Source organism: Achromobacter sp. EG18, assembly GCF_059759395.1.
In genome coordinates this window covers 6,294,056-6,388,319 of the sequence record NZ_CM186213.1, presented here as the reverse complement: position 1 = coordinate 6,388,319, position 94,264 = coordinate 6,294,056, and the positions used below count along the sequence as shown (strand labels likewise).

84 protein-coding genes and 4 tRNA genes (1 of these 88 only partly in view) are annotated in these 94,264 nt (G+C 67.2%); 28 read left to right on the top strand and 60 right to left on the bottom strand.

All coding sequences use genetic code 11. From position 1 onward, the window contains the following. Window positions 1–336: 336 nt before the first annotated feature. The gene (gene rng / locus AC6CR5_RS29425; protein WP_026384722.1) at window positions 337–1,800 is read left to right on the top strand and encodes a ribonuclease G; all 1,464 of its coding nucleotides are present in this window, start codon (window positions 337–339) and stop codon (window positions 1,798–1,800) included. Window positions 1,801–2,133: 333 nt separating this feature from the next. Then, window positions 2,134–2,835 carry a DUF3053 domain-containing protein gene (locus AC6CR5_RS29420; protein WP_006384024.1) on the top strand — a complete coding sequence of 234 codons (702 nt, stop codon included), beginning with the start codon at window positions 2,134–2,136 and terminating at the stop codon, window positions 2,833–2,835. 90 nt (window positions 2,836–2,925) lie between these two features. Here the strand turns inward: AC6CR5_RS29420 and AC6CR5_RS29415 are convergent, their stop codons facing one another. The 4 genes from AC6CR5_RS29415 to msbA all read right to left on the bottom strand — a co-directional run bounded on the left by AC6CR5_RS29415 (window position 2,926) and on the right by msbA (window position 8,682). Beyond that, a complete protein-coding gene (locus tag AC6CR5_RS29415) occupies window positions 2,926–4,398 on the bottom strand; it encodes a sensor domain-containing diguanylate cyclase (RefSeq protein WP_020924391.1) in 1,473 nt (490 codons plus the stop codon). Window positions 4,399–4,665: 267 nt separating this feature from the next. Then, window positions 4,666–4,791, bottom strand: a complete 126-nt coding sequence (locus AC6CR5_RS29410) for a hypothetical protein (RefSeq protein ID WP_020924392.1) — start codon at window positions 4,789–4,791, stop codon at window positions 4,666–4,668. A 247-nt stretch (window positions 4,792–5,038) separates the two neighbouring features. Continuing rightward, complete coding sequence (locus AC6CR5_RS29405; protein ID WP_054500050.1) at window positions 5,039–6,856, bottom strand: monovalent cation:proton antiporter-2 (CPA2) family protein; 1,818 nt, start codon at window positions 6,854–6,856, stop codon at window positions 5,039–5,041. 50 nt (window positions 6,857–6,906) lie between these two features. Continuing rightward, window positions 6,907–8,682 (bottom strand): lipid A export permease/ATP-binding protein MsbA, encoded by a 1,776-nt coding sequence (gene msbA / locus AC6CR5_RS29400; protein ID WP_047993493.1) that lies wholly within the window; start codon window positions 8,680–8,682, stop codon window positions 6,907–6,909. 108 nt (window positions 8,683–8,790) lie between these two features. Here msbA and AC6CR5_RS29395 point away from each other — a divergent pair, with 108 nt between their 5' ends. The 3 genes from AC6CR5_RS29395 to AC6CR5_RS29385 are packed head-to-tail and all read left to right on the top strand — an operon-like array spanning window position 8,791 to window position 10,817. Beyond that, the gene (locus tag AC6CR5_RS29395) at window positions 8,791–9,762 is read left to right on the top strand and encodes a glycosyltransferase family 9 protein (protein WP_269879121.1); all 972 of its coding nucleotides are present in this window, start codon (window positions 8,791–8,793) and stop codon (window positions 9,760–9,762) included. A gap of 15 nt (window positions 9,763–9,777) precedes the next feature. After that, a complete protein-coding gene (locus tag AC6CR5_RS29390; RefSeq protein ID WP_498085136.1) occupies window positions 9,778–10,542 on the top strand; it encodes a YdcF family protein in 765 nt (254 codons plus the stop codon). A 2-nt stretch (window positions 10,543–10,544) separates the two neighbouring features. After that, entirely contained in the window at window positions 10,545–10,817 is a 273-nt protein-coding gene (locus AC6CR5_RS29385) for a YkgJ family cysteine cluster protein (protein ID WP_035199663.1), read from the top strand. 50 nt (window positions 10,818–10,867) lie between these two features. On the opposite strand, the gene AC6CR5_RS29380 is transcribed toward AC6CR5_RS29385, so the two are convergent. The 7 genes from AC6CR5_RS29380 to dnaE are packed head-to-tail and all read right to left on the bottom strand — an operon-like array spanning window position 10,868 to window position 20,025. Further along, on the bottom strand, window positions 10,868–12,016 hold the full coding sequence (locus tag AC6CR5_RS29380) for a glycosyltransferase family 4 protein (protein WP_047993494.1): 1,149 nt from the start codon (window positions 12,014–12,016) through the stop codon (window positions 10,868–10,870). Beyond that, window positions 11,991–12,716 carry a polysaccharide deacetylase family protein gene (locus AC6CR5_RS29375; protein ID WP_006384034.1) on the bottom strand — a complete coding sequence of 242 codons (726 nt, stop codon included), beginning with the start codon at window positions 12,714–12,716 and terminating at the stop codon, window positions 11,991–11,993. The genes AC6CR5_RS29380 and AC6CR5_RS29375 overlap by 26 nt, the downstream gene beginning before the upstream one ends. 17 nt (window positions 12,717–12,733) lie before the next feature. Further along, the gene (locus AC6CR5_RS29370; RefSeq protein ID WP_026382734.1) at window positions 12,734–13,849 is read right to left on the bottom strand and encodes a glycosyltransferase family 4 protein; all 1,116 of its coding nucleotides are present in this window, start codon (window positions 13,847–13,849) and stop codon (window positions 12,734–12,736) included. After that, window positions 13,846–14,601: a glycosyltransferase family 2 protein gene (locus AC6CR5_RS29365; RefSeq protein WP_006384036.1), complete on the bottom strand. Its 756-nt coding sequence runs from the start codon at window positions 14,599–14,601 to the stop codon at window positions 13,846–13,848. Before AC6CR5_RS29365 ends, AC6CR5_RS29370 begins: the two co-directional genes overlap by 4 nt. After that, window positions 14,598–15,446, bottom strand: a complete 849-nt coding sequence (locus AC6CR5_RS29360) for a polysaccharide deacetylase family protein (protein WP_006384037.1) — start codon at window positions 15,444–15,446, stop codon at window positions 14,598–14,600. The genes AC6CR5_RS29365 and AC6CR5_RS29360 overlap by 4 nt, the downstream gene beginning before the upstream one ends. After that, window positions 15,443–16,534, bottom strand: coding sequence for a glycosyltransferase family 4 protein (locus tag AC6CR5_RS29355; protein WP_006384038.1), 1,092 nt, complete (start codon window positions 16,532–16,534; stop codon window positions 15,443–15,445). The genes AC6CR5_RS29360 and AC6CR5_RS29355 overlap by 4 nt, the downstream gene beginning before the upstream one ends. After that, a complete protein-coding gene (gene dnaE / locus AC6CR5_RS29350; RefSeq protein WP_006384039.1) occupies window positions 16,534–20,025 on the bottom strand; it encodes a DNA polymerase III subunit alpha in 3,492 nt (1,163 codons plus the stop codon). Before dnaE ends, AC6CR5_RS29355 begins: the two co-directional genes overlap by 1 nt. 129 nt (window positions 20,026–20,154) lie before the next feature. Between dnaE and lpxO the strand changes: the two genes are divergently transcribed. After that, window positions 20,155–21,054, top strand: a complete 900-nt coding sequence (gene lpxO, locus AC6CR5_RS29345; RefSeq protein WP_020924404.1) for a lipid A hydroxylase LpxO — start codon at window positions 20,155–20,157, stop codon at window positions 21,052–21,054. A 71-nt stretch (window positions 21,055–21,125) separates the two neighbouring features. On the opposite strand, the gene AC6CR5_RS29340 is transcribed toward lpxO, so the two are convergent. From AC6CR5_RS29340 to hrpA, 3 genes are all read right to left on the bottom strand, one after another. Continuing rightward, window positions 21,126–22,421: an ABC transporter ATP-binding protein gene (locus AC6CR5_RS29340; RefSeq protein ID WP_006384041.1), complete on the bottom strand. Its 1,296-nt coding sequence runs from the start codon at window positions 22,419–22,421 to the stop codon at window positions 21,126–21,128. Window positions 22,422–22,429: 8 nt separating this feature from the next. After that, window positions 22,430–24,163, bottom strand: a complete 1,734-nt coding sequence (locus AC6CR5_RS29335) for an ABC transporter permease (RefSeq protein WP_006384042.1) — start codon at window positions 24,161–24,163, stop codon at window positions 22,430–22,432. 170 nt (window positions 24,164–24,333) lie between these two features. After that, window positions 24,334–28,275: an ATP-dependent RNA helicase HrpA gene (gene hrpA, locus AC6CR5_RS29330; RefSeq protein ID WP_498085135.1), complete on the bottom strand. Its 3,942-nt coding sequence runs from the start codon at window positions 28,273–28,275 to the stop codon at window positions 24,334–24,336. A 136-nt stretch (window positions 28,276–28,411) separates the two neighbouring features. Here hrpA and argA point away from each other — a divergent pair, with 136 nt between their 5' ends. The 3 genes from argA (at window position 28,412) to AC6CR5_RS29315 (ending at window position 32,250) form a co-directional block, all read left to right on the top strand. Continuing rightward, on the top strand, window positions 28,412–29,770 hold the full coding sequence (gene argA / locus AC6CR5_RS29325) for an amino-acid N-acetyltransferase (RefSeq protein ID WP_060720998.1): 1,359 nt from the start codon (window positions 28,412–28,414) through the stop codon (window positions 29,768–29,770). A 119-nt stretch (window positions 29,771–29,889) separates the two neighbouring features. After that, window positions 29,890–30,162 (top strand): oxidative damage protection protein, encoded by a 273-nt coding sequence (locus AC6CR5_RS29320; RefSeq protein WP_006384045.1) that lies wholly within the window; start codon window positions 29,890–29,892, stop codon window positions 30,160–30,162. Window positions 30,163–30,297: 135 nt separating this feature from the next. Continuing rightward, entirely contained in the window at window positions 30,298–32,250 is a 1,953-nt protein-coding gene (locus AC6CR5_RS29315; RefSeq protein WP_060720999.1) for a phosphocholine-specific phospholipase C, read from the top strand. Window positions 32,251–32,421: 171 nt separating this feature from the next. Here the strand turns inward: AC6CR5_RS29315 and phoU are convergent, their stop codons facing one another. The 5 genes from phoU to AC6CR5_RS29290 form a co-directional block, all read right to left on the bottom strand. Then, the gene (phoU, locus tag AC6CR5_RS29310; protein ID WP_006384047.1) at window positions 32,422–33,147 is read right to left on the bottom strand and encodes a phosphate signaling complex protein PhoU; all 726 of its coding nucleotides are present in this window, start codon (window positions 33,145–33,147) and stop codon (window positions 32,422–32,424) included. A gap of 151 nt (window positions 33,148–33,298) precedes the next feature. Continuing rightward, the gene (rpiA, locus tag AC6CR5_RS29305; protein ID WP_024068305.1) at window positions 33,299–33,979 is read right to left on the bottom strand and encodes a ribose-5-phosphate isomerase RpiA; all 681 of its coding nucleotides are present in this window, start codon (window positions 33,977–33,979) and stop codon (window positions 33,299–33,301) included. A gap of 36 nt (window positions 33,980–34,015) precedes the next feature. Further along, on the bottom strand, window positions 34,016–35,680 hold the full coding sequence (locus AC6CR5_RS29300) for an isovaleryl-CoA dehydrogenase (protein WP_498085134.1): 1,665 nt from the start codon (window positions 35,678–35,680) through the stop codon (window positions 34,016–34,018). A 54-nt stretch (window positions 35,681–35,734) separates the two neighbouring features. Then, window positions 35,735–37,264, bottom strand: a complete 1,530-nt coding sequence (locus AC6CR5_RS29295; protein WP_054498490.1) for an amidase — start codon at window positions 37,262–37,264, stop codon at window positions 35,735–35,737. Window positions 37,265–37,454: 190 nt separating this feature from the next. Further along, entirely contained in the window at window positions 37,455–38,768 is a 1,314-nt protein-coding gene (locus AC6CR5_RS29290; RefSeq protein WP_223203341.1) for a DNA recombination protein RmuC, read from the bottom strand. Between the two features lie 231 nt (window positions 38,769–38,999). Between AC6CR5_RS29290 and AC6CR5_RS29285 the strand changes: the two genes are divergently transcribed. Beyond that, the gene (locus tag AC6CR5_RS29285) at window positions 39,000–39,734 is read left to right on the top strand and encodes a PhoP regulatory network YrbL family protein (RefSeq protein ID WP_049058827.1); all 735 of its coding nucleotides are present in this window, start codon (window positions 39,000–39,002) and stop codon (window positions 39,732–39,734) included. Window positions 39,735–39,770: 36 nt separating this feature from the next. Here the strand turns inward: AC6CR5_RS29285 and AC6CR5_RS29280 are convergent, their stop codons facing one another. From AC6CR5_RS29280 to AC6CR5_RS29240, 9 genes are all read right to left on the bottom strand, one after another. Then, a complete protein-coding gene (locus tag AC6CR5_RS29280) occupies window positions 39,771–40,451 on the bottom strand; it encodes a DNA-3-methyladenine glycosylase (RefSeq protein WP_035181090.1) in 681 nt (226 codons plus the stop codon). A gap of 49 nt (window positions 40,452–40,500) precedes the next feature. Beyond that, window positions 40,501–40,857 carry a Spx/MgsR family RNA polymerase-binding regulatory protein gene (locus tag AC6CR5_RS29275; protein WP_006384054.1) on the bottom strand — a complete coding sequence of 119 codons (357 nt, stop codon included), beginning with the start codon at window positions 40,855–40,857 and terminating at the stop codon, window positions 40,501–40,503. Continuing rightward, window positions 40,854–41,663 carry an ABC transporter permease subunit gene (locus AC6CR5_RS29270; RefSeq protein WP_006384055.1) on the bottom strand — a complete coding sequence of 270 codons (810 nt, stop codon included), beginning with the start codon at window positions 41,661–41,663 and terminating at the stop codon, window positions 40,854–40,856. Before AC6CR5_RS29270 ends, AC6CR5_RS29275 begins: the two co-directional genes overlap by 4 nt. Further along, window positions 41,660–42,580, bottom strand: a complete 921-nt coding sequence (locus AC6CR5_RS29265) for an ABC transporter permease subunit (RefSeq protein ID WP_006384056.1) — start codon at window positions 42,578–42,580, stop codon at window positions 41,660–41,662. Before AC6CR5_RS29265 ends, AC6CR5_RS29270 begins: the two co-directional genes overlap by 4 nt. Further along, window positions 42,577–43,704 carry an ABC transporter ATP-binding protein gene (locus AC6CR5_RS29260; RefSeq protein ID WP_006384057.1) on the bottom strand — a complete coding sequence of 376 codons (1,128 nt, stop codon included), beginning with the start codon at window positions 43,702–43,704 and terminating at the stop codon, window positions 42,577–42,579. The genes AC6CR5_RS29265 and AC6CR5_RS29260 overlap by 4 nt, the downstream gene beginning before the upstream one ends. Before the next feature lie 5 nt (window positions 43,705–43,709). Continuing rightward, entirely contained in the window at window positions 43,710–44,813 is a 1,104-nt protein-coding gene (locus tag AC6CR5_RS29255) for a polyamine ABC transporter substrate-binding protein (protein ID WP_006384058.1), read from the bottom strand. A 151-nt stretch (window positions 44,814–44,964) separates the two neighbouring features. Then, the gene (locus tag AC6CR5_RS29250; RefSeq protein WP_038503137.1) at window positions 44,965–45,696 is read right to left on the bottom strand and encodes a 3-deoxy-D-manno-octulosonic acid kinase; all 732 of its coding nucleotides are present in this window, start codon (window positions 45,694–45,696) and stop codon (window positions 44,965–44,967) included. Beyond that, on the bottom strand, window positions 45,686–46,108 hold the full coding sequence (locus tag AC6CR5_RS29245) for a group II truncated hemoglobin (RefSeq protein WP_082392015.1): 423 nt from the start codon (window positions 46,106–46,108) through the stop codon (window positions 45,686–45,688). Before AC6CR5_RS29245 ends, AC6CR5_RS29250 begins: the two co-directional genes overlap by 11 nt. Beyond that, window positions 46,108–48,639: an ABC transporter permease gene (locus AC6CR5_RS29240; RefSeq protein ID WP_498085133.1), complete on the bottom strand. Its 2,532-nt coding sequence runs from the start codon at window positions 48,637–48,639 to the stop codon at window positions 46,108–46,110. The genes AC6CR5_RS29245 and AC6CR5_RS29240 overlap by 1 nt, the downstream gene beginning before the upstream one ends. A 125-nt stretch (window positions 48,640–48,764) precedes the next feature. Between AC6CR5_RS29240 and AC6CR5_RS29235 the strand changes: the two genes are divergently transcribed. The 3 genes from AC6CR5_RS29235 to AC6CR5_RS29225 all read left to right on the top strand — a co-directional run bounded on the left by AC6CR5_RS29235 (window position 48,765) and on the right by AC6CR5_RS29225 (window position 51,663). Next, complete coding sequence (locus AC6CR5_RS29235) at window positions 48,765–49,739, top strand: TRAP transporter substrate-binding protein (protein ID WP_020924419.1); 975 nt, start codon at window positions 48,765–48,767, stop codon at window positions 49,737–49,739. Window positions 49,740–49,850: 111 nt separating this feature from the next. Beyond that, window positions 49,851–50,351, top strand: a complete 501-nt coding sequence (locus AC6CR5_RS29230) for a TRAP transporter small permease (protein WP_498085132.1) — start codon at window positions 49,851–49,853, stop codon at window positions 50,349–50,351. A 34-nt stretch (window positions 50,352–50,385) separates the two neighbouring features. Further along, a complete protein-coding gene (locus tag AC6CR5_RS29225; protein WP_020924420.1) occupies window positions 50,386–51,663 on the top strand; it encodes a TRAP transporter large permease in 1,278 nt (425 codons plus the stop codon). Between the two features lie 121 nt (window positions 51,664–51,784). Here the strand turns inward: AC6CR5_RS29225 and AC6CR5_RS29220 are convergent, their stop codons facing one another. Next, entirely contained in the window at window positions 51,785–52,075 is a 291-nt protein-coding gene (locus AC6CR5_RS29220; RefSeq protein WP_006388526.1) for a DUF3579 domain-containing protein, read from the bottom strand. 146 nt (window positions 52,076–52,221) lie between these two features. Here AC6CR5_RS29220 and AC6CR5_RS29215 point away from each other — a divergent pair, with 146 nt between their 5' ends. Further along, window positions 52,222–53,403: an aspartate aminotransferase family protein gene (locus AC6CR5_RS29215; RefSeq protein ID WP_020924422.1), complete on the top strand. Its 1,182-nt coding sequence runs from the start codon at window positions 52,222–52,224 to the stop codon at window positions 53,401–53,403. A gap of 56 nt (window positions 53,404–53,459) precedes the next feature. Next, entirely contained in the window at window positions 53,460–54,401 is a 942-nt protein-coding gene (gene argF, locus AC6CR5_RS29210) for an ornithine carbamoyltransferase (protein ID WP_026382721.1), read from the top strand. 65 nt (window positions 54,402–54,466) lie between these two features. On the opposite strand, the gene AC6CR5_RS29205 is transcribed toward argF, so the two are convergent. The 5 genes from AC6CR5_RS29205 to AC6CR5_RS29185 are packed head-to-tail and all read right to left on the bottom strand — an operon-like array spanning window position 54,467 to window position 58,368. Beyond that, the gene (locus tag AC6CR5_RS29205) at window positions 54,467–55,354 is read right to left on the bottom strand and encodes an alpha/beta fold hydrolase (RefSeq protein ID WP_081322323.1); all 888 of its coding nucleotides are present in this window, start codon (window positions 55,352–55,354) and stop codon (window positions 54,467–54,469) included. Window positions 55,355–55,377: 23 nt separating this feature from the next. Continuing rightward, window positions 55,378–55,941 carry a DUF4286 family protein gene (locus AC6CR5_RS29200; RefSeq protein ID WP_020924424.1) on the bottom strand — a complete coding sequence of 188 codons (564 nt, stop codon included), beginning with the start codon at window positions 55,939–55,941 and terminating at the stop codon, window positions 55,378–55,380. A 12-nt stretch (window positions 55,942–55,953) separates the two neighbouring features. After that, window positions 55,954–56,484 carry a carboxymuconolactone decarboxylase family protein gene (locus AC6CR5_RS29195; protein ID WP_020924425.1) on the bottom strand — a complete coding sequence of 177 codons (531 nt, stop codon included), beginning with the start codon at window positions 56,482–56,484 and terminating at the stop codon, window positions 55,954–55,956. 2 nt (window positions 56,485–56,486) lie between these two features. Further along, complete coding sequence (locus AC6CR5_RS29190) at window positions 56,487–57,443, bottom strand: Bug family tripartite tricarboxylate transporter substrate binding protein (protein WP_200221005.1); 957 nt, start codon at window positions 57,441–57,443, stop codon at window positions 56,487–56,489. A 58-nt stretch (window positions 57,444–57,501) separates the two neighbouring features. After that, window positions 57,502–58,368, bottom strand: a complete 867-nt coding sequence (locus AC6CR5_RS29185; RefSeq protein WP_024068291.1) for an amidohydrolase family protein — start codon at window positions 58,366–58,368, stop codon at window positions 57,502–57,504. A gap of 127 nt (window positions 58,369–58,495) precedes the next feature. On the opposite strand from AC6CR5_RS29185, the gene AC6CR5_RS29180 reads away from it, so the two are divergent. Beyond that, window positions 58,496–59,425, top strand: coding sequence for a LysR substrate-binding domain-containing protein (locus tag AC6CR5_RS29180; RefSeq protein ID WP_024068290.1), 930 nt, complete (start codon window positions 58,496–58,498; stop codon window positions 59,423–59,425). 122 nt (window positions 59,426–59,547) lie between these two features. Next, a complete protein-coding gene (argG, locus tag AC6CR5_RS29175) occupies window positions 59,548–60,888 on the top strand; it encodes an argininosuccinate synthase (RefSeq protein ID WP_006388517.1) in 1,341 nt (446 codons plus the stop codon). A gap of 414 nt (window positions 60,889–61,302) precedes the next feature. Here argG and AC6CR5_RS29170 read toward each other — a convergent pair whose 3' ends face one another. From AC6CR5_RS29170 to rnr, 12 genes are all read right to left on the bottom strand, one after another. Further along, entirely contained in the window at window positions 61,303–63,231 is a 1,929-nt protein-coding gene (locus AC6CR5_RS29170; protein ID WP_006388516.1) for a potassium transporter Kup, read from the bottom strand. After that, entirely contained in the window at window positions 63,228–64,343 is a 1,116-nt protein-coding gene (locus AC6CR5_RS29165; protein ID WP_006388515.1) for a sensor histidine kinase, read from the bottom strand. The genes AC6CR5_RS29170 and AC6CR5_RS29165 overlap by 4 nt, the downstream gene beginning before the upstream one ends. Window positions 64,344–64,429: 86 nt before the next feature. Then, on the bottom strand, window positions 64,430–65,101 hold the full coding sequence (locus tag AC6CR5_RS29160; RefSeq protein WP_024068289.1) for a response regulator transcription factor: 672 nt from the start codon (window positions 65,099–65,101) through the stop codon (window positions 64,430–64,432). A 65-nt stretch (window positions 65,102–65,166) separates the two neighbouring features. Continuing rightward, window positions 65,167–65,646: an ExbD/TolR family protein gene (locus tag AC6CR5_RS29155; RefSeq protein ID WP_006388514.1), complete on the bottom strand. Its 480-nt coding sequence runs from the start codon at window positions 65,644–65,646 to the stop codon at window positions 65,167–65,169. Beyond that, on the bottom strand, window positions 65,646–66,635 hold the full coding sequence (locus tag AC6CR5_RS29150) for a MotA/TolQ/ExbB proton channel family protein (protein ID WP_020924431.1): 990 nt from the start codon (window positions 66,633–66,635) through the stop codon (window positions 65,646–65,648). Before AC6CR5_RS29150 ends, AC6CR5_RS29155 begins: the two co-directional genes overlap by 1 nt. Before the next feature lies 1 nt (window position 66,636). Continuing rightward, window positions 66,637–67,434, bottom strand: a complete 798-nt coding sequence (locus AC6CR5_RS29145) for an energy transducer TonB (protein WP_038503127.1) — start codon at window positions 67,432–67,434, stop codon at window positions 66,637–66,639. Between the two features lie 396 nt (window positions 67,435–67,830). After that, window positions 67,831–67,906, bottom strand: a tRNA-Val gene (locus tag AC6CR5_RS29140). A gap of 147 nt (window positions 67,907–68,053) precedes the next feature. Then, on the bottom strand, window positions 68,054–68,326 hold the full coding sequence (locus AC6CR5_RS29135; protein WP_003812968.1) for an HU family DNA-binding protein: 273 nt from the start codon (window positions 68,324–68,326) through the stop codon (window positions 68,054–68,056). 389 nt (window positions 68,327–68,715) lie between these two features. Next, window positions 68,716–69,396, bottom strand: a complete 681-nt coding sequence (locus AC6CR5_RS29130) for a Fe2+-dependent dioxygenase (RefSeq protein WP_020924433.1) — start codon at window positions 69,394–69,396, stop codon at window positions 68,716–68,718. A gap of 54 nt (window positions 69,397–69,450) precedes the next feature. Continuing rightward, on the bottom strand, window positions 69,451–70,695 hold the full coding sequence (locus AC6CR5_RS29125; protein WP_020924434.1) for a cystathionine gamma-synthase family protein: 1,245 nt from the start codon (window positions 70,693–70,695) through the stop codon (window positions 69,451–69,453). 51 nt (window positions 70,696–70,746) lie between these two features. Next, on the bottom strand, window positions 70,747–71,484 hold the full coding sequence (rlmB, locus tag AC6CR5_RS29120) for a 23S rRNA (guanosine(2251)-2'-O)-methyltransferase RlmB (RefSeq protein WP_020924435.1): 738 nt from the start codon (window positions 71,482–71,484) through the stop codon (window positions 70,747–70,749). A 133-nt stretch (window positions 71,485–71,617) separates the two neighbouring features. Then, entirely contained in the window at window positions 71,618–74,083 is a 2,466-nt protein-coding gene (rnr, locus tag AC6CR5_RS29115; RefSeq protein WP_026384162.1) for a ribonuclease R, read from the bottom strand. A 196-nt stretch (window positions 74,084–74,279) separates the two neighbouring features. Between rnr and AC6CR5_RS29110 the strand changes: the two genes are divergently transcribed. Continuing rightward, window positions 74,280–74,364: transfer RNA gene (locus AC6CR5_RS29110), tRNA-Leu, on the top strand. Window positions 74,365–74,642: 278 nt separating this feature from the next. Here AC6CR5_RS29110 and AC6CR5_RS29105 read toward each other — a convergent pair. Then, complete coding sequence (locus tag AC6CR5_RS29105; RefSeq protein ID WP_498085131.1) at window positions 74,643–75,254, bottom strand: tRNA-uridine aminocarboxypropyltransferase; 612 nt, start codon at window positions 75,252–75,254, stop codon at window positions 74,643–74,645. Between the two features lie 191 nt (window positions 75,255–75,445). On the opposite strand from AC6CR5_RS29105, the gene AC6CR5_RS29100 reads away from it, so the two are divergent. Continuing rightward, window positions 75,446–75,530, top strand: a tRNA-Leu gene (locus AC6CR5_RS29100). Between the two features lie 135 nt (window positions 75,531–75,665). On the opposite strand, the gene AC6CR5_RS29095 is transcribed toward AC6CR5_RS29100, so the two are convergent. Beyond that, the gene (locus AC6CR5_RS29095; RefSeq protein WP_020924438.1) at window positions 75,666–76,109 is read right to left on the bottom strand and encodes a GNAT family N-acetyltransferase; all 444 of its coding nucleotides are present in this window, start codon (window positions 76,107–76,109) and stop codon (window positions 75,666–75,668) included. A gap of 118 nt (window positions 76,110–76,227) precedes the next feature. Between AC6CR5_RS29095 and AC6CR5_RS29090 the strand changes: the two genes are divergently transcribed. From AC6CR5_RS29090 to AC6CR5_RS29075, 4 genes are all read left to right on the top strand, one after another. Beyond that, the gene (locus AC6CR5_RS29090; protein ID WP_026384164.1) at window positions 76,228–77,136 is read left to right on the top strand and encodes a DMT family transporter; all 909 of its coding nucleotides are present in this window, start codon (window positions 76,228–76,230) and stop codon (window positions 77,134–77,136) included. Between the two features lie 31 nt (window positions 77,137–77,167). Then, window positions 77,168–78,112 carry an AEC family transporter gene (locus AC6CR5_RS29085; RefSeq protein WP_020924440.1) on the top strand — a complete coding sequence of 315 codons (945 nt, stop codon included), beginning with the start codon at window positions 77,168–77,170 and terminating at the stop codon, window positions 78,110–78,112. 170 nt (window positions 78,113–78,282) lie between these two features. Continuing rightward, window positions 78,283–79,506, top strand: coding sequence for a YeeE/YedE family protein (locus AC6CR5_RS29080; protein ID WP_498085130.1), 1,224 nt, complete (start codon window positions 78,283–78,285; stop codon window positions 79,504–79,506). 189 nt (window positions 79,507–79,695) lie between these two features. After that, complete coding sequence (locus tag AC6CR5_RS29075; protein ID WP_047993539.1) at window positions 79,696–81,366, top strand: FMN-binding glutamate synthase family protein; 1,671 nt, start codon at window positions 79,696–79,698, stop codon at window positions 81,364–81,366. A gap of 31 nt (window positions 81,367–81,397) precedes the next feature. Here the strand turns inward: AC6CR5_RS29075 and AC6CR5_RS29070 are convergent, their stop codons facing one another. Further along, entirely contained in the window at window positions 81,398–82,777 is a 1,380-nt protein-coding gene (locus tag AC6CR5_RS29070) for a phospholipase D-like domain-containing protein (RefSeq protein WP_020924443.1), read from the bottom strand. A 98-nt stretch (window positions 82,778–82,875) separates the two neighbouring features. Then, window positions 82,876–83,208 (bottom strand): ElaB/YgaM/YqjD family protein, encoded by a 333-nt coding sequence (locus tag AC6CR5_RS29065; protein ID WP_006388499.1) that lies wholly within the window; start codon window positions 83,206–83,208, stop codon window positions 82,876–82,878. 378 nt (window positions 83,209–83,586) lie between these two features. Between AC6CR5_RS29065 and egtD the strand changes: the two genes are divergently transcribed. The 3 genes from egtD to AC6CR5_RS29050 all read left to right on the top strand — a co-directional run bounded on the left by egtD (window position 83,587) and on the right by AC6CR5_RS29050 (window position 86,120). After that, window positions 83,587–84,564: an L-histidine N(alpha)-methyltransferase gene (gene egtD, locus AC6CR5_RS29060; RefSeq protein WP_437262993.1), complete on the top strand. Its 978-nt coding sequence runs from the start codon at window positions 83,587–83,589 to the stop codon at window positions 84,562–84,564. A 37-nt stretch (window positions 84,565–84,601) separates the two neighbouring features. Then, a complete protein-coding gene (egtB, locus tag AC6CR5_RS29055) occupies window positions 84,602–85,918 on the top strand; it encodes an ergothioneine biosynthesis protein EgtB (RefSeq protein ID WP_173000942.1) in 1,317 nt (438 codons plus the stop codon). A gap of 125 nt (window positions 85,919–86,043) precedes the next feature. Then, window positions 86,044–86,120, top strand: a tRNA-Met gene (locus tag AC6CR5_RS29050). Window positions 86,121–86,315: 195 nt separating this feature from the next. Here the strand turns inward: AC6CR5_RS29050 and AC6CR5_RS29045 are convergent. From AC6CR5_RS29045 to AC6CR5_RS29035, 3 genes are all read right to left on the bottom strand, one after another. Next, window positions 86,316–87,227: a hypothetical protein gene (locus AC6CR5_RS29045; RefSeq protein WP_049050697.1), complete on the bottom strand. Its 912-nt coding sequence runs from the start codon at window positions 87,225–87,227 to the stop codon at window positions 86,316–86,318. Window positions 87,228–87,386: 159 nt separating this feature from the next. After that, window positions 87,387–87,578 carry a hypothetical protein gene (locus AC6CR5_RS29040; RefSeq protein ID WP_006388491.1) on the bottom strand — a complete coding sequence of 64 codons (192 nt, stop codon included), beginning with the start codon at window positions 87,576–87,578 and terminating at the stop codon, window positions 87,387–87,389. A gap of 132 nt (window positions 87,579–87,710) precedes the next feature. Beyond that, entirely contained in the window at window positions 87,711–88,043 is a 333-nt protein-coding gene (locus tag AC6CR5_RS29035; RefSeq protein ID WP_233638929.1) for a hypothetical protein, read from the bottom strand. Between the two features lie 169 nt (window positions 88,044–88,212). Between AC6CR5_RS29035 and AC6CR5_RS29030 the strand changes: the two genes are divergently transcribed. Beyond that, window positions 88,213–88,404 carry a hypothetical protein gene (locus AC6CR5_RS29030; protein WP_006388489.1) on the top strand — a complete coding sequence of 64 codons (192 nt, stop codon included), beginning with the start codon at window positions 88,213–88,215 and terminating at the stop codon, window positions 88,402–88,404. Window positions 88,405–88,422: 18 nt separating this feature from the next. Here the strand turns inward: AC6CR5_RS29030 and yddG are convergent, their stop codons facing one another. Next, entirely contained in the window at window positions 88,423–89,331 is a 909-nt protein-coding gene (gene yddG / locus AC6CR5_RS29025; RefSeq protein WP_498085762.1) for an aromatic amino acid DMT transporter YddG, read from the bottom strand. Window positions 89,332–89,502: 171 nt separating this feature from the next. Here yddG and AC6CR5_RS29020 point away from each other — a divergent pair, with 171 nt between their 5' ends. Continuing rightward, complete coding sequence (locus AC6CR5_RS29020) at window positions 89,503–89,763, top strand: hypothetical protein (protein ID WP_026384169.1); 261 nt, start codon at window positions 89,503–89,505, stop codon at window positions 89,761–89,763. Window positions 89,764–89,797: 34 nt separating this feature from the next. Here AC6CR5_RS29020 and AC6CR5_RS29015 read toward each other — a convergent pair whose 3' ends face one another. The 6 genes from AC6CR5_RS29015 to AC6CR5_RS28990 all read right to left on the bottom strand — a co-directional run. Next, on the bottom strand, window positions 89,798–91,375 hold the full coding sequence (locus AC6CR5_RS29015; protein ID WP_020924451.1) for a sensor domain-containing diguanylate cyclase: 1,578 nt from the start codon (window positions 91,373–91,375) through the stop codon (window positions 89,798–89,800). A gap of 342 nt (window positions 91,376–91,717) precedes the next feature. Continuing rightward, window positions 91,718–91,990 (bottom strand): hypothetical protein, encoded by a 273-nt coding sequence (locus tag AC6CR5_RS29010; RefSeq protein WP_054437212.1) that lies wholly within the window; start codon window positions 91,988–91,990, stop codon window positions 91,718–91,720. Continuing rightward, window positions 91,971–92,501 (bottom strand): hypothetical protein, encoded by a 531-nt coding sequence (locus AC6CR5_RS29005; RefSeq protein ID WP_054437210.1) that lies wholly within the window; start codon window positions 92,499–92,501, stop codon window positions 91,971–91,973. Before AC6CR5_RS29005 ends, AC6CR5_RS29010 begins: the two co-directional genes overlap by 20 nt. After that, a complete protein-coding gene (locus AC6CR5_RS29000) occupies window positions 92,491–92,952 on the bottom strand; it encodes a hypothetical protein (RefSeq protein WP_006388484.1) in 462 nt (153 codons plus the stop codon). The genes AC6CR5_RS29005 and AC6CR5_RS29000 overlap by 11 nt, the downstream gene beginning before the upstream one ends. 191 nt (window positions 92,953–93,143) lie before the next feature. Further along, window positions 93,144–93,593: a tail fiber assembly protein gene (locus tag AC6CR5_RS28995; RefSeq protein ID WP_051429162.1), complete on the bottom strand. Its 450-nt coding sequence runs from the start codon at window positions 93,591–93,593 to the stop codon at window positions 93,144–93,146. A gap of 11 nt (window positions 93,594–93,604) precedes the next feature. Then, window positions 93,605–94,264: the 3' portion of a tail fiber protein gene (locus tag AC6CR5_RS28990; protein WP_155871363.1), read on the bottom strand. 372 nt of this gene lie beyond the right edge of the window; 660 of the gene's 1,032 nt are visible here — the last part of the coding sequence; its start codon lies beyond the right edge, outside the window; it ends in the stop codon at window positions 93,605–93,607.

The following is a 94,264-nucleotide window of genomic DNA, read 5'->3' as shown; positions in this document are numbered from 1 at the left end:
TTTTCGACTGTCACACGCCGGACGCAAAAAGACTGATGAATTTTGCAGGACGTCGGAACGCAAGCCGCCCGCGGGCCTTCCGTCCCCTGCTCGCGCACTTGTCCAACGCCTCGTCTCTCTATATAGATAGCGTTGTGTGCCCGCGTGCCGATGGCGCAGTCTTCCCTATCTACATAGATATAGGGCGCCTCCCTCGCCCCCCCTATCCATATGGATAGGCGATCTCGCCAGCCGGGCGCCGCGCCGCTTGCCCGGCGCGCCGGTACGTTTACTATTCGCCTTGCGCCGCACTGCCCTTAACTTGGAGAAGATGCCCCCATGCCCCCCACCATCGCGTTGAGCGAAGATATCCTGATCAACGTCACGCCTTTCGAGACCCGCGTCGCGCTGGTCGAGCAAGGGTCGGTGCAGGAGCTGCACGTGGAACGCAGCATCCAGCGCGGGCACGTCGGCAATATCTACCTGGGACGCGTGGTCCGGGTGCTGCCGGGCATGCAGAGCGCCTTCATCGACATCGGCCTGGAGCGGGCCGCCTTCATCCACATCGCGGACCTGCGCGAGAACCGGGGCGAGCGCAGCCAGGGCCTGACGCCGACGCCCATCGAAAAACTGCTGTTCGAGGGGCAGACCATCATGGTCCAGGTGGTCAAGGATCCCCTGGGCACCAAGGGCGCCCGCCTGTCGACGCAGATCAGCATGGCCGGCCGCATGCTGGTATACCTGCCGCACGATCCGCACATCGGCATTTCGCAGAAGATCGACTCGGAGTCCGAGCGCATCCAACTGCGCGAGCGGCTGCAGGCGTTGATGCCTAGCGAGGAAAAAGGCGGCTTCATCGTGCGCACCCAGGCCGAAGGCGCCAATGACGAGGAACTGGCGGCCGACCTGGAATACCTGCGCAAGCTCTGGACCAGTGTGCAGGCCGCGGCCCGGACCCAACCGGCGCCGGCGCTGCTGCACCAGGACCTGACACTGGCGCAGAGAGTGCTGCGCGACATGGTGGGGCCGTCGACGGGCGCCATCCTGGTCGACTCGCGCACCACCACCGCGGCGATGCTGGAATGGGCCCGCGTCTATACGCCTTCCGTGGTCGATCGCATCCAGCATTACAGCGGAGAGCGCCCCCTGTTCGATACGGCCAATGTCGACGAGGAGATTGCGCGGGCCCTGTCGCGCCGCGTCGACCTGAAGTCGGGCGGCTACCTGATCATCGACCAGACCGAGGCGTTAACCACGGTCGACGTCAATACCGGCGGCTTCGTCGGCGGCCGCAACTTCGACGACACCATCTTCAAGACCAATCTGGAAGCCGCGCAGGCCATTGCCCGTCAATTGCGGCTGCGCAACCTGGGCGGCATCGTGATCCTGGACTTCATCGACATGGAGGAACAGGAGCACCGCGAGACCGTGCTGGCCGAACTGAAGAAGGCGCTGGCGCGCGACCGCACCCGCATGACGGTCAATGGCTTTACGCAGCTGGGCCTGGTGGAGATGACACGCAAGCGCACCCGTGATTCGCTGGCGCACCAGCTATGCGAGCCCTGCCCCATGTGCGAGTCGCGCGGCAACGTGCGCACGCCGCGCACGGTCTGCTACGAGATCCTGCGCGAGATCCTGCGCGAGGCGCGCCAGTTCAATCCCAAGGAATTCCGCATCCTGGCGTCGCAGGACGTGGTGGACCTGTTCCTGGAAGAGGAAAGCCAGCACCTGGCGATGCTGGGCGACTTCGTGGGCAAGCGGGTGTCGCTGGAAGTCGAGAGCACGTATTCGCAGGAAAAGTACGACATCATCCTAGTTTGAAGCCCGCAGCCTTGCCGGCCCATGGCCGGTACTCCATGATCTGTGATGCCGGAAAGCCGCGACAGCGGCTTTCTTCTTTCATGGCGACCTTACTCCATCGTGACCATCCTTCATGGCGGCCGTATTCCGGCATGCCTATGCCCGCTCGCGCGTACCAGCTGCCATGCAAATTTTCACGTCAATGTGTGTGAATTTTGTATCTTGGCACTTCGATTGAAATGAAGTTTGAAACCAATGGCGACGAAGGCCATGACCCGATAAGCTCGCCCCCGGCTGGCCACCCCGGTTTTAAAAGGGGCGCGCCATTTCCCATGTTTTCCGGAGAATCACGTAATGAAATCCCTATTCCGTCCTTTCGTGCTGCTGGCCCTGGCGTTGCCGCTGGCGCTGACCGCTTGCGGCAACAAGGAGCCCGAGCAACGCGCGGCGTTCACGCAGTTCCTGCAGACCCGCATCGTCGACAAGCCGGGCGTGCGCGTGCCGCAGCTGACGGAAGAAGAGAAGAAGTCCTTCGGCGACTACGCCGCGCAGTATGCGGTGATCACCGATTTCAATGCCGGCATGGACGCTTCGGTCAAGCCGATGGGCAGCCTGATGCAGAAGGGCGCCGTGCGTTCGCTGAACGACGTGGTGGCTCGGCGCGACGACATCAAGACGGTGCAGACCGCGCTCAAGGACATGGGCGAGGCCCTGACCAAGGAGCAGGCCAAGGCGGACGCGGCGCGCGCGCAACTGAAGCAGCCCGACGACCTGAAGGCGGTGTATGACAAGGCCTACGCCAAGACGGTGACGGTGCCGGCCGACACCTTCCGCGAAGTGTTGCCGCAAATCAGCGGCACGCTGGACAGCAGCCTCAAGGTGGCGGAATACGTCGAAACGCACAAGGCGCAGATCGACCTGACGGGCCCGGCGCCGCGGGTGCAGGACCCGGCCGTGCTGGCCGAGCTGAACAAGCTGCTGCAGGAATTGACCGCCCAGGCGCAGAAGGTGCAACAGGCGCAAACCCGCCTGCAGGCCGTCATGCTCGGCCGCTGAGCGCCTCGCTGGCATCTCGACGGGACGGCCCTTGCAACGGCCGTCCCGTTTTTCTTGGCGTCCGCGACGGCGGCGACAGGCTGACGCCGGTCATCGGCCGGCAGCCACGACGCAGTTGCGGCCGGCCTCCTTGGCGCGGTAGACGGCCGCATCGGCGGCTTCAACCAGGGCGGCGACTTCGTCGCCTGGCCGGGGCACCGCGGTGGCCACGCCGATGCTGACGGTGACAATGCCGCCTTCGTTGTCTTCGTGCTGCGCGTGCAGGCCAACCACGGCCTGGCGTATACGTTCGGCGATGTCGATCGCATGCTCGAGCGGGGTATTGGGCAACAGTGCCACGAACTCCTCGCCTCCGTAGCGCGCCGCCAGGTCGCGAGGGCGCCGCGCCTTGCCGCGCACGGTCAGCGCCAGTATCTTGAGCAGCTCGTCGCCCTCCTGGTGACCATAGCGGTCGTTGTAGAGCTTGAAGCGGTCGGCGTCGAGAAACAACAGTGACAAGGGTTCGCCGTCGCGGCCCGCGCTGGCCCATTCGCGCGCCAGTGCTTCATCGAAGGTGCGGCGGTTGGCAATACCTGTCAGGCCATCGGTCTGGGCCTCTTTTTCAAGCCTGTTCTCCACTTCCAGGCGCAACCGCGTCTCGCGCCGGTACAGCACGACCTGCGCCACCACCGAGGCGAACAGCGCCAGGGTGATGGGGATGACCAGCATCGCCCGTCGTTCCCATGGCGCCAGGACTTCGTCGACCGCCATCGCGACGTCGATGACCAGCGGCGTGCCGGGTACGCTGTCGAAGGTATAAAGGCGCTCGACGCCATCCGGCGCCAGCGCGCCGACGAACACGCCTTCGCGGCGGATCAGGAATTGCTGGAAGTCCAGTTCCTGGCCGATGTCGGCGTCCAGGTCCGCGGAGGAATAAGGGGTGCGCGCGAGCACCGCGCCATCGTTGCGGAAGATGGTGATGGAATCGCGCGGGCCGATCGACACCCCGGCGAAGCGCTCGCGGAAATAGGCCAGGCGCAGCGACCCGGTGACCACGCCGGCGAAGCTGCCGTCGGGCGCGGCAAGCCGGCGGCTGATGCCGATGCTCTCGTCACCGCCGCGCAAGCGGCTGAGGTACGGGCGGCTGACATACATGCCGGCGTCGGGCCTGTCGCGATGGACCTGGAAGAAGTCGCGATCGGCGAAATTGGCGATGGGAGGATCGAGGCTCTGTGAGTCGTAGCGGACGTTTCCGTCGCGGTCCAGGATGAGGATGGTGCCAAGGTACTCGGCGCTGGCGGCGCGGTCGAACAGGAAGCGATGCAGGGTGCCGCGTGGCAGCTCTTCGATACCCGGCTCTTGCAGGCGTTCAATGACGCCTTGCAGCGACAGGTCATAGACGCGAATGGTGCGGCTGATATCGGCCGACAGCACTTCCGTCAGGTTGCCGGCGGCGACGTAGGCGAGGTTCCAGGTGATGCGCCGGTCCGTCCAGAGCAACGCGATCGAGGCGGCGCAAATGCCGATGGCGATCAACCCCGCGAGGGCGTACAGGCTGCGATGTAGAAACCCATGGGACTTCAATACGGCGCTCCTTCGCGATCGCGGCGGGGTGTCATGCCTTTTACGGGTCATGATGCCGCAAGCGCGGGCGACCAGGCAAGATGGCACCCGTTCACAGCCAGGAACGGCGTCGGCGGATCCGCGCCAGGGCGTACCGATCGATATCGAAAGCCGTATCGGCATGGCGCCGACCGGGCATCTTGCCTGGCGGCGCCAGGCCGGCAAGCGCCGCGTGGCGATGGCAGCCAGCCACGCGCCCCCCCACGGCCGCGCGGCCGGGCCAGCGCGTCAGGACAGCGTGGCGGCGATCCGGAAGGGGAAGGCCTTGGCGCCGCGCGCCTTGTCGGTTTCGCGATGGGCGCTGATGGCCCAGGCGGGGCCGGCCCCGCCCGCCGACAGGACGAGTTGGCGCATGGCGCCCGCGGAAAACCCGCAACGCAGGGTCGTGGCTTGACGGCGTGCAAGCTCAAGCGCGACCGCTTGCGGGGTCGTGGAAATCCGATCCGATTGCAGCATGGCAGCCCCCTGGCAGAAACGCTCCGGAAGTGGAGCGCGCTTGAAGCTAAATCTACCTCAGCCGATCGGACTTGCGCGTGAAATGATGCGTAAAGTAATGCAAAGAGGCTGTAATACGCGATACGGGTCGCTTGTCATACGGCGGTCATGCCGGCGCGCCAGGCTCCGCATGCCCGGCCGGCGCCACGGTTTCACGGTCCGGCTGGTCGTTCCTGCCATCCGCCGGGCCGGTCATGTTGCCGTACAGCAGCGAGCGCCCGGCGAACAGGCCGCCGGCCACCTCCAGCTCGAAACGGTCGGTGTCCCGCTTGCGCACGTCCGCCACCACGTCGGCGGCTTCGTCCGGCGGCACGCCGATGGCGCGCAGCGCGGCTTCGCCGAAAACCAGGGCCGATTCCAGGGTCTCGCGCACCTGGTAGTCGACCCCTTCCCTGGCCAGCGCCAGGGAATGGATGCGGTCATAGGCCCGCACCACCAGTTGCACCAGGGGGAATTCCGATTTGATCAGCTTGACCATGTGGTTGACTGACTGCGGATTGTCGATACAGATCAGGATGGCCTTGGCGGTTTCGGCGCCGGCCGTGCGCAGCATGTCGATGCGGGTACCGTCCCCGTAATACACCTTGACGCCCCATTTGGCGGCCGCGCGGATGGCATCGGTGTCGATATCCAGGATCGAGACCTTCATGTCGCGCGCCAGCATTGCCTGCGTCACGATCTGGCCGAACCGGCCGAAACCCACGATCAATGCGCAACCTTCCAGGTCCCGGGCCACGTCCACCCCTTCCATCGAGGGGACGGGTTTGGGCAGCAGCCAGCGCAGCGCCAGTACGCACAAGGGCGTCAAGGCCATGGAAATGATGACCACGGCGATCAGCACGGCGGCCAGGTGCGCATCGAAGATGCCCGCGGCCGCGGCGGCGCCGTAGAGCACGAAGGCGAATTCGCCCCCTTGGGCCAACAACGCCGCGCGGGTCACGGCCTCGGCATGGCTGGCGCGCAACAGCCGGGCGACCAGGTAGACGCCCACCGATTTGACCAGCATGAAGACCAGCACGCCCGCCAGGATCAACTGCCATTCACGCGCCACCGCGGCCAGGTCCAGCGACATGCCGACGCCCAGGAAGAACAGGCCCAGGAGGATGCCGCGGAACGGCTCGACCTCGGCCTCCAGCTGATGGCGGAAGGTGGACTCGGACAGCAGCACGCCGGCCAGGAAGGCGCCCATGGCCATCGACAGGCCGCCCAATTCCATAAGCAGCGCCGCGCCCAGCACCACCAGCAGCGCGGCGGCGGTCATCACTTCGCGGGCATGCGCGGCCGCCAGCAGGCGGAACAGAGGATTGAGCAACCAGCGCCCGGCCGCCAGCAGCGCCAAGACGCAACCGATGGCGATGGCCGCCTGCAGCCAGGGATCGCCATGCTCGGTGGTGCCTGCCGGCGCCAGCAACGCCACCAGGGCCAACAGGGGCACGATGGCGAGGTCTTCGAGCAGCAGGATGGAAACGATGCGCTGGCCCTGGGCGCTGGCGGTCTCGTCGCGCTCGGCCAGTATCTGCATGACGATGGCGGTGGACGACAGCACGAAACCCATCGCCGCCATGAAGGCCGCCGGCCCCGACAATCCGGCCAACAGGCCGACCGCCGTCAACAGCGCGCCACAGGCCACCACCTGGGCCACGCCCAGGCCGAAGATTTCCCCGCGCAGCTTCCATAGCCGCGACGGCTGCATTTCCAGGCCGATGATGAACAGAAACATCACCACGCCGAGTTCGGCCACATGCAGGATGGAACGGGGATCGGAGAACCAGCCGATGCCGAACGGGCCGATGGCCAGGCCGGCGGCCAGGTAACCCAGGACGGAACCGAGTCCCAGGCGCTTGAACAAGGGGACCGCCACCACCGCCGCGCCCAGCAGGACGACGACGTTGACCAGCTGGTTGCCTTCTGCGGGCAGGGACATGGGCGGCTCCTGGGTGGCCTGGCGCGGCGCCCCGGGCGCCGCGCACGCGATCAGTCTTCGCGGAACTGCATGTTGTAGAGCGAGGCGTACAGGCCGTCGGCGGCCAGCAGCTCGGCGTGGGCGCCCTGCTCGACGATCTTGCCGGCGTCCAGCACGATGATGCGGTCGGCGTTCTGCACCGTGGACAGGCGGTGCGCGATGACCAGCGTCGTGCGCCCCTTCATCAGGCGCTCGAGCGAGGCCTGCACCTGACGTTCGGACTCGTTGTCGAGCGCGGAGGTGGCCTCGTCGAGGATCAGGATCGGCGCGTTCTTGATCAGGGCGCGGGCGATCGCCAGGCGTTGGCGCTGGCCGCCGGACAGGCGGGCGGCGTTTTCGCCCACCGGCGTGTTGATGCCCTGCGGCAGGCCTTCGACGAAATCGAGCAGGTTGGCGGCGGCCAGCGCGTCACGCACCTGCTGCTCGCTGGCTTCGCCCAGGGCGCCGTAGCCGACGTTGGCGGCGATGGTGTCGTCGAACAGCACCACGTCCTGGCTGACCAGCGACAGGTGGGAACGCAGGCTGCGCAGCTTAAGGTCGTTGATCGGCACGTCGTCGACGTAGATGGCGCCGCTGTCGGCCAGCACGAAGCGCGGCAGCATGTTGACCAGCGTGGTCTTGCCGCTGCCGGAGCGTCCCACCAGCGCCACGGTCTGGCCGGGTTCGACCACGAAGGACACATCATTGATGGTGTCGCGGTCGGCGTCGGCGAAGCGGTGGGTGACGTTGCGGAACTCGACCTTGCCGCGCACGGGCTCGGGCAGTTCGCGCGTGCCGGTGTCGCTTTCGGGCACCTGGTCGATCAGGGTGAACACGCTTTCGGCCGACACCAGCATCTTCTGCATGCGGGCGGCCAGGTTGGTCAGGCGCTTGATGGGGTCGAATATCTGGGCCAGCGCGGCCATGAAGGAGGCGAAGCTGCCGACCGTGAGCGAGCCGTTGTTGGCCTGGCCCAGGGCGACGGCGATGACCGCGCCCACCGAGATCGAGATGCACACCTGCGTCAGGGGCGTCAGGGCGGCGTCGGCGGTGGCGGTGCGCATGGCGAAGCGGCGCAGGCGGCTGCTGACGAAATCGAAGCGGCCGCGTTCGACCTCGTAGCCGTCGAACAGCTTGATGACGCGCTGGCCGTCGATGCCCTCGCTGACCACCCGGGTCAGCTCGGCGTTCATGTTGACGGTGTCGCGGTTGATGCGGCGCAGGCGCTTGATGAAGGTGCGCGCGATCAGCACCGAGACGGGCAGCATGATCAGGATGATCAGGGTCAGCACCCACGAGGTGTACAGCAGCACGCAGATCAGGGCGATGACCACCAGGGTTTCTCGCACCAGCACCGTGATGACGTCGGTGGCGTAGCCGGTGACGTTGCCCGCGTCGATGGTGAATCGATTCAGCAGGCGGCCGGTGTCGCCGCGCTTGAAATCGGCGTCGGGCAGGCCCAGCAGGCGTTCGAACATGTCGCGCCGCATGCCCAGCAGAACGTTGTTGGCGACCCAGGCCAGCAGATAGTCGCTGAAGAAGTTGCAGACGCCGCGCAAGAAGATCAACCCGACCACCGCCAGCGGCAGCGCCCAGACATAGTACGGTTTGGCGCCCGAGAAGCCGTCGTCCAGCAGGGGCTGCATAATGACGGCCAGCGTGGGCTGCGTGGCGGCGGCGCCGGCCATCAGCAGGGTCGCCAGCACCAGCCCCTTCCAGTAGGAACCGACCCGGCTATAGATTCGGCTCCAGAGTTCAGCTTTGACAGGCTGGGAGCCTGCGGGCGCGTTGCGTGCGGCAGAATTCAATGGAATCACTCGCTTTTATACAATTGTGCCCCGGATTGTACTGGCTACGCGTTGCCGCGCGGGGCCGGGCGTCCCCCTTTCAGTTCCTATCGCGCGGTGCGCCTGTCCATGTCCGAAATCAGTTGCCTCTACGTCCGCCTGCCCAATTGGGTGGGCGATGTCTGCATGAGCCTGCCCAGCCTGCGGGCCTTGCAGGCCGCCGGCCTGCCCCTGGTTATCTGTGCCCGCCCCTGGGCGCGGGACCTGTTGGACGGGATCGACAAACGGGAGTTCCTGCCGATGCTGGGAAAAGTGGGGCCGGATAGAGCCACGGTCAGCGCCCATCGCCGCGCCCTGGGCGCCGAGGGGCGGCGCGCCCGCGGCCTGTTGTTGCCGGATTCGCTGTCCAGCGCGCTGGTGTTCCGGCTGGCGGGAGTGCCATCGGCGGGCTATCGCGACGACGGCCGCAGCTTCCTGTTGCGCTGGCCGGTAGCCAAGCCGGACGCCGCCCTGCACGCGGTGCAGTCCTGGCATCACCTGACACGCGAAGCGCTGGCCCGCTGGGGTCTGCCCACCGGCCCCGCCGACCCGGCTCCCACACTCGACCTGCCCCTGACGCCAACGCACCAGGGCGCCGCCGACCTGGCCCTGGAGGCGGCGGGCCTGGCCGGGCAGCGCTTCGTCCTGATCGCGCCCACGGCCACCGGGCTGCACAAGGGAAAGATCAAGGTGTGGCCAGGATTCGATACACTTACCCGCGCCTTGCAGGCACGGGGCCATACCGTGATAATGTGCCCCCCTCCGGCGGAAACCGACGAAGCCCGGCGCAATGCCCCGAGCGCGCAGTTGCTGCCTCCCTTGTCCCTGGGCGCGTTCGCCGCGTTGACGACCAAAGCAGCGTTGGTGGTCTGCAACGATTCCGGCGTTTCGCACGTCGCCGCGGCGGCCGGCGCGCGGGAACTCACGCTATTCGGCGTCACCCGCCCCGGCCGGACCGGACCGTGGTCGCCCCGGGCGGTGTGCATCGGTTCGGAAACGGCGTGGCCATCCGCCGAGGCGGTGCAACAGCAGGCCAACGCCATGCTGGACGATGCGCGGTAAACAGTTTGTCTTGAAATGACCATGTCGAGCTACCTCACGAATCTGATCATTCCCTACAACCTGTGCCTGGCCCTGGTGGTGGTCGGCCTGGTGCTGGGCCTGTTCCGGCTGCGCAAGACCGGCGGCGCCCTGATCCTCGCCGGCCTGCTGTGGGCGCTGGCGTGGTCGCTTCCGGTGACCTCGCTCTGGCTCGGCGGCGCGCTGGAAAACCGCTATCCGCACCTGCCGCCCGCCGAGTCTCCCACCGCCGACGCCATCGTGGTGCTGGGCGGCAATACCGCCAATGGCCGCGCCAATTGGTTCCTGCCCTACGACAAGGACACCGCCGTGGTGCGCGTCGACACCGCGGCCCAGCTCTACCTGGCGGGCCGGGCGCCCAAGGTGGTGCTGTCGGGCGGCGCGCTGGAAGGCGACGTGAGCGAGGCGCGCGGCATGGCCCACGCCATCCGCCAACAGGGCGTGCCGGAATCGGCCCTGATCCTGGAAAACGCCAGCCGCACCACTTACGAGAATGCGGCCCTGACCGAAGACCAGCTCAAGACCCGCGGCATCGGCAAGGTGCTGCTGGTCACGTCCGCCCTGCACATGCCGCGCGCCATGGCGGCGTTCTCCAAGCAGGGCGTGATCGCCATCGCCGCGCCCGCGCCCCCGCAGATCGTGGCGCCCGCCGATGGTTCGCTGAACCCGTGGCTGCCCGACCAGCGCACGTTCGACGCCAGCCGCTCCATCATCAAGGAATACGCCGGCCTGTTCGTCTACTGGCTGCGCGGGTGGGTCTGAAGATGCCGGCCTCGCTGGCGTGCCGGCCGGGGTGCGGCGCCTGTTGCATCGCGCCGTCGATCACGCGGCCGATTCCCGGCATGCCCGACGGCAAGCCGGCAGGCGTGCCCTGTATCCAGCTGCTGCCGGACATGCGTTGCGCCCTCTTCGGCCAGCCCGAGCGTCCGGCTTTCTGCGGCGGGCTGCAGGCCCAGCCCGAAATGTGCGGATCCGAGCGCGAATATGCGATCCGCTGGCTGGGGGAACTGGAACGGGCCACGGCGCCGACGCGTTGAAAGCGAAAACGGGACCTTGCGGTCCCTTTTTTTTTGCCTGCGGCCACGTCTCAGCCGCGCTCGGCCAGCACCCCGTGGTAGAGGTCTTCGTAGCGCGACGCCACGGTCTCCCAGCTCTGGTCGCGCGCGATCGCCAGGCCGCGCTCGGATAGCGCCGCGCGCAGTTCGGGTTCGTCGCCCAGGCGCTGCAGGGCCTGCGCCAGCTGCGCGCCATCGCGCGGATCCTGCAGGATGAGGGCATCCTTGCCGGCCGACAGGTATTGCGCGAATCCGCAGTAGGCGGGGGAACTGACCACGACCGGCAAGCCATGCGACATGGCTTCCAGCGGCGCCATGGCGTAGCTGTCGTTGAGCGTCGGATGGGCGTAGATGTCGGCCGCGGCAAAGTACCTGGCGACATCGGGCGTGGGATCGACCAGCGTGACGCGATTGGCCACCGCGCCGGCCGCGCGCACCCGGTCGCGGGTCGCGGCGTCGGCTCCCACCACCAGCAGGCGGTACGGCGCGGGCAGCAGCGCCAGCGCGTCCAGCAGCGCGGGCAGCCCCTTGCGCAGCGGGTTGCGAGCCACCAGCAGGCAACCGATGGTGTCCGCCTCCCAGCCCAGCGAGGCGCGCGTGGCGGCGCGCGAGTCCGCCGCTTCTGGCGCGGGCAGCTTGACGCCGGGCGCGATGATCTCGACCGGCAGCTGCGGACCGTAGCTGCGGTGCAACTGGTCCATGATCAGGCCGGACACCGCCACCACCCGACGGGCGGGCGCGCGGCGCACCCGGAATTTCTCGAGCAACAGATACGTGGCCAGCCGCGGGCTGAGCCAGGCGAGTACACGCTTGAGCGGCTTGGCCCGGGTCAGGCGGTTGTAGCGTACTGGCGTGACGTGCATGACCTGGATTTCGCCGGCCCAGCCGTTCATGTGCGAATGGACGATGTCGTAGCGGCCACGGGTCAGGCGATCGGCCTTCCAGGCGAAATACAGCACCCGCATCCAGCTGGGCAGCCAGCCGGGAAAGCGCACCGGGTGGAAGGGAAACGGCAGATCGCTGTCGAAGTCGCGCGCCACCACGGAAATATCGTGGCGCTGGCCCAGCACGCGCATGAGTTCGACGCCGTAGGCCTCGGCGCCGCCGAAGCGGTTGCCGAAGCGGTCGACCAGCAGTGCGATGCGCAGCCGCCGCTCAGCGGCGCCCGCGGGTGTCTTCATAGCGCGTCAGGCATTTCTGCAGGAAACGGAAGATGCCGGTCGAACGCGACACGGTCACTCGCGGCAGGCCGAAGGGATCGTCGCTGGCGCGCGCCAGGCCGCGCTTGGTCAACGTGGCGTTGTCGTAGCCCGCCTCGCGCGCCATGACCAGGTGTTCCGGGCCATGGTCGCCGTAGGGATAGCAGAAGGCGGTGACCGGCGCGCCGAGAGCCTGCTCCAGCACGTCCTTGGACTCGACCATCTGGCGGCGCGCCTCTTCGGGCGTCATTTCGGGCAGGTGGACGTGATCCAGGGTGTGCGAGCCGACCTCGTGGCCGGAGGCGGCCCACTGGCGCATCTCGTCGACGGTCATCAGGGGCGAAAAGGGAATGCCGATCTTGGCGTCCCAGACATTGCCGCCATCGAACTGGTTGGCCACCAGGTAGTTGGTGGCCGTGAAGCCGAGCTTGTCCAGCACCGGCATCGCATTCTGGACCACGTTGCGGTAGCCGTCGTCGAAGGTCAGGCCGAATACCTTGCCGTGGCGCTCGCCGCGCACGTACGGCATGATGTCGCGCATCGACAGGCCGCGATAACCCAGGAAGCGCATCCAGCGCATCTGGCGCGCGAAATCGTCCGGGTGCACCGTCAGGCCGCGAAACGGCGTGCCCTTGGGATTGGGCTCGCCGATCTGGTGGTACATGAGAATTGGGATAGACATAGCGCGGATTATAAGGCTCAGTGTCCGCCCAACGTACGCTGGTAGACGTCCACCGTGGCTTGCGCGAAACGCGCCAGGTTGAAGTCGCGCACCGCGGTTTCGCGGGCGTTCGCGCCCATGGCGCGGACCTGGCCGGGATCGTCCAGCATGATGCGCAGGCGCGCCGTCATGGCGGCCACGTCGCGCACCGGCACGATCCAGCCATCGACGCCGTCATTCACGTTCTCGGGCAGGCCGCCGACGTTGGTGACCAGGGCAGGCAGGCCCAGGCCCATGATCTCGCGGCAGGCGAACGACAACGCCTCGCGGTACGACAGCACGAAACCGGCGTCGCACGCGGCCAGGGCCGCCCGCACGTCGTCGAGCAGGCCGGGAAAACGCAGCTGATCGGTCATGCCCAATTCGCGCACCCGCTCCAGCTTGGCTTCGGACGGCGGATCGCCGGCCACGAGCAGCAGCACCCGCTCCTTGTCGCCCGGCGGCAAGGCCGCCACCGCGGCCACCAGGTCGAGCCAGCCCTTGTCGTAGTCGGTGCCGCCGGCGCTGCCCAGCAGCAGCTTGCCGCGCCATTGCGGGCCGAAAAAGAGTTCGCGCAGCTTGTCGACGCTCTCGGGCGCCGGCGGCGCGAAGAACTGAGTGTCGATGCCGTGGCGGATGGTGGTGATGGGACGCTTGCGGTACGGCGAATCGGACAGCAGGCCGTGGATGTAGTCGCTGACCGCGATGCTGTGGTCGGTGGCCAGCGCCACCCGCAGCTTGTGGCCGAAACTGGTGAGCGGATGGTCGTTGTGCTTGGTGAACACGATGCGCGGGCGGCGCGCCATCGCCAGCGTGGCCAGCATCACCTGCTTGTGATCGGCCGAGCCGTTGGCATGGATGATGTCGAAGCCGCCGTCCTTGATCAGGCGGCGCAGCCGCGCGCGGTCCTTGAACCAGGACGAGGGCCGCGTGGTGTAGCGCATGTCCGCGACCGTGACGCCGGGGATCGCCTTGGCGTAGCGGTACAGGCGGCTGCTGGCGGGCGCGGCGACCGTGATCTGGTGCTCGGCGGCCAGGGCGCGGCACAGGTTGATGATGTAGGTGACGTGTCCACCGCCGTTGCCGGCGTGGAAATTGGTGTAGAGAATCTTCACTTGTTCTTCTCGGCCAGGAACATCAGCTTCGAGTAACGGAAGAAACTGCCCGCCGCCGCGGTCACCGCCAGCACCAGGCCGTGGCGGCCGTCGAGGAAGCCGCGCCGGATCAGGTAGATGCGCACGAAAGTCCAGAAGCTGTGGCCCAGCGCGCCGAACACGGAAGTGCGGCGCCCCTTGGCGTACATCATGGCGGCGGCGTCCGACGAGTAGCGGTTGATCTTGGTGACCAGCGCGTCCAGGTTGTCGTACGGGTAATGATGGAAGTAGCCCTTGAGCTGCAGCGGCGGCTGGCCATTGGCCGGCACCACGCGCTCGTGCACGGCGGCGTCATTGAAGCGCGCGGCGCCGCGCTTGAACAGGCGCAGCACGTAGTCGGGCCACCAGCCGCTGTGGCGGATGTCGCGGCCGCAGAAATTCGACAGGCGGGCGATCTCGTAGGTGTCGGCGCGCGGCGCGGCCAGGGTGTCCTGGATCTCGCGCGCCAACTCCGGCGTGACACGCTCGTCGGCGTCGATCGACAACACCCAGTCACCGGTGGCCAGGTCCAGCGCGCGGTTCTTCTGCGGACCGAAGCCGGGCCAGTCGGAGGTCACTTCGACCCGCGCCCCCAGGGCCCTGGCCAGCTCCACCGTGCCGTCGGTGCTGCCCGAATCCACGACGATGAACTCGTCGGCGAAAGCAACCGACTTGAGGCATTCGGCGATGTTGGCCGCCTCGTTCTTGGTGATGACTATGACTGATAACTTCATCCGCGATTCCTAAGACGCTTTTTCCAGGCTTTCCAGGCGTGATAGCGCGGCCCCCAGAAGGGATCGCGCGACAGCCAGAGACGCCGGTTCAACCAGGTACCGCCCTGGTTGCGCACCGCGAAACGGTAAATGTGGCCGGGGTCGGCGCCAGGCGTGTTCTGGCCGAAAGGGTCGGTAGTGTACAAGTGCCGAAAGCCCGCCTGCCTGGCGGCCGCCACGTAGTCGGCGTCGAAATAGCCCTGCGGCCAGCAAAGATGATCACTGGCCTGCCCCAGGCGCTGGATCAGCGTCTCGCGCGAATCGGACAGTTCCCGCGCGATATGGGCCCGCTTGGCCTCGGTGTCGGCGCCGCAGACCTTGTCCCAGCGCGTGTGGGTGTGGGTATGCGAATGAAACTCGAAAGTGCCGGCGGCGCGCATCGCCTCGATTTCGCTCCAACGCAGCATGGCCTCGTCGCCGCGCCCGGCCGCGATCAGCTTCTTGCAGGCGTCGTGGTCGGGCGTGGCGGGCAACGGCAGGCCCTGCCCCGCGTGCGGGCGCGCCGGCCCGTCGCCGATCCAGCCGGTAATGGTGAACAGCACGGCGCGCATGCCGTGGCGCGCCAGCACCGGATGGGCATGGACCCAGTTGTTAAGATAGCCGTCGTCGAAGGTGATCAGCACCGACCGCTCGGGCGCCGGCGCGCCGGCCAGGTAGGCGGCGAACTGGTCGGTCGACAGCGACTGGTAGCCGGCCCGCGCCAGGCGCGCGATCTGCGCCTCGAAAACCTCGGGGGTGGCGGCGATCATGCCGCCGGCCGGCGTGACGTGGTGATACATCAACACCGGGACGTTGGGCGCGTTCATCCGCGCCGCTCCGCCAGCCAGCGGGTGTAGACGGCTTCGGTGGTTTCGGCCAGTCGGGCGGGCGAGAACACGCCTTCTTCCCAGACCATCTTGCGGCCCGCCTCGCCCATGCGGTGGCGCAGCGCGGCGTCATCGACCAGTCTTTCGAGCGCGGCGGTCAGCGCGGCCGGGTCCTTCGGCGGCACCAGGATGCCGGTTTCGCCGTCGCGGAACATCTCGGAAACCCCGCCGACATCGGTGCCGATGACCGGCAGGCCGCTGGCCTGGGCCTCGACGTAGACGGTGCCGGACGCTTCCTGCTGGGTCGCCAGCGCGAACAGATCACAGCCGGCCAGCAGGTTGGGCACGTCGCGCCGCATCCCCATCAGGTGGATGCGATCGGCCAGGCCGCGTTCGGCCACGTAGGCCTGGGTCTGCTCGAACACCGGCGATCCCCCGCCCACGAATACCAGGTGCAGCTTGGGACGGGCGGCCATCAGCGGCGCGATGGCGTCGATCAGGTCCTTGTGGCCCTTGGTGGCGCGCATCACGGCCACACAGCCGACCACCACGTCATCGGCCGCCAGGCCGAGTTCCTCGCGCAGCGTGGAATGCTCGACCGGCGGCGGCAACACGATGGGCGAATAAACCGTGGCGACGTGGTCGGCCGGCACGCCGCGTTCGATCAGATGCTCGCGCACGTGGTCGCTGACGGTGGTGACGCGGTGCGGCAGGCGCGTGTATGACCACAACGAACCGACCTTGTTGGACAAGTGGCGGGTGCGGACGATCAGCGGCGTGCCCGCCAGCCGGCCGGCCGCCGCGGCGATCACCGTATCGCGCCGGCTGTGGGTATTGAGCACGTCGAAACGCCCTTCGCGCAGGATGCGGCGGATGGCGATGACGCCCTTGACGTAATTGACGGGACCGTCCATTTCCAGCGTGTGCACCGTGAATCCGGCATCCGACAGGCGCTCGGCCAGCAGGGCGGTGGGCTGACAGATGGCTTCGAGGTGATGGCCACGCGCGCGCATGGCGTTCATTTCCTTGAAGATCCGGCCTTCCTGGCCACCGAAACTGGTGGCGGCTTCCGAATGGACGATACGCATCAGTAGGTGACCTCCACGCCGTTGGGCTTGGTCCAGGCATTCAGGTTTTCGAGCAGGGTATCGGCCATGCGGACCCGCCATTCCTCGCCCAGCCGCACCGTGCACAGGAAATTGTTCTTGGTGTAGACGATGTCCACCGGCACGCCGGGGATGCCGTTCTCGGGCTCGGCGCGGAACGGGTTGAGCATCTGGCGCAGGCGCGCGGCGTCGGCGCCGCCGTTGAGCTTGACGCGCAGCGACTTGGCGCGCGCCTCGCGCGCCAGCTGCAGGTCGTAGAGCTGCTCGGCGACGATGCGCATGCCGCCCGAGTAGTCGTCGTTGCTGACCTTGCCCTGGACGATGACCAGTTGGTCTTCGCGCAGGCGGTTGCGGTGCTTTTCGTAGAGCTCGTTGAAGACCGAGATCTCGACCTGCGCGGTGCCGTCGTCCAGCACCGCGAACACCATCTTGCCGCGACGGGTCATCATGACGCGCACGCTGGCCAGCACCCCGCACATCCATTGCAGGTCGCGCTGCGGCTCGACCCGCGCCAGCTGCATCGGCACGATCTGGCGCACTTCGTCGCGCCAGGCGTCGAACAGGTGGCCGCTGTAGTAGTAGCCCAGCGCCGATTTTTCCTCGGTCAGCTTCTTGTGCAGGTCCCACGGCGCGACCTTGGCCAGTTCGCCGGCCACCACGTCGCTGCTGTCGTCGCCGAACAGCGAGGACTGGTTGGCGCTGCGCGCGGCCTGCTCGGCCGCTTCCATGGCGGTGGGCACCGAGGCCAGCATGGCGGCGCGATTGGGTTCGATGGTGTCGAACGCGCCGGCCTTGATCAGGGCCTCGATGGTGCGACGGTTGACCGCGTGCTTGCTGACGCGGCGGCAGAAGTCGAACAGGTTCTGGAACGGACCGCCTTCCTTGCGCGCGCGCAGGATGTCCTCGACCGCGCCCTGCCCCGTGCCCTTGACCGCCCCCAGGCCGTAGCGCATGGTGCGCGGCGGCTTGCCCTTTTCGGTGTGCTTGTCAGCCACGGGTTCGAAGCGGTAGCCCGAGAAATTGACGTCGGGGGGCAGCACCTCGACGCCGTTGTCCTGGGCGTCGCGGCAGAAGATCTGGACCTTGTCCGTGTCGTCCATGTCGGAGGACATGGTGGCGGCCAGGAACTCGGTCGGGTGGTAGGCCTTGAGCCAGGCGGTCTGGTAGGAGATCAGCGCGTACGCGGCCGAGTGCGACTTGTTGAAGCCGTAGCCCGCGAACTTCTCCATCAGGTCGAACAGCTTGACCGCGAGGTCGGGGTCGTGGCCCTTTTCCTTGGCGCCCTTCTCGAACAGTTCGCGGTGCTTGGCCATTTCCTCGGGCTTTTTCTTGCCCATGGCGCGGCGCAGCAGGTCGGCGCCGCCCAGCGAGTAGCCGCCGATGATCTGCGAGATCAGCATCACCTGTTCCTGGTAGACGATGACCCCGTAGGTGCTCTTGAGCGTGCTCTCCAGATCGTTGTGGAAGTAGTCCACCGCGGCGCGGCCGTGCTTGCGGTTGACGAAGTCGTCCACCATGCCCGATTCCAGCGGCCCCGGACGGTACAGGGCCAGCATGGCGATGATGTCTTCGAAGGTGTTGGGCCGCAGCTTCTTGAGCAGCTCCTTCATGCCGCGCGATTCCAGCTGGAACACCGCGGTGGTGTTGGCGTCGCACAGGATCTTGTAGGCGGCCGGATCGTCGAGGCTGAGCGCCATGACGTCGAAGTCGCGCTTGTCCTCGTTGAACTGGCGCACGTAGCGCACGGCCCAGTCCAGGATGGTCAGGTTGCGCAGGCCCAGGAAGTCGAACTTGACCAGGCCGGCGGCTTCGACGTCGTCCTTGTCGAACTGCGACACCGCGCTGTTCTCCTGCCCCGGCTGGCAATACAGCGGGCAGAAGTCGGTGAGCTTGCCGGGCGCGATCAGCACGCCGCCGGCGTGCATGCCGATGTTGCGCGTCAGGCCTTCGAGCGGCTTGGCCAGGTCGACCAGCGCGCGCACCTCCTCTTCCTGCTCGTAGCGGTCCTTGAAGGCCGGTTCGTCCTTCAGGGTGCGCTCGAGCGTCCAGGGGTCCATCGGGTTGAACGGGATCAGCTTGGACAGGCCGTCGCAGAACATGTAGGGCATGTCCAGCACCCGGCCGGCGTCGCGCACCACGGCCTTGGCGCCCAGCGTGCCGAAGGTGGCGATCTGGCTCACGGCGGCGCGGCCGTATTTTTCTTTGACGTAGTCGATGACGCGTTCGCGGTTGTCCTGGCAGAAGTCGATATCGAAGTCGGGCATCGAGACCCGCTCGGGATTCAGGAAGCGCTCGAACAGCAAGTCGTAGCGGATCGGATCCAGGTCGGTGATGCCGAGCGCGTACGCCACCAGCGAACCGGCGCCCGAACCCCGGCCCGGGCCGACCGGCACGCCGTTGTTCTTGCCCCAGTTGATGAAGTCCTGCACGATCAGGAAGTAACCCGGGAAGCCCATCTGGATGATGGTCTTGCATTCCCAGCGCAGGCGTTCGTAGTACTGCTCGCGCTTGGACGCGCGCTCGGCTTCATCCGGGAACAGGAAGGCCATGCGCTTTTCCAGGCCCTCTTCGGACAGCTGCACCAGGTAGTCGTCCAGCGACACACCGTCGGGCGTGGGGAAGTTGGGCAGGCGCGGCTTGCCCAGCACCAGGCTGAGGTTGCAGCGCTTGGCGATCTCGACCGTATTGGCCAGCGCCGAGGGCACGTCCGCAAAGCGACGCGCCATTTCCTCGGAACTGAGCAGGTACTGTTCCTTGCTGAAGCGGCGCACGCGGCGCGGGTTGGCCAGGATCTCGCCTTCGGCGATGCAGACACGGGCCTCGTGCGCCTGGAATTCGTATTCGTCCAGGAACTGCACCGGGTGCGTGGCCACCACCGGCAGGCCGGCCTCGGCCGCCAGGCGCATGGCGGCCTGGGTGTAGGCCTCGTCGCCGTCCATGCCGGCGCGTTGCAGCTCGATGTAGTAGCTGCCCGGGAACATATGCGCCCACTGGCGCGCCAAGGCCAGCGCCGACACCGCGTTGCCGGCGTCCAGCGCCTGGCCGACGTCGCCGCCGCGGCCACCCGACAGCACGATCAGGCCGTCCTGGCCCTGCAGCCATTCACGGCGGATCTCGGCCCGGCCCTTGCCCTGGTTGGTGAGGAACGCGCGCGACAGCAGTTCGCACAGGTTCAGGTAGCCCTGGTGGTTGCGCACCAGCAGCAACACGCGAAACGGCTTGGCGGGATCGTCGTCGTTGCTCAGCCAGACGTCACAGCCGGCGATGGGCTTGATGCCCGCGCCGCGCGCGCCCTTGTAGAACTTGATCAGGCCGAACAGGTTCGACAGATCGGTCAGCGCGACAGCCGGCTGGCCCAGCTTGGCGACACGCTTGATGAGGTCGGGAATGCGCACGATGCCATCCACTACCGAGAACTCGGAATGGACGCGCAGGTGGACAAAAGGGGACGGAGTTGTTACGGCTTCGGACATAGGAGGAATTGTACCTAGTCGGAGGGCCTAAAACCGCCCTGCGGACGATTCCTCCACGGCCTGTTCGGCGACGCTGTGTAACAATAGGCGATTGCACCTGACTCACCCGCCGCAGGACGAGATTTACGTATGAAATGGCTGATACCCGGGATCTGGCTTGCCGCCATCCTGTTCGCGCACTTCCGTGGCCGCGTCAAGCTGCCGCTGGGCCGGCAACTGCTGGATCACTCGGTGCTGCTGGCGCCGGTCAACGCCTTCATGGTGCTGACCTCGCGCGTGCCGTCCACCCCTTACCTGACCACCAGCGAGATCGCCGAACTCAAGGTGCTGGACGACAACTGGGAAACGATCCGCGACGAAGCCCTGCAGATGGCCGAGCTGCGCCGCATCAAGGCGGCCGACAGCCACAACGACATCGGCTTCAATTCCTTCTTCAAGTACGGCTGGAAGCGCTTCTACCTGAAGTGGTATGACGCCCGCCACCCCTCGGCCGAGGAACTGTGCCCCAAGACGGTGGCCATCCTGAAGACGCTGCCCAAGGTCAAGGCGGCGATGTTCGCCGAGCTGCCGCCGGGCGGCAAGCTCAACGCCCACCGCGACCCGTTCGCCGGCTCGCTGCGCTACCACCTGGGGCTGACCACGCCCAACGACGACCGCTGCCACATCATCGTCGACGGCGAATCCTACAGCTGGCGCGACGGCGAAAGTGTGGTGTTCGACGAGACCTACGTGCACGAGGCCTACAACCACACCGACCAGAACCGCATCATCCTGTTCTGCGACGTCGAGCGGCCGCTCAAGTGGGGCTGGGCCGAGGCCTTCAACCGCTGGTTCGGCCGCGTGGTGATGTCGGCGGCCAGCTCGCCCAACGACGGCGGCGACCAGACCGGCGCCATCAACAAGCTGACCCATGCGCACTGGGTCATCGACCAGAAGCGCAAGGCCTTCAAGGCCTGGAACCGCAACGTCTACAAGGCCACCAAGTACGGCCTGATCATCCTGGTGATCGCGGGCTTCATCGCCCTGTGATCGGGCCGACCGCGCGGATCGCGCGGTCATCACGCCACCACGGCGGGCCGTCCGGCCCGCCGCTCCCCACCCTAACCCGCGGCGCGCTCCGGCAAGCTCAACAGGCCGGTGTGGTAGTCGTAGCCATAGATCTCGCCATAGCGGCCCCACTCCACCGCGATCTTCAGCACGCGCTCGGCTTCGTCGGGTTTGAGGAATTCCTCCAGCGAATCCAGGAAATTCCTTTCCGGCAGCTCGCCGGCGGGTTCCTGTTCCAGGCTGTGGCGGATATGCGCGGCCAGCGGCACGTGGGCCAGCAGTTGGCGGCCGAAGATGGCCTGCTTCTGGTCCTGGTCGGCCTGCACGTAGCGCTGGCCCAGCGGCGTCAGGTAGATGTCGCCCTTGTCGATCTGGGCCAGCCCGAACAAGCCCAGCGCTTCGCAGGCCGGCAGCAGGTCGTCGTCGGAGATCTCGGCTTCCTCGGCCAGCTTGGGCAGGTCGGCGCGGCCATTGAACGGCGCCTCGGCCAGCACGTCCAGCACACCTTCCATGCGCTCGACCTCGGTATGCGGAAAGCGGTAGCCCAGGCCCTGCTGGCGCGGCGTCGGCATGTCGTGGGCCGGGCGCTGCGTCATCAGCGCGTAGACCTCGTCGATCAGTGCACGCACCTGCGGCGAATCGGCATTGCGCGGCCGCGGCAGGCCGATCTGCACCTGGCTGCGGATGCGGCCGGGGTCGCTGGAGAACACGATGATGCGGTCGGCCATCATGACCGCTTCCTCGATGTTGTGGGACACGATCAGGATGCCCTTGGTCGAGATGCGGCTCTCGTCCCATAGTTCGAGCATGTCGTCGCGCAGCGTTTCGCCGGTCAGCACGTCCAGGGCCGAGAAGGCCTCGTCCATCAGCAGCACGTCGGGATTCATGACCAGGGCGCGGGCGATGCCCACGCGCTGGCGCATGCCGCCGGACAGCTCGCGCGGCAAGGCCCCGCCGAAGCCGCCCAGCCCCATCAGGTCCAGCACCGCGTCGGCGCGCCTGGCGCGCTCGGCCGGCGCCACGCCCTGGGCTTCCAGCCCCAGCTCGACGTTCTGCTGCGCGGTCAGCCACGGGAACAGCGCGAACGATTGGAACACCATGGCGATGCCTGCCGCGGGGCCGTACACCGGCTGGCCGCGGTAGGTGACGGTGCCCTGGTCGGCGTTGACCAGCCCCGCCATGATGCGCAGCAGGGTCGACTTGCCCGAACCGGACTTGCCCAGCAGGGCCACGATCTCGCCTTCGCGCAGCGTGAAGTCCACGTGTTCCAGCACGTGCCGGGCAGTGCCATCCGCGGCGCGGAACGATTTGCCGACATCGTGCAGTTCAATCAGGAAATTGGAAGGCATGGAGACTCCTACCGGCCGCGGTCTTCGGCCAGCAAATACAGTTTGCGCCAGAAAAACCGGTTCAGCAGCATGACGAAAATGCTCATGACGCCAATGCCGAGCGCGATGCGGTGGAAATCGCCCTGCTCGGTCATCTGCTTGATGTAACTGCCCAGGCCGTCGGCCACCAGCGAGGTATTGCCCCAGGACACGTACTCGGCCACGATGCTGGCGTTCCAGGAGCCGCCGCTGGCGGTGATGGCGCCGGTGATGAAACTGGGAAACACCGCCGGCAGGTAGACCCGGCGCCACAGCAGCCAGCCCTTCAGGCCCAGGTTGCCGGCCGCCAGGCGCAATTCATTGGGAATGGTCGAGGCGCCCGCCACCACGTTGAACAGGATGTACCACTGGGTGCCGAAGATGATCAGCGGGCTGAGCCAGATGTTCGGATTGAGCTTGAACGCCACCATCACAAACACCACGGCCGGAAACAGCAGGTTGACCGGGAACGCCGCCAGGAACTGCGCCACCGCCTGCACCCGTTGCGAATACCGGGGCCGCAGGCCGATCCAGACCGCGATCGGCACCCAGATCAGCGACGCAAGTCCGATCAGCACCATCACCCGCGCCAGGGTGATGCCGCCCAGGCCGACCACGTGCAGCACCTCGCCCCAGCCCACTTCCTGGTGCACGAACACGACCAGCTTGTAGGTCGCCAGCAGCGCGGCCGCGGCCAGCAGCGAATCCCAGATGCGGGTCCAGCGCGGGTCCGGCGCCTTGGCGCGGGCGCGGATCGAGGTGCCGTCGTAGGGCACGCTGAACCAGCCCAGCGCGCGCCGCATCCGCGCCCAGAACATGTTCGACAGGGCCTGCATCCAGCGGCTGCGGCGGGTCCAGTCCAGCAACCAGGACTGTTGCGCCACGTCGGCCTGCGATTCCTCGAAGCGGAACTTGTCGGCCCAAGCCAGCAGCGGGCGGAAGAACAACTGGTCGTAGAGCAGGATGCCGGCCATCATGGCGCCGATGGCCCAGGCGATGGCGCGGCCGTTTTCGGCGTCGATGGCCACCGCGATGTACGAGCCGATGCCGGGCAGCTTGATGTCCTGCCCGGCCACCGAGATGGCCTCGGCCGCCACCAGGAAGAACCAGCCGCCGGACATGGACATCATCATGTTCCACAACAGGCCCGGGGTGGCGTACGGCAGCTCCAGGCGCCAGAAACGCTGCCAGCCGGACAGCCGGAACACCCGCGCGGCCTCGTTCAGCTCGGCCGGCACGGTGCGCATCGACTGGTACAGGCTGAACGCCATGTTCCAGGCCTGCGAGGTGAAGATGGCGAAGATCGCCGCGCACTCCACGCCCAGCAGGTTGCCGGGAAACAGCGCGATGAAGGGCGCGATGGCGATGGCCTGGAAACCCAGGATGGGCACCGATTGCAGGATGTCCAGCATCGGGATCATGGCTTTTTCGGCGGTGCGGAACTTGGCCGCGATGGCCGCGAAAACGAAGCTGAACAGCAGCGAAAAGGCCAGCGCCGTGAACATCCGCAGGATGGTGCGCAGCAGGTAGTACGGCAGGTAGATCGGATCCAGCGAGATCGGCAGTTCTTCGCCGACGGCGAAGGGGCGGCTCATCTGCGAGGCGCCATAGGCCATGGCGGCCAGCACCCCCAGCACCAGGGGCAGGAGCGCCCAGTCCCAGCGATTGGGCGAGGAGCGGGACGACGCGGACGGGCGCGTCCGGGTGCTGAAGAGCTCGAACATGTCGGCAATGCTCCAGGGAGCGGGGGTGAAGGCCCGCGCATTGAAGCATAACCAGATGACGCGTCACTGAACAGAAAACGACTGAAATCTGGCGGTAATACGGGACGGCTCGCGCCGCCCCGTATTCCTCGGTTGACGGGGCCGCGCCGGCCTCGCCTGAACCAGCAAGATCAGCGCTGCAGGGATTCCCAGCTTTTCATCAGGCGCTTGACCGACACCGGCATCGGCGTGCGCAATTCCTGCGCGAACAGGGCTACCCGCAGCTCCTCCAGCAACCAGCGGAACTCGTCCAGGCGCGGGTCGGGCGCCCCCTTCAGGGCCGAGCGGGCCCGCTGGTACTGGGTCACGAGCGGGGCCATCTCGGCCACCAGCTTGGCATCGCGGCCCGGATCGGCGCGCAGCTTGTCGATGCGCGCCACCGCCGCCTTCAGGTAGCGCGGGAAATGCGACAGCTGGGGGTAAGGGGTGTCGCGGATGAACCACTTGGGCATCAGCGCCCCCAGCTGCTGCTGCAGGTCGGCATAGGCCGCGGCGTGCGGCTTGGCCTGCGGCAGCTTGCGCTGCAGGGCCGCGTATTCGGTCAGGATCGTGCCCGCCAGGCGCGCCACTTCCTGCGCCAGCAGGCCCAGCCGGCCCTTGCCCTCGGCCCGGCGCGCCTCGAACTGCTGCTCGTTGACCGGCCAGGGCTCGGCCAGGCAGGCCTGGCCCAGGGCGCAGTCGATGATCTGGTCGCGCAGTTCTTCCTGCGTGCCCAGCGTCATGTAGAGCATGCTGATCCTGGTCAGGTCGGCCAGGTTCTTTTCCAGGAACTTGACCTGCTCGCGCAGGCCCAGCCGGAACAGCTTGAGCAGGCCGGCGCGGTGCGCCTTGCGGGCCTCGTCCGGGTCGTCGAACACGTCCAGGTCGCAATGCGCGCCGCGGTCGACCAGCGCCGGGTAACCGATGACCGACTGGCCGCGGCGCTTGATCTCCATGATCTCCGGCAGCGGGCCGAAGGTCCAGGCGGTCAGGTTCTCGTGCGCCAGCGCCTGCGCCACCTGGGTGTCGCTGGCGGCCAACTGCTGGAAGGTGGCCTGGGCCTGCTTGCCGAACTCGGCGCGCAACTGCGCGAGGTTGCGGCCGGCGGCCAGCATGCGGCCGTGCTCGTCGACCACGCGGAAGTTCATGAACAGGTGCGCCGGCAGCGTCTCGAGCTTGAAGTCGGCGGCGGCCGGGCGCACCTGCACCTGGTCCCACATGTCGGCGATCAGGGCGTCCACCAGGCCGGTCTGCGGGTCGCCCAGGCGCTCGAACCAGCGGTCGTAGAAGCCGGCGGCGTAGTCGGGCAGCGGCACACAGTGGCGGCGCAGCTTCTGCGGCAGCGACTTGAGCAGCAGGTGCACCTTCTCCTTGAGCATGCCGGGCACCAGCCATTCGCAGCGCGCCGGATCGATCTGGTTCAGGGCGAACAGCGGCACCGCCAGCGTCACGCCGTCGCGCGGCGAGCCAGGCTCGAAGTGGTAATCGAGCGCCATCGACACGCCCTGCCACTCCACCTTCTTGGGGAAGACGTCGGTGGTGACGCCGGCGGCCTCGTGCCGCATCAGTTCGTCGCGCGTCAGCAGCAGCTTGGCGGCTTCGGCCTTGTCGAGGCCGTTGACCCACTTTTCAAGCGTCGCGGTCTGCGAGATGTCGGCCGGCAGCTGGCGGTCATAGAAGGCGTAGATCAGCTCGTCATCGACCAGGATGTCGGGGCGGCGGGTCTGATGCTCAAGTTTCTCGATGCCGGCGATCAGCTTGCGGTTGTGGGCCACGAAGGCCAGGCGCGTGTCGATCTCGCCCGGCACCAGCGCCTGGCGGATGAACAGTTCGCGCGCCTCGCGCGGATGGACCCGGCCGTACTGGATGCGGCGGCCGCTGTAGATGGTCAGGCCATAGAGCGTGGCGCGTTCGTTGGCCACCACCTGGCCGGCCTTCTTTTCCCAGCGCGGGTCCGACCAGTTCTTGCGGATCAAATGGGCGCCGACCTTTTCCAGCCAGACCGGATCGATGCGCGCCACGCAGCGCGCATACAGGCGGGTGGTCTCGACCAGTTCGGCGGCGACGATCCAGCGGCCGGCCTTCTTCACCAGGCGCGAGCCCGGATGGATGTGGAAGCGGATCTCGCGGGCGCCCTGGTAATGGCCGCCCTCGTCGCTCTTGAAGCCGATGTTGCCCAACAGGCCCGACAGCAGCGCCATGTGCAGCTGTTCGTAGGTGGCCTCGACCTGGTTGACGCGCCAGCCCTGCTCGCCCACCAGGGCGGCCAGCTGGGTGTGGACGTCGTGCCATTCGCGCAGCCGGATGGGCGACAGGAAGTTCTGCCGCAGCAGGCCCACCAGCTTGCGCTGCGAGGCCTTGTGCTGCACCTGCTCGCCGTACCAGCGCCACAGCTTGAGGAAGGAGATGAATTCGGACTTGTCGTCGGCGAACTTGGCGTGCGCGGCTTCGGCCGCCTCGCGTTCCTGCATGGGCCGGTCGCGCGCGTCCTGCACCGACAGCGCCGAAGCGATGATCAGCATTTCCGCCAGGCACTGGTGCTCGCGCGCGGCCAGGATCATGCGGCCGATGCGCGGGTCCACCGGCAGCTTGGCCAGTTCGTGGCCGGTCTGGGTCAGGACGAACGAGGCGCCGGTGCGGCTGGCGTCGTCGCCATCATCGGCGGCCGCCAGTTCGATCGCGCCCAGTTCCTGCAGCAGGTGGTAGCCGTCGGCCACCGCGCGCCCGGGCGGGGCCTCGACGAACGGGAACTGCTCGATGTCGTCCAGCTTGAGCGACTTCATGCGCAGGATCACGGACGCCAGCGAGGAACGCAGCACCTCGGGGTCGGTGAAGGCGGCGCGGGCGTTGAAGTCGACTTCGTCGTAGAGGCGGATGCAGACACCGGGGCCGACCCGGCCGCAACGGCCGGCGCGCTGGTTGGCCGAGGCGCGGCTGACCGGTTCGATGCGCAGCTGCTCGACCTTGTTGCGCCACGAATAGCGCTTGACCCGCGCCAGGCCGCTGTCGACCACGAAGCGGATGCCGGGCACCGTCAGCGAGGTTTCGGCCACGTTGGTGGCCAGCACGATGCGGCGCGCGTTGCCGCGCGGATGGAAGATCTGTTCCTGCTCGGCCTGCGACAGGCGCGCGTACAGCGGCAGTACCTCGGTGCCGGCCGGGTGGCGCTTGCGCAGCGCTTCGGCCGATTCGCGGATCTCGCGCTCGCCCGGCAGGAACACCAGCACGTCGCCGGGGCCGTGGCGGGCGCATTCGTCGACCGCGTCGACGATGGCGTCGATCAGGTCGCGTTCCTCGTCGCCCGACATGCGCTCGCGGTCGCGGCCAGGCCTGGCGGGCGCGGCCTCGTCCTCGGCGGCTTCCTCGCGCACCGGACGGTAGCGCACCTCGACCGGATACAACCGGCCCGAGACCTCGATCACCGGCGCCGGCTTGTCCTCGGACGCAGCGAAATGGCGGGCGAAGCGCTCGGCGTCGATGGTGGCCGAGGTGATGATGACTTTCAGGTCGGGACGGCGCGGCAGCAGCTGCTTGAGATAGCCCAGCAGGAAGTCGATGTTCAGGCTGCGTTCGTGCGCCTCGTCGATGATGATGGTGTCGTAGCGGCGCAGGAGCGGGTCGCGCTGCGACTCGGCCAGCAGGATGCCGTCGGTCATCAGCTTGATCGACGCATTGGGGCCGGTGCGGTCGTTGAAACGCACCTGGTAGCCCACCACCTCGCCCATCGGCGTGTTCAGTTCCTCGGCGATGCGCTTGGCCACCGAGGTGGCGGCCAGCCGCCGCGGCTGGGTGTGGCCGATCATCTTCTGGCGGCCGCGGCCCAGTTCCAGGCAGATCTTGGGCAATTGGGTGGTCTTGCCCGAGCCGGTCTCGCCGCTGACGATGACCACCTGATGGCCGGCGATGGCGCGCGCGATTTCCTGGCGCCGCGCGCTGACGGGCAGGTCTTCGGGGTAGGTCACGGAGGGAATGGGCCGCTCGGGGCGGGGCGCCTGGCGGGCCGCCGGGGCCGCGGCATCGGCACGCGGCTTGCGGGGGCCCCGGGTCGGCCCGTCGGCCGGCACGGGCGGCCGCGGGCGGGAAGATTCTGGCATGTACGATTTGTCCGGTTAGCTGCCTATTATATAAACGGCCGCCGGTCATATAATTTCGCCACGCCGTCCCATGACGGCGCGTTGACGCGGCCCCTGGGCCGCGTTGTTGCCACTCTCAGGAATCGCCCCACCCATCATGCCCGACCTGGAACCAGACACCGTCTCCGCCCTTGAAGCCCCCGAATTCGCCCCTGCCCAGTTCGTCCGATGGTTCCGAGACGTCGCGCCCTACGTGCATGCGTTCCGAGGCAAGACCTTCGTGGTGGCGTTTGGCGGTGAATTGGTGCAGGCCGGGGCGCTGAACGCGCTGGTGCAGGACCTGTCGCTGCTGTCGTCGCTGGGCATCCGCCTGGTGCTGGTGCATGGCTCGCGCCCCCAGGTCAACGAACAACTGCGCCTGAAGGGCTTCACCCAACAGTTCGACCGCGGCCTGGCGCCCACCGACGCGGCCGCGCTGGAATGCGCCAAGGAAGCCGCCGGCGAGATCCGCCTGGACATCGAGGCCGCCTTCAGCCAGGGCCTGCCCAACACGCCGATGTCGCACGCGCACATCCGCGTCATTTCGGGCAACTTCGTCACCGCCCGCCCCACCGGCGTGCTGGACGGCGTGGACTACAAGCACACCGGCCAGGTGCGCAAGATCGACGTCGACGCGCTCAAGTTCGCCATCGAAAAGGGTTCGTCGGTAGTGCTGCTGTCGCCGCTGGGCTTCTCGCCCACCGGCGACGCCTTCAACCTGGCCATGGAAGACCTGGCCACCAGCGTGGCCGTGGCGCTGCGCGCTGAAAAGCTGATCTTCCTGTCCAGCGGCCAGGGCGTGCTCAATGACGACGGCTCGGTCGACACCGAACTGGCCCGGATCGACGCCGACGCGCTGCTGGCGGGCGGCTCGCTGGACGAGGAAACCGGCGCCTACCTGCAATACGCGTCGCTGGCGGTCAAGCGCGGCGTGGCCCGCGCCCACCTGGTGCCGTTCGCGCTGGACGGCAGCGTGCTGCTGGAGATCTTCACTCACGATGGCGTCGGCACCATGGTGGTAGAGGACACGCTGGACGACCTGCGCCCGGCCACGCTCGATGACGTTGGCGCCATCCTCAGCCTGATCGAGCCGCTGGAAGCCGACGGCACGCTGGTGCCGCGCCCGCGCAGCGTGATCGAGCGCGACGTCGAGAACTTCACCGTGCTCGAGCACGACGGCGTGATCTACGGCTGCGCCACGCTGCACAACTTCCCCGAGGATCACATGGCCGAGATGGCCTGCCTGATCGTGCACCCCGAATGGCAGGGGTCCGGCGAGGGCGAGATCCTGCTGCGCCACATGGAATCGCGCGCCCGCGCCAGCGGCGCCAAGCGGCTGTTCGTGCTGACCACGCGCACCTCGCACTGGTTCATGAAGCGCGGCTTCGTGCAGGGCGGCATCGCCGACCTGCCGCGCGAAAAGCAGAACAACTACAACCGCTCGCGCAACAGCCTGGTGTTCATCAAGAAGCTGTGACGCGGCCCCGCCCCGGGCTGGCCCCCGAGGCCTAACCGCAGTGTCCGCAGGGGCTTGGCGGCCTTCCGGCGCCAAGCCCGCTAAAATGGCGCATTACCCATTCTTTCCGGCAGCGAACCATGGCCCGTACCGTCAACTGTGTGAAATTGAAGCGTGAAGCCGAAGGGCTGGATTTTCCGCCCTACCCCGGCGAACTCGGCACCCGCATCTGGCAAAGCATTTCCAAGGAAGCTTGGGAAGAGTGGAAGCAGGTGCAGACCCGCCTGGTCAATGAAAACCGCCTGAACCTGGCCGACGCCCGCGCCCGCAAGTACCTGCAGCAGCAGATGGAACGCTTCCTGTTCGAGGACGGCAGCGTCGAAGCCCAGGGCTACGTTCCGCCCTCGGCCTGATCGCGCCACGCCGCGCGCGCGACCCCTCCTGCGAAGCCCCTCGTCCGCGAGGGGCTTCGTGCTTCTGGCCGGTCGATCCGGCCATGCCCGTGGCTGGCTTAAGATTCCATTATTGCTGGCCGTATTAACGCTGTCATGAAAGAAGATCCGAGTTCCGCCTCTTCCTCCGACCTGCCCCCGGCCATCCGGCGTGCGCTGGCGGTGGCCCCCGACCGCAAGCACGGCACGCTCCACGACGTGCGGCACGTCGTCATCCTGATGCAGGAAAACCGGTCCTTCGACCACTATTTCGGCAGCCTGCCCGGCGTGCGCGGCTTTGCCGATCCGCATCCGGTGCCCACCCCGGCCGGCGATGTCCTGACACAAGCCGACGGCGCCGAGCGAGTCCGCCCCTATGCGCTGCAAGGTGAGTACGCCAGCGACACGCCCGTGGGCTACATCACTCCGCATACCTGGGACGACGCCCAGCGCGCCTGGAACGACGGCCGCATGGACCAATGGCTGGCCGCCAAGCGCCGCCTGGGCATGGGTGCCTACCGCCCCGCCGAAGTGCCGTTCCAGACGGCGTTGGCCAATGCCTTCACACTGTGCGATGCCTACCACTGCTCGGTCCAGGCCGGCACCAATCCGAACCGCCTGTTCCTGTGGACCGGCACCAATGACCCGCTGGGACGCGCTGGCGGACCGGCGTTGGTCAACACCTTCGACCGGCTCGGCCCGGCCGACCAGGGCTACGGGTGGACCACCTATCCTGAACGCCTGCAGGCCGCCGGCATCGACTGGCGCATCTACCAGGACATGGCGGACAACTTCCACGACAACCCGCTCGCCGGCTTCCGCCAGTACCGGCGCCAGCACGAGGCCGGCGGCGCCGACGCGCCGCTACGCGACCGGGGCCTGTCCACCCACACCCTGGACGACCTGGCGCATGACGTGGAACAGGGCACGCTGCCGCAGGTCTCCTGGATCATCGCTCCCGCCGCCGACTCCGAACATCCCGAGGTCTCGTCGCCGCGCCAGGGCGGCGCCTACACCGAACGCGTGCTCGAGATCCTGACGCGCAACCCCGCCGTCTGGAGCGGCTGTGTACTCCTCGTCACCTACGACGAGAACGATTGCTTTTTCGACCATATGCCACCGCCCGCGCCGCCCGCGCGCGAGACCGACGGCCGCTCGGGCGGCTTGTCGACGGTGGAGCTGGATGGCGAATACCACGACACCCGCCACGGCCCCAGCGCCGCCACCCCGGACGACCCCGCCGCCCTGCATGGCCGCGGCTTCGGCATGGGGCCGCGCGTGCCGATGCTGGTGGTGTCGCCGTGGAGCCGCGGCGGCTGGGTCAATTCGCAAGTGTTCGACCACACCTCTGTGATCCGTTTCCTGGAGGCCCGCTTCGGCGTGGCCGAGCCCAACATCAGCGCCTGGCGCCGCGCCGTGGCCGGCGACCTGACCTCGGCCTTCGATTTCGCCGGCGACCGGGCCACGCTGCACGCCGACAGCGCGCGCCACACCTGCGCCCTGCCCTATGCCCTGGAGGCCGTGGGCCGCATGACCGCCGACGGCGAACACTACCGCCTGACCTTCCGCAACCCGGGCACGGCGGGCGCGGTGCTGCACGTCTACGACCGCCGGGCGCTGGAGCGCGCCCCGCGCCGCTATACCGTCGGTGCCGGCGCGCGGCTGGATGACGGCTGGCGTCTCGACGCCGAAGGCGCCTATGACCTGTGGCTGCTGGGTCCGGACGGCTTCCACCGCAGGTTCCGCGGCGACACCCGGGATGCCGGCCTGTTGGAAACGCAGCTGGTGCCGGTGACCTCCGGCATTCGCCTGCGCCTCATCAACCACGGCGACACCCACCTGCCGGTGCAGATCGAATCACGCATGGGCGACGGTTGGCGCGCCATGGCCCATGTGCAGGCCGGCGGCGCGCTGGAACTGAAATACGCCGGTTGCGAAGGCTGGTACGACCTGGACGTCAGCGCCCAGGGCCTGCCGGCCTTCGGCCGGCGGCTGGCCGGGCGCATCAACGCCGGCAAGTCGGGCGTACCGGACCCGCGCCTGTGCCAGGGCGCCGAGTTGCCGCTGTAGGCAGCCGGACACGTAAAAAAACCCCAGCGCGCCGTGGCGCCTGGGGTTTTTTGCCGCCGGGCCGCCCCAAGGCAAAAACGCCCCCTCGGGGGCAGCGACCCGCGCAGCGGCGGAGCGTGGGGCTTTTTCTGTTGCCTCCCGGCAGGACGGGCGGCGCGGCCGCCGCGGCGATCAGTCGTCCTGCCCGGGGGTATCCTCTTCGCCGCGCGCCAGGCGCTCGGTGTTCTTGACGCCGGTGTGGCGCACATCCGCGCCCTTGACCATGTAGATCACGCGCTCGGACATGTTCTTGGCATGGTCGCCGATGCGTTCGAGGGCGCGGGCGATGAAGATCATGTCGATGGCGCGCGAGATGGTGCGCGGGTCTTCGATCATGTAGGTGATCAGGTGGCGCAACGCGCCCTTCCATTCCTTGTCCACTTCCTTGTCGCTGCGCACCACGGCGGCGGCCAGGATGGGGTCGAGGCGGGCGAAGGCGTCCAGCGCCTGGTGCAGCATGGTGCGCACGTTGGCGGCCATGTGGCGCAGTTCGATCACCGGGATGTGGCGGACTTCGGACTCGTGGATGCGGCGGGCCACGGTGGCCACCTTCTCGGCCTCGTCGCCGGAGCGCTCCATGTCCGTCAGCATCTTGGACACGGCCATCAGCATGCGCAGGTCGATCGCGGTGGGCTGGTGGCGGGCGAGGATGCGGCTGATGCTTTCGTCGATCTCCACTTCGTGGCGATTGACTTCTTTCTCGCGCTCGCGCACTTTCTCAACCAGCGTCAGATCGCCACTGGCCAGCGCATCGATGGCCTCCTGGATCATGGCTTCGACCACGCCGCCCATTTGCAAGAATTGCGAACGGACGCTTTCCAGGTCAGCGTCGAACTGCTTGTTTGTATGCTCCGTCATCCGGGCTCCCTGCGTGGTTGATCTCATTGCATTGCCCCGATAAGAAAGCGTTTCGTGTGTGGGCCTGCACAACCCGCAAGGTTATGACCCAAGTGTGACAGGATTATGAATCGCGGCCGGACCGCCCGCAAGGGCGGCCGGCCATGCCCACTCAGGCGCGGCGGTCCAGGCGGCGGATGCCGTTCTGCGTGGCCAGCAGCGCCACGTCGGCGCCGGCGATCGCGAACAGGCCGCAGGTGACCACGCCGGGCAGATTGTTGACGCGGGCTTCCAGGCCGGGCGCATCGGTGATCGACAGGCCGGCCACGTCCAGGATGATGTTGCCGTTGTCGGTCACGAAGCCCTCGCGCAGGCGCGGCTGGCCGCCCATGGCCGTCATGGCGCGGGCCACCGACTCGCGCGCCATCGGAATGACTTCGATCGGCAGCGGGAACTTGCCCATGACCTCGACCAGCTTGGACTCGTCGACGATGCAGACGAAGCGGTCGGCCACCGAGGCGACGATCTTCTCGCGCGTCTGCGCGCCGCCGCCGCCCTTGATCATGTGCAGGTTGGCGTCGATCTCGTCGGCGCCATCGACGTAGATCGGCATCGACGTGACGTCGTTCAGGTCCAGCACTTTCAGGCCATGGCCGGCCAGCCGCGCGGCGCTGCGCTCGGAGCTGGCGACCGTGCCGCCGATCCGACCCTTGAAACGCGCCAGGCCGTCGATGAAGAGATCGGCCGTGGAGCCGGTGCCGACGCCGATGATGACGTCGGGGCCGGCGACCTGTTCAACGAGTTCCAGGGCGGCGTCGGCGGCTTGCTGCTTGAGTTCTTGCTGGGAGAGCATGGCGATGCGGAATAAAGGTGGTTGAAGCCGGGAAATTTAGCATGCGGCCGCCGCCGGCCAGGCCCGCGCCAGGATCGTCCCGACGTCCAGGCCCCCCGCCAGTTCGCCGAACACTCCGCCCACACCCGCCAGGCGGCTGCCGACGAACCCCTGCGCCACCGGCCCCGGCGCGTGCCGGATCAGCAGCGCCGCCTGCCACAGGCACGCCAGGCCGCAGGCGATGCGCCTGGCCTGGAACTCCGCCTGCGCCGGGTCCGCCAACAGGGCGCGCCACCGCGCCAGCGCGGCATCGAACTCGCGGTACTGGCCAAGGGCCGGGGCGAACTCGCCTTCCAGCGCGGGCAGCGCCTCGGGCTCGCGCTGCAAGGCACGCAGCACATCCAGCGCCATGACATTGCCGGACCCTTCCCAGATGGAATTGACCGGCGTTTCGCGATACAGCCGCGGCATCGGTCCCTCCTCGACGTAACCGTTGCCGCCCCAGGCCTCCATGCATTCGGCCACCGCCGCGATCGCGCGCTTGCAGACCCACAGCTTGGCGGCGGGCGTGCCGACCCGCGCCAACGCGCGCGCGCCGGCGTCGCCACGCTCGTCCACCGCGCGCGCCAGGCGCAGCGCCAGCGCCTGGGCGGCCTCCGACTCCAGCGCGAGGTCGCCCAGCACATTGCGCATCAGCGGCTGCGCCAGCAACGGCTTGCCGAAAGCCTGGCGGTGGCAGGCATGGTGCAGCGACTGCACCAGGGCCTGGCGCAGCAACGCGGCGCTGCCCAGCACGCAATCGAGGCGGGTGGTGGCGGCCATCTCCAGCAGCACCGCCAGGCCGCGCCCGGGTTCGCCGACCATGACGCCCCACGCGTCCTCGAACTCGACCTCGGCGCTGGCATTGCTGTGATTGCCCAGCTTGTCCTTCAGGCGCCGGATGCGGACCGCGTTGCGCGGGCCTTCCGGAATCCAGCGCGGCACCAGAAAGCAGCCAAGGCCCTCGTCGGTCTGCGCCAGCACCAGATGGGCGTCGGCCTGCGGCACCGAGAAGAACCATTTGTGGCCCACCAGCAAATAGGCGCAACCGCGCCCGATCGCGCCCAGCGGCGCGGCGCGCGTCGTGACCGCGCGCAGGTCGGAGCCGCCCTGCTTCTCGGTCAGGCCCATGCCGATCAGCGCGCCGCGCTTGCCGGCCAGCGGCGCGTCGGCGCCGTCGAATTCGCGCGAATAGAGCGCGGGCAGCCAATCGCCGGTGTAGTCGATCACGCCCGCCGGCTCGCGTTGCAGCAGAGGCACGGCGGCAAAGGTCATGGTGGTGGGACACAGCGTGCCGGCCTCGACCTGGCCCTGCATCAGGTAGGCCGCCGCCCGCGCCACCTGCGCCCCCGGCACCGGCTGGGCCCAGGCGCGGCTGTGCAGGCCGCGCGCCACGATGCCGCTCATCAACAATTGCCAGGCGGGATGGAAATCGACATGGTCGATGCGATGGCCGGTCCGGTCATAGGCCTGCAGCCGCGGCGGATAGCGGTTGGCGTCGACGCCGGCGGCCAGGGTCTGGGCGCGGCCGAGCCAGGCCCCATGCGCGCCGAGGTCGCCGAGCCAGGCGCCAGCGCCCTCGCGGACCGTCGCCTCGCGCAACGCCGGGTCGGTCTCGAACAGCGAATAGTCTTCCAGGGGCGGGACCTGGTTGAGTACGGTATGGGTCACGAACGACGGCATGCTGGCTCCTCTTCGTTGATGCGCCGTGCTTGCCGGCGCGCCCCGCCCGGCGGCCTATCTGGCGATGGGCGCCACCCGCTGCCAGGGCCGCAGGGCCTCGACCTGGGCGGCCAGTTCCAGCAGCCAGGCCTCGCTGCCCAGCGGGCCCATGACCTGGATGCCGATCGGCAGGCCGTCGGCCGACAGGCCGAACGGAATGGAAATGGCGGGCATGCCCGTCAGGTTGGCCAACGGCGCGAACGGCGAATAGCCGATCACGCCCTTCTTGCCCAGGCGATAGGCCAGGTAATCGGCGTTGTCCATCGCATAGCGGCCGATGGGCGCCGGCAGTTGCGCCAACACCGGCGACAGGAACAGGTCGTGGCCCTGCGTGCCCTCGCGATGCAGGAAGCGGCCGATGCGGCGCGTGATCTCGTGGCAGGTATCGACGCAAGCCACGTACTGCGCGCCGGAAATCGCGCGGGCGTACTCGCGCGCGCCCAGCGTGGTCGGCTGCAATTCGTCTGCGGCAAGACGACGATTGCGCGCGCCGACGAAGCTGTCGATGGCATTGGCGGCGGCGCTGGCGATCAGCGGCAGCATCGGCGACAGCACTTCCTCGGAACCCACCGGCGGCGCGGCCACCACCAGTTCGTGGCCCAGGCCGGCGAACAGGCGCGCGGCCTCGTCGACCGCCGCCGCGACCTCGGGATGGATCGCTTCGCCTTCGTAGGTGGTGTTGATATAGGCAATGCGGCGGCGCGGCGATGAGCGCGGATCCGCCGACACCCGCGCCACGATGTCGCGATAGGATTCGCCTGGCCTGGCCGGCGCCGCATACGGCGCGCCGACGTCGGCGCCGGCGCTGACATCCAGCGCCGCCGCGCAATCGCGCACCGACAGCGTCATCATGTGTTCTGTCGCCAGGCCGCCCCAGCCCTCGCCCTTGAGCGGCCCCAGCGGCATCATGCCGCGCGACGGCTTCAGGCCCAGCACGCCGCAACATGAGGCCGGAATGCGGATCGAGCCGCCGCCGTCGCTGCCATGGGCGATGCGCACCATGCCGCTGGCCAGCGCCGCCCCTGCCCCGCCACTGGAACCGCCGGCGCTGTGGCCGGCCTTCCAGGGGTTCTGGGTCGGCGCGCCGTAGACCGGCGATTCGCTGGTGGGGCTCAGGCCCAGTTCGGCGCTGGTGCTGCGGCCGAAAGGGATCAGGCCGGCGCGGCGATAGCGCTTGACGATTTCAGCGTCGACATTCCATTCAACCTGGCCATACAGCACCGAGCCCATGGCGCTGGGCAACCCCAGCGCGGCGGTGCCCAGGTCCTTGAGCAAGGTCGGCACGCCCAGGAACGGACGCTCGCGCAGCAGCGCCAGCCGCTGCTCGGCCGTCAGCGTCGCCAGCTCATCGTCCAGCGCGCGGGCCAGGTCCAGGCCCAGCTCGGCCTGCACGCCGCACGCCGCGTTGATCGACGGATTGCGCGCCGCCACCCGTTCCACCGCCTGCTGCATCGCGGCCTGCGCCGTGGTGGCCCCCTGGGCGATCTCGGCGCCCAGCGCCATCGCGTCGAAGGAAGAGGAATCAACTCGGTCAGCCGTGCCCATGCTTACGATGCTCCAGATATCGACGGCGGAATGCCGCAAGTATGAGGATATCGGCAGAGCGCCCGGGTCACAAGCTTGGCCCCGGAGGGCGCCACGCCGGGCCGCGGGGGGGGGAAACGGCTCCCGGGCGATGGCCGCTGATGGCGGCGCGGCGACGCAGGCGCGTAAGGCCGGCAGCCGGGCGCGCCTGTCAGGCGCCGGAAGCGGGCGCCGCGGGCGCGTCGCCCTCGGCCGCGGTCTCGTCGGCGGCGCCTTCGCCGCCCAGCAGGCGCAGCGCCTCGGCTTCGGGCAGCGCTTCGACGCTTTTCAGATTGCGCAGCATGGCGCGCGTGCGCACCTCGGTCTGGCCGATCTTGCTGCTGGCGGTGTCCAGGGTCTTCTTCACGCCGGCCAGCGCGTCACCGAATTTGCCGAATTCGGTCTTGACCGCGCGCAGCACCTGCCAGACCTCGGACGAGCGTTGCTCGATGGCCAGCGTGCGAAAGCCCATCTGCAGGCTGTTGAGCAGCGCCGCCAGGTTGCTGGGCCCGGCCACGTTGATACGCAGGTCGTGCAGTCGATCCAGCAGCCCCGGGCGCCGCAACACTTCGGCATACAGGCTTTCGGTGGGCAGGAACATGATGGCGAAATCCGTGGTGTGCGGCGGCGCCACGTACTTGGTGGCGATCAGGCGCGCCTGCAGTTCGACCGCCTTGGCCAAGGCAGCACCGGCCGCCTTCACGCCCTCGGCGTCGGCCGCCTCCTGCGCATCCATCAGGCGCTCGTACTCTTCCTTGGGAAACTTGGCGTCGATCGGCAGCCAGACGGGCATGCCGCCATCGCCGCGCCCCGGCAGGCGGATAGCGAATTCGACCACCGCGTCGCTGCCCGGCACCGGTTTGATATTGCTGGCGTACTGCTCCGGCGTCATGTTGTCTTCGATCAGGCGCGCCAATTGCACTTCGCCCCAGGTGCCGCGCGACTTGACGTTGGTCAGGACCCGTTTCAGGTCGCCCACGCCCGCGGCCAGCGCCTGCATTTCGCCCAATCCCTTGTGCACCGCTTCAAGGCGGTCGGAAACCTGCTTGAATGATTCCCCCAGGCGCTGCTCCAGGGTGGCGTGGAGCTTCTCGTCGACCGTGCGACGCATATCATCGAGCTTGGCGCTGTTGTCATTCTGCAACGCTTGCAAACGCTGATCGACCGTCTCGCGCACCTCCATCAGCCGCCGCTCGTTGATCTGTATCAGCCCTTGCAACTGCTCGTTGAACCCGGCCGCGAAGCGCGCCAGTGATTCGGCCGATTCCACCCGCGCCGCCTGGGCATCGCGGGTCAGCGCCGCGCGCAGCTCGCCGTGGGATTGCGCCAGTTCCTGCCGCAGGCCGCGGGTCGATTCCGAGAACTCGGCGCGCAGACCGCGCTGGCCCTCGGCGATATCGGCGCGCAGCGCGCGCTCGGTGCGTTCCAGGCCATCCAGCAAGGCGTCCAGGCGATCATCGCGAGCCGGGCGCGACAGCCAGGCCATCAGGGCCGCCAGGCAGGCCAGTACCGCGCCGCCGGCGGCGACCCAGAGCAGAACTTCGTTTGACAAAACGGACCCTCAACGCTGCGCGCCCACGCCGGGCGCGTGAAATTATAGGGCGGCATACCCGGCCCTCTGTAGCTATCCGAAACGACTTTCCCGGCACGCAGAAAAAACCAAAAGCAAACAACAGCATTAAACTGTTAACAACGTATGTATAAACCTTAAAAACAGTTGAATACAGCTGATTTCCCCACGTACTGTCCGCCTCCCGTCGCCTTCGAATCGATTTTCGGTCCATTGAATCTCAATGACGAAACTCCGGTCGCGGTGGGCGGGGACCGTCATATCTTCCAGCATCCCCATGCCCCTTCCCTGTTGGTCAAGGTCATGGACATGCAGGCGCGCGCGATTTACCTCGAAGCCCGGCCGTTCAAGCGCTGGTACAAGCAATACCAGCGCGAAAGCGCCTATCGCGTCTACCTGAACGAAATCACGGAATACGTCACCACGACCACGCGCCCGTCCGGCGTCTGGCAGGTGCCGATGGCGCGCATTCTGGGCGTGGCCCAGACCACACTGGGCCTGGGCCTGCTGGTCGAGAAAATCACCGATGAAGCGGGCAATATCGCCCCCACCCTGGCGGACCTGGCGCCCCAGGGAACAATGGATGCGGCCCTGTCGGCACAACTGGATGAGTTCATCGAGGACCTGGCCGACGCGCACGTGGTGCTGCACGACCTGACCGCCAGCAACATCGCCTGTGGCCAGAACGCGGAAGGCCGGTCGGGGCTGTTCCTGATCGACGGGTTCGGCGTCTTGCCGCTGGTGCCCATCTATGCGTGGAGCAAGCGCATCAACCGCCGGCGCATCCAACGCAAATACGCCGAGATGCGGGCCGGCATGGCCGAGCGCGCCCGCAAGGCGGCGCAACAGGCGGGCACGGGCGGCTCCGGCCCCCAGGGCTGAAGGCCGCGGCCCGGCGGCAAGCGCGCCGCGCCCGCCTCAGGGCGCCTGCTTGAGCGGCGCCCCCTGCCGGTCGACCCAGTGATAGTCCCGTCCGGCCACTTGCCCGCGACGCAAAGGGTTGCGCGTGCACCAGGCCGCATAGGCCGGATCGACGTAGCGGTATTCCAGGTGTTCGTCGCGCCCGGGCGGGATGCCAAGCCGGGCGGTGCTGATCAATGCCTGCGGCGATTCGCCCACGTCTTCGACGTACAGCGCGTCGGGGTCGAAGCGCCGCGCATCCCAGTCCGGCACCTTCAGGCCCAGCGCGCGGCACAGCAGCGTCTGGCCCGCGCACAGGCGCGCCGGCAGGCGCGGACGGCCCTGGGCATCGGGATTCAAGGCCTGCATGCGGGCCAGCGCCTCGGGGCCCGAGAGCGCGTCGACCCAGGGATAGCCGGACTTGATCAGCACCGCGTTGCCCGGCCCGCCCGCGCTGAAATTGAGCGAGTCGCCGCCGCGCGCGTAATACATGTAGACCACGCCGCCGTCCATGAACAGGGCGCGGCGCTTGTGGGTATAGCCGAGCGAAGCATGGCTGCCCTTCTCTTCCAGGTAGTAGGCCTCGGTCTCGATGATGCGCGCCGACAGCCACAGGCCGTCGACCCGGTGGCGCACCACCTTGCCCAGCAGTTCGCGCGCCAGCTGGCGCGCGTCGCGATTGAAAAAGGCATCGGGCAACGCCTTGCCGGCGCCGCGCGATGCCTTGTCGGGCTTGCCCGCCACGGCGTCAGGCGAAGCGTTCGCCGTAGCGCTTTTCGCTGAAGCCGACGCCGACTTCGCCATCCGGCGTGACCGCCACCGGGCGGCGCACCAGTGCCGGGAACTCGGCGATCAGCTTGGTCCACTGCGCGTCGGTGCTGGCCGTCTTGCGATCGTCCGGCAGGTTGCGCCAGGTCATGGAAGCGCGGTTGACGAGTTTTTCCCAGCCGCCGAGCTGGCCGGCCCATTCCTTCAGGGTGGCGGCCGGCACCGGATGGTCGCGGTAGTCGATGAACTGGTGGTCGACGCCGTGCGCGGTCAGCCACTCGCGCGCCTTGACGCAGGTGCTGCACTTGGTCAGGCCATACAGGGTGGTTTGCTTCATTTGGGTTCGGACTCCTTGCGCCATTGCATGCGGTTGGCCAGGATGACGCAGGTGCCCACCGCCAGGATGAACAGCGTCGCCAACGCATTGATCTCGGGTTTCAGGCCCAGCCGCACGCGCGAGAAGACTTCCATCGGCAGCGTGCTGGAACTGGGACCGGACAGGAACGACGCCAGCACCACGTCGTCCAGCGACAATGTGAAGGATAGCAGCCAGGCCGAGGCCAGCGCCGGCGCGATCAGCGGCAGCGTGATCTTGAAGAACACCGTGATGGGCGTGGCGCCCAGGTCCAGCGCGGCTTCTTCCAGCGAACGGTCGAGGTCGCGGATGCGGGTCTGGATCACCACCGCCACGAAGGCCATGCACAGCGTCACGTGGCCCACCCAGATGGTGAAGATGCCATTCTCGGCCGGCCAGCCCAGATGGCCGCGCAACTCCACGAACATCAGCAGCAGCGAGATGCCCAGCACCACTTCGGGGATCACCAGCGGCGCGCTCAGCATGCCCACGTACAGCGCGAAACCGCGGAAGCGCCCCATGCGGCCCAGCACGTAGCCGGCCCAGGTGCCGATGATGACGGCCGCGGTGGCGGTCATGGCGGCGATGCGGAACGACAGCCAGGCCGCGCGCAGCAACGCGTCGTCGTTGAACAGCGAGTGATACCAGCGGAACGAGAAACCGGTCCAGGAGGTCACGGCGGGCGATTCGTTGAACGAGAACACCATCAGGCTGATGATGGGCACGTACAGGAAGAAGTAGCCCAGCCCCAGCACCACGGCGCGCAAGGTCTTGTTGGGACCGTTCATTTGCGCCCCCCGTTGGCCAGTTCCTGCTGCTTGACCTGGTTGTACTGGAACAGCGCCAGCGGCACCAGCAACAGCAGCACCATCACGCAGGTCACCGCCGAGGCCATCGGCCAGTCGGTGTTGTTGAAGAACTCGTTCCACATGACGCGGCCCATCATCAGCGTGTTGGCGCCGCCCAGCATTTCGGGAATGACGTATTCGCCGACCGCCGGGATGAACACCAGCATGGCGCCGGCGATGACGCCCTGCCGTGACAGCGGCACGGTGATCTGCCAGAACGCCTGCCAGGGCCTGGCGCCCAGGTCGTAGGCGGCTTCCAGCAGGCGCAGGTCCATCTTCACCAGCGTGGCATACAGCGGCAGGATGAAGAACGGCAGGTAGGCATAGACCATGCCGATATACACGGCCAGGTCGGTGCGGTAGATCTCCAATGGGCTGGAGATGATGCCGAGCCATTGCAGGAAGTTGTTCAAGAGACCGTCGTTGCGCAGGATGCCGACCCAGGCGTACACGCGCAGCAGCAGCGAGGTCCAGAACGGCAGGATCACGCCCAGCAGCAGCAGGTTGCGCACCCGCGGCGACGATCGCGCGATGTAGTAGGCGATGGGATAGCCGATCAGCACACAGGCCAGCGTGGTGATGGCCGCGATCTTTACCGAACTGAGGTAGGTGGCGAAATACAGGCTGTCGGTGAACAGCAGGATGTAGCCGCGCAGGTGCAGGCTGAACTGCACCGCCTCGTCCTTGAATTCGGCCAGCGAGGTGTACGGCGGAATGCCGAACTTGAGCTCGGCGAAGCTGATCTTGAACACCAGCAGGAACGGCACCAGCAGGAACAGCACCAGCCAGGCGAACGGCGGCACCACCGCCAGCGTCCGGCCCGAGGGCAGCCAGTCGCGGGGCGAGAAGCGGCTCATGACGCCAGCACCGTCGCGCTGTCGGCGTCCCAGCTGACGAAGATCTCTTCGTCGATGCCCGGGGCGTCCAGTTGGGCCAGTTGCAGGCTGGGCACGCTGGCCTCGACCATGGCGCCGGAATCCAGGCGGATCTGGTAGAGCGCGTAGCTGCCCATCCATGCCATGTGGCTGACCATGCCGTGGGCCCAGTTGTATTCGCCCGCCGGCTGTTCGCGCGACACCACCATGCGCTCGGGGCGGATGGAGACGTGCACGTCCATGCCCAGCGGCTCGCTGACGCCGTGGCTGACGTACAGCGGGCGGCTCAGTTCGGGGCTTTCGATGGCGACGTGGTCGGGTTCATCGACCACGATGGTGCCGGTGAACATGTTGGTCGAGCCGATGAAACTGGCGACGAAGCGTGAGTTCGGGAAGGCATAGACGTCCTGCGGCGTGCCGCACTGCACGATCTGGCCCTCGGTCATGACCGCCAGGCGGTGCGCCATGGTCATGGCCTCTTCCTGGTCGTGGGTGACCATGATGCAGGTCACGCCGACCTGCTCCAGGATCTTGACCAGCTCGATCTGGGTCTTCTGGCGGATCTGCTTGTCCAGCGCCGACATCGGCTCGTCCAGCAGCAGCAGCTTGGGCCGCTTGACCAGGCTGCGCGCCAGCGCCACGCGCTGCTGCTGGCCGCCGGACAGCTGGTTGGGCTTGCGGCGCGAATAGCCGGCCATCTGCACCAGGTCGAGCGCCTCGAACACGCGGTCGTGGATTTCGGCGCGGTCCACGCCTTCCTGCTTCAGGCCGAAGGCCACGTTGGCCTCGACCGTCATGTGCGGGAACAGCGCGTACGACTGGAACATCATGTTCACCGGCCGCCGGTACGGCGGCACGTTGGTGATGTCCTCGCCATCGAGCAGGATCTGGCCCGAGGTGGCTTCCTCGAAGCCGGCCAGCATGCGCAGCAAGGTCGACTTGCCGCTGCCGGAGCTGCCCAGCAACGCGAAGATCTCGTTGCGCTTGACCGAGAGGTTGACGGAACGGACGGCGACCACGTCGCCGAAGATCTTGACCACATCGGCGACCCGGACGAACTCGTCCGGGTCGGCCGCATGCTGCGCCGAGTAACGGCTATCGCTCATGATGCTCAGCGTCCCGATTTCAGCTCGGCCCACATGCGCGTCTGCAGGCGCTGGATGTTCAAGGGCTGGGCCTTGATGACATACAGCGACTTGGAGACCTCGGGCGACGGGTAGATCATCGGGTTGTCGGCCACGTCCTTGACCACGTACTTGCGCGCCTCTTTGTTGGCGTTGGGGTAGAACATGGTGTTGGTGATGGCGGCGTGCACCTGCGGCGTCTCGATGTAGTTGATGAACGCCAGGGCCTCTTCCGGATGCGGCGCGTCCTTCGGGATGACCATCAGGTCGAACCAGGCCGGGGCGCCGCCCTTGGGAATGAAGTAGTTCACTTCATAAGGCTTTTTGGCCTCCTGGGCGCGCTTGCGGGCGATCATGACGTCGCCCGAGAAACCGTAGACCATGCACAAGTCGCCCACGGCCAGTTCGTCGATGTAGCCCGACGAGCTGAATTGGCGGATGTACGGACGGATCTGCTTGAGCACGTCCAGCGCGGCCTTGTAGTCGTCCGGGTTGGCGCTGTTGGGGTCCTTGCCCAGGTACTTGAGCACGGCCGGGAACACCTGCGCGGCCTCGTCCAGCATCGAGATGCCGCACTCCTTGAGCTTGGCGGCGTTCTCGGGCTTGAAGATCATGTCCCAGTTGGCCAGGTCGGCGTTCTCGCCCATGATCTGCTTGACCTTGGTGACGTTGTAGCCCAGGCCATTGGTGCCGTAGCCCCACGGAATGGCGTATTCGTTGCCGGGATCGACCGAGGCGACCAGCGCCATGACGTCGGGATCCAGGTACTTCCAGTTGGGGATCTTGGACTTGTCCAGCTTCTGGAACAGGCCGGCCTCGATCTGGCGCGAGGCGTAATGCGTGGACGGGACAACGACGTCGTAACCCGATTTGCCGGCCAGCAGCTTGGCCTGCAGCGTGTCGTTGCTGTCGTAGACGTCATAACGGACCTTGATGCCGGTTTCCTTCTCGAAACCGGGGATCGTGTCCGGGGCCGTGTATTCGGCCCAGTTGTAGACGTTGACGACCTTGTTCTGCGCCACCGCCGCCGACGTGGCTGCCGCGACCAGCATCGTCCCCAGCGCCCAGCGCATTCCCGCCCGTAGTTTCATTACCAGCCCCCCAAGCTATATGCCGTAAGTTACAGGAGTACCAAAAGGCGGAATCATAAAGCCTTTTAGCGATGGCCTGCCCAACTTTACCGGCGGATTTAGCGCAATTTGCCGCAATTGGGCCCGGATCGGGCCGCGGGCGCCGCCCGTCTCAGGGCTGTACGCCGATCCCCCAGGCGGTCCAGTAGCTGTCGCGCAATTTGAGCCAGAAACGCTCGCCCTCGTCCCCCGCCACCTTGACCAGCGACCGGCGCAGGCGTTCCAGGTTGCCCTGGCGCTGGCGGTCGGAAAGGCCGCCGTCGGTGCCGCGGTCGAAATCGATCAACCAGACCCGGCCGTCGGACCCGATCAGGATGTTGAAGGCGTTCAGGTCGGCGTGCCAGACGCCGGCCCGGTGCATGCGCACGATGGCCTCGGCCACCGGCTGCCACAACGGCTCGGCCAGCGCCTGGGCCAGCGGCCGCACGCCCGGGATGCGCTCGACCACGATGGCGGCGCGGTAGGTCGGCCCCTGGCGCCAGTAAGCGGCGGCCAGCGGCGCCGGCACCGGCAGGCCCTGGGCGCGCATGGCGGCGAGCAGGCGGAATTCGCGGAAGCTGCGGGTACGCGCCTGGCCCGCCCACAGGTAGGTGTCGCGGCTGAGCTTGGCGATCAGGCCGCCGCGCCGATAACGTCGCAGCACGCCCTGCCAGCCCTGGCCCTGCACGAACCAGGCCGCCTGGCGGCCGCCAGCATCCACCGGCCGGGCCCGGTCGCCATAGTGCGCCGGGTTGAACAGCTCGGGACCGGCATCGCCCAGACGCGGGTCGGCCAGCATGGCGCCGGCCAGCGGCGCCGGCCAGGCATGGCGCCGGGCGCCGCAAGGGTCCCGATCAGCCTTCACGGTTGCGCATCCAGTCGGCCACGCCGAAGAACGATTGCAGCAGGCGCTCGACCAGGGCGGGTTCGACGCCCTCGTCTTCCATGGCGCGGCCCATGCAGGCCACCCATTGGTCGCGCTCGACCTGGCCGATCGAGAACGGCAGGTGCCGCGCCCGCAGGCGCGGATGGCCGAAGCGCTCTATATAGTGATTGGGGCCGCCGAAGTAGCCGCACAGGAACCAGAACAGCTTGTCGCGAGCCTGGTCCAGGCTGGGGCCGTGCGCGGCGCGCAGTTCCTTCAGGTCGGACTCCATGTCCATCAGGTCGTAGAAGCGGTCGACCAGGGCGCGCACGCCGCGTTCGCCGCCCAGGAGATCGAAAATGCTGGAGGAAGTTTCCACGGGTTCGGTAGGGGTTTGGACGGAGGACGTCATCAGGTTTCTCTCAGGGTGACCAGCGGCGGGGTGCGCAGCACGCCGCGCAACGCCAGCGCGCCACCGGCCCAGGCGCCGAGCATACCCGCGCAGACCCCCACCAGCCAGGGCCAGAGGCTGAGGGTAATCGTGAAATCGAACACCTGGGTTGATAAAGCCCAAGCGATCGCGCTGGCGCCGGCCGCGGCCAGCAGGCCGGCCAGGCCGCCCACCGCCCACAGCTCGATGCGCTGCGAGCGCGCCAGCTGGCGCCGGGTGGCGCCCAGCGCGCGCAGCACCGCGGCTTCGCGCATGCGCTCGTCGCGGGTGGCGGTCAGGGCGGCCGACAGCACCAGCACGCCGGCCGCCAGGGTGAACAGGAACAGCAGCTGCACCGCGCGGCCGACCTCGTTGAGCACCGACTGCAACTGTTGCAGGATGGCGCCCACGTCGAACACCGTCAGGTTCGGGAACTGCCGCACCAGCGCGGGCAGCACCTGGGCCTTTTCCGGCGGCAGGTAGAAGGACGTGATCCAGCTTTGCGGCATGTCGGCCAGGGTTTCGGGCGTCAGGATGGCGAAAAAATTGACGCGCATCGTATCCCAATCCACCCGCCGGGTGCTGGAGACAGCCACCGCGAACTGCTGGCCGGCCACGTCGAAGGTCATCCTGTCGCCCAGCTTGATGCCCAGCGTCTTGGCCAGGCCCGACTCCAGCGACACCTCGGCCGAGCCCGGCTTGAGCCAGCGGCCCTGCTCGATGCGGTTGGACGACGGCATCTGCTCGCCATAGGACAGGTTGAACTCGCGGTCCACCAGGCGCTTGGCGCGCGGCTCCTCGTAGTCGTCCGGCCCCACCGGCTTGCCGTTGACGGCGATCAGGCGGCCGCGCACCATCGGCGACAGCACGATCCGGCCCAGCCCCTCGCGGGTCAGCGCGTCGGTCACGGCCTGGCGCTGGTCGGGCTGCACATTGATGAGGAAACGGTTGGGCGCGTCCGGCGGCAGCGTGCGCTGCCAGCCCTGGATCAGGTCGGTGCGGGTCATGGCCAGCAGCAGCAGGGCCATCAGGCCCACCGCCAGCGCGCACACCTGGGTGATGGTGGCGGCGCGCCGGCGCACCACCCCGGCCAGCGCGAAACGCAGCGCCGGCAGGCCTGCGGCCAGGCCGCGCAGGCGCGCCAGGCCCAGGATGCAGAGCCAGGCCACCAGCGCGAACAGCGCAAAGGCCCCCAGGAACCCGCCCGCCACCACGCCGCCCAGCTTCGCGTCGCCGGCGAACCACCAGATCAGCAGGGCGAATCCGACGGCGCCGACGCCGTAGCCGAGCGCGCCGCGGGCGCTGATGACGTCGGCGTCGCGCCGCAGCACCCGCGCCGGCGGCACGTGGCGCAACTGCGCCAGGGCCGGCAGGGCGAAACCCAGCAACAGCAAAAGGCCGGTCAGCAGCCCCTGCAGGGCCGGAATGGCCGAGGGCGCCGGCAAGGCCGTGTCGATCAGCGAACCCAGCACCATCACCAGCACCTGGTGCACCGCGTAGCCCAGCAGGCAGCCGGCGGCCGAGGCGAACAGGCCGACCAGCGCGAATTCCAGGGTCAGCATGCGGGCGATCTGCGACTGCACCGCCCCCAGGCAACGCATCACGGCAATGCCGTCGCGGTGCCGGGTCATGTAACGGCCGGCCGCCAGCGCCACTGCCACGGCGGAAATCAGCACCGCCAGCAGCGCCACCAGCGACAGGAAGCGCTGCGCCCGGTCGAGGGTGCGGCGCACCTCCGGCCGGCCCGATTCCAGCGTGGCGACCTTCTGGCCGCGCTTGAGGTTCTGGCCCAGCCAGGCGGAGTAATTCGCCACCGCATCCGGTTCGCCGGCCACCAGCAGGGCATAGCCGATGCGGCTGCCGGGCGCGATCAGCCCGGTGGCCGGCAGATCGCTGGCGCGCAGCATCACCCGCGGCGCGACGTTGACGAACTGCATGCCGCGGTCCGGTTCGTAGGTGATGACCCGGTCGATGCGCAGGTGGGCGTCGCCCACGTTCAGGGTGTCGCCGACCTTCAGGCCCAGCAGCGACAGCAGTTGGCCGTCCACCCAGACCGCGCCCTCGGGCGGGATGTCGCGGGTGGGGCCGTCGGGGTTGAACGGCGCGTCCGTCACCCGCAGGGCGCCGCGCAGCGGGTAGCCGGGCTCGACCGCCTTCAGGGCCGCCAATTGGGCGCCGTCGCCGGCGCTGACCATGGACGGGAACTGCCAGGTGTTGGAGACGGACAGGCCGCGCTCGCGGGCCTGATCGAGGAAGGCCGCCGGCACCGGTTCGTCCGCGTCCAGCACCAGGTCGGCGCCCAGCATCTGGCCGGCGTCGCGTTCCAGCGCCCGGCCGACCCGGTCGGCCAGGAAGCCGACGCTGGTGACGGCAGCCACCGCCACCACCAGGGCCAGCACCAGCAGGCGCAGCTCGCCGGCGCGGGCGTCGCGCATCATCATGCGGGCGCCCAGCGCCAGGGTGGTCCAAAAGCCGGGGCGCCTGGCCCGTGAGACATCAGGGAAATCCATCATCTGCCAATGTTAACCAACGGCCGGAATGGGGGCCGAATCCCGCTATCATGCGCGAAGCGCCTTGCGGCGCCGCATACCGACTGCAAAACACACTGCAAAAAATACTGATATCCCTGGAGAAGACAATGCGTAAATCCTGGCTCGCGGCCACGATCCTTGCCGCCTGCGCGGTCGCCGCGCCCCTGGCCGCCTCGGCCCAGGCTCCCCTGAAGATGGCCTATGCCCTGTCGACGTCGTCGCACTACGGCGCCGGCGCCGACGCCCTGGCCAAGTCGATCGAGGCGTCCAGCAACGGCAAGTACAAGGTACAGCAATTCGCCAACAGCGCGCTGGGCGGCGAACGCGAAGTGATCGAAGGCCTGCAGATCGGCACCATCGACCTGGCCATCGTCTCGACCGGCGCCACCCTGAACTTCGTGCCCGAGACCGGCGTCTTCGACATCCCCTTCCTGCTGCGCGACCTGCAACACGCGCGCAACGTGCTCGACAGCAAGATCGGACAGGATATGCTGGCAAAGTTCCCCAGCCGCGGCATCATCGCGCTGGCCTGGGGCGAGCAGGGCTTTCGCCACCTGACCAACAACGTGCGCCCGGTCAAGACGCCGGCCGACGCCAAAGGCCTGAAGATCCGCACCACGGAAAACCCGATCCACATCACCGCCTTCCGCCAGATCGGCATCCTGCCGACGCCGATGGCCTGGCCGGAAGTGGCCACCGCCCTGCAGCAGGGCACCATCGACGGCCAGGAAAACCCGCTGTCGGTGATCACCTCGGCCAAGCTGTCGCAGATGCAGAAATACCTGTCGCTGACCGGCCACGTCTACGGCCCGGCGCTGGTGCTGATGTCGGCCAACGTCTATGACGGCCTGTCGGCCGACGACAAGGCCAAGTTCGACAAGGCCGGCAAGGAATCGGCCCAGGCCATGCGCGCCTATGTCGACAACATTGAGAAGACCGGCGTCGAGCAGCTCAAGAAGGAAGGCATGCAGGTGTCCGAAGTCGACCGCGCCGCCTTCGCCGCCGCCGTCGAGCCGGCCTATCCCGAGTACTACAAGAAGTTCGACAAGAAGCTGATCGAGTCGATCCGCGACACCAAGTAAGCGCAAGGCCGGCGCGGCGCGAGGCGCCGGGATGACGGAAGCGAATTTCGTCCCCGGCGGCGCCTGCCGCTCCGCCCTCCGCGCGCTCCGCCATCCGTCCTGGAAACCCCCATGCGTCTGCTCTGCGCCTTCGACCGCATCCTGTTCAAGCTGGTGTCGGTCATCGCCCAACTCCTGCTGGTGGCCGCCGCGGCCGCCGCTTTCTACCAGGTCATCGCCCGCTTCGTGCTGCATTCGCCCGCCGACTGGAGCGAGGTGCTGACCCGCGCCCTGCTGATCTGGACCGTGCTGCTGGGCGTGGCCCTGGCCTTTCGCCACGGTGCCATGATCAGCGTCGAACTGCTGCGCAACCTGCTGGGCGGCATGCGCCGCCGCGTGCTGGAAGCCGTCATCGGCCTGATCTGCGCCGGTTTTCTCGGCTTCATCGCCTGGATCGGCGGCCAGATGACCTACCGCGTGCGTTTCCAGAACGTGCCCAGCCTGGACATCTCGATCTCCTGGATCTACCTGGCGATCCCGGTGGGCGCGACGCTCGCCGCCATCGCCGTGCTGGCGCGCTGGTGCGCCGGCGCGGAAGACAACACGCCCGTGCGCAACGACGCGCAGGGTTGAGCCCCCGTCCCGAATCCAAGCAGCCGATATCGCCATGTCCCAATTAATGATTGTCTCGATGCTGATTTTCTTCGGGCTGTCCGTGCCGGTCGCCGTGTCGATCGGGCTGGCCAGCCTGGCGGGGGTCGGCGCCGCCAACCTGCCCTGGCTGGTGGTGGCCCAGCAGCTCTATGCCGCGCTGGACAAGTACCCGCTGGTCGCGATCCCGTTCTTCATCCTGGCCGGCAACCTGATGGAAGCCGGCGGCATCTCCGAACGCATGGTGGAGTTCGCCAAGAGCGTGGTCGGCGGCATCCAGGGCGGCCTGGCCTGCACCTGCGTGCTGACCTGCATGATCTTCGCCGCCGTGGCCGGCTCCAGCGTCGCCACCACCTTCGCGGTGGGCGCCATCCTGATCCCGGCCATGATCCGCCACGGCTATCCCGCCCCCTTCGCCGCGTCATTGCAGGCCAGCGCGGCCGAGCTGGGGGTGATCATCCCGCCGTCGATTCCGATGATCCTGTTCGCGGTGTCCACCGACACCTCCACCGGCGAACTGTTCATCGCCGGCGTCATGCCCGGCATCCTGATCGGCGTGGCGCTGATGTTCTACGTGTGGCTCTACGCCAAGCGCAACAACCTGGGCAAGCGCGACGGCGAAGGCCGCCTGCCGCTGTGGCCGGCCTTCAAACGCGCCTGGCTGGCGCTGATGATGCCGGTCATCATCCTGGGCGGCATCTACGGCGGCGTCTTCACCCCGACCGAGGCGTCGGTGGTAGCGGTGATGTACGCGGTGGTGGTGGGCAAGTTCGTCTACCGCCGCCTGAGCTTCAAACAGCTGTCGGACACGCTGCATAAGTCGGTGGTGTCCACCGCCGTGATCATGTTCGTGATCGCCAATGCCGGCGTCTTCAGCTTCCTGCTGAACCGCGCCGGCATCCCCGATGCGCTGGGCGTGTGGCTGGCGCAGCTGTTCGACACCCAGTTCTCGTTCCTGATGGGCGTGAACCTGGCGCTGTTCGTGATCGGCATGTTCATCGAGACCTCGGCCTCGATCGTGGTGCTGGCCCCGCTGCTGCTGCCGGTGGCGCTGAAGTTCGGATTGGACCCGGTGCACTTCGGCATCATCATGGTGGTCAACCTGGCCCTGGGCATGATCACGCCGCCATTCGGGGTGAATCTGTTCGCGGCGTGCGCAGTGGCCAAATTGCCGCTGGAGCGGTTGATCAAGCCGTTGATTCCGTTCGTGGGAGTGGTGATTGTCTGCCTGATGGTGATTACATATTGGCCGGGGTTGTCGTTGGGACTGCGCGACCTGGTCTACGCCAAGTAGCAACGCGGCCGGCCGCCACGCGGGCGGCCGCGCGCCACCCCGCCCCGGCGAGAGGGGCGCGGCCTGTAGCAAGCCTGAAAGACAAAGCGCCCGATTCGGGCGCTTTGTGGTTTCGGCAAGCCTAGATTTCGCGTTCTTCCGTCTTGAGGTGGTTGTCGCGGGCGAAATCCACCACGAACTTGTACGCCAGCGGTTCGAGGTCGCGCAAGCGCTGGTCGACCACGATGCCACGCACGCCGTCGATGACGACGGGCAGCACGTAGGGCGAGTAGGTGAGGTGGTTACCGGCACAGCCGGCGGGCCGGAACTGTGCCATTACGCCGGCGAGCCGTTCCGCCCAATCGCTGGGGCGAAAGCGGCTACCGCTTTCGGTAACGCCATGAATTACGAATTGTCTGACGCGAGTTGCCATGGATTCTTCACTACGGAACGCCCTTCACGAAGCCGGATCGTCGGCGTGATCAAACATGCGCCCCGCGCCGCGAATTGTATATGATTGATCCTTTGCCCTGTCCCGAAAGGCGATCCGCCCAGGGAAAAAGCCCAGGAGGACCCGTCATGACCTCGCCTCTGGCCAATATCTACGCCCGGCTGCCGGTCTCGTTCACCCACGGCCAGGGGGTCTGGCTGTGGGACGCGCAGGGCCGCAAGTACCTGGACGCGCTGGCGGGCATCGGCGTCTCCTGTCTGGGCCATGCCCATCCCCGGCTGGTCGCGGCCATCAGCGAGCAGGCCGCGCGCGTCATCCACACCTCCAATATCTACGAAGTCCCGCAGCAGACCGAGCTGGCCGCGCGCCTGGCGCGGCTGTCCGGCATGCGCGACGTGGTCTTCAACAACAGCGGCTCCGAGGCCAACGAAGCCGCCATCAAGCTGGCGCGCTACTACGCCTACCGGCACGGCAACAGCCACGCCCACATCATCACCATGGACTCGTCCTGGCACGGACGCACCCTGGCCACGCTGGCCGCCACCGGCAGCGACAAGGCGCGCAAGGGCTTCGAGCCCCTGCCCTCGGGCTTCATCCAGGTGCCGTACAACGATGCCGCCGCGATCCGCGCCGCCGGCGACGCCGAGCCGCGCGTGGCCGCCGTGCTGCTCGAAGCCCTGCAGGGCGAAGGCGGCATCCGTCCCTCCGATGCCGCCTTCCTCCAAGAGGTACGACAACTGTGCACCGAGCGCGGCTGGCTGCTGATGATCGACGAGGTCCAGTCGGGCATCGGCCGCACCGGCAAGTGGTTCGCCCACCAGTGGGCCGACATCGTGCCGGACGTGATGACCCTGGCCAAGGGCCTGGCCGGCGGCGTGCCGATCGGCGCGATGCTGGCCGCCGGCCCTGCGGCGGGCGTCTTCACCCCCGGCAGCCATGGCACCACCTTCGGCGGCGGCCCGCTGGTCTGCGCGGCCGGCCTGGCGGTGCTGGACGCGCTGGAATCGGAAAACCTGCTGGCCAATGCCCACGACGTGGGCGGACACCTGCAGGCGCGGCTGGCCGCCGAACTGGCCGGCGTGCCCGGCGTGGTCGAGGTGCGCGGCCGCGGCCTGATGCTGGGCATCGAACTGACCCGTCCCTGCGGCGTGCTGGCGTTGCGCGCCCTGGAAGCGGGCCTTTTGATCAACGTCACCCGCGACCGCGTCATCCGCCTGCTGCCGCCGCTGGTCCTGTCGCGCGCCGAAGCCGACCAGATCGTCGGCATCCTGGCGCCGCTGATTCGACAGTTCCAGGCCGAACATCCATAATCAACCTCCCGCCCGGGCCACGAGCCCGTCCGGGCCCAATGACCTGCGACATCACCATGACTCCTCCCACGACTCAAAACGGCCCCTTGCGGCACTTTCTGCAGTTCAAGGACTTCTCGTCCGCCGAGATCGCCTACGTGCTGGACCGCGCGCGGCTGATCAAGGAAAAATTCAAGCGCTACGAACCCCACATGCCGCTGCACGACCGCACGCTGGCGATGGTGTTCGAAAAAGCCAGCACCCGTACCCGCGTCTCGTTCGAGGCCGGCATGTACCAGATGGGCGGCTCGGTCATCAACCTGACCTCCAACGATTCCCAACTGGGCCGCTCCGAGCCCATCGAGGACACCGCGCGCGTCATCTCGCGCATGGTCGACATCGTCATGATCCGCACGTTCGAGCAGACCCGCATCGAGCGCTTCGCCTCGCACTCGCGCGTGCCCGTGATCAACGGCCTGACCAACGAATTCCACCCCTGCCAGATCCTGGCGGACATCTTCACCTACATCGAGCACCGCGGCCCCATCGCCGGCAAGACGGTCGCCTGGGTCGGCGACGCCAACAACATGGCCTACACCTGGCTGCAGGCCGCCGAGATGCTGGGCTTCACGCTGCACGTGTCGACCCCGGCCGGCTACGAGCTCGAAGCCGCCCGCATCGGCTCGCCGTCCGACAAGGTGCTGCGCCAGTTCAAGGACCCGATGCAGGCCTGCCAGGGCGCGCACCTGGTCACCACCGACGTCTGGACCAGCATGGGCTACGAGGCCGAGAACGAAGAGCGCCGCGCCGCCTTCGCCGACTGGTGCGTGGACGCCGAGATGATGGCCGCCGCCGATCCCCAGGCCGTGTTCATGCACTGCCTGCCCGCCCATCGCGGCGAGGAAGTCACCGGCGAAGTCATCGACGGCCCGCAGAGCGTGGTCTGGGACGAGGCCGAGAACCGCCTCCACGTGCAGAAGGCGCTGATGGAGTTCCTGCTGCTGGGCCAGTTGAAGTAAGCAGCTCGCCCATGAAAAAAGCAGCCCCACGGGGCTGCTTTTTTTATCCGCGCCAGGCGCGGCATTCAGGGCTTGAGCGACTTTTCCCAGCGCACGATGGCGTCGACCACCGCCTGCGGCGCTTCCGGCACCAGCGCGTGGCCGGCGCCCGGGATCACCACCACCGACACGCGCTCGCCGAATTCGTCGCGGATCTCGTTGCGGGTCGATTCCGGCTTGAACAGGTCGGCGCCCGCCTGCAGATCGAGCAGCGGCTTGCTGCCGCCCGACCACCAGTCCGACTGGCGCGTGGCCTTGCCGGCCAGGCGCTGGCTTTCGCTGACCTCGGGATACCAGCCGTTGAGCCAGACGCTCGCGTCATGGCCCGGCGCGAAGAACGCGTACTGGATGGACTTGAGGCGCTGGGCGTCGGGCAGCGACAGGTCGGCGCTGCGGTCGACGTGCTCGCTCAGGCCGGCGGGGTACTTCTTGGCCGCCGCCGCCACGATCACCACGCCGCGCACCAGGTCGGGATGGTCCACGCCCGTGGTGCGCGCCACCCAGTTGCCGAAGGCGTGCCCGATCATCACCACCGGCTGCTTGGCGACATCGCGGATCACCGCCGCCATGTCGTTGCCGAAGTCATGCAGCGTGATGTCCTTCATCGGTCCGCTGCTGCCGCCGATGCCGCGCGGCTCGGGCCGCAGCACGCGGTAACCGGCCTGCGCCAGCCGCGCCGCGAGGTCGTCGAAATCCTCCTGGCCGCGGCCGCGCGACGGCAACAGCACCAGGGCCGGGCCCTGGCCCTGCACCAGCACTTCGATGCGGGCGCCGTTGCCCGGCAGCACCGTCACGCGCTCGACCTTGTCCGCAGGCGCCGCCGCGGCAGGCGTCGGCGCGGCCTGCGCGGCCAGCGACAACCCGGCCGCGTTCAACGCGCCCCACAGCAAAACCCTCGCCCATCGCTTGCCCATCGTTGTCTCCTCGTTCTTCTGTGTCAAAGAATCTTCTGGAACATGGTGCGGCGCGTGTTGCGGAACGACGGCCGCACCCGGCTGCTCCAGTCGGTGGCGCGCACCGCCAGCCACGGCGGGCTGCCGAAGGTCTCGCGCGTTGCCAGGTCATAGCAGGCCAGGTAGCGCGGCCCCTGGTCGCGGCATTCATAGCGCTGCGCGCGCACGGTGCCGGGCACCGCGGCCAGGCCCGGCAGGTGCTCCTGGTCGTACCAGGCATTCAGGTCCGCCTCGGCCTCGGGCAGCACGTCGGTCTCGACGATGTAGTGCCAGGGCGCATCCAAGCCGGCCGAAGCGCCGGCCAGGTCCAGGGTCAGGTGCAGCACGCGCGCCTGCGCCCCGGGGAACAGTTCGGCCAGGCGCGCCTGCACTTCCGGCTGGCCACCGGCGTCGCCGTCGACATATACATAGGTCTCGTCCTCCTCGACCGCGGCGAAAGCGCGCAGCCGCACGCCGTCCAGGCCCTCGGTCAGGCGTTGCGCCATGTCGGCCGCGCGCGCCGCGTCGAAACGCTCGCCCAGCGACACCAGCAATACCGTCTTGTCCATGCAAAGCTCCTTTCAGTGCCCGACGCGCAGCGCCACCAGGAAGCGCGACACCATGTTGTAGGCGGCTACCGTCGCGGCCAGTTCGACCAGTTCCTGGTCGTTGTAGCGCGAACGCAGCGGCGCGAACAGCGCGTCCGGCACCTCGATGTCGCGGGTCATGGCATCGGTCAGGGCCAGCACGTCGGCCTCGCCCGCCTCCAGCCCCTGCACCGCGTCCGCTTGCGGGCCGCCGCGCAACTGGTCGACCACCGCCTGCGGCATGCCCGCCGCCAGCGCGTGCGGCACGTGCGCGTCGAACTCGTACGGCGCGTTGTTCAGGGTCGCCACGCGCAGGATGATCAGTTCGCGCACCCGTGGCGACAGCGAGGTGTTCAGGCGGATCGCGGTCAACATCGCCTCCCAGCCCTGCACCACGGCGGGGCTGTTCAGCAGCACCTGGTACAGCGGCGAGATGCGGCCGCGCGCGGCCGCAATGCGCGCTTCCATTTCGGCCAGGGCCGGGCGCGTGCCCGGCACGACCGGCGAGACTCGGCAATCGCTCATGCTCACTCCGGACGAATGTTCTTGCGTTGGATCAGCGAACCCCACTTTTCGCGGTCGGCGGCGATCAGCGCCGCCAGCTCCTGCGGCGAGCTGGGCGCGGCCTGGGCGCCGAACTTCTCCAGCTTGGCGCGCACCGCTTCATTGCCCAGCGCGGCGCGCAGGGTCTGGTTCAGTTTCTCGACCGTGGCCGGCGGCGTGGCGGCGGGCGCAACGATGCCGTACCAGTTGTTCGACTCGACGCCGCTGATACCCTGCTCGGCCAGCGTCTTGACGTCCGGCAGCAGCGGATGGCGCGTCGGCGCGGCGATGCCCAGCGGCTTGAGCTTGCCGCCCTGGATGTGGCCGATCAGGCCCGGCACGTCGCCGAAGAAGCCAGCCACCTGGTTGCCGAGCACATCGTTGATGACGGGCGCCGCGCCCTTGTACGGCACGTGCAGCACCTTGGCCTTGCTGGCGTCGGCGAACATTTCCAGCGTCAGATGCGGAATGCTGCCGATGCCCGACGAACCGATGGCCACCGATTGCGAAGCCGCCTGCGAACGCTTGACGAAATCCGCCGCGTCGGTCGCCGGATTGGCCGGATTCACCACGAACACGGTGGCGTTGTTGACCACGCGCGACACCGGCGCGAAATCGCGCACCGGGTCATACGGCAGGTCCTTGTACAGGGCCGGGCTGATGGAGACCGCGCCAACGCTGGTCAGGAACAGCACCGAGCCATCGGCCGGCGCCTTGGCGACGTAGGCCGCGGCGATGTTGCCGTTGGCGCCCGCCTTGTTCTCGACGATGACCGACTGCTTGAGCTCCTTGCCCAGTTGTTCGGCCAGCACCCGGCCGACCAGGTCCACCGGGCCGCCCGGCGGGAAGGCAATGATCAGGCGCACCGGGCCATCGGCGTGCGCCGTGGCGCCCAGGCTGGCCAGGCCCAGCAGGCCGGCGAATACGAGTTTCTTGAACATGAATTGCCTCCTCGGGATATCGTGTTTTCTTGTCGCCTGGCAGCAGGCGATGGCGCGGCTACGGAAATCCGTAGAGACGCGCCGGGTTGTCCACCAGGACCTGCCGGCGCGTCTCGGCGTCCGGGCAGGCCAGGAAAAAAGCGTCGGCCAGCTCGCCGTCGTCGGGCATGTCGCCCGCCACGTTCGGATGCGGCCAATCCGTGCCCCACAACGTGCGTTCCGGCAGCGCCTGCACCAGGGCGCGCACGAACGGAATGCCTTCGGCAAAGGGGCGCTTGCCCGAGGCGATGCGGTCGATCCCGGACACCTTGACCCAGGCGCGCGGCTCGCGCGCCAGGTCCAGCAGCGCGCGGAACGCCGGCGCGCCCAAGCCTTCGGCGGCCTTGACGCGGCCCATGTGGTCGATCACGAACGGCACCGGCAGCGCCCGCAGGCGCGGCAGCAGCTCCGGCAGCATGGCTCCGTCCAGGTGCAGACAGACGTGCCAGCCCAGCGGCGCGATCAGCCCGATGACGTGGTCAAACACCGCCGGATCGGGCGCGCCGCCCAGGTGCGGCACGAAGTTGAAGCGCGCGCCGCGCACCCCGCCTTCGTGCAATCGGCGCACGCTGGCCGGCGTGGCGTCCGCGCCCAGCAGCGCCACGCCGCGGTAGCGGCCCTGGCTCTGCGCCAGCGCGTCCAGCAGCGCGGCGTGGTCGCTGCCATGGCAGTTGGCCTGCACCACCACGGCGCGCTGCACGCCAAGGTGCGCATGCAGGGCCGCCATCCTGGCGTAGGGCGCGTCGGGCGGGGTGTAAGAGCGCCCCTCGGCATACGGAAACACATCGGCGGGGCCGAAGACGTGGCAATGCGTATCGCAGGCCCCGGCCGGCAGCGCATGGCGGGGACGGGAAGGCGTGGCTAGCGGGGGACGACAATCGGGCACGGGGCGGGTTCCTGCGGGCAAAACGCCATGCTCATCGATTGCGAGCCGCTTAACAATGCTATATCTTTGATTTCAGATATAGAAAATACAAATATCCACACACCCTTTCCCGCCTCCTGGCCCCACCATGGACCTCAAGCAAATCGAGTATTTCGTGCGCGTCGCCGAACGCCGCAGTTTCTCGCGCGCGGCCGAACTGCTCGACGTGGCCCAGCCCACCCTCAGCCGCCAGGTGCGCCTGCTGGAACTCGAACTGGGCCAGCACCTGCTCTACCGCAACGGCCGCGGCGCCGAACCGACCGAGGCAGGATTGCGTTTCCTGGAGCATGCCCGCGCCCTGCTGGCGCTGGCCGACCGCGCCAAGCAGGACCTGCAGACCCTGCGCGAAACCCCGACGGGCAAGGTGGTGGTCGGCCTGCCGCCCCGCATCGCGCGGGTGCTGACGCCGCCGCTGGTGCAGGCGTTCCGGCGCCGCTTTCCCGATGCATCGATCGCCGTGGCCGAAGGGCTGAGCGCGCAGATGCGCGAATGGCTGCTGGCCGGACGGGTCGACCTGGCGCTGCTGTACGACCCCGCGCCTTCGCCGCAACTGGGCTATGAATCGCTGTTCCGTGAGAATCTGGTGCTGGTGGCCGCCGCCGACCACCAGCCGCCGCTGCCCGCCCGCATCGCGGTGGCCGGCCTCGGCGCATATCCCCTGGTCCTGCCGAGCCTGCCCAACGCCATCCGCACCCTGGTCGAGAGCATCTGCCGCGCCCAGGGGGTACGGCTGCAGGTCGCGGCCGAGGTCGACGCGGTGCAGACCATCGTGGAACTGGCCGCCCAGGGCGACGCCTACGCCATCCTGCCGCGGTCGGCCGCGCGGGGCCCGGCGGCCGAGCACGCGCTGTCGCTCAGCGAGATTGAAGCGCCCCGCATCACCAACAACCTGGTGCTCGCCAGCGCCCGCCACCGCCCCGCCACCCGCCTGGCCAGCGCCACCGGCGACCTGATCCGCCAGTTGAACCTGGCGGCGCTGTTCGAGCCGGCCGCCCCGCCTGCCCACCCCCTGCCCTGACCCCAGCCCGGTCCCCTGCCCGGCCCCCTGCCCGGACCGCCCAAACGCGTTAAAATGGCGGGCAGATTTCTTGTTTGGCGGCTCGCTGCTGTCAAAGTCCCGTTGGCGTCTCACCTCAAACAATGACCACTATCCTCCCGAACCTTCCCACCGGCCAGAAGGTCGGCATCGCCTTTTCCGGCGGCCTCGACACCAGCGCCGCGCTGCTCTGGATGCGCAACAACGGCGCCATCCCCTACGCCTACACCGCGAACCTGGGCCAGCCCGACGAATCCGACTACGACGAGATCCCGCGCAAGGCCATGGCCTACGGCGCCGAGAACGCCCGCCTGATCGACTGCCGCGCGCAGCTCGTGGCCGAGGGCATCGCCGCCCTGCAGGCTGGCGCCTTCCACATCTCGACCGCCGGCATCACCTACTTCAACACCACGCCCATCGGCCGCGCCGTCACCGGCACCATGCTGGTGGCCGCCATGAAGGAAGACAACGTCAACATCTGGGGCGACGGCAGCACCTTCAAGGGCAACGACATCGAGCGCTTCTACCGCTACGGCCTGCTGACCAACCCGGACCTGAAGATCTACAAGCCCTGGCTCGACCAGCAGTTCATCGACCAGCTCGGCGGCCGCTCGGAAATGTCCGAGTACATGCGCCAGGCCGGCTTCGACTACAAGATGTCGGCGGAAAAGGCCTACTCCACCGACTCCAACCTGCTCGGCGCCACCCACGAAGCCAAGGACCTGGAACACCTGAACTCCGGCATCCGCATCGTCAAGCCCATCATGGGCGTGGCGTTCTGGCGCGACGACGTCGCCGTCAAGGCCGAGGAAGTCACCGTCCGCTTCGAGGAAGGCCAGCCGGTCGCCCTGAACGGCGTGGAATACAGCGACCCGGTCGAACTGATGCTCGAAGCCAACCGCATCGGCGGCCGCCACGGCCTGGGCATGAGCGACCAGATCGAAAACCGCATCATCGAAGCCAAGAGCCGCGGCATCTACGAAGCCCCGGGCCTGGCCCTGCTGTTCATCGCCTACGAACGCCTGGTCACCGGCATCCACAACGAAGACACCATCGAGCAGTACCGCGAAAGCGGCCGCAAGCTGGGTCGCCTGCTGTACCAGGGCCGCTGGTTCGACCCGCAAGCCATCATGCTGCGCGAAACCGCCCAGCGCTGGGTCGCCCGCGCCATCACCGGCGAAGTCACCATCGAACTGCGCCGCGGCAACGACTACTCGCTGCTGAACACCGAATCGCCCAACCTGACCTACGCCCCCGAGCGCCTGTCGATGGAAAAGGTCGAGAACGCCCCCTTCACCCCCGCCGACCGCATCGGCCAGCTGACCATGCGCAACCTCGACATCGTCGACACCCGCGCCAAGCTGTTCACCTACACGAAGACCGGCCTGCTCTCCGCCTCCGGCACCTCGCTGCCGCAACTGAAGGACGAGGCCAAGAAGAAGTAATTCTTCCCGCTCAACAAAAAGCCCCTCGGCAACACCGAGGGGCTTTTTTTGTTCAACACGCCACACAACGCGAGCCGTCCCGCCCCACCGCCCAAATGCCAAAAGGTGGCCGCCCGCGCGGCCTCCTTTTGGCGACCCCGAAAGATCCTTCTCACTTCAATAAACCATGGGCAAGAACGTCAAGCAAACCGCCCGCCCCAAAGTCCGCCAAGATGCAGACATTGCAGCCCGCCGGGTTGGCGTTGCGGGGGTGCGGGGCGTGTAGATGCGCCCGACGGAATCCGAAGGAGTCGCCGAAGGCGAGGACGAGGATGAGAAAGGGGCAGTCCGGAGCGAACGCTCCGGACCGCAATCGTAGCCCCGCGCCCCCGCAACGCCAACCCGGCGGGCGCCTCAAGAACTCAACCCCCAGGCCTAAAGTTCGACCTGCATCCCCATCTCCACAACCCGATTCGCCGGAATCTTGAAAAACTTCGTGCTCCGCGTCGAATTGCGCGCCATGAACGAGAACACCGCCCGCCGCCACCGCCACAAGGCCGGCTTCCTGGCCGCCACCACAGTCTGCCGCGAGAGGAAGTAGGACGTGCGCATCGGCTCCAGATCCAGCTCCGGATACGCCTCCGCCACCAGCCGCAGCGCCTCCGGCACGTCCGGATCTTCCTTGAAACCGTAGTTGATCGTCGCCGCCCAGCTCGACGCGCTCATCTTCTGCACCGTGAAGCGCTCGTCCTCGGACACATAGGGCACGTCGGCCACCCGGATCGTCAGGAACAGCACATGGTCATGCAGCACTTTGTTGTGCTTCAGGTTATGCAGCAGCGCCGGCGGCACATTGCCCGAATTCATCGTCATGAAGATCGCCGTGCCCGGCACCCGTGACGGCGGATAGGCCTCCAGCTGCTCCATGAATTCCTTGAGCGGCTGGCGGTCGCGCTGCTGCATGTCGGACAGCAGCCGACGGCCGCGGCGCCAGGTCATCATCAGCGTGAACACCACGATCGCCACCACCAGCGGCAGCCAGCCGCCTTCGTGGATCTTGAAGACGTTGGCCGAGAACAGCAGCACATCGAACAACAGCAGCAGGCCCAGCACCACGAACCACAGCATGCGCTTGGCGCCCGTCGTGCCCCGCGGCAGCACCGCGAACGCCAACACCGACGTCGTCAGCATCGTCCCCGTCACTGCGAAACCGTAGGCCGCCGCCAGGTTGTCGGAATTGCGGAACAGCAGCACCAGCACAAGCACCGCGCACAGCAGCAGCGCATTGACCTGCGGCAGGTAGATCTGGCCCTTCTCCACCGCCGACGTGTGCAGGATCTGCATGCGCGGCCAGAACCCCAGCTGCACCGCCTGGCGCGTCACCGAGTAAGCGCCCGAGATCACCGCCTGCGACGCCACGATGGTGGCCACCGTCGCCAGCGCCACCAGCGGCGCCAGGCCCCACTCCGGCGCCATCATGAAGAAAGGATTGCGGATCGCGCTGGGATCGCGCAACAACAGCGCGCCCTGGCCGAAATAGCACAACGTCAACGCCGGCAGCACCATGCTGAACCAGGCGCTGCGGATGGCCGGGCGGCCGAAATGGCCCATGTCGGCATACAGCGCCTCGGCGCCGGTCAGCGCCAGCACCACCGCGCCCAGCAGCACGAAACTGATCCACGGGAATTCGACGATGAAGCGCAGGCCCCACATCGGATTGAGCGCCGCCAGCACCTCGGGCGTCTGCCACACCTGCCAGGCGCCCAGCGCCGCAAGCGTGCCGAACCACAGCAGCATCACCGGCCCGAACAGCTTGCCCATGGCGCCCGTGCCGTGCGACTGGATCGCAAACAGCGCCACCAGCACCACCAGCGCCAACGGCACCACCCACGCATCCAGCGTGTGCGACACGATGCCGATCCCCTCCAGCGCCGACAGCACCGAGATCGCCGGCGTGATCATGCTGTCGCCATAGAACAGCGCCGCGCCGAAAATGCCCAGCACGATCAATACCCAGCGCAGCTTGCCCTCGCGGCTGCGCACCGCCAGCTCCAGCAGGGCCAGCGTGCCGCCTTCACCGCGGTTGTCGGCGCGCAGCACCAGCGTCACGTACTTGAACGACACCACCACCATCAACATCCAGAACAGGATGGACAGCACACCCAGCAAGTGGGCCGGCTCCAGGTCGGTGTGCACGCTCAGCCCGGTGAGGCACGCGCGCAGCGTGTACAGCGGACTGGTGCCGATATCGCCATACACCACGCCCAGCGCCCCCAGGACGAGAGCCGCGCGCGACGAAGGTGCATGCCCGCCGGCGGCGTGGCCGTTGGACGAGGGAGGAACGCTGACCGAGCCCTGGCTCATGATGTGGGTTCTTGCCGAGTGAGTTGAGCCCCCTTGCGAGGGCCGGGAAACACGACCGAAAGCCGCGTTCCGGAAAAATCCGGGCGGCTGGTGAGCTTCCACCAGGCGCCGTGGGCGTGCGCGATCTCGCGCACAATGGCCAATCCCAGGCCCGAACCGCCGGCGCTGGCCGACGGGGAACGATAGAACGCCTCGAAGACGCGGTCGCGTTCTTCGGGAGGAATGCCTGGGCCATCGTCCTCGACCGTCAACGAAGGCGGGTTGGCGCCCACGATCAAGGTGATCCGGCCGGTGGCGTTGCCGTAGCGCAGCGCATTGTCGATCAGGTTGCCCAGCAACTCGGCCAGCAACAACGGATCGGCGTCGATCCAGATCGGCGCATCCGGGGCCACCAGGTCCAGCTCATAGCGCGCCTCGCGCACCCGCGGAAACCACTCCGCGCCGTGCGCCCGCACCCATTCGCACAGGTCGATGCGCACGAAGCTGTCCTGCGGCCGGGCGTTGGGGTCGGCCCGCGCCAGCACCAGCAGTTGCTGGCCCAGGCGGATCATGCGATCACTGACCGCCTTGATGCGCTCGGCGCGCGCCCGCACATCGTCGGGCAGGGGCCGGGCCAGCATCAGTTCTGATTCCAGGCGCAGCCCCGACAGGGGCGTGCGCAACTGGTGCGCGGCGTGGCCGATGAAGCGCCGCTGCGCCGCCAGCGAGGCATCGAGCCGCAGCAGCAGGTCGTTGGTATGCGTGACCAGCGGTTCGATCTCGACCGGCACGCCGACCACTTCCAGTGGCTGCATGTCGTCGATGGAACGCTGGCGGATTTCCTCGGACAGGTGGTTGACCGAGCGCAGGCCGGAGCGCACACCCTGCACCACGACCCAGGTGAACAGGCCGATCAACGCCACCTGCCCCACCACCATCAGCCAGAAAAAGTCCTCCAGCATCCAGAGGGACATGTCGATCTTGTGGGTGATGACCCAGGTGGCGGCCAGGTCCAGCAGCACCAGCAGCAGGATGGGCGGCATCAGCCGGATGACCAGATGCCGCGCGAGCGAACGGGAGGGGAGCAAGGGGCGCGAGGCCGTAGGAGCGGGAGGAGTGCGTTCTAGCGTCATGACGCGGTGCCCTCGCTTAGGCGGGCAGGGATTCCGGCCGCCGCGGGCCGGCTACGCCAGCCGGCGCCAGGCGGCCAGGGAGGCCGTCAGGCCGTTTCCACATCCAGCATGTAGCCGAAGCCACGCACGGTCTGGATGCTGGCGCCGGTGCCTTCCAGGCGCTTGCGCAGGCGGTATACGTAGACTTCCACTGCGTTTTCGCTGAAATCGGCATCCCAGGCGGACAGGGAATTCACGATCTGGCGCTTGGTGACCACGCGGCCCACGCGGGCCATCAGCATTTCCAGCACGGACAGCTCGCGCACCGACAGCGACAGGCGCTGGCCATTGGCGCGGACTTCGCGGCCGACGGTGTCGAACACCAGCGGCCCGACTTCGATCAAAGGCTGCGCCTGCCCCGCGCGGCGGCGGCCGAAGGCGCGCACCCGGGCGGCCAGCTCGGGCAGTTCGAAAGGCTTGGTGACGTAGTCATCGGCGCCGGCATCCAGGCCGGCGACGCGGTCCTCGATGCCGTCACGGGCCGTCAGGATCAGCACCGGCACCTGGTTGCCGTCCTGGCGCAGTTGACGCAGCACGTCCAGGCCGCTCATGCCCGGCAGGTTGAGGTCGAGCAGCATCAGGTCATACGGCTGGCCTGCCAGCGCGCCCAGAACCCGGTCGCCGTCGGTGAGCCAGTCGACCGCATAACCCTGGTCGGCCAGAAATTCCTGGAGCGCATGGCCCAGGGTGGTGTCGTCTTCGATTACCAGAACTCGCATGCCGCGATTCTAGCGCGATCCCGGAAAAAACGGGGCGCGAAATGCGCCCCGCTGCCGGGAATCGTTCAACGGGCGGACGGCGCCGGGGCGGCTCCGCCTGCTGCCGGGGCCTCCCCCGCCGGCGCGCCCGAGGGCGGCGTGGTGACGAAGCCGATGCGCGTCATGCCCGACCGGCGCGCCGAAGCCATGACCTTGGCCAGGGTCTCGTAGCGGGTATTCTGGTCGGCGCGGATGCGGATCTCGGGTTGCGGCTTGGTGCCGGCGATCGACTTGAAGCGGTTCGGCAGGTCGTCGATATTGACCGGCTTTTCGTCCCAGAACAGCGCGCCGCCGGCATCGATGGCCAGATCCACGGTCTTGGGTTCTTCCTCGATCTGCTCGGCGGCCACCTGGGGCATGTTGATCTTGATCGAGTGGGCCAGCAACGGCGCCGTGATGATGAAGATCACCAGCAGCACCAGCATGACGTCGATCAACGGCACCATGTTGATCTCGGAAACCGTATGGCTCCCGGATCCCTTGCCCTCGAAGCTGCCAAAAGCCATTATTCGCTCCCGCGTTGAACCGCGGCGCCGTTACCGTGCTGGCGGCGCAGGGCGCGCACCTTGCTGTCCGACAGGGCCACTTGCTGGCCGGTCGTCAGGAAGGCGAACAGGTCATGCGCAAAGGCATCCAGGCGCGACAGGTAGACGCGGTTGTTGCGCACGAAGGTGTTGTAGGCCAGCACCGCCGGAATGGCGACCGCCAGACCCAGGCCGGTCATGATCAGGGCCTCGCCCACCGGACCGGCGATGCGGTTGATGGTGACGCCATCGGACAGGCCGATACCGACCAGCGCATGGTACACGCCCCACACGGTGCCGAACAGGCCGACGAACGGCGCGGTCGAGCCCACCGAGGCCAGCACCGTCAGGCCGTTTTCGAGCTTGGCGGTTTCCTCGTCGATCACCTTGCGCATGGTGCGGGTGACGAAATCGCCGTTCGAGCCGGCTTCTTCCAGCTTGGTGGCGCCGAACTTGTTGTGATGCGCCTGGGCATGCATGGCGTGGCTGGCCAGGTGCGAGAACGGATCACGCGCCCCGTGCGTGGTGATTTCGTGCTCGACCTGTTCCAGCGAGCTGGAGTTCCAGAACTTGTTCAGGAAGTCGGCCGAGCGGCGGCGCATGCTGATGTTGCTGCCGACCTTGACCAGGATCAGGTACCAGGTCACCAGCGACATCAGGATCAGGATGATGAACAGGGTCTTGCCGACGAAGTCGCTCTGCGCGACGAAGTGCAGGAAGCCCATGTCGGGGACCGGCGCCGGTGCCGGCACCGGTGCAACCGCGGGCAGCGCGGCGGCGGCGCTGTGCAGCGCCTCCGCGGATTGCTGGACGGCGCCGGTGGCCTGCTGGACGATGCCGCCGGCCGCGGTGGCGGCTTGCTGGGCGGCGGGCGCCGCAGCGGCGGCGGCGGGTGCCGCGGCCGCCGGAGCCGCTGCCGGGCTGGTGGCCGCCTGCGCCACCAGGGTGGCGCTGTGCATTGCGTTGGACATCTCAGTTCCTCATTACGAAATCGAACGGAATTTTTGCTTTGGCGGGATAAGCCACGCCATTGCGGCTATAGGGTTTCATGCGGGCCTTGCGCGCGGCGGCCAATGCCGACTCGTCCAGCCTGGGGAAGCCCGAGGACGAATCGACGGTGGCCCGCTCGACCAGTCCCTGGGTATTGATTTCCACCAGCACCACCACCCGGCCCTCTTCCCGCATGCGGCGCGATGCCATCGGGTAGTTGGGCATGGGCCGCGCCCCCAGGTATTCGATCTGGGTTTCCTGCAGGATCTGGTCGGGCGGCGGACCTTGGCGCGGCGCCTGCGTGGTCTGCGCGCCGTCGGGGGTACCGGTGGGCGGCGTTTCGACGGGCGGCGTCTCGGGCTTGGGCTCGGGTTTGACTTCCTGCTTGGGCTGGGGCTTGGGTTTCGGCTTGGGCTTCGGCTTGGGGGCCGGCATCGGCGGTTTTTCGACCACCGGTTCGGGTTCGGGCTCCGGTTCGGGCTCCACCTTCGGATCCGGCTCGGGTTCGGGTTCGATCTCGGGCTGTGGTTCGGGCGGCGTTTCGGTCACCGGTTGCGGCACTTCCGGCGTGGGGTCGGCTTTGGCGATCTGGGGAGTGGGAGCGTCCACCACACTCACCATGATGGCCTCGGGTTCCTCCAGTTCAGGACGGTTCTCGGGAGCCAGGTAAATGGCATAGACCACTGCGGCGTGTAGCGCAACGACCGCCAGGCCAGCGCCTACGCGTATACCAAGGGAAGACGGCGGTGAAGTGTTCAAACCACGTTGAAAGCTAGGCATGAATCAGCCAGGGTGCATTAACTTATCTGGCCAGCCAGGAAAACGCGCGCCACGGGCGCGCGCCGGCTGACCGGTACAAGCCAAGCATCATATCTTAAATGCGAATGATTCGCACGTCATATTTCGTCTGCAATAGCGTAACACTCCGATGCTCCGCCAACCCTGCGCGCGCGCAAACAAGCCCGCAACCCGCACAGGAACGAACACACACCACGCGCTCTTTCGCCAGCGCCTGCGCCACGGAGCCTGCGCGCACCGCATCCACAGTGCGCATCCACATGACTCGCGTCCGCAAGCCTGCCCAGACGCCCCCAGACGCCCCAAATGCGCACGACAAGCGCAAAAACAAAAAACCCGCCACGGTACCGTGTGCGGGTTTCTGTTTCGGCTTGCTGATGGTGGGTGCTACAGGGGTCGAACCTGTGACCTACGCCTTGTAAGGGCGCCGCTCTACCAACTGAGCTAAGCACCCGTCTTGGTGTCGAATCTGCCGCGAACGGAACGCGGAAAATCGCTGGCCGGGGTACTCAAAAGCAATACGCGGGCCGGAGTATACCGGACCGCGTACCTGTCGGCAAATCAACGGGTGCCGTGCCCGTGCAATCTGCCTGGCCGTCGATCAGTTGACGGCGTCCTTCAGGGCCTTGCCCGGACGGAACTTCGGCACCTTGGCCTTCTTGATCTTGATGGTTTCGCCGGTGCGCGGGTTGCGGCCGGTACGAGCGGCGCGAGCCGACACGGCAAACGTGCCGAAGCCCACCAGCGTGACCGTACCGCCCTTCTTCAGGGTGGTCTTGACGGCACCGATCAGGGCGTCAAGCGAACGACCGGCGGCAGCCTTGGAGATATCGGCCTTGCTGGCAATGTGATCGATGAGTTCGGTTTTGTTCATTCAGGTGTACCCCTCACAAGGTATGGAGTCTGCCGGGAGTGCAGTTCATGGCTGTCATGTTGGACGCCACGACTTGACGCGAAGACCCGACAAACGACGAACAGACTAGTGGATAAACTTTTTCTTGCGCTGCAAAGCACAACTTTTAAACTGCTGCGCCGCCTGGGTTTCAAGGGCTTTGCAGCTCCAGAACCGTCAGCGACGCAGACGTGTATTAGGCCTTGGCGTAGAGCGGCTGTCAAGCGAAAACCTCACCACAAGCCGCACCAATACTAGCTTTTAGGCCTTTTCGCAATAAACAAAAACACGCATTTCGGGGTTTGCGCGACAACACCAAATGATGTTCCAAATGCGTTCCGAATGCGCGTCGAGCGCGCCTCGAATCACGCTCAGACATCCACCCAGCGGCGCAGCAGGTTGTGATAGATGCCGGTCAGCTGGATGATCGACGGATGCCCCGCCGCGTCCTGGTTCAAACGCTGGATGGCCACATCCATGTCGAGCAGCAAGGCGCGCTGGCTGTCTTCGCGCACCAAGCTTTGCATCCAGAAGAACGAACTGATCCGGGCGCCGCGCGTCACGGGATTGACCTTGTGCAGGCTGGTTCCCGGATACAGCACCATGTGCCCGGCCGGCAGCTTCACGCTGCGCGGGCCGTAGGTATCGTCGACGACCAGTTCGCCGCCGTCGTAGGAATCAGGCTCGGAAAAGAACAGCGTGGCGGACAGGTCCGTGCGCACGCGTTCGCCGCTGCCGGCAATGCCGCGCACGGCGTTGTCGACGTGGTAGCCGAAAGCCTCGCCGCCTTCGTAGCGATTGAACAGCGGCGGGAAGATCTTGCGCGGCAGCGCGGCGGACATGAACAGGTTGTTGCCCGCCAGGCGCTGCAGGATCAGGCTGCCGAGTTCCTGCGCCAACGGATGCTGTTCCGGCAATTGGCGATTGTGCTTGACCTCGGCGGACTGGTAGCCCGCCGTGACCTTGCCATCCACCCAGTCGGCGGCCTCGAGGCGATTGCGGATGGCGGCGGCCTCGTCGGCAGTGAAAACTTCGGCGATCTGTATAAGCATGGGTTCCTGCCCGGGTTGCGGCGCGGGGCCCTGCCGCGCGCCATGCCCCGTGAATTATCCCTGCAGGCAGCCGTTGAGCGCCTGATCGAAGTCAAATAGCAGATCGGTCTCATCCTCGATGCCCACCGATACCCGGATCAGGCTGTCGGCGATACCCATCTGCTTGCGGCGCTCGGCGCCCATCTCGTAATAGATGGTGTGCGCGGCGGGCAGCGCCAGGCTGCGCGTGTCGCCCAGGTGCGTCGCCATCAGCACGATGCGCAGGCGGTTCAGGAAATCGAAGCAGTCCACGCCGTCGGCCAGTTCCACGCCCAGCAGCCCGCCGAAGCGCGAACCGAACAGCGCCGCGGCGCGCGCGTGCTGCGGATGGCTGGCCAGGCCGGGGTAATGCACCTTGGCCACGCCGCGGTGCTCTTCCAGAAAGCGCGCCAGCGCCAGCGCATTGGAGCAATGCTTGGCCATGCGCAGCGCCAGCGTCTCGGCGCCCACCGCGATGCGGTGCGCGGGCTCGGCCGCCAGCGTGCCGCCCATGTCGCGCAGGCCCTTCTTCTTGATCTGCGTCAGCCCCCAGCCGGTGGACGGCCCCTTGCGATAGGCATCGTAGATGTTCGAATAATTGGCCCAGTCATACAGGCCCGTGTCGGTGACGGCGCCGCCCAGCGCATTGCCGTGGCCGCCGATGTACTTGGACAGCGAGTTCATCACCAGCGACGCGCCCACCGTCGCCGGCCGGAACATCCACGGCGAGGTCAGCGTGTTGTCCACGACGTAGACCAGCCCTTTCTCGCGGCAGAGCTCGCCGATCACCGCGAGGTCGGCGACCTGGGTGCCGGGGTTGGCGATGGTCTCGGTGAACACCATGCGGGTGTTGGGCTGGATCGCCGCGCGCACCTGCGCCGAGTCGGTGGCATCGACGAAGGTGATCTCCACGCCCAGCTCCAGCAGCGTGCCCAGCAGGCTGTTGGTGTTGCCGAACACGTACTGGCTCGACACCAGGTGGTCGCCACGGCGCAGCAGCGTGGTGAAGATGGCGGCCAGCGCGGCCATGCCGGTGGCGAAGCTCACCGTACCCTTGCCCGCCTCCATGTGGTTCACCTTGGCTTCCAGCGCCGTGGTGGTCGGCGTGCCCTGGCGGGCATAGGTGAAGCCCGCCTTGCCCTGGAAGACGGCGGCCAGTTCGCGCGCATCGGCGTAGGCGAATTCCGACGAAGGATGCATCGGCTTGTGCACCGCTCCGTGCTCGACGGATTGCTGGCGGTCGGAATGGAGGATCGTGGTGGTAAAGCCGTTCTGGTGCATGATGGGCGACGCGAAAGAGAAAGGGTCTACGAAAAGGAAGGCATGGCCGGTTCAGGCCTGGCGCTGGCGCACGGTTTCATACAGGCACACCGCGCTGGCCACGCTGACGTTCAGGCTTTCGACCGAACCCAGCATGGGAATGTTGACCAGTTGGTCGCAGGTCTCGCGCGTCAGGCGGCGCATGCCCTCGCCTTCGGCGCCCATGACCCAGGCCATCGGCTGGCGCGCGTCGATCCGGTGCATGCTGTCGGTCGCCTGGTCGTCGGTGCCGACCAGCCATACGCCGCGGTCCTTCAGGCTGCGCATGGTGCGCGCCAGGTTGGTGACCATCAGGTACGGCACGGTGTCGGCCGCGCCGCAGGCCACGCGCTGCACGGTGCTGTTCAGGCCCACCGCGCGGTCGCGCGGCGCGATCACGGCGTGCACGCCCGCGGCGTCGGCCGTGCGCAGGCAGGCGCCCAGGTTGTGCGGATCGGTCACACCATCCAGGATCAGCAGCAGCGGCGGGCCCTCGATCACGTCGAGCACTTCGTCCACGTCCACCGCCAGCTGGCGCTCGTCGGCCAGCGCCACCACGCCCTGGTGACGGGTGCCGCGCGCCAGGCCGTCCAGGCGCTCCATGGCGACCGGATGCAGGCGACAGCCGGCCTTCTCGGCCTGCTCGATGAACGTCTGCATGCGCTTGTCGCGGCGCGACGCTTCTACGTAGATTTCCTTGATCGACTCGGGCGCGTGGCGCAGCCGCGCGACAACCGCGTGAAACCCGGCAAGGACTTGGGTCGACGCCATAAATGCAAATACCTTTAGAGAAACGAATGCCCGCCCCGGAACGGAGCGGGCCGCCGGACAGGCCGGCCATAGGCGCAATGTTACCCCTTATGGGGCGGCCGCCCGCCCGGGCCGAAACCCGGGCGGCGCCCTGTCAGTGGCGTTTGCGCGTGGCCTTCTTGGCAGGCGCGGCGCGCTGCTGGGCGACCTTGGACGGCTTGCCGGCCTTCTTGGCCTCGGCGCGCCGCTCCTTGGCGGTCTGGCCCTTGAGCGCGGCCGGCTTGGGCGCGGCCGCCTTCTTCACGCGGCGCGGACCCTCGTCGGGACCACGCGCGGACGCCTTGCGCAAGGCGTCGAAGCTGGTGCCCTGCACCAGGCGGAACTCGATGCGGCGCGCCTCCAGGTCCACGCGCGAGACCTGCACCTGGACCTTGTCGGTCAGGCGGTAGCGCATGCCGGTGCGTTCGCCGCGCAGCTCATGCAGCGCATCGTTGAACTGGAAGTACTCGCCGCCCAGCTCGGACACGTGCACCAGCCCTTCGACGTGCAGCGTATCCAGCGTGACGAAGATGCCGAAGCTGGCCACGCCGGTGACGGTGCCGCTGAAGTCCTCGCCCACGCGCTCCTTGACGAACCAGCACTTGAGCCAGGCCTCGACGTCGCGCGAGGCCTCGTCGGCGCGGCGTTCGCTGGCCGACAGCACCAGGCCCATCTTTTCCCAGATGGCGTGCTCATGCTCGCGCTGGGTGCGGCCGATGACGACCGGCTGGTCGTCCAGGCTGGGCACATAGCGCTGCCCCGCCAGCAGGGCCTTGATGACGCGGTGCGTCAGCAGGTCCGGATAGCGCCGGATGGGCGAGGTGAAGTGGCTGTAGCCGGGATACGACAGACCGAAGTGACCCAGGTTGTCCGGACTGTAGATGGCCTGCTGCATCGAGCGCAGGCACATGGTCTGGAGCAACTGGTAATCGGGACGACCGCGCACGGAATCGAGGAAATCGCCGTAGTCCTTGGCCGTGGGCGTATCGCCCCCGCCCAGCGACAGGCCCATGGTGCGCAGGAACTCGCGCAGCGATTGCAGGCGCTCGGGCGTCGGGCCTTCATGGATGCGGTACAGGCCGGGATGCTTGCTGCGCGTCATGAAGTCGGCCGCGCAGGTGTTGGCGGCCAGCATGCATTCCTCGATCAGCTTGTGGGCATCGTTGCGCACCGACGGCACGATCTGCTCGATGCGCCCCAGCTCGTTGCAGACGATCTTGGTCTCGACCGTGTCGAAATCGATCGCGCCGCGCTTCTTGCGGCTCTGCGACAGCAGGTGGAACAGTTCATACAGGCTCTGCACCTGCGGCATGACGGCGCGCATGGCATGGGCCGCCGGGCCGCCGGGCTGCTGCAGCGCCGCCCAGATGTTGGTGTAGGTGGTGCGGGCATGCGAGTGCATCACCGCGTTGTAGAACTGGTAGGCGGTGACCGTGCCGGCCTTGGCGCCCGAGGCCGGAATCACCATGTCGCAGACCAGCACCAGGCGGTCGACGTCCGGATTCAGCGAGCACAGGCCATTGGACAGCGACTCGGGCAGCATCGGAATGACCCGGCGCGGGAAATACACGCTGGTGCCGCGCTCGAGCGCGTCGTCGTCCAGCGCGTCGCCGGGCCGCACGTAGTGGCTGACGTCGGCAATCGCCACCAGCAGGCGCCAGCCCGGCCGCTTGCGCTGGCCGGTGCCCAGCTCCACCGCCTCGCAGTAGACGGCATCGTCGAAATCGCGCGCATCTTCGCCGTCGATGGTGATGAGCGGCACGTCGCGCAGGTCGACGCGGTCTTTCAGGTCACTCTTGCGGACCACGTCCGGCAGGCGGGCGGCCTGCTTGCGCGCGGCCTCGGAGAATTCGACGGGCACGTCGAACTTGCGCACCGCGATCTCGATTTCCATGCCGGGATCGTCGATCTCGCCCAACACCTCGGACACTCGGCCCAGCGGCTGCGTGTGGCGGGTGGGCTGCTCCATGATCTCGACCGCCACCACCTGCCCATGCTGGGCGCCGTTGGTGTCGCTGGGCGGGATCAGGATGTCGTGCTTGATGCGCTGGTCTTCCGGCACCACGATGGACAGGCCGTGCTCGTGCAGGAAACGGCCCACCAGCTTGTTGGTGCGGCGCTCGATGACTTCGACGATGGTGCCTTCCGGCTTGCCGCGGTATTCGCCCGACGGCTTGACCAGCACGCGGTCGCCATGCAGCACCTTGAGCATTTCGCGCGGCGACAGGAACAGGTCCGGCCCGCCGTCATCGCGCAGCAGGAAGCCAAAACCGTCGCGGTGGCCCAGCACCTTGCCCGCCACGAAGTCCAGCTTGGTGGCCAGCAGCAGCACGCCCTTGCGATTGGGCATCAATTGGCCATCACGCTCCATCGCGCCCAGGCGGCGTTCGAATCCCACCATCGTCGCCGGACGCTCCACGCCCATGCGCTCGGCCAGCTCCACCGGAGACAGCGGCGCCCCCGCGGATCGCAGCGCCTTCAGGATGGCTTCACGGGACGGGACATCGGGATCGAAGTCTGGCGGCGCTTCCGGCAACGGAGTGGATCTGTTGTTCGATTCGTTATTCGATCGTTTTGCCAAAGCTAATTTTTCCGTATATAATGCGCAGCTTCTGTGGTTCGCCCAAGGCTGAACACTGAAGCAGAAATGGTCAGACGGATTGTAGAGTGATTTTGCAATTACGCTTTGAATACATGCGCTTTAAATACATGGGAATAAAAACCTCATGCAATCGAAGTGGCAGCGTATCACAAAGTTCTGACTGGAATGTCTCAGTGCCCAGGTGGCGGAATTGGTAGACGCGCATGGTTCAGGTCCATGTGCCGCAAGGTGTGGAGGTTCGAGTCCTCTCCTGGGCACCACGGAATTTCAGCTGAGGCTGTTTGGGTTTGCGATGAAAAACATCGCCGTGAAATCAAACAGACAGCATTGGCAAAAAAGTTGAAAACCCCGGAAATCGCAAGATTTTCGGGGTTTTTGCTTTGAGCTGCGTGAATGGTCTGGCGTGAACTGCTTTGCACGGCACCAATTGCCCTGTGCCGACCCATCCGCGACCAGATTCAAAGGCCATCACAAGGATGGTGATGCCCCCACCCCAACGTTAGCCCCCCCGGGACAGTATTGCTCGATCGGACAACCTTCAGCGCCAAGGGACCTTGCGGTTCAGATGATGGCGCGCATACAGGTCCGCCCCCATCCCCGCGATCTGGCCATCGATCAAGGCCTCGAACGGCCGCAGCAGTTCATCGAAATTATGTGGCGCCTCCAGCGCATTGAGCGCGTGCGTCACCGCCTCGATGGTGGACAGCGCACCCGGAATGTCCGCGTGCCGCACCCGGTAGCGCGTCGCCAGGCCGGCCGGCAGCATCACGCGCGGCAACGCGGCCAGTTGCGGGTTGATGTGCAGCAGCTTGCGCGCATGAGTCCAGGTGCCATCGGGCACAATCAATTGCACCGGCCCGCCCGTCGCGGCGGCGCACCCCGGACTCAATACCTCCGCGCCCTCGCCGGGAAACAGCACGCAGGGTGCATACCCGGGCTCGGCCCACTGCTCATGCTGAAAGCGTTCGCCCACCAGGCGCCGCGCGCCATCCAGCCCCAACACCGCAAGCCGCGCCGTGTTCAGCGCATGGCGCGCCTCGCTCGGATGCTGCAACACCACCACACGGGTTCGCGGCAGCAGCGCCGGGATCAAGGCGCACAGGCAATGGGATTCGGGGCGCTTACAGCGCAGGCAAACAGGGCGTGACATGGGGCGACACTATAGCGAAGCCGGCCGCATCAAAAAAAAGTGAAAAAAATGCTGCATGACTTGCACACTTCCAAAAAAGTATGCATAATCTCGTTCCTCTGCTGTTGAACACGAAACGAAACGCAGCCGGTAGCAAGAAGTCGAAAGACGGAATGCAAACTGGAAAGCGACGCGGAAGGTAAGACATCAGCGCCCAGGTGGCGGAATTGGTAGACGCGCATGGTTCAGGTCCATGTGCCGCAAGGTGTGGAGGTTCGAGTCCTCTCCTGGGCACCAATTATTACATCACGAGGTACCTGTCGTGATGCGCCAAGAAAAACCCCGTTCGCGAAAGCGTCCGGGGTTTTTTCTTTGGCGGCCCGAATGATCGGGCCAGCCTAGACAGCCGGCCGATCGTTCGCTCGCAAGCGCCTAGGCCAGCACCCGCGTCATGACGACGTGCGCGATGCCGGCTTCCATGAACTCCTCGCCTTCCACCTGGAAACCGTGGGCCTCGTAGAAGCCCTTGGCGTGGGTCTGCGCGTGCAGCACCAGCATGCGGTGGCCATCGCCATGGCCCTGCCCGATCAGGGCGTCGAGCAACTGGCCGCCCACGCCCAGGCCGCGCGCGCGCTTGTGCACGGCCATGCGGCCGATGTGGCCGTCGGGCAGCAGACGGCCGGTGCCGAGCGGCGTGCCGTCGGCGGCATAGGCCACGGCGTGCACCGAGACCGCATCGTCGTCATCCATCTCGACTTCGGGCGGCACGTTCTGCTCGACCACGAACACGTCGTAGCGCACCGACGACGCGTCGTCGCGCAGGCGATCCCAGGTTCCCAGGGTGATACGTACCGTCGGCTTTTGTTGGTTGGCCATTTTTTTCCCTCGCGCCACTGCTGAATATGAATTCACTGTCGACATTTTCGCAGGGATGGCGCATCGGCGAAACAGGCGTACCATCGCGGCTGGCCCATTCCCGCAGCTGATCGCCATCATGCCGCAAGCCGCAACGCCCGCCTGGTTGAAATTCGCGCCCGCGCTTTTCCTGCTGCTGTGGTCCAGCGGCTTCGTCGTGCTGAAAGTGGGCCTGGCCTATGCCGACCCGATGACGTTCCTGGCATTGCGCTATGCCTGTGTGGTGGCGCTGCTGGCGCCGTTCCTGCTGGCGTTGCGCCCGCCGCTGCCGCAAGGCGCCAGCGCGTGGGGCCACCTGGCCATGGTCGGCCTGCTGCTGCAGGCGGGCTATTTCTGTTTCACCTATCTGTCGCTCAAGCAGGGCATGTCCGCCGGCGGGCTGGCGTTGATCACGTCGCTGCAGCCCATCCTGATCGGGCTGCTGGCGCCGGTGATCGCCCACGAACGCGTCGACGCGCGGCGCTGGGCCGGGCTGGGACTGGGCGTTTCCGGCGCGGCGCTGGTCATCGTCGCCAAGGCCTCGGTCGACCTGGCCTCGCCGCTCGGGCTGGTGTTCGCCGTGGCCGCCCTGCTCTGCATCACCAGCGGCACGCTGTATGAAAAGCGCTTCGGTGTGCAGACCCACCCCGTCACGTCCAACACAGTGCAATACGCCGTGGGGCTGGCGGTCACGGCGCCGCTGGCATTCTGGCTGGAACCGATGCACATCGACTGGACCGGGCCGTTGCTGGGCTCGCTGGCCTACCTGGTGGTGGGCAATTCGCTGGTCGCGATCTCCCTGTTGCTGGCCATGCTGCGCCATGGCGAGGCGTCGCGCGTATCGGCGCTGTTCTTCCTGGTGCCGCCATCGACCGCGGTCATCGCGCTGCTGGTGCTGGACGAGCCGATCCCGCCGCTGGCCTGGCCCGGCATGGCCCTGGCCGCGCTCGGCATCCTGCTGGTGACCCGTTCGGCGCGCACGCCCGCGCCGGCGCGGCAAGTAGAATGAGCGCCCTTTCGCGCCCATTTCCGCCGCCGCCATGAATGCCGTCATCACCGCCGCCCTGCCGGTCTTCGCGCTGATCCTGACCGGATGGCTGGCGGCGCGCTGGCGCATCCTGGGGCCGGCCGCCACCGACGCCCTGAACCGCTACGTGGTCTACCTGTCGCTGCCGGCGCTGCTGTTTCGCGCCATGACCCAGGTGGATCTGGCGCACATGGCGCACTGGGGCTTTGTCGGCGCGTTCGCCGGCGGCATTGCGGTCACTTTCGCGCTGTCGTTCCTGCCGCGCAAACGCGGCCCGCGCGGCCTGACCGACCGCAGCATCGAAGGACTGGCGGCGGCCTACGCCAATGCCGGTTATATGGGCATCCCGCTATGCCTGGCGCTGTTTGGCGCCGAAAGCCTGGCGCCGGCGGCCTTCACCACATTGATGACGGCCAGCGTGCTGTTCGGTTTCGCCATCGCCCTGATCGAATTCGACCGCCAGCAGGCGCCCGGCCTGGGCGCCACGCTGGTGAAGGTCGGCCGCGCGCTCATGCGCAATCCGCTGCTGGCCGCGCCGGTGCTGGGCCTGGCGTGGGCCGGCACCGGGCTGGCGCTGCCCGAGGGGCTGGATCGCTACGTGTCGCTGCTGGGCGCATCCGCCAGCCCATGCGCGCTGGTCACCATCGGCCTGTTCCTGGCGCAGACCGAATCGGCCAGCTCCGGTCCCGGCGTGCTGCGGCTGGTGGCCGGCAAACTGCTGCTGCAGCCGGCCGTGACCGCGCTGCTCGCGTTCCAGGTGTTTTCCATGCCGCCGCTGTGGGCCTGGACGGCGGTGCTGATGAGCGCCTTGCCGATCGGCACCGGCCCCTTCATGCTGGCGCAGATGTATGGCCGCGACGCGCGCGTGACGTCCCGCGCCATCCTGGTGTCGACCGTGCTGTCGGTCGTGACCGTGAGCCTGCTGGTGGCGTGGATCAGTGCCAACCCGATCATGTGATCGGCCGGCGCAGGCCAACATATAACCATTGGTTATTAAGAAAGTGCAAATTGATGCTTTGAGAAATGTTTGACGCGCTTTAGACTGGACACCACGATGACGGGTGCGGCGACGCGCCCGTTTGCTTTTCCTTCGCCGGATTTCACCTTACCGATCCCCCGGACTCGACCATGAGCACCAACGCCTCCACCCTGCCCCTGCCCTCGGCGCTGCCGCCGATCCAGATCAACCGCAAGCCGCTCTGGATCGCGCTGCTGTTGGCGCTGGCAGGCGCCCTGTACCTGAACCAGACCGTGAGCTGGCGCCAGGGCGCGCTGTGGATCGTCGGCGCGCTGCTGGGCGTGGCGCTGTACCACGCGTCGTTCGGCTTCACCCAGGCCTGGCGCGTGTTCGTGTCGGACCGCCGCGGCGCCGGGTTGCGCGCGCAGATGTTCATGCTGGCCCTCGGCGTATTGCTGTTCTTCCCATTCCTGGCGCAAGGTTCGCTGTTCGGCCAGCCGGTCAACGGCCTGGTCTCGCCCCCGGGCGTATCGGTGCTGCTGGGCGCGTTCCTGTTCGGCATCGGCATGCAGCTGGGCGGCGGTTGCGCCTCGGGCACGCTGTTCGCGGTGGGCGGCGGCAATACCCGCATGCTGGTCACGCTGCTGTTCTTCATCGTCGGTTCGGTCATCGCCACCGCCCACTTCGGCTGGTGGTCGACCCTGCCCGCGCTGGCGCCCACCTCGCTCATCAAGACCTGGGGCCTGGCGCCCGCCATCATCGCCAACCTGGCGGTGTTCGCGCTGATCGCTTGGGTCGCCACCATGCTGGAAAAAAGCCGCCACGGCCACGTGATCTCGTTCGCCTCGCGCACCACGCGCCCGACGTCGCTGTTGCAGGGGCCCTGGCCGCTGATCTGGGGCGGCGTGGCGCTGGTGGCGCTGAACTTCGCCACGCTGGCGCTGGCCGGCCGCCCCTGGGGCATCACCTCGGCGTTCGCGCTGTGGGGCGCCAAGGCGCTGGACGCGATGGGCGGCGACGTGGCCACCTGGGCCTACTGGAGCAAGCAGGCCGCCCTGGGCGCGCCGCTGCGCCAGGACGTGACCACGGTGATGGACATCGGCCTGATGCTGGGCGCGCTGGCCGCGGCCAGCGCCGCCGGCAAGTTCGCGCCGGTCTGGAAGGTGCCCGCGCGCTCGCTGGCCGGCGCCGTCATCGGCGGCCTGCTGCTGGGCTACGGCGCGCGCCTGGCTTTCGGCTGCAACATCGGCGCCTACTTCAGCGGCATTCTGTCGGGCAGCCTGCACGCCTGGCTGTGGCTGCCGGCGGCATTTGCCGGCAGCGCCCTGGGCGTGCGCCTGCGCCCGCTGTTCGGTCTGGCGGTCGAAAAGACGCCCGCGGCATCCAGCTGCTGAGAAACACTGTTCCAGCAACGGCCCCCTGACCAGGGGGCTTTTTTACGTCCGCGGCCCGCAGAGCCAGCACTGGCGCCGTTTCCACGGCCCCACGCCGGCCCGTGGCGGCCGCCGGGCCGCACGACCCGTTTACCGGTTTTACAGCCGCCCTGGTGTATGGTTGCTGCATTCCGCAATACGGAGATGGACATGCAATGGATTGCCGGCCGCTACACGGCCTTTATCTTGACCCTGGTGGCCGCGGCCGCGACCACCATCCTGGTGTTCACGGATTCGTACTGGTGGCTGTGGGCCGCCGTGCCGCTGGTGCTGCTGGGCCTGCTGGGCGTGTACGACCTGATCCAGACGCGCCACGCCATCCGCCGCAACTATCCGGTGCTGGGCAACCTGCGCTTCCTGTTCGAATTCATCCGCCCCGAGATCCGCCAGTACTTCCTGGAAGACGACACCCAGGCCTCGCCGTTCTCGCGCGCGCAACGCTCCATCGTGTACCAGCGCGCCAAGCGCGAGATCGACAAGCGCCCTTTCGGCACCCAGGAAGACGTCTACGGCGATCGCTACGAGTGGATCAACCATTCCATGTCGCCCACCCATATCGGCGACACCGATTTCCGCGTGACCGTGGGCGGCCCGGACTGCACCCAACCGTACGCGATGTCCGCCTTCAACGTGTCGGCCATGAGCTTTGGCGCCCTGTCGGCCAACGCGGTGCTGGCGCTGAACGAAGGCGCGCGGCAAGGCAACTTTGCGCATGACACGGGCGAAGGCGGCATCAGCCGCTATCATCGCCAGCCGGGCGGCAGCCTGGTGTGGAACATCGGCTCGGGCTACTTCGGCTGCCGCGACGAACACGGCGCCTTTTCCGAGGAAGCCTTCGTCAAGAACGCCTGTACGCCACAGGTGAAGATGATCGAGATCAAGCTGTCGCAGGGCGCCAAGCCGGGCCACGGCGGCATCCTGCCGGCCGGCAAGGTCACGCCCGAGATCGCCGAGGCGCGCGGCGTGGCTCCCTGGCAGGACTGCAACTCGCCGGCCAGCCATTCGGCCTTCGATACACCCATCGGCCTGATGAAGTTCGTCGCCCGCCTGCGCGAGCTGTCCGGCGGCAAACCAGTGGGCTTCAAGTTCTGCGTCGGCCACCCGTGGGAATGGTTCGCGATCGTCAAGGCCATGCTGGAAACCGGCATCACGCCGGACTTCATCGTGGTCGATGGCGCCGAAGGCGGCACCGGCGCCGCGCCGGTTGAGTTCGTCGACCATGTCGGCACCCCGCTGCGCGAAGCGCTGCGCCTGGTGCACAACACCCTCATCGGCGTGAACCTGCGCGACCGCATCAAGCTGGGCGCCTCGGGCAAGATCATCACCGCGTTCGACATGGCCCGCGTCATGGCCATGGGCGCGGACTGGTGCAACGCCGCGCGCGGCTTCATGTTCGCCATTGGCTGCATCCAGGCCCAGGCCTGCCACACCGGCAAGTGCCCCACCGGCGTCACCACCCAGGATCCGCTGCGCCAGCGCGCCCTGGTGGTGCCGGACAAGGCCGAGCGCGTCGCCAACTTCCACAAGAACACACTGCACGCGTTGGCCGAACTGCTGGCCGCCGCCGGCCTGACCCATCCCGGCCAATTGCGCCCGCACCACATCGCCCGGCGCATTTCGTCCAGCGAGATCCGGCTGCTGTCGGCGCTGTTCCCCGAACTGGCACCCGGCGAACTGCTGCGCGGCGAGTTCCGCCACCAGGTGTTCCGTACCGGCTGGTCGATGGCGCGCGCCGATTCGTTCCAGCCGACCCACGACATCAGCACCGCGCTGGCGCAGGAACACGCCATGGCGCATCCGCCCCATCCCGCGACGGCCTGAATCGCGCGCAACGCCGCACGGCGCGGCGGCGCTAGAGCCAGCGCTCGAACATCCGTGAAAAGAATTCCATGAAGCGGTCATCCACGCCCCGGGCCCGCCAGGCCTCGGGCGTGATGCGCACCGACTCGGCAACATCGCGCTGGAACAGGGCCTCCATCTCGGCGGCAAACTCCGGCCCCAGCACCACCGCGTTGACCTCGTAGTTCAAGGCGAAGCTGCGCCAGTCCATGTTGCTCGACCCGACCGTGGACCAGACACCGTCAACCACCGCGGTCTTGGCGTGCAGCAACGCGTCGCGCCGCTCGTAGAGCTTCACGCCAGCATCCAACAGTTTGCCGTAATGCGAGCGGCCGGCGTTGAACACCAGCGAGGAGTCGCTGAAGCCAGGCAGCACCAGCACCACGTCCACGCCGCGTTGCGCGGCCGCGGCCAGCGCGTCGACAAAGGCCGGGTCCGGCACGAAGTACGCCATGGTGATGTGAATGGATTGCTGCGCGCTCTCGAATGCGGACATCAACGTCAGATAGACGGTGTAGCCATCGCTGCGATCGGGCTGGTTGGCCAGGATCCGCACCCGCGTCGATCCCGACGGCGGCGCGATCGCCTCGCCGCCGCCCCGCAGCGGTTCCTTGGCCTGTGATTGCCAGCCGTCGCGGATCACGGCTTCCAATTGCGCCACGGCCGGCCCCTCGATACGCAGGTGCGTATCGCGCCAGGGCGCGGCACGGGCGTCGGTGCGCTGGGCATCGGCGCCACTGCCCACGCCCCCGGAGCCGCCACTCCCGCTGGCCGGCGAAGATGCGTACACGTCGCTGACGTTGATCCCTCCGAGATAACCCACCTTGCCATCGACCACCAGGATCTTGCGATGATTGCGCTGGTTCGGAGACCAGCCGGCCCGGCTGCCGTTGACGGGGCTCACCGGATTGAACACCGCGACCTGCACGCCCGCGTCGCGCAGGCGCTGAAACAAGGCGTCCGGCGTCTTGATGGTGCCCACGGCATCCACCATCAGCGCCACGTCGGCGCCGCGGTTGCGCGCCGCGATCAGGGCTTCGGCGAAGCGCGCGCCTTGCGCGTCGTCGTCGAAGATATACGTCTCCATGTGCACATAATGTCGCGCCTGCGCGATCGAGCGCAGCATGGCCTGGTAAGTGCCGGGGCCATCGGCCAACAGGCGCACGCGATTGCCGGCCGTCAGGGGCGCGCCGCTGACGGCCTCTTCGACCGCGAGGTGCCGGGCCAGGAAATCACGGTTGGCATTGCGCGGATCCGCCGCGATGGCCTGGCCGCGGCGATAGCTGTCCTGCGCCGCATCGGTGGACAGGCCCGCTTGCGCCTTGCGCGCCGCGCGTTCCTGGGCGTCGGGCACGCTGGCGCAGGCGGCCAGCAGCGCGGCGCAACATGCCAACGCCCACGCTCGCGCCCACCGGCGCCATCCGCGCCCAGGGACGGCCGGTCCGGACCTGCCCGGCGACGGCGCCGCAGGCGGCCTCATGGCATCGCGGCTCAGCGCCGGTTGGCCAGCAGGCAGCAACCCAACAGCACGCCCACCAGCGTCGCCACGCCGACCGACTTCCATGCATTTTCGTGCACGTATTCATCGGCGTAGGCCTTGGCCCGGCGCGCCCGCTCCCGGGCAGCGCCTTCCCAATCGCCAGCGGATTCACGCGCCTCGGCCAGTTGACGCTTCAGGCGCGTGCGCGCCGCTTCGATTTCGGAGCCGGTATACGAGGCCGTGGAACGCAACAGGTCTTCGGTGCCGGCAAGCAGTTCGTGCAGGCTGTCGCTCACGCGGTCGCGGTGCAGGGCCATTTCGGCGCGTTGGTTCTTTCGATTCATAGTCGCTCCTTATTGCTTGTCGATCGTTGAGCTTCCCGGCTGGCCGCCTGCCCGGCATGGAGCCGGACCAGGTTGGGCATGCTGCTGCGCCGGGCCATGGAACCATTGTGGCCATTCCCGCCGCGCTGCGCCCGAGCTTTCGCAACCAGCCGTTAACCGATATTTCAGTGGCGCGGCGCTTGCTGAGGAGCTTGCGCCTGGAGGGAACCGTACGCAACGCCATTGGCCGCAAACCGGCATGGCAGCCCTCCGGGCACACGCCCAATTTCGTAAAAGTCCATTGCATTTCAGGGGCTTAGACTTGACACCAGAACCCCTCTGGCGGCCACAATAAGCCTTTGCAATGCGCTTCACCCGCCTCAAAAAGGAACTGAACGCATGGTCTCTCCTTCCGCACTTCTTGCCGACGCCGCGCCGCGATTCCTGGCGCCGCAACCGCAACCCGCCGGCGCCGAGCAGCGCGAACTGCACGCGGGATTGCGCGATCGCCCCGCCCATATCGACCCCAAGTTCCTCTACGATGCGCTCGGCTCGTCGTTGTTCACCGCCATCACGCAGTTGCCGGAGTACTACCCGACCCGCTGCGAAGCCGAGATCTTCGAACGCCATGGCGCGGACATCGCCCGCCACATCGGCCCGGTCCAGGCCATGATCGACCTGGGCGCGGGCGACTGTGCCAAGGCGGAGCGCCTGTTTGCCAGCCTGCGCCCCCGACACTACGTCCCGATCGACATTTCCGCCGACTACCTGCAATCGGCGGTGCGCCGGCTGCGGCTGTCGTATCCCGAATTGCGCATCACGCCGATCGGCCTGGACTTCTCCCAGGCACTGGCGCTGCCGGCCGATATCGCCATCGAGCAGCGCCTGTTCTTCTATCCCGGCTCCAGCATCGGCAATCTCGACCCGGAGGCGGCGCTCGCCATGCTGCGACGGATCCATGGCCAATGCGCCGGCGGCGGACTGCTGGTGGGTGTCGATCGCGTCAAGCCCAGGCAGGTCCTGGAACCGGCCTACGACGACGCCCTGCACCTGACCGCGGCCTTCAACCTGAATCTGCTGCGCCACGTCAATAGCGTGCTGGGCGCGGATTTCAATGTCGATGACTGGCGCCACGTGGCGCTGTTCAACAGCGACCGTTCGCGCATCGAAATGCACCTGGAGGCGCGTCGGGCAACCACCGTCAGCTGGCCCGGCGGCGAGCGTCACTTCGTCGCGGGCGAACGCATCCACACAGAGAACTCCTACAAGTTCAGCCCACCTGCATTCACCCGCCTGCTGCAGGACGCGGGCTATCACGGCATCGAGCACTGGTCGGACGCCCGCGGCTGGTTTTCGGTTTTCAGCGCCCGCGCCTGATGCGGCGCCCCCCCAAACCCGCCACTGGAGGATCGCCATGGAACCCGCCTGCCTGCTGACCCATCCCGCCCACGGCCCCTACGCCGCCGGCCAGGCCGGCCAGCACGACCGGTACGACGCCGTGCGCGCCACCACCACGGCGCTGGCCGCGCCGCTCAGCCCGGAAGACTGCCAGGTGCAATCCATGCCCGACTGCAGCCCGGTCAAGTGGCACCTGGCGCATACCACCTGGTTCTTCGAAACCTTCCTGCTGACCCATTTCCATCCGCCGACCGCGGTCTTCCATCCCCAGTACCGGATGCTGTTCAACTCTTATTACAACGCCATCGGCGCCAAGCATCCGCGTCCCCAGCGCGGCCTGCTGTCACGGCCGCCGTTGGCGGACGTGATACGGTATCGCCAGCATGTGGACGAGGCCATGCATGCGTTGATATCGCGGCTCGGCGGCAACGACCCGGCGTTCGACGCGTTGCTCGAGCTGGGCTTGAACCACGAGCAGCAGCACCAGGAACTGATCCTGACGGATCTGAAGCACATGCTTTCCGCCAATCCGCTCAAGCCTGCCTACGTGGCCGGCGGATCGCCGGCGCTGCCGCCGGGCACGCCGGCCGGCTGGACCCGATACAACGGCGGCGTGGTCCGCATCGGCCATGATGGACGCGGCTTCGGCTTCGACAACGAAGGCCCCGCGCACGAGGTGCTGCTGACGCCGTTTCATCTGGCCGACCGGCTCGTGACCCAGCACGAGTACCTGGCCTTCATTCGCGACGGCGGCTACAAACGCCCCGAGTTGTGGCTGTCGCTCGGCTGGGAACGTGTCTGTGCCGAAGGATGGCGCGCGCCGCTGTATTGGGAAGGCCAGCGCGACGACTGGCGCATCTTTACCTTGCGTGGCCTGCAGGAACTGGAGCTGCAGGCGCCGGTCACCCACATCAGCTATTTCGAAGCCGATGCCTACGCCCGCTGGGCCCGGGTACGCCTGCCGCGTGAAGCGGAATGGGAGCATGCGGCGCGCCAACTGCCCGACGAGGCCTGGTCGGCCCGCGCCAACCTGCTGGAGAACGGCCACCTGGATCCGCGGCCGGCCCCCGCGCGGCTCGGCGCCAGCGGACCGGTCCAGTTGTTCGGCGATGCCTGGGAATGGACCGCCAGCGCCTATGATGCCTACCCCGGTTTCAAGCCCGACAGCGGAGCGGTGGGGGAATACAACGGCAAATTCATGTGCAATCAGTACGTGTTGCGCGGCGGCTCCTGCGCCACGCCGCGGGGCCATATCCGTCCCAGCTACCGCAATTTCTTCCCGCCCGAGGCGCGCTGGCAGTTCTCGGGGATCCGGCTGGCACGCGATGCCTGAGGCGCGGCCGGGCGGATGTAGAAAAAAACCCCCGCCTGGTTGCATTCCCAAAAAATTCCGTGCTAGAATTTCGTTCTTCGTTGCCCTGCTCTCTTTTAATAGCGAGCCAGCAGCAATAAAGACGTGGCGCATTAGCTCAGCCGGTTAGAGCGACGGAATCATAATCCGCAGGTCCCCTGTTCGAATCAGGGATGCGCCACCAAAGAATTCAAAGCAAGGCCCGCAAGCAATTGCGGGCCTTTTTGTGTTTTGGGCGGGTGTTTGGGGTGGGTGTTTTGGTTTTAGCCGACGGGCCTTGATCAACCCGCTTTGATCAACCCGCTTTGATCAACCCGCTTTGATCAACCCTTCCTGGCCAACCAATGTTGGCCGCCCCAAATCCTGACTACCCCCACAGCTACAGTTTGACCAGCATGTCGCGGCGGCGCCCGCCCCAGGTGGCGCACAGGCTCGCGACGAATGCGCCGATCAACATCGAAGCGAACCCCCACAACGCGAACGCCGCAGCCGCCTTGCGCGCCTGGTCGGCCGCCTCGCGGGCTTTCTGCTTGGCGTCATCGGCGGCTTTCCTGGCGTTCTGGATGGTCTGCTCCACGCGTTGCTGCGCCGCCGCGGGATCGATCTGCGCTTGCGCCGCGATCACCTTGGACACATAGTCGCGATCCGCGGCCGTCATCTCGCCACGCGCCAGGCTCATGGCCACGATACGGCCCACTTCGGCCCTGGCCGCGGCGCGGTCGCCAGTGGCGTCGGGACGTTCGGAACGCAGCAGCACGTCGGTGAAATAATCGCCGGCCCGGTCCATGCCGCCAGCGCCGGCACCCGCGGCCGCGGTCGCGGTGATGGCGGTGCCCGCCCCGGCGGCCACCGAGGCGCCGGCCTTGGCCGCGCCCGAGGCCAACGTGGCGATGGCGGAGCCCAGCAGCGCCGCGCTGACCACGGCGCTCAATGCCCAGGTCAGAAAGCCATGCGCGGTATCGCGGAAGTAGATCTCGTCGCCGTGCACGTCGGCCCACTTGGTGCGCAGCCGGCCGGCGACGTAGCCGCCCACGCCATAGGCCACGATCTGGGTGAACAGCATCCAGGCGATCACGCCTATGCCCACCGCCGGCGCGGACATGCCTTCGCCGCTCCAGGGTGAAACAGACAGAAAGCCCAGCCCGGTGCCGCCAGCGAACAACGCCAGCGACAAGGCGGCGGCGATCACGGCGCCGGCGAAGACCGCCGCCCACGACACGGCGGATATTGCCGATTCGCGCGCATGCATGATGCCCTCGTAGGGGCGGTTGGCCGTATTTGCATTTTCCATGGTTGTTCCTTGTTCATAGTGCGCGGCGCGGCGCGGAGTCGAAACGGCGATCAGTGCCAGAACAGCGCCAGCAGGATGATGATGGGAATGGGCACCCCCAGCAGCCATAGCAGGATGGAACGCATGCAGACCTCCTTGAAATGAATGGAATCCCGGCGCTCAGGCCAGGTCGATCGTGCCGGGCGCGCGCGGATCGGGCGCGGGCGGCGTTATGCCGGGCGCGCCAGGATCATCGGGCGCGTGATTCGGATCCGGTCGCGGATCCTCCGGCGAGGGATCGCCGGGCAGCGGCGGGTCATCGGGTGGAACGTCGTCGGGCGCGCCCGGTGGACGGTGAAGGGATGGGGACATGGCAGTTCTCCTCGACGGCGCCAAGCGCGCCAGCCGATCCGCCAGCAAGCGCCATGCCCGTCCGGCGGACGCAAAAAAACCCTCGAACGAGGGTTTTTTTGCGTGGGAGAGCTGCCGGCGGTGCCTCGGAGATCAACCCCGGCCAGTCTTGCCGTCGCGGGGCGCTTCCATGCCGTCAGAGGCGTCCCGCCCGAGGAATTCCACCACGGCTGCCTTGCCGGCGGCGGAGGCCTCATCCTGGCTGGCATAACGCCGCTCGGAATAATTGGTGCTGCGCACATTGCCGGTTTCCGGTTCCAGCAGCGTGATGATCCAGGCGAATTCACCCGGCATCAATTGCCTGACCTGCAAGGTGGCACGCGTGCCCGGGCGCAGTCGTTGCGGCATCTGGCGATCTCGAAGAGGATTCAAGGCCTTCATCGTAGCGCAAAGCGCGGGCGCCTCGAGCGCCGAAAAATGCTGCAATGCACACCGTTTCAATGCTGCAACCTGCGCGGCGAAAACGCCACATCATTGGCCGGAACCTGGAAAACCCTAGCGCCATCCCCTCGAAACCAGGCGCACAATCAGATCAAACGTACTAGACCGCGATAGCGGCGCCGCATCCCTTTAATCAGGCGAAGACGGAGACAACATGACTTACGTAGCAGTGGTTATCAGCTGTCTGATGGTTGTGGGTATCGTCGCGTTGGTGATTCAGACGATTCAAAGCGCGGGGTCCGAACCCTGGCTGAAGATATCGGCGGCGATTGTCAGTTCCCTGTTCGCTTCCCTGTTGCTCATTCCGCTCGGTTACGCGGTGGCGCAAACCATGGTTCTGGATTGAACCTCCCACGCCCGGGGATCAACTTCCCCGGGCCGGCCTGCCTCGGGTCGCCGCCCAACAAATCAACGAACCGGCGGTGACCATCGCTACCCCCTGCCAGAAAGTCAGCGTCAGGCGGGTGGATAGCCATATGGCCGCGAAAAATGTCGACAGCACCGGCGTGAAATATGACGCCGTGGCCAGCAAGGTCAGGTTGCCGTTCAGGATCCCCAGGTTCCAGAGCGCGTAACCCGCGGCCATGGCGCCCGCCGTCACGCACAGTTCCAGCGTGGCGCCGCCGCCGAAGGCCAGCGCGGGTTCCGCGCTCATGCCGTATTTGATCCACAGTACGATCGCAGTCAGCATGAAAAACAATGCCACACCGTTCTTGCCGTCGGCATAGCGTTTGGTCACGTTGCAATAAGCGGCCCATATGATGGCCCCGCTGAACGCCAGCCCGTAACTGAGGGGATTGCTGGAAATGTTGGCGACCAGCCGGTCCCAGGAAATGCCGCCGTCGCCGCCCACCACCCAGACGATGCCGCACAGCGACAAAGCGATGCCGGGAACGACCCAGGCGCTGGCACGCTGGCCGTTGATCAGTATCGCCAGGATGACGGTAAAGCACGGCCACAGGTAATTGACGATGCCCAGTTCGATGGCCTGGCCGCGATTGGCGGCGAAACCCAGCGAAAGCGACAGGCAGATTTCGTAGGCGACGAACAGAATGCTGCCGCTGACCAGATAGGAGCGGGGGAACGACCGCAGACGGGGAAACCCCAGCAGCAGGACGAGAAACACCGAACCTACCGTATAGATCAGGGCCGCGCCGCCGATCGGCCCAAAACTCTCGCTGACGCTGCGGATCAGGCCGACCACGGTGCCCCAGAGCACCACGGCCATCAGCCCAAGAAAGGTCGCCGTGTTCCGGCTGGGAGCAAATTGCATTACTTTTTCCGATTGCCCGATGTCCATCCAGGCGCCGCGCCGGGCAACGCGCGCCAGAACGACGCAGTGTAGCGAAACAGGAAAACAGCCGCGGCGGCATCGGCATGCCGGCAAGGAATGCCGGCGCGTGGCGGATCAGTGGAATCACCGACAAGAGGGAGATCAGGCCGCATGACCATCTCAGTACGCAGGCTGACCGACGTGCTCGCCACAACGGCATCAGGCCGACTTTATCGGATCGAAGTGTTCACGCAGCCGGACCGGCAGGACGGACCAGCCACAGGCGACATGACTTTCCGCTACATCCTCAGGACATCGGAGGGAGAGCGTGTCATCGCACTGGACGAGCGGCGCTACCGGCTGCATTCAGGCGAGGTGCTGACTGCCCTCACCCCCGCGCCCCGCCGCCCCCCTGCCCTCGATCCGCCTTGAAGCAGGAAGGCACGGGGAAGGCAGCATGACGGAGTCAGGGGCCGTCAAAGGCCACGCGCCGCTTGCCCAGGCCCTTGGCCCGGTACAAGGCGACATCGGCCCGCTCCAGCAATTGCAGCATGGTGACGCCAGACTGCGGATAGACCGCGATGCCTATGCTGGCGGAAACCGCCACCTGGATATTGGGATACGGCTGCGACAGGCTTTCGACCAGGGCTTCGGCGACTCCCGTGGCGTCGTCGCCCCCGGCCCCCAGCAGCAGCACGGCGAACTCATCGCCACCTTGCCGCGCCGCCACGTCCGACACCCGGATGGCACGGGCCATGCGGTCGGCCGCCTCTTTCAGCACGGTATCGCCCGCGGCATGCCCATGCCGGTCATTGACCGCCTTGAAGCCGTCCAGGTCGATCGCCAGAATGGCGAACGACTCGCCGCTGCGCTGCGCCACGGCCAGCTCACGCAGCACCAGTTCGCCGAACAGTACCCGGTTGCACAGCCCGGTCAGCGGATCGTAGTGCGCCAGGTGTTGCGCGTGCGCCAGCATGCGCGACGCCTGCAGCAAGGCCGCGCCGACCTCGGCGGCCTCCTTGACGCGCGTGCCGGGCAGTTCGACGCTGCGGCCTTCACCCAGCGCCAGAGCCGGTCCGACCAGGCCCTGCACCGCCGAGGTCAGGCGGTTGGCCAGCCGCAAGGCCAGCCACAGCCCCAGCCCGAAGGTTACCAGCGTGCCCAGCACCAGCCAGGCGATGGAACGATACAGATCGGTCGTCACCAACGTCATCGGCGCGCCGGCCGCGACCGTCCAACCGGTCAGGCTGGATCGGCTGAACGCGGTATAGACCGGGGTGCCTTCCTTGGTGATGGTTTCCAGCGAGCCCTCGTTTTCCATCTGCACGGCGTGCGCCAATGCCGGCACCGCCTTCTGCCCGACAAAGCGCTCCATGTCGCGGGTACGCGCGATGATGGTGCCGCTTTTGTCCAGCACCGCCGCCACCCAGCCGTCCGGCAGTCCCCGACGTCCCAGCACATTGCCGATGCGCTCGGGCGACAGGCCCACGTTGAGGCTGTAGATGACGTCGTCGCCGCGCACCACGGGGACACCCAGCGCAATGGTCGGACTGCGGCCGACGGCGCTGGTGAACAAGCCGCTCAACACCGGTTCGCGCGCGCGGAAAACGCGCGTCAGCTCTTGCGCCACGCCCGATGGCGGCAGTTCGGTGCCGTAGGGCACCAGGGTATTGACGAGCTGGCGACCGGACCTGTCCGTCAGGACATAACTGTCGATGACCTGGAACTTGATGGCTTCGCGGGCACGCTGGTGAAATCCGGCCATGTCGCCGCTGAGCAGGTCTGGCGATGATGCCAGCATCTGCAAGCCGGCCTCGACCCCGGTCATTTCGCGATCGAGGATGGCAGTGAGGTTGCGCGCCAGGAAAATCGTGTCGCGAAAAATCCGCTCTTTCTGGATCAGATAGCTTTCGTAAACGGCGATCGAGGCGACCACCAGCGCCGGCGCGATACAGGCGACCACCAGCCCAAGCAGGCCGGTGCGCATCGAATACCGGTGCTTGGAACGGACCCGCGCGGCGGCCAGGCTTTCGCCATCAGCCATGTTGTTTTTCCCGGCCGCGCCACCGCGCGGGACAACGCGTTTGCCGATACTGCATTCTCTGACCCATTGCGCCTCTCCTGGAAAAGCCAACCGCGCCTCGGGCGCGGGTTGGCGAAAAACCAGAAATCATTGCAGAACCAGACCGCGGCATACTCATTCATCGCCTGCCGGCGCCAGGAATCAGGTTCCCGACGATGAAAAATCCGCGTCCCCAATTTACCTCAAAAACAAAGCCGGGCCACCATTTCATTATGCTCGAGCACCTGCCGGCGGATGTTCGCCGGCGTGGCGTCGACCTCGGCGGCGGAATTGAAATATACCGGCCGGGCGTGCTCGCAATACTCAATCCCGGTCCTCGGGGAAAGCGGCGCGCACCCACCCAGACTTGAGGCGATCAGCCACGGCATCGTCATCGCTGCGAGCCACTTTATCCTGCACATCCCTGGCCTCCTTGCGGGCCTGGCCGGCCCGCTCCTGGAGGCGGGCCGCACTGTCCGAGCGTTCCTGCGCCCGGCCCATGGCCCGCCCCCGCCAATAAACCCCGGCGACGGCGGCCAGGCCCGCCAGCACTGCCGCCATCAAGCCGAGGCCCCGCTTAATCCATTGCTGCAACATGCGTCGCGCTCCTGTCTACCCGCGCCCGGACGGCCGCAACGGCCTGCTGATACAGGGCGGGCCAACTGTCAGGCTTGGGCTTGCCCGGCCGCCAGGTGCGCAGATACAGCGCCCACGCCGCATTCGTCTCGCCGACCGGCGGCAGCGCCTTCGGATCGGTCCAGAGCAGCAACCGGGCGACGCCCGCCGCCAGCACGTCGTCATGCTCGAGCGCGGCGTGGATCGCGTCCGGATCGGCGGCCACGCCGCGCGCCCGGCACAGCGCGGTCAGCCAATCCCTGCTCGCCGCGTGCAGGAACACGCCCCACACACCGCCGCGGCTGGCGGGCGTGCCCCTCTCGAACTGCCAGAAACCGCGCGCCGGCCCGCCGATCTGGCGCCGATGCACGAAGCGGCTTTCCTGCAGGCCGATAGCCAGCAGCATGCAACGCGCCTCGCTCGTATCCATGCGCGCCGGCAGTAATGCCATCGCCGGCCGCAGCGCGTGATCCGTGATCTGGTCAAGCGTCATGCCTGCCCTCCTTATCCGTTTGGGTATCCATGCCCAGCGTCTTGCGCCGGATCTCCACCGCCCAGTCCACCAGGTCCTGGTTCTGCAGCTTGGCGGTCAGGCGCAGGTAGGCGCCCAGCACCCACCAGGCCGGCAGGCCGGCCAGCAGCATGCAGGGGCCGAGGACGTAGAACATGGCCAGAAGACCGTCCTCGCCCAGCCCGGTGCGCTGCGCCATCCAATAGGCGGACGACATGATGTCGGGCATCCAGGCAATCATGGCGATCGCCAGCAACGGCCCGAACAGAAAAGAACTGACCACCGTGCAAGCGGTGCGCGCGACGAATTCGCGCGGCGTGCGCGGCGGCATCAGCAACATGCCGATCAAGGCCGCCATCGCCGCCGGCATGCCGAAGGCCAGCGCGATTTTCAGGGCGGCCCAGCCGCCCAATCCTGTAGATGCCGGTTCCATGGTTACACCGCTCCTGTCGACGGTGCGCATTGCTGCCTCCCGTGAACATCACGGGCGCCGCAATGGCGCACCGGATGGACAAATTGAAATGCGGGCGACACTGTCGTCCGTTTGGTGCAGGCGCTGCCAGAGCCCCCACGTGCTCTGCTCCCGTGTATCGCTGCTCTCCGCCAGTCCCGTATGCCAGCAGGTCAGGCTGGCTCAATAGGCCACTCGATTGCGGCGGGATATCCGGGCTGATCGGGCACGCGGTTCAAGCGCACACGATAGGTCTTCCATGCCGTCAGAGAATCCTGTTCAGCAGTCGTCGCGATACCAAGATCGACAGCATCCTGCAATGGCGCCATACGCAGCCCGGCACGCTCCAACAAAGCGTCCCGCCGGACACGGGCAGCCAGATCCAGATGTTCCTCGCTCGGCGATCCCGGCTCGCTGGACGAACCGAAACCCGGGATGTCCAGCGCAATCCAGTGCCCCTCCGCGAGTCTGTAGCGTTTGCCGGGCTCCTGGTGATCGGGTGGCGCGATGTCGATGGCCCCACCGGGCATCAGATATACCCCCGGCTCCAGGGGAGACATATCTGCGATAGCCGGGCCGACGTAGAAACCGTCGGGGTTCAGTTGCGAAACGATTTTTTCCATAAGAGTTCCCCTCAATACTTGATGCATGCAAGCAACGCGACGTTGCGCGGACGGACCGAAGCCATCGAAGCAGTAGTGCCCATATTCGTGTAAGACCATCCAGCCAAGAACGAACCGGTTCCACTGACCATGTCAAATCCCTCCGTATAGGCGTCCCCCACCTTGAACGAGGTGTTTCCGTTATCCGTGCTGTATCGCCACTCTCCACTGCCTGACAGATACGGAAAGGACGGATTGCTGACCGAGCCAATCACACGCGAAGCCCGCTGGCTCGAGCCCAATTGCCGTCCGACGTCCGCTCCGCGGCCATCGTCCCATCCCCGCACGAACTCGCCGCGCAGGTCCGGCAGCACGATGTAAGCGCCGGTGGTGCTGCGCGTGTTCGTCGGGTCTGCGGCATTGGTGCAGCGATAGCCCACTTGCGCCGTCGCATTCAACGCGTCGCCGCAATAGATGGCCGAGGCCATTGCCGCATAGGCGCTGACCGAGGCGGCCGCGCCGTTGGCCCGCATCCACCCGTAAGGCACTTTCGAGAACGGGAAATAGGCGATCTGCCCGGACAGGGGCGATCGATAACCGGTATGGAAAGCTGTGGCTCCCCACGTCCAGACTTCGCTGCATTCCGCAACGATGATGGGGCCGACATCCTGCGTCGGCAGCGCATTGATCGA

Bases quoted from the DNA above. Each gene is read 5' to 3' on its own strand.
- AC6CR5_RS29290 (WP_223203341.1), bottom strand. From the start codon at position 38,768: ATGGCCTGGCTGTCGCGCCCGGCTCGCGATGATCGCCTGGACGCCTTG.
- AC6CR5_RS29150 (WP_020924431.1), bottom strand. From the start codon at position 66,635: ATGTCCAACGCAATGCACAGCGCCACCCTGGTGGCGCAGGCGGCCACC.
- AC6CR5_RS29235 (WP_020924419.1), top strand. From the start codon at position 48,765: ATGCGTAAATCCTGGCTCGCGGCCACGATCCTTGCCGCCTGCGCGGTC.
- AC6CR5_RS29385 (WP_035199663.1), top strand. From the start codon at position 10,545: ATGCCGGCCTCGCTGGCGTGCCGGCCGGGGTGCGGCGCCTGTTGCATC.
- AC6CR5_RS29085 (WP_020924440.1), top strand. From the start codon at position 77,168: ATGAATGCCGTCATCACCGCCGCCCTGCCGGTCTTCGCGCTGATCCTG.
- AC6CR5_RS29360 (WP_006384037.1), bottom strand. From the start codon at position 15,446: ATGAACGCGCCCAACGTCCCGGTGTTGATGTATCACCACGTCACGCCG.
- AC6CR5_RS29080 (WP_498085130.1), top strand. From the start codon at position 78,283: ATGAGCACCAACGCCTCCACCCTGCCCCTGCCCTCGGCGCTGCCGCCG.
- AC6CR5_RS29145 (WP_038503127.1), bottom strand. From the start codon at position 67,434: ATGCCTAGCTTTCAACGTGGTTTGAACACTTCACCGCCGTCTTCCCTT.
- dnaE (WP_006384039.1), bottom strand. From the start codon at position 20,025: ATGTCCGAAGCCGTAACAACTCCGTCCCCTTTTGTCCACCTGCGCGTC.
- AC6CR5_RS29225 (WP_020924420.1), top strand. From the start codon at position 50,386: ATGTCCCAATTAATGATTGTCTCGATGCTGATTTTCTTCGGGCTGTCC.
- AC6CR5_RS29065 (WP_006388499.1), bottom strand. From the start codon at position 83,208: ATGAATCGAAAGAACCAACGCGCCGAAATGGCCCTGCACCGCGACCGC.
- argF (WP_026382721.1), top strand. From the start codon at position 53,460: ATGACTCCTCCCACGACTCAAAACGGCCCCTTGCGGCACTTTCTGCAG.
- AC6CR5_RS29075 (WP_047993539.1), top strand. From the start codon at position 79,696: ATGCAATGGATTGCCGGCCGCTACACGGCCTTTATCTTGACCCTGGTG.
- AC6CR5_RS29260 (WP_006384057.1), bottom strand. From the start codon at position 43,704: ATGAGCGATAGCCGTTACTCGGCGCAGCATGCGGCCGACCCGGACGAG.
- AC6CR5_RS29365 (WP_006384036.1), bottom strand. From the start codon at position 14,601: ATGAAGTTATCAGTCATAGTCATCACCAAGAACGAGGCGGCCAACATC.
- argG (WP_006388517.1), top strand. From the start codon at position 59,548: ATGACCACTATCCTCCCGAACCTTCCCACCGGCCAGAAGGTCGGCATC.
- AC6CR5_RS29265 (WP_006384056.1), bottom strand. From the start codon at position 42,580: ATGAGCCGCTTCTCGCCCCGCGACTGGCTGCCCTCGGGCCGGACGCTG.
- argA (WP_060720998.1), top strand. From the start codon at position 28,412: ATGCCCGACCTGGAACCAGACACCGTCTCCGCCCTTGAAGCCCCCGAA.
- AC6CR5_RS29155 (WP_006388514.1), bottom strand. From the start codon at position 65,646: ATGGCTTTTGGCAGCTTCGAGGGCAAGGGATCCGGGAGCCATACGGTT.
- AC6CR5_RS29390 (WP_498085136.1), top strand. From the start codon at position 9,778: ATGACCATGTCGAGCTACCTCACGAATCTGATCATTCCCTACAACCTG.
- AC6CR5_RS29010 (WP_054437212.1), bottom strand. From the start codon at position 91,990: ATGTTGCAGCAATGGATTAAGCGGGGCCTCGGCTTGATGGCGGCAGTG.
- AC6CR5_RS29245 (WP_082392015.1), bottom strand. From the start codon at position 46,108: ATGACGTCCTCCGTCCAAACCCCTACCGAACCCGTGGAAACTTCCTCC.
- AC6CR5_RS29380 (WP_047993494.1), bottom strand. From the start codon at position 12,016: ATGAAGACACCCGCGGGCGCCGCTGAGCGGCGGCTGCGCATCGCACTG.
- AC6CR5_RS29335 (WP_006384042.1), bottom strand. From the start codon at position 24,163: ATGTTCGAGCTCTTCAGCACCCGGACGCGCCCGTCCGCGTCGTCCCGC.
- AC6CR5_RS29315 (WP_060720999.1), top strand. From the start codon at position 30,298: ATGAAAGAAGATCCGAGTTCCGCCTCTTCCTCCGACCTGCCCCCGGCC.
- AC6CR5_RS29255 (WP_006384058.1), bottom strand. From the start codon at position 44,813: ATGAAACTACGGGCGGGAATGCGCTGGGCGCTGGGGACGATGCTGGTC.
- AC6CR5_RS29200 (WP_020924424.1), bottom strand. From the start codon at position 55,941: ATGGACAAGACGGTATTGCTGGTGTCGCTGGGCGAGCGTTTCGACGCG.
- AC6CR5_RS29220 (WP_006388526.1), bottom strand. From the start codon at position 52,075: ATGGCAACTCGCGTCAGACAATTCGTAATTCATGGCGTTACCGAAAGC.
- AC6CR5_RS29395 (WP_269879121.1), top strand. From the start codon at position 8,791: ATGTCCGAAATCAGTTGCCTCTACGTCCGCCTGCCCAATTGGGTGGGC.
- rlmB (WP_020924435.1), bottom strand. From the start codon at position 71,484: ATGGCGTCGACCCAAGTCCTTGCCGGGTTTCACGCGGTTGTCGCGCGG.
- AC6CR5_RS28995 (WP_051429162.1), bottom strand. From the start codon at position 93,593: ATGGAAAAAATCGTTTCGCAACTGAACCCCGACGGTTTCTACGTCGGC.
- AC6CR5_RS29005 (WP_054437210.1), bottom strand. From the start codon at position 92,501: ATGACGCTTGACCAGATCACGGATCACGCGCTGCGGCCGGCGATGGCA.
- AC6CR5_RS29180 (WP_024068290.1), top strand. From the start codon at position 58,496: ATGGACCTCAAGCAAATCGAGTATTTCGTGCGCGTCGCCGAACGCCGC.
- AC6CR5_RS29040 (WP_006388491.1), bottom strand. From the start codon at position 87,578: ATGTCCCCATCCCTTCACCGTCCACCGGGCGCGCCCGACGACGTTCCA.
- AC6CR5_RS29205 (WP_081322323.1), bottom strand. From the start codon at position 55,354: ATGGGCAAGCGATGGGCGAGGGTTTTGCTGTGGGGCGCGTTGAACGCG.
- AC6CR5_RS29405 (WP_054500050.1), bottom strand. From the start codon at position 6,856: ATGTCCCTGCCCGCAGAAGGCAACCAGCTGGTCAACGTCGTCGTCCTG.
- AC6CR5_RS29300 (WP_498085134.1), bottom strand. From the start codon at position 35,680: ATGCCGTCGTTCGTGACCCATACCGTACTCAACCAGGTCCCGCCCCTG.
- AC6CR5_RS29095 (WP_020924438.1), bottom strand. From the start codon at position 76,109: ATGGCCAACCAACAAAAGCCGACGGTACGTATCACCCTGGGAACCTGG.
- AC6CR5_RS29190 (WP_200221005.1), bottom strand. From the start codon at position 57,443: ATGTTCAAGAAACTCGTATTCGCCGGCCTGCTGGGCCTGGCCAGCCTG.
- AC6CR5_RS29275 (WP_006384054.1), bottom strand. From the start codon at position 40,857: ATGAAGCAAACCACCCTGTATGGCCTGACCAAGTGCAGCACCTGCGTC.
- AC6CR5_RS29195 (WP_020924425.1), bottom strand. From the start codon at position 56,484: ATGAGCGATTGCCGAGTCTCGCCGGTCGTGCCGGGCACGCGCCCGGCC.
- AC6CR5_RS29020 (WP_026384169.1), top strand. From the start codon at position 89,503: ATGACCATCTCAGTACGCAGGCTGACCGACGTGCTCGCCACAACGGCA.
- AC6CR5_RS29090 (WP_026384164.1), top strand. From the start codon at position 76,228: ATGCCGCAAGCCGCAACGCCCGCCTGGTTGAAATTCGCGCCCGCGCTT.
- AC6CR5_RS29270 (WP_006384055.1), bottom strand. From the start codon at position 41,663: ATGAACGGTCCCAACAAGACCTTGCGCGCCGTGGTGCTGGGGCTGGGC.
- AC6CR5_RS29000 (WP_006388484.1), bottom strand. From the start codon at position 92,952: ATGGAACCGGCATCTACAGGATTGGGCGGCTGGGCCGCCCTGAAAATC.
- AC6CR5_RS29015 (WP_020924451.1), bottom strand. From the start codon at position 91,375: ATGGCTGATGGCGAAAGCCTGGCCGCCGCGCGGGTCCGTTCCAAGCAC.
- AC6CR5_RS29030 (WP_006388489.1), top strand. From the start codon at position 88,213: ATGACTTACGTAGCAGTGGTTATCAGCTGTCTGATGGTTGTGGGTATC.
- phoU (WP_006384047.1), bottom strand. From the start codon at position 33,147: ATGACGGAGCATACAAACAAGCAGTTCGACGCTGACCTGGAAAGCGTC.
- AC6CR5_RS29125 (WP_020924434.1), bottom strand. From the start codon at position 70,695: ATGCACCAGAACGGCTTTACCACCACGATCCTCCATTCCGACCGCCAG.
- AC6CR5_RS29045 (WP_049050697.1), bottom strand. From the start codon at position 87,227: ATGGAAAATGCAAATACGGCCAACCGCCCCTACGAGGGCATCATGCAT.
- AC6CR5_RS29160 (WP_024068289.1), bottom strand. From the start codon at position 65,101: ATGCGAGTTCTGGTAATCGAAGACGACACCACCCTGGGCCATGCGCTC.
- AC6CR5_RS29240 (WP_498085133.1), bottom strand. From the start codon at position 48,639: ATGATGGATTTCCCTGATGTCTCACGGGCCAGGCGCCCCGGCTTTTGG.
- AC6CR5_RS29340 (WP_006384041.1), bottom strand. From the start codon at position 22,421: ATGCCTTCCAATTTCCTGATTGAACTGCACGATGTCGGCAAATCGTTC.
- AC6CR5_RS29105 (WP_498085131.1), bottom strand. From the start codon at position 75,254: ATGTCACGCCCTGTTTGCCTGCGCTGTAAGCGCCCCGAATCCCATTGC.
- yddG (WP_498085762.1), bottom strand. From the start codon at position 89,331: ATGCAATTTGCTCCCAGCCGGAACACGGCGACCTTTCTTGGGCTGATG.
- hrpA (WP_498085135.1), bottom strand. From the start codon at position 28,275: ATGCCAGAATCTTCCCGCCCGCGGCCGCCCGTGCCGGCCGACGGGCCG.
- rpiA (WP_024068305.1), bottom strand. From the start codon at position 33,979: ATGCTCTCCCAGCAAGAACTCAAGCAGCAAGCCGCCGACGCCGCCCTG.
- AC6CR5_RS29375 (WP_006384034.1), bottom strand. From the start codon at position 12,716: ATGTCTATCCCAATTCTCATGTACCACCAGATCGGCGAGCCCAATCCC.
- AC6CR5_RS29135 (WP_003812968.1), bottom strand. From the start codon at position 68,326: ATGAACAAAACCGAACTCATCGATCACATTGCCAGCAAGGCCGATATC.
- AC6CR5_RS29320 (WP_006384045.1), top strand. From the start codon at position 29,890: ATGGCCCGTACCGTCAACTGTGTGAAATTGAAGCGTGAAGCCGAAGGG.
- AC6CR5_RS29410 (WP_020924392.1), bottom strand. From the start codon at position 4,791: ATGCGCCAACTCGTCCTGTCGGCGGGCGGGGCCGGCCCCGCCTGGGCC.
- egtD (WP_437262993.1), top strand. From the start codon at position 83,587: ATGGTCTCTCCTTCCGCACTTCTTGCCGACGCCGCGCCGCGATTCCTG.
- AC6CR5_RS29215 (WP_020924422.1), top strand. From the start codon at position 52,222: ATGACCTCGCCTCTGGCCAATATCTACGCCCGGCTGCCGGTCTCGTTC.
- AC6CR5_RS29420 (WP_006384024.1), top strand. From the start codon at position 2,134: ATGAAATCCCTATTCCGTCCTTTCGTGCTGCTGGCCCTGGCGTTGCCG.
- AC6CR5_RS29165 (WP_006388515.1), bottom strand. From the start codon at position 64,343: ATGACGCTAGAACGCACTCCTCCCGCTCCTACGGCCTCGCGCCCCTTG.
- AC6CR5_RS29230 (WP_498085132.1), top strand. From the start codon at position 49,851: ATGCGTCTGCTCTGCGCCTTCGACCGCATCCTGTTCAAGCTGGTGTCG.
- lpxO (WP_020924404.1), top strand. From the start codon at position 20,155: ATGAAATGGCTGATACCCGGGATCTGGCTTGCCGCCATCCTGTTCGCG.
- AC6CR5_RS29355 (WP_006384038.1), bottom strand. From the start codon at position 16,534: ATGCGTATCGTCCATTCGGAAGCCGCCACCAGTTTCGGTGGCCAGGAA.
- egtB (WP_173000942.1), top strand. From the start codon at position 84,602: ATGGAACCCGCCTGCCTGCTGACCCATCCCGCCCACGGCCCCTACGCC.
- AC6CR5_RS29295 (WP_054498490.1), bottom strand. From the start codon at position 37,264: ATGGGCACGGCTGACCGAGTTGATTCCTCTTCCTTCGACGCGATGGCG.
- AC6CR5_RS29130 (WP_020924433.1), bottom strand. From the start codon at position 69,396: ATGCTTATACAGATCGCCGAAGTTTTCACTGCCGACGAGGCCGCCGCC.
- AC6CR5_RS29170 (WP_006388516.1), bottom strand. From the start codon at position 63,231: ATGAGCCAGGGCTCGGTCAGCGTTCCTCCCTCGTCCAACGGCCACGCC.